Annotated in this window: 107 protein-coding genes (1 of these 107 running past the window's edge); 38 read left to right on the top strand and 69 right to left on the bottom strand. The window is 60.9% G+C overall.

Annotated features, from left to right (window positions below):
- Positions 1-2,394: the 5' portion of a DNA mismatch repair protein MutS gene (gene mutS / locus SFY93_RS07460; protein ID WP_320446605.1), read on the bottom strand. The gene continues 330 nt to the left of window position 1, outside the view; only the first 2,394 of its 2,724 coding nucleotides appear in the window; the start codon lies at positions 2,392-2,394; its stop codon lies off the left edge, out of view.
- Between the two features lie 234 nt (positions 2,395-2,628).
- Here mutS and pcaF point away from each other — a divergent pair, with 234 nt between their 5' ends.
- From pcaF to pcaG, 3 genes are read left to right on the top strand one after another with little or no spacing between them, the layout of a single operon-like run.
- A complete protein-coding gene (gene pcaF, locus SFY93_RS07455; protein ID WP_115031344.1) occupies positions 2,629-3,837 on the top strand; it encodes a 3-oxoadipyl-CoA thiolase in 1,209 nt (402 codons plus the stop codon).
- Positions 3,838-3,897: 60 nt separating this feature from the next.
- A complete protein-coding gene (pcaH, locus tag SFY93_RS07450) occupies positions 3,898-4,599 on the top strand; it encodes a protocatechuate 3,4-dioxygenase subunit beta (protein ID WP_320446604.1) in 702 nt (233 codons plus the stop codon).
- Positions 4,599-5,180 carry a protocatechuate 3,4-dioxygenase subunit alpha gene (gene pcaG / locus SFY93_RS07445; protein ID WP_320446603.1) on the top strand — a complete coding sequence of 194 codons (582 nt, stop codon included), beginning with the start codon at positions 4,599-4,601 and terminating at the stop codon, positions 5,178-5,180. The genes pcaH and pcaG overlap by 1 nt, the downstream gene beginning before the upstream one ends.
- Positions 5,181-5,227: 47 nt before the next feature.
- Here the strand turns inward: pcaG and SFY93_RS07440 are convergent, their stop codons facing one another.
- The 4 genes from SFY93_RS07440 to SFY93_RS07425 all read right to left on the bottom strand — a co-directional run bounded on the left by SFY93_RS07440 (position 5,228) and on the right by SFY93_RS07425 (position 9,435).
- The gene (locus SFY93_RS07440) at positions 5,228-6,799 is read right to left on the bottom strand and encodes a DHA2 family efflux MFS transporter permease subunit (protein WP_320446602.1); all 1,572 of its coding nucleotides are present in this window, start codon (positions 6,797-6,799) and stop codon (positions 5,228-5,230) included.
- 4 nt (positions 6,800-6,803) lie between these two features.
- On the bottom strand, positions 6,804-7,955 hold the full coding sequence (locus SFY93_RS07435) for an HlyD family secretion protein (protein WP_320446601.1): 1,152 nt from the start codon (positions 7,953-7,955) through the stop codon (positions 6,804-6,806).
- Positions 7,948-8,427 (bottom strand): MarR family winged helix-turn-helix transcriptional regulator, encoded by a 480-nt coding sequence (locus SFY93_RS07430; protein ID WP_320446600.1) that lies wholly within the window; start codon positions 8,425-8,427, stop codon positions 7,948-7,950. The genes SFY93_RS07435 and SFY93_RS07430 overlap by 8 nt, the downstream gene beginning before the upstream one ends.
- Before the next feature lie 162 nt (positions 8,428-8,589).
- Positions 8,590-9,435, bottom strand: a complete 846-nt coding sequence (locus tag SFY93_RS07425; RefSeq protein ID WP_320446599.1) for an outer membrane protein — start codon at positions 9,433-9,435, stop codon at positions 8,590-8,592.
- 486 nt (positions 9,436-9,921) lie between these two features.
- Between SFY93_RS07425 and SFY93_RS07420 the strand changes: the two genes are divergently transcribed.
- From SFY93_RS07420 to SFY93_RS07400, 5 genes are all read left to right on the top strand, one after another.
- Positions 9,922-10,677, top strand: a complete 756-nt coding sequence (locus SFY93_RS07420) for a helix-turn-helix transcriptional regulator (RefSeq protein WP_320446598.1) — start codon at positions 9,922-9,924, stop codon at positions 10,675-10,677.
- 155 nt (positions 10,678-10,832) lie between these two features.
- A complete protein-coding gene (locus tag SFY93_RS07415) occupies positions 10,833-11,318 on the top strand; it encodes a Fur family transcriptional regulator (RefSeq protein ID WP_092139844.1) in 486 nt (161 codons plus the stop codon).
- Positions 11,319-11,360: 42 nt separating this feature from the next.
- Positions 11,361-12,275, top strand: a complete 915-nt coding sequence (locus tag SFY93_RS07410) for a DMT family transporter (protein ID WP_093759721.1) — start codon at positions 11,361-11,363, stop codon at positions 12,273-12,275.
- A 49-nt stretch (positions 12,276-12,324) separates the two neighbouring features.
- On the top strand, positions 12,325-13,608 hold the full coding sequence (ispG, locus tag SFY93_RS07405; protein ID WP_089262692.1) for a flavodoxin-dependent (E)-4-hydroxy-3-methylbut-2-enyl-diphosphate synthase: 1,284 nt from the start codon (positions 12,325-12,327) through the stop codon (positions 13,606-13,608).
- Between the two features lie 240 nt (positions 13,609-13,848).
- Positions 13,849-14,238, top strand: a complete 390-nt coding sequence (locus SFY93_RS07400; RefSeq protein ID WP_320446597.1) for a cell envelope integrity protein TolA — start codon at positions 13,849-13,851, stop codon at positions 14,236-14,238.
- 6 nt (positions 14,239-14,244) lie between these two features.
- On the opposite strand, the gene SFY93_RS07395 is transcribed toward SFY93_RS07400, so the two are convergent.
- From SFY93_RS07395 to SFY93_RS07385, 3 genes are all read right to left on the bottom strand, one after another.
- The gene (locus tag SFY93_RS07395; protein WP_089262693.1) at positions 14,245-15,849 is read right to left on the bottom strand and encodes a Na+/H+ antiporter; all 1,605 of its coding nucleotides are present in this window, start codon (positions 15,847-15,849) and stop codon (positions 14,245-14,247) included.
- A gap of 247 nt (positions 15,850-16,096) precedes the next feature.
- Complete coding sequence (locus SFY93_RS07390; RefSeq protein ID WP_175368623.1) at positions 16,097-16,795, bottom strand: DUF1345 domain-containing protein; 699 nt, start codon at positions 16,793-16,795, stop codon at positions 16,097-16,099.
- A gap of 13 nt (positions 16,796-16,808) precedes the next feature.
- Complete coding sequence (locus SFY93_RS07385; protein WP_320446596.1) at positions 16,809-17,735, bottom strand: polyprenyl synthetase family protein; 927 nt, start codon at positions 17,733-17,735, stop codon at positions 16,809-16,811.
- A gap of 168 nt (positions 17,736-17,903) precedes the next feature.
- On the opposite strand from SFY93_RS07385, the gene mtgA reads away from it, so the two are divergent.
- The 3 genes from mtgA (at position 17,904) to SFY93_RS07370 (ending at position 19,995) form a co-directional block, all read left to right on the top strand.
- A complete protein-coding gene (gene mtgA, locus SFY93_RS07380; protein WP_320446595.1) occupies positions 17,904-18,566 on the top strand; it encodes a monofunctional biosynthetic peptidoglycan transglycosylase in 663 nt (220 codons plus the stop codon).
- A gap of 297 nt (positions 18,567-18,863) precedes the next feature.
- Positions 18,864-19,049, top strand: a complete 186-nt coding sequence (gene rpmF / locus SFY93_RS07375) for a 50S ribosomal protein L32 (protein WP_068732923.1) — start codon at positions 18,864-18,866, stop codon at positions 19,047-19,049.
- A gap of 274 nt (positions 19,050-19,323) precedes the next feature.
- Positions 19,324-19,995, top strand: a complete 672-nt coding sequence (locus SFY93_RS07370) for a hypothetical protein (protein WP_320446594.1) — start codon at positions 19,324-19,326, stop codon at positions 19,993-19,995.
- Positions 19,996-20,136: 141 nt separating this feature from the next.
- Here SFY93_RS07370 and SFY93_RS07365 read toward each other — a convergent pair whose 3' ends face one another.
- Complete coding sequence (locus SFY93_RS07365; RefSeq protein WP_320446593.1) at positions 20,137-20,463, bottom strand: hypothetical protein; 327 nt, start codon at positions 20,461-20,463, stop codon at positions 20,137-20,139.
- Positions 20,464-20,670: 207 nt separating this feature from the next.
- On the opposite strand from SFY93_RS07365, the gene SFY93_RS07360 reads away from it, so the two are divergent.
- From SFY93_RS07360 to SFY93_RS07350, 3 genes are all read left to right on the top strand, one after another.
- Positions 20,671-22,407, top strand: coding sequence for an EAL domain-containing protein (locus SFY93_RS07360; RefSeq protein ID WP_320446592.1), 1,737 nt, complete (start codon positions 20,671-20,673; stop codon positions 22,405-22,407).
- A 231-nt stretch (positions 22,408-22,638) separates the two neighbouring features.
- A complete protein-coding gene (locus tag SFY93_RS07355) occupies positions 22,639-23,004 on the top strand; it encodes a DUF1304 domain-containing protein (RefSeq protein WP_320446591.1) in 366 nt (121 codons plus the stop codon).
- Positions 23,005-23,348: 344 nt separating this feature from the next.
- Positions 23,349-24,602 carry an ABC transporter substrate-binding protein gene (locus SFY93_RS07350; protein ID WP_414717081.1) on the top strand — a complete coding sequence of 418 codons (1,254 nt, stop codon included), beginning with the start codon at positions 23,349-23,351 and terminating at the stop codon, positions 24,600-24,602.
- Between the two features lie 252 nt (positions 24,603-24,854).
- Here SFY93_RS07350 and SFY93_RS07345 read toward each other — a convergent pair whose 3' ends face one another.
- A complete protein-coding gene (locus tag SFY93_RS07345) occupies positions 24,855-25,217 on the bottom strand; it encodes a hypothetical protein (protein ID WP_320446590.1) in 363 nt (120 codons plus the stop codon).
- A 281-nt stretch (positions 25,218-25,498) separates the two neighbouring features.
- On the opposite strand from SFY93_RS07345, the gene SFY93_RS07340 reads away from it, so the two are divergent.
- Together SFY93_RS07340 and SFY93_RS07335 are read left to right on the top strand one after the other, a co-directional pair.
- Complete coding sequence (locus SFY93_RS07340) at positions 25,499-26,899, top strand: hypothetical protein (RefSeq protein WP_320446589.1); 1,401 nt, start codon at positions 25,499-25,501, stop codon at positions 26,897-26,899.
- Positions 26,900-27,770: 871 nt separating this feature from the next.
- Entirely contained in the window at positions 27,771-30,044 is a 2,274-nt protein-coding gene (locus SFY93_RS07335) for a transglycosylase domain-containing protein (RefSeq protein ID WP_320446588.1), read from the top strand.
- A gap of 52 nt (positions 30,045-30,096) precedes the next feature.
- On the opposite strand, the gene SFY93_RS07330 is transcribed toward SFY93_RS07335, so the two are convergent.
- The 4 genes from SFY93_RS07330 to SFY93_RS07315 all read right to left on the bottom strand — a co-directional run bounded on the left by SFY93_RS07330 (position 30,097) and on the right by SFY93_RS07315 (position 34,293).
- Positions 30,097-30,933 (bottom strand): M48 family metallopeptidase, encoded by an 837-nt coding sequence (locus SFY93_RS07330; RefSeq protein WP_320446587.1) that lies wholly within the window; start codon positions 30,931-30,933, stop codon positions 30,097-30,099.
- A 291-nt stretch (positions 30,934-31,224) separates the two neighbouring features.
- A complete protein-coding gene (locus SFY93_RS07325) occupies positions 31,225-32,550 on the bottom strand; it encodes a polyhydroxyalkanoate depolymerase (RefSeq protein ID WP_320446586.1) in 1,326 nt (441 codons plus the stop codon).
- 136 nt (positions 32,551-32,686) lie between these two features.
- Complete coding sequence (locus SFY93_RS07320; RefSeq protein WP_320446585.1) at positions 32,687-33,502, bottom strand: ABC transporter permease; 816 nt, start codon at positions 33,500-33,502, stop codon at positions 32,687-32,689.
- On the bottom strand, positions 33,499-34,293 hold the full coding sequence (locus SFY93_RS07315) for an ABC transporter ATP-binding protein (RefSeq protein ID WP_320446584.1): 795 nt from the start codon (positions 34,291-34,293) through the stop codon (positions 33,499-33,501). The genes SFY93_RS07320 and SFY93_RS07315 overlap by 4 nt, the downstream gene beginning before the upstream one ends.
- A gap of 109 nt (positions 34,294-34,402) precedes the next feature.
- Here SFY93_RS07315 and SFY93_RS07310 point away from each other — a divergent pair, with 109 nt between their 5' ends.
- Both SFY93_RS07310 and SFY93_RS07305 read left to right on the top strand, forming a co-directional pair.
- Positions 34,403-35,719: an ActS/PrrB/RegB family redox-sensitive histidine kinase gene (locus SFY93_RS07310; protein ID WP_089262725.1), complete on the top strand. Its 1,317-nt coding sequence runs from the start codon at positions 34,403-34,405 to the stop codon at positions 35,717-35,719.
- Positions 35,720-35,940: 221 nt separating this feature from the next.
- The gene (locus SFY93_RS07305; protein WP_320446583.1) at positions 35,941-37,164 is read left to right on the top strand and encodes an LON peptidase substrate-binding domain-containing protein; all 1,224 of its coding nucleotides are present in this window, start codon (positions 35,941-35,943) and stop codon (positions 37,162-37,164) included.
- An 88-nt stretch (positions 37,165-37,252) separates the two neighbouring features.
- Here the strand turns inward: SFY93_RS07305 and SFY93_RS07300 are convergent, their stop codons facing one another.
- Both SFY93_RS07300 and SFY93_RS07295 read right to left on the bottom strand, forming a co-directional pair.
- The gene (locus tag SFY93_RS07300) at positions 37,253-38,491 is read right to left on the bottom strand and encodes an MFS transporter (RefSeq protein WP_320446582.1); all 1,239 of its coding nucleotides are present in this window, start codon (positions 38,489-38,491) and stop codon (positions 37,253-37,255) included.
- 114 nt (positions 38,492-38,605) lie between these two features.
- Positions 38,606-39,286, bottom strand: a complete 681-nt coding sequence (locus SFY93_RS07295) for a DUF938 domain-containing protein (RefSeq protein ID WP_320446581.1) — start codon at positions 39,284-39,286, stop codon at positions 38,606-38,608.
- Positions 39,287-39,429: 143 nt separating this feature from the next.
- Between SFY93_RS07295 and SFY93_RS07290 the strand changes: the two genes are divergently transcribed.
- On the top strand, positions 39,430-40,470 hold the full coding sequence (locus SFY93_RS07290; protein WP_320446580.1) for an MBL fold metallo-hydrolase: 1,041 nt from the start codon (positions 39,430-39,432) through the stop codon (positions 40,468-40,470).
- Between the two features lie 51 nt (positions 40,471-40,521).
- Positions 40,522-41,352: a class II aldolase/adducin family protein gene (locus SFY93_RS07285; RefSeq protein WP_320446579.1), complete on the top strand. Its 831-nt coding sequence runs from the start codon at positions 40,522-40,524 to the stop codon at positions 41,350-41,352.
- Positions 41,353-41,362: 10 nt separating this feature from the next.
- Here the strand turns inward: SFY93_RS07285 and SFY93_RS07280 are convergent, their stop codons facing one another.
- Positions 41,363-42,418 carry a HoxN/HupN/NixA family nickel/cobalt transporter gene (locus tag SFY93_RS07280; protein ID WP_068732888.1) on the bottom strand — a complete coding sequence of 352 codons (1,056 nt, stop codon included), beginning with the start codon at positions 42,416-42,418 and terminating at the stop codon, positions 41,363-41,365.
- A gap of 219 nt (positions 42,419-42,637) precedes the next feature.
- On the opposite strand from SFY93_RS07280, the gene SFY93_RS07275 reads away from it, so the two are divergent.
- Entirely contained in the window at positions 42,638-42,874 is a 237-nt protein-coding gene (locus SFY93_RS07275; protein ID WP_068732887.1) for a hypothetical protein, read from the top strand.
- The gene (locus tag SFY93_RS07270) at positions 42,874-43,128 is read left to right on the top strand and encodes a hypothetical protein (protein ID WP_068732885.1); all 255 of its coding nucleotides are present in this window, start codon (positions 42,874-42,876) and stop codon (positions 43,126-43,128) included. The genes SFY93_RS07275 and SFY93_RS07270 overlap by 1 nt, the downstream gene beginning before the upstream one ends.
- Before the next feature lie 39 nt (positions 43,129-43,167).
- Here the strand turns inward: SFY93_RS07270 and SFY93_RS07265 are convergent, their stop codons facing one another.
- Positions 43,168-43,416 carry a hypothetical protein gene (locus tag SFY93_RS07265; RefSeq protein ID WP_320446578.1) on the bottom strand — a complete coding sequence of 83 codons (249 nt, stop codon included), beginning with the start codon at positions 43,414-43,416 and terminating at the stop codon, positions 43,168-43,170.
- Here SFY93_RS07265 and SFY93_RS07260 point away from each other — a divergent pair.
- Positions 43,403-43,726 (top strand): hypothetical protein, encoded by a 324-nt coding sequence (locus SFY93_RS07260; protein ID WP_320446577.1) that lies wholly within the window; start codon positions 43,403-43,405, stop codon positions 43,724-43,726. The two genes, SFY93_RS07265 and SFY93_RS07260, sit on opposite strands and share 14 nt — an antisense overlap.
- Before the next feature lie 79 nt (positions 43,727-43,805).
- On the opposite strand, the gene SFY93_RS07255 is transcribed toward SFY93_RS07260, so the two are convergent.
- The 4 genes from SFY93_RS07255 to SFY93_RS07240 form a co-directional block, all read right to left on the bottom strand.
- Complete coding sequence (locus SFY93_RS07255; protein ID WP_320446576.1) at positions 43,806-44,732, bottom strand: dihydrodipicolinate synthase family protein; 927 nt, start codon at positions 44,730-44,732, stop codon at positions 43,806-43,808.
- A gap of 71 nt (positions 44,733-44,803) precedes the next feature.
- Entirely contained in the window at positions 44,804-45,787 is a 984-nt protein-coding gene (locus tag SFY93_RS07250; protein ID WP_320446575.1) for a TRAP transporter substrate-binding protein, read from the bottom strand.
- A gap of 28 nt (positions 45,788-45,815) precedes the next feature.
- Complete coding sequence (locus tag SFY93_RS07245; RefSeq protein ID WP_093759765.1) at positions 45,816-47,081, bottom strand: TRAP transporter large permease; 1,266 nt, start codon at positions 47,079-47,081, stop codon at positions 45,816-45,818.
- Between the two features lies 1 nt (position 47,082).
- On the bottom strand, positions 47,083-47,706 hold the full coding sequence (locus SFY93_RS07240) for a TRAP transporter small permease (protein ID WP_320446574.1): 624 nt from the start codon (positions 47,704-47,706) through the stop codon (positions 47,083-47,085).
- A gap of 179 nt (positions 47,707-47,885) precedes the next feature.
- Here SFY93_RS07240 and SFY93_RS07235 point away from each other — a divergent pair, with 179 nt between their 5' ends.
- The gene (locus SFY93_RS07235) at positions 47,886-48,563 is read left to right on the top strand and encodes a GntR family transcriptional regulator (protein ID WP_320446573.1); all 678 of its coding nucleotides are present in this window, start codon (positions 47,886-47,888) and stop codon (positions 48,561-48,563) included.
- A 30-nt stretch (positions 48,564-48,593) separates the two neighbouring features.
- Here SFY93_RS07235 and SFY93_RS07230 read toward each other — a convergent pair whose 3' ends face one another.
- Entirely contained in the window at positions 48,594-49,772 is a 1,179-nt protein-coding gene (locus SFY93_RS07230; RefSeq protein WP_320446572.1) for a M20 aminoacylase family protein, read from the bottom strand.
- A gap of 530 nt (positions 49,773-50,302) precedes the next feature.
- On the opposite strand from SFY93_RS07230, the gene SFY93_RS07225 reads away from it, so the two are divergent.
- Positions 50,303-50,773, top strand: a complete 471-nt coding sequence (locus tag SFY93_RS07225) for an aminoacyl-tRNA deacylase (RefSeq protein ID WP_089262750.1) — start codon at positions 50,303-50,305, stop codon at positions 50,771-50,773.
- Positions 50,774-50,865: 92 nt separating this feature from the next.
- Here the strand turns inward: SFY93_RS07225 and SFY93_RS07220 are convergent, their stop codons facing one another.
- Positions 50,866-51,666, bottom strand: a complete 801-nt coding sequence (locus SFY93_RS07220) for an AMP nucleosidase (protein ID WP_320446571.1) — start codon at positions 51,664-51,666, stop codon at positions 50,866-50,868.
- 326 nt (positions 51,667-51,992) lie between these two features.
- Between SFY93_RS07220 and SFY93_RS07215 the strand changes: the two genes are divergently transcribed.
- The 3 genes from SFY93_RS07215 (at position 51,993) to SFY93_RS07205 (ending at position 54,906) form a co-directional block, all read left to right on the top strand.
- On the top strand, positions 51,993-52,412 hold the full coding sequence (locus tag SFY93_RS07215; RefSeq protein ID WP_120288271.1) for a CBS domain-containing protein: 420 nt from the start codon (positions 51,993-51,995) through the stop codon (positions 52,410-52,412).
- Between the two features lie 329 nt (positions 52,413-52,741).
- Positions 52,742-54,145, top strand: a complete 1,404-nt coding sequence (locus SFY93_RS07210) for an NfeD family protein (RefSeq protein WP_320446570.1) — start codon at positions 52,742-52,744, stop codon at positions 54,143-54,145.
- Complete coding sequence (locus tag SFY93_RS07205; protein ID WP_320446569.1) at positions 54,142-54,906, top strand: slipin family protein; 765 nt, start codon at positions 54,142-54,144, stop codon at positions 54,904-54,906. The genes SFY93_RS07210 and SFY93_RS07205 overlap by 4 nt, the downstream gene beginning before the upstream one ends.
- Positions 54,907-55,004: 98 nt before the next feature.
- Here the strand turns inward: SFY93_RS07205 and SFY93_RS07200 are convergent, their stop codons facing one another.
- The 7 genes from SFY93_RS07200 to coxB form a co-directional block, all read right to left on the bottom strand.
- Positions 55,005-55,208 (bottom strand): hypothetical protein, encoded by a 204-nt coding sequence (locus tag SFY93_RS07200; RefSeq protein ID WP_089262760.1) that lies wholly within the window; start codon positions 55,206-55,208, stop codon positions 55,005-55,007.
- Between the two features lie 136 nt (positions 55,209-55,344).
- A complete protein-coding gene (locus SFY93_RS07195; RefSeq protein WP_309947878.1) occupies positions 55,345-55,638 on the bottom strand; it encodes a GYD domain-containing protein in 294 nt (97 codons plus the stop codon).
- A 36-nt stretch (positions 55,639-55,674) separates the two neighbouring features.
- On the bottom strand, positions 55,675-56,040 hold the full coding sequence (locus SFY93_RS07190) for a cytochrome C oxidase subunit IV family protein (RefSeq protein ID WP_320446568.1): 366 nt from the start codon (positions 56,038-56,040) through the stop codon (positions 55,675-55,677).
- A 9-nt stretch (positions 56,041-56,049) separates the two neighbouring features.
- Positions 56,050-56,772 (bottom strand): heme-copper oxidase subunit III family protein, encoded by a 723-nt coding sequence (locus SFY93_RS07185; RefSeq protein ID WP_320446567.1) that lies wholly within the window; start codon positions 56,770-56,772, stop codon positions 56,050-56,052.
- 16 nt (positions 56,773-56,788) lie between these two features.
- Positions 56,789-57,493 carry a cytochrome c oxidase subunit 3 gene (locus SFY93_RS07180; protein WP_320446566.1) on the bottom strand — a complete coding sequence of 235 codons (705 nt, stop codon included), beginning with the start codon at positions 57,491-57,493 and terminating at the stop codon, positions 56,789-56,791.
- Positions 57,490-59,265 (bottom strand): cbb3-type cytochrome c oxidase subunit I, encoded by a 1,776-nt coding sequence (locus SFY93_RS07175; RefSeq protein WP_320446565.1) that lies wholly within the window; start codon positions 59,263-59,265, stop codon positions 57,490-57,492. The genes SFY93_RS07180 and SFY93_RS07175 overlap by 4 nt, the downstream gene beginning before the upstream one ends.
- A gap of 80 nt (positions 59,266-59,345) precedes the next feature.
- Entirely contained in the window at positions 59,346-60,179 is an 834-nt protein-coding gene (coxB, locus tag SFY93_RS07170; protein ID WP_089262772.1) for a cytochrome c oxidase subunit II, read from the bottom strand.
- 599 nt (positions 60,180-60,778) lie between these two features.
- Between coxB and SFY93_RS07165 the strand changes: the two genes are divergently transcribed.
- The gene (locus SFY93_RS07165) at positions 60,779-61,690 is read left to right on the top strand and encodes a DUF2189 domain-containing protein (RefSeq protein WP_320446564.1); all 912 of its coding nucleotides are present in this window, start codon (positions 60,779-60,781) and stop codon (positions 61,688-61,690) included.
- 145 nt (positions 61,691-61,835) lie between these two features.
- Here SFY93_RS07165 and SFY93_RS07160 read toward each other — a convergent pair whose 3' ends face one another.
- The 6 genes from SFY93_RS07160 to SFY93_RS07135 form a co-directional block, all read right to left on the bottom strand.
- Positions 61,836-62,708, bottom strand: coding sequence for an amidohydrolase family protein (locus tag SFY93_RS07160; protein WP_320446563.1), 873 nt, complete (start codon positions 62,706-62,708; stop codon positions 61,836-61,838).
- Between the two features lie 12 nt (positions 62,709-62,720).
- Positions 62,721-63,113, bottom strand: coding sequence for a RidA family protein (locus SFY93_RS07155; protein WP_320446562.1), 393 nt, complete (start codon positions 63,111-63,113; stop codon positions 62,721-62,723).
- A 22-nt stretch (positions 63,114-63,135) separates the two neighbouring features.
- A complete protein-coding gene (gene hpaH, locus SFY93_RS07150) occupies positions 63,136-63,945 on the bottom strand; it encodes a 2-oxo-hept-4-ene-1,7-dioate hydratase (RefSeq protein ID WP_414717135.1) in 810 nt (269 codons plus the stop codon).
- Entirely contained in the window at positions 63,942-64,802 is an 861-nt protein-coding gene (locus SFY93_RS07145) for a fumarylacetoacetate hydrolase family protein (RefSeq protein ID WP_120288264.1), read from the bottom strand. Before SFY93_RS07145 ends, hpaH begins: the two co-directional genes overlap by 4 nt.
- Before the next feature lie 89 nt (positions 64,803-64,891).
- Complete coding sequence (locus SFY93_RS07140; protein ID WP_320446560.1) at positions 64,892-65,500, bottom strand: flavin reductase family protein; 609 nt, start codon at positions 65,498-65,500, stop codon at positions 64,892-64,894.
- A gap of 3 nt (positions 65,501-65,503) precedes the next feature.
- Positions 65,504-66,469, bottom strand: a complete 966-nt coding sequence (locus SFY93_RS07135) for a Bug family tripartite tricarboxylate transporter substrate binding protein (protein WP_320446559.1) — start codon at positions 66,467-66,469, stop codon at positions 65,504-65,506.
- A 135-nt stretch (positions 66,470-66,604) separates the two neighbouring features.
- Here SFY93_RS07135 and SFY93_RS07130 point away from each other — a divergent pair, with 135 nt between their 5' ends.
- From SFY93_RS07130 to SFY93_RS07120, 3 genes are all read left to right on the top strand, one after another.
- A complete protein-coding gene (locus SFY93_RS07130; protein WP_414717078.1) occupies positions 66,605-67,393 on the top strand; it encodes an IclR family transcriptional regulator in 789 nt (262 codons plus the stop codon).
- Positions 67,394-67,773: 380 nt separating this feature from the next.
- Positions 67,774-72,600 (top strand): NAD-glutamate dehydrogenase, encoded by a 4,827-nt coding sequence (locus tag SFY93_RS07125; protein ID WP_320446557.1) that lies wholly within the window; start codon positions 67,774-67,776, stop codon positions 72,598-72,600.
- 76 nt (positions 72,601-72,676) lie between these two features.
- Positions 72,677-72,997 (top strand): hypothetical protein, encoded by a 321-nt coding sequence (locus tag SFY93_RS07120; protein WP_320446556.1) that lies wholly within the window; start codon positions 72,677-72,679, stop codon positions 72,995-72,997.
- A 675-nt stretch (positions 72,998-73,672) separates the two neighbouring features.
- On the opposite strand, the gene SFY93_RS07115 is transcribed toward SFY93_RS07120, so the two are convergent.
- From SFY93_RS07115 to SFY93_RS07045, 15 genes are all read right to left on the bottom strand, one after another.
- The gene (locus SFY93_RS07115; RefSeq protein WP_320446555.1) at positions 73,673-74,161 is read right to left on the bottom strand and encodes a hypothetical protein; all 489 of its coding nucleotides are present in this window, start codon (positions 74,159-74,161) and stop codon (positions 73,673-73,675) included.
- A gap of 3 nt (positions 74,162-74,164) precedes the next feature.
- Positions 74,165-77,317 (bottom strand): efflux RND transporter permease subunit, encoded by a 3,153-nt coding sequence (locus tag SFY93_RS07110; protein WP_320446554.1) that lies wholly within the window; start codon positions 77,315-77,317, stop codon positions 74,165-74,167.
- A complete protein-coding gene (locus tag SFY93_RS07105; RefSeq protein ID WP_320446553.1) occupies positions 77,314-78,558 on the bottom strand; it encodes an efflux RND transporter periplasmic adaptor subunit in 1,245 nt (414 codons plus the stop codon). The genes SFY93_RS07110 and SFY93_RS07105 overlap by 4 nt, the downstream gene beginning before the upstream one ends.
- A 72-nt stretch (positions 78,559-78,630) precedes the next feature.
- Positions 78,631-78,915, bottom strand: a complete 285-nt coding sequence (locus SFY93_RS07100) for a hypothetical protein (protein WP_320446552.1) — start codon at positions 78,913-78,915, stop codon at positions 78,631-78,633.
- Between the two features lie 538 nt (positions 78,916-79,453).
- Positions 79,454-80,011 carry an HdeD family acid-resistance protein gene (locus SFY93_RS07095; protein ID WP_320446551.1) on the bottom strand — a complete coding sequence of 186 codons (558 nt, stop codon included), beginning with the start codon at positions 80,009-80,011 and terminating at the stop codon, positions 79,454-79,456.
- A gap of 211 nt (positions 80,012-80,222) precedes the next feature.
- The gene (locus tag SFY93_RS07090) at positions 80,223-82,145 is read right to left on the bottom strand and encodes a heavy metal translocating P-type ATPase (RefSeq protein ID WP_320446550.1); all 1,923 of its coding nucleotides are present in this window, start codon (positions 82,143-82,145) and stop codon (positions 80,223-80,225) included.
- 273 nt (positions 82,146-82,418) lie between these two features.
- Entirely contained in the window at positions 82,419-83,864 is a 1,446-nt protein-coding gene (locus SFY93_RS07085) for a GntP family permease (RefSeq protein WP_320446549.1), read from the bottom strand.
- Positions 83,865-83,977: 113 nt separating this feature from the next.
- On the bottom strand, positions 83,978-84,991 hold the full coding sequence (yut, locus tag SFY93_RS07080; protein ID WP_320446548.1) for an urea transporter: 1,014 nt from the start codon (positions 84,989-84,991) through the stop codon (positions 83,978-83,980).
- Positions 84,992-85,051: 60 nt separating this feature from the next.
- Positions 85,052-86,002, bottom strand: coding sequence for an urease accessory protein UreD (locus tag SFY93_RS07075; RefSeq protein ID WP_320446547.1), 951 nt, complete (start codon positions 86,000-86,002; stop codon positions 85,052-85,054).
- Positions 85,999-86,643 carry an urease accessory protein UreG gene (gene ureG / locus SFY93_RS07070; RefSeq protein WP_320446546.1) on the bottom strand — a complete coding sequence of 215 codons (645 nt, stop codon included), beginning with the start codon at positions 86,641-86,643 and terminating at the stop codon, positions 85,999-86,001. The genes SFY93_RS07075 and ureG overlap by 4 nt, the downstream gene beginning before the upstream one ends.
- Positions 86,644-86,661: 18 nt before the next feature.
- On the bottom strand, positions 86,662-87,381 hold the full coding sequence (locus SFY93_RS07065; RefSeq protein ID WP_320446545.1) for an urease accessory protein UreF: 720 nt from the start codon (positions 87,379-87,381) through the stop codon (positions 86,662-86,664).
- The gene (gene ureE, locus SFY93_RS07060; protein WP_320446544.1) at positions 87,365-88,051 is read right to left on the bottom strand and encodes an urease accessory protein UreE; all 687 of its coding nucleotides are present in this window, start codon (positions 88,049-88,051) and stop codon (positions 87,365-87,367) included. Before ureE ends, SFY93_RS07065 begins: the two co-directional genes overlap by 17 nt.
- A gap of 9 nt (positions 88,052-88,060) precedes the next feature.
- The gene (locus SFY93_RS07055; RefSeq protein ID WP_320447714.1) at positions 88,061-89,782 is read right to left on the bottom strand and encodes an urease subunit alpha; all 1,722 of its coding nucleotides are present in this window, start codon (positions 89,780-89,782) and stop codon (positions 88,061-88,063) included.
- A gap of 41 nt (positions 89,783-89,823) precedes the next feature.
- On the bottom strand, positions 89,824-90,261 hold the full coding sequence (locus SFY93_RS07050) for an urease subunit beta (protein ID WP_320446543.1): 438 nt from the start codon (positions 90,259-90,261) through the stop codon (positions 89,824-89,826).
- 20 nt (positions 90,262-90,281) lie between these two features.
- Positions 90,282-90,584, bottom strand: a complete 303-nt coding sequence (locus SFY93_RS07045) for an urease subunit gamma (RefSeq protein ID WP_320446542.1) — start codon at positions 90,582-90,584, stop codon at positions 90,282-90,284.
- Positions 90,585-90,767: 183 nt separating this feature from the next.
- Here SFY93_RS07045 and SFY93_RS07040 point away from each other — a divergent pair, with 183 nt between their 5' ends.
- Complete coding sequence (locus SFY93_RS07040; protein WP_320446541.1) at positions 90,768-91,691, top strand: hypothetical protein; 924 nt, start codon at positions 90,768-90,770, stop codon at positions 91,689-91,691.
- Positions 91,692-92,592: 901 nt separating this feature from the next.
- Here SFY93_RS07040 and SFY93_RS07035 read toward each other — a convergent pair.
- The 3 genes from SFY93_RS07035 to SFY93_RS07025 form a co-directional block, all read right to left on the bottom strand.
- Entirely contained in the window at positions 92,593-93,111 is a 519-nt protein-coding gene (locus SFY93_RS07035) for a DUF1269 domain-containing protein (RefSeq protein WP_320446540.1), read from the bottom strand.
- Between the two features lie 345 nt (positions 93,112-93,456).
- Complete coding sequence (locus SFY93_RS29665; RefSeq protein WP_414717134.1) at positions 93,457-94,086, bottom strand: alpha/beta-hydrolase family protein; 630 nt, start codon at positions 94,084-94,086, stop codon at positions 93,457-93,459.
- A 35-nt stretch (positions 94,087-94,121) separates the two neighbouring features.
- Positions 94,122-94,433 (bottom strand): hypothetical protein, encoded by a 312-nt coding sequence (locus SFY93_RS07025; protein ID WP_320446539.1) that lies wholly within the window; start codon positions 94,431-94,433, stop codon positions 94,122-94,124.
- 508 nt (positions 94,434-94,941) lie between these two features.
- On the opposite strand from SFY93_RS07025, the gene SFY93_RS07020 reads away from it, so the two are divergent.
- The 3 genes from SFY93_RS07020 (at position 94,942) to SFY93_RS07010 (ending at position 97,669) form a co-directional block, all read left to right on the top strand.
- On the top strand, positions 94,942-95,178 hold the full coding sequence (locus tag SFY93_RS07020) for a hypothetical protein (RefSeq protein ID WP_320446538.1): 237 nt from the start codon (positions 94,942-94,944) through the stop codon (positions 95,176-95,178).
- Positions 95,179-96,607: 1,429 nt separating this feature from the next.
- Entirely contained in the window at positions 96,608-96,988 is a 381-nt protein-coding gene (locus SFY93_RS07015; RefSeq protein ID WP_320446537.1) for a plasmid stabilization protein, read from the top strand.
- Between the two features lie 417 nt (positions 96,989-97,405).
- The gene (locus SFY93_RS07010; RefSeq protein WP_320446536.1) at positions 97,406-97,669 is read left to right on the top strand and encodes a PepSY domain-containing protein; all 264 of its coding nucleotides are present in this window, start codon (positions 97,406-97,408) and stop codon (positions 97,667-97,669) included.
- Positions 97,670-98,557: 888 nt separating this feature from the next.
- Here the strand turns inward: SFY93_RS07010 and SFY93_RS07005 are convergent.
- Complete coding sequence (locus tag SFY93_RS07005) at positions 98,558-99,523, bottom strand: MBL fold metallo-hydrolase (RefSeq protein ID WP_320446535.1); 966 nt, start codon at positions 99,521-99,523, stop codon at positions 98,558-98,560.
- Between the two features lie 160 nt (positions 99,524-99,683).
- Here SFY93_RS07005 and SFY93_RS07000 point away from each other — a divergent pair, with 160 nt between their 5' ends.
- Positions 99,684-100,631 carry a LysR family transcriptional regulator gene (locus SFY93_RS07000; protein ID WP_320446534.1) on the top strand — a complete coding sequence of 316 codons (948 nt, stop codon included), beginning with the start codon at positions 99,684-99,686 and terminating at the stop codon, positions 100,629-100,631.
- Between the two features lie 242 nt (positions 100,632-100,873).
- On the opposite strand, the gene SFY93_RS06995 is transcribed toward SFY93_RS07000, so the two are convergent.
- On the bottom strand, positions 100,874-101,758 hold the full coding sequence (locus SFY93_RS06995) for an SDR family oxidoreductase (protein ID WP_320446533.1): 885 nt from the start codon (positions 101,756-101,758) through the stop codon (positions 100,874-100,876).
- A 79-nt stretch (positions 101,759-101,837) separates the two neighbouring features.
- On the opposite strand from SFY93_RS06995, the gene SFY93_RS06990 reads away from it, so the two are divergent.
- The gene (locus tag SFY93_RS06990) at positions 101,838-102,461 is read left to right on the top strand and encodes a TetR/AcrR family transcriptional regulator (protein WP_320446532.1); all 624 of its coding nucleotides are present in this window, start codon (positions 101,838-101,840) and stop codon (positions 102,459-102,461) included.
- Between the two features lie 197 nt (positions 102,462-102,658).
- On the opposite strand, the gene SFY93_RS06985 is transcribed toward SFY93_RS06990, so the two are convergent.
- The 12 genes from SFY93_RS06985 to SFY93_RS06930 form a co-directional block, all read right to left on the bottom strand.
- Positions 102,659-103,612, bottom strand: a complete 954-nt coding sequence (locus SFY93_RS06985; protein ID WP_320446531.1) for a helix-turn-helix domain-containing protein — start codon at positions 103,610-103,612, stop codon at positions 102,659-102,661.
- Positions 103,613-103,805: 193 nt separating this feature from the next.
- Positions 103,806-104,444: a response regulator transcription factor gene (locus SFY93_RS06980; protein WP_414717133.1), complete on the bottom strand. Its 639-nt coding sequence runs from the start codon at positions 104,442-104,444 to the stop codon at positions 103,806-103,808.
- Positions 104,444-105,586: a sensor histidine kinase gene (locus SFY93_RS06975; protein WP_320446529.1), complete on the bottom strand. Its 1,143-nt coding sequence runs from the start codon at positions 105,584-105,586 to the stop codon at positions 104,444-104,446. The genes SFY93_RS06980 and SFY93_RS06975 overlap by 1 nt, the downstream gene beginning before the upstream one ends.
- Positions 105,580-106,707: a histidine kinase dimerization/phosphoacceptor domain -containing protein gene (locus tag SFY93_RS06970; RefSeq protein WP_320446528.1), complete on the bottom strand. Its 1,128-nt coding sequence runs from the start codon at positions 106,705-106,707 to the stop codon at positions 105,580-105,582. The genes SFY93_RS06975 and SFY93_RS06970 overlap by 7 nt, the downstream gene beginning before the upstream one ends.
- Positions 106,708-106,866: 159 nt before the next feature.
- The gene (locus SFY93_RS06965; RefSeq protein WP_414717077.1) at positions 106,867-108,294 is read right to left on the bottom strand and encodes an alginate export family protein; all 1,428 of its coding nucleotides are present in this window, start codon (positions 108,292-108,294) and stop codon (positions 106,867-106,869) included.
- Positions 108,263-109,168 (bottom strand): glyoxalase, encoded by a 906-nt coding sequence (locus SFY93_RS06960; protein ID WP_320446527.1) that lies wholly within the window; start codon positions 109,166-109,168, stop codon positions 108,263-108,265. Before SFY93_RS06960 ends, SFY93_RS06965 begins: the two co-directional genes overlap by 32 nt.
- A 20-nt stretch (positions 109,169-109,188) precedes the next feature.
- On the bottom strand, positions 109,189-110,823 hold the full coding sequence (locus tag SFY93_RS06955) for an MFS transporter (protein ID WP_320446526.1): 1,635 nt from the start codon (positions 110,821-110,823) through the stop codon (positions 109,189-109,191).
- Positions 110,820-111,242, bottom strand: coding sequence for a DoxX family protein (locus SFY93_RS06950; protein WP_320446525.1), 423 nt, complete (start codon positions 111,240-111,242; stop codon positions 110,820-110,822). Before SFY93_RS06950 ends, SFY93_RS06955 begins: the two co-directional genes overlap by 4 nt.
- Positions 111,239-113,125 (bottom strand): amidohydrolase, encoded by a 1,887-nt coding sequence (locus SFY93_RS06945; protein WP_320446524.1) that lies wholly within the window; start codon positions 113,123-113,125, stop codon positions 111,239-111,241. Before SFY93_RS06945 ends, SFY93_RS06950 begins: the two co-directional genes overlap by 4 nt.
- 62 nt (positions 113,126-113,187) lie before the next feature.
- Entirely contained in the window at positions 113,188-113,478 is a 291-nt protein-coding gene (locus SFY93_RS06940; protein WP_320446523.1) for a XapX domain-containing protein, read from the bottom strand.
- A gap of 31 nt (positions 113,479-113,509) precedes the next feature.
- Positions 113,510-114,157, bottom strand: a complete 648-nt coding sequence (locus SFY93_RS06935; protein WP_089267975.1) for a hydrolase — start codon at positions 114,155-114,157, stop codon at positions 113,510-113,512.
- 619 nt (positions 114,158-114,776) lie between these two features.
- Positions 114,777-115,025: a helix-turn-helix transcriptional regulator gene (locus tag SFY93_RS06930; RefSeq protein ID WP_320446522.1), complete on the bottom strand. Its 249-nt coding sequence runs from the start codon at positions 115,023-115,025 to the stop codon at positions 114,777-114,779.
- Between the last annotated feature and the right edge of the window lie 318 nt (positions 115,026-115,343).

Here is a 115,343-nt window from a genome sequence, read left to right as displayed (position 1 = left end):
GTCGCCGTGCCATTCCTTCACCCGCACCGTCGCATTGAACAGCCGCGGCAATTTTGCAGAGAGCGCGGTGAGCTCGTGATAATGCGTCGCGAACAAAGCGCGGCAACGGTTCGACTCGTGCAGGTGCTCGATCGCGGCCCAGGCGATCGACAATCCATCGAAGGTCGCGGTGCCGCGACCGATCTCGTCGAGGATCACGAGCGCCCGTTCGGTCGCCTGATTAAGGATGACCGCGGTCTCGACCATTTCGACCATGAAGGTCGAACGCCCGCGCGCGAGATCGTCGGCGGCGCCGACGCGCGAGAACAGCCGGTCGACGATGCCGATGCGTGCGCGCGACGCCGGCACGAAACTTCCAATTTGTGCCAGCAACGCGATTAACGCGTTTTGGCGCAGGAAGGTCGACTTACCCGCCATGTTCGGACCGGTGATCAGCCAAATCTGCCCGGACTTCTGCCCCGGCCCCGGCGAGAGATCACTGGCATTCGCGATGAAGGGTTGACCATCGCGGCGCAGCGCCTGCTCGACCACCGGATGCCGGCCGCCTTCGATGGCGAACAGCAGCGAGTTGTCGACGTCTGGTCGCACGTAATTGTCGTCGACCGCGAGCTTGGCCAGCGCGGTCGCCACATCCAGCAGTGCGAAGGCATGCGCCGCAGCGCGCAGGTCTTCCGAGGCCTCGGCGACCATGCCCGACAGACGCTCGAAGATTTCGAGCTCGAGCCCGAGCGCACGGTCGCCGGCATTGGCGATCTTGGCCTCGATCTCGCCGAGTTCGGAGGTGGTAAAGCGCACCTGCCCTGCCAGCGTCTGGCGATGGATGAAGGTCGCGTTCAGCGGGGCCTGCATCAACTTGTCGCCATGCTGCGCGGTGACTTCGACGAAATAGCCGAGCACATTGTTGTGGCGGATCTTGAGACCCTTCACACCGGTGTCGTCGGCATACCGCGCCTGCATCGCAGCGACCACGAGGCGCGAGGCGTCGCGCAGATTGCGGGTCTCGTCGAGCGCGGCCTCGAAGCCTTCGCGGACAAAACCACCGTCGCGCTTCAGCAGCGGAAGATCGTCGGCCAGTGCGCGGGCGAAGGTCGCCGCGAGCTCACGCGATGGCCGGCGCAGGCCGGTCATGGCGGCGGTGATATCCGCTGGCAGATTGTCGATGGTGCCGAGGCGCGTCAGCACCTGATCGGCGGCAAGCACACCATCACGCAGGCAGGCGAGATCGCGCGGACCGCCGCGGCCGACCGAAAGCCGCGCCAGTGCGCGCGACATATCAGGCGCAGACTTCAGGGCCGAGCGCAGATCGTCGCGCAGCCCGCTGTCGGATACGAAACTCGTGACCGCATCGAGTCGGCGGCCGATCGCCACTTCATCGGTCAGCGGCGCGGCCAGCCGCTGCGCCAGCAGGCGCGAGCCGGCGGCGGTCACGGTGCAGTCGATGGCATCGAGCAACGAGCCCTTGCGTTCGCCTGATAGTGTCCGCGTCAGTTCGAGATTGGCGCGGGTGGCGGGATCAATCGCCATGGTGGTGCCGACCGCCTCGCGGGTCGGCGGCGACAGCGGTACGCGTTTGCCAACTTGCGTACGCTCCACATAGGTGACGCAGGCGGCAGCGGCGGTCGCTTCCAGCCGCGACATGGCGCTGAGGCCATCCATGGTGGCGACGGCAAAATAGTCGCATAGCCGGCGCTCGGCGGTGGCGCCGTCGAACACGTCGCGGGTCAGCGGTGTCACCGCCGGCAATTCGCGCAGCAATTGAGCGAGATCGGGATCGCTGTAGAGCGCATCCGTGACGATCACTTCATTCGGATTGATGCGCGCCAGTGTCGCGCCGAGTTCGCCGGTCGCGCATTCGGTGACGATGAATTCTGCAGTCGAGATGTCGATCCACGCCAAACCGATCCGGTCGCCGCCGCTTGAGCCCTTGCTGCGCGCTATCGCCAGCAGATAGTTGTTGGCGCGGGCGTCCAACAAATTCTCTTCCGTCAGCGTGCCCGGCGTGACCACGCGGACGACGTCGCGCCGAACCACGCTCTTGCCGCCGCGCTTCTTCGCCTCCGCCGGATCCTCCATCTGTTCGCAGACGGCAACGCGGATTCCGAGTGCGATCAGCCGGTGCAGATATTCATCGGCGCGGACCACCGGCACGCCGCACATGGGGATATCCATGCCCTGATGCTTGCCGCGCTTGGTCAGCACGATGCCGAGGGAACGCGAGGCAAGCTCGGCGTCCTCGAAGAAGATCTCGTAGAAATCGCCCATCCGGTAGAACAGCAACAGGCCGGGATTGGCGGCCTTGATCTCGAGGTACTGTTCCATCATCGGAGACACCTTTGCGGCGTCTTCAACGCGGGGAGCGGGTTCTGGGGCGGTAATGGGCTGCTGGATCGTCATGGCGGCGGACGCTAGCAAATTTTGCCCGGCCGATCCCATCCGCGGCTGTCGCAATCGGTAGTTTTCCCCACCGCCGCGAGACAGTTGACAAGTCAACTGCGATTTCATATCCGCAATTCTAAGGACAACGCTGCCATCCAGCAGCGGCATTTGACCGGGTCAGCGGGGCTTCCTAAAAACACCGCGAAAATCCGGCAATCGAGCGCGGATGGAGTCCCCCCAGGGAGAGAATTGATGAGCGATGTCTTTATTTGCGACGCCGTCCGCACCCCCATCGGCCGTTTCGGCGGCTCCCTTGCCAAAGTCCGCGCCGACGACCTCGCCGCAGCTCCCATTAAGGCCCTGATCGAGCGCAATCCCGGTGTGGATTGGAGCGCCGTTGAGGAAGTCTATTTCGGCTGCGCCAACCAGGCCGGTGAAGACAACCGCAACGTTGCCCGCATGGCGTCGCTGCTGGCCGGCCTGCCGGACTCGGTTCCCGGCGCCACGCTGAACCGCCTTTGCGCATCCGGCCTCGATGCCGTCGGTGCCGGCGCCCGCGCCATCCGCGCCGGTGAGATCGATTTCGCCATTGCCGGCGGTGTCGAATCCATGACCCGTGCGCCATTCGTGCAGGGCAAGGCCACCGAAGCCTTCTCCCGTTCGGCGGAAATCTTCGACACCACCATCGGCTGGCGCTTCATCAACCCGCTGATGAAGGAAAAATACGGCGTCGATGCGATGCCTGAGACCGGCGAAAACGTCGCGCAGGATTTCCAGATCTCGCGCGCCGACCAGGACGCCTTCGCCATCAACTCGCAGCAGCGCGCCGGCAAGGCGATCGCAGCGGGTTACTTTGCGGAAGAAATCATCCCGGTGATGGTGCCCGGCGGCAAGGCCGGTCCGATCGCCGTGGACAAGGACGAGCATCCGCGCCCCGAAACCACGCTGGAAGGCCTCGCCAAGCTGCGCCCGATCGTCCGCAAGGACGGCACGGTCACCGCTGGCAACGCTTCGGGCGTCAATGATGGCGCCTGCGCCATGATCCTCGCTTCGGGCGCCGCGGTCGAGAAGCACGGCCTCAAGGCCCGCGCGCGTATCCTCGGTCTCGCCTCGGGCGGCGTCGCGCCGCGCATCATGGGCATCGGCCCGGTGCCGGCGACCAAGAAGCTGATGGAGCGTCTCGGCCTCAAGATCAGCGACTTCGACCTGATCGAGCTCAACGAAGCCTTCGCCTCGCAAGGCATCGCGGTGCTGCGCCAGCTCGGCGTCAAGGAAGACGCTGACTTCGTCAATCCGCATGGCGGCGCGATCGCACTCGGCCATCCGCTCGGCATGAGCGGCGCCCGCCTCGCGATGACTGCCGTGCACGGCATGGAGAAGCGCGGCGGCAAGCTCGCGCTCGCCACCATGTGCGTCGGCGTCGGCCAGGGCGTCGCCATGGCGATCGAGAAGCTGAACTAACAACGACGTTTTCAAGACTGCCGCCGCGGGATCCGCGGCGGCCAAAAAGGGAAAACCAGCATGACGCTAATCTATCCCGTCGAGAGCAATGCGGCGCACGCGCCGCGCCTTTCACCTGGCTACAAGAGCACCATCAAGCGCGCGCCGCAGAAGCAGCGCATCCTGATGCCGCACACGCTGTCGGAACTGACCGGTCCGGTCTATGGCCACGAGACCGTGCGCCCCGGCGATCATGACCTCACCACCATGCATGCCGGCGAGCCGCTCGGCGAACGCATCATCGTGCACGGCACGGTGATGGACGAGGATGGCCGCGGTGTGCCGAACACGCTGGTCGAACTCTGGCAGGCCAATGCCTGCGGTCGCTATGTGCATGTCTGGGACCAGCATCCCGCCCCGCTCGATCCGAACTTCACCGGCGCCGGCCGCACCGTCACCGACGCCAAGGGCAATTACAAGTTCGTCACCATCAAGCCCGGCGCCTATCCGTGGGGCAATCACCACAATGCGTGGCGTCCTGCCCACATTCATTTCTCGGTGTTCGGTCACTCGTTCGTCTCGCGCCTCGTGACGCAGATGTATTTCCCGAACGATCCGCTGTTCCCGTTCGATCCGATCTTCAATTCGGTCACCGACGAGAAGGCACGCCTGCGCATGGTGTCGGATTTCGACCTCGACGTCACCGAGCCCGGCTGGGCGCTGGCCTATCGTTTCAACATCGTGCTGCGCGGCCGCAATGCGACCCCGACGGAGAATCACTGATGCCCGGAATTACCCCGTCGCAGACCGTCGGTCCGTTCTATGCCTACGGCCTGACACCGAACGGCAAATACACCTGGAACGACGCCTTCACCAATAATCTGCTGACGCCCGACGTCACCGGCGACAAGATCCGCATCGAAGGCGTGATCTATGACGGCGACGGCAAGGTGGTGCCCGACGCCGTGCTGGAAATCTGGCAGGCCGACGCGCAGGGCCGTTTCGCCGATCCGCAGGACACGCGCGGGTTGCCGAATTCGAGCTTCAAGGGTTTTGGTCGTTCCGGCACCACCGATGCCGGCGAATATTCGTTCGACACCGTCAAGCCAGGCAGCGTGCCCGGCATCGATGGCAAGCCGCAGGCCCCGCATATCGTGATGGCCGTATTCGGCCGCGGCATGACCATGCAGTCGATGACACGGATCTATTTCGAGGATGAAGCCGCGACAGCGAGCGACGCGGTGATGAACCTCGTCCCCGCCGATCGTCGTGCCACGCTGATTGCGAAGAAGACAGCGCCGGGCGTGTACCGGTTCGATATCCACTTGCAGGGTGACAACGAGACGGTGTTCTTCGACGTGTGATGGGTCACGCGATCGAGACGGAAAAAGCGGCCTGCGGGCCGCTTTTTTTATTCCATCACCGCCGGATGCTCGTCCGCGCCCGGCTTCGCCGCTTGCGCGCGCAACGCCGCCTTGGACGAGCCGATGATCAGCGCCATCGGAATCGCGCAGAGCGTCACCAGCATCACCATCTGATAATCAAGCCCGAAGGCGATGATCGTTGCCTGCAGCGTGACGATGGCGTCCATCACGGCGCGGCCGCTGTCGGTGGCGAGGTTGATCGCGCTGGTCACATTGGGCATCTGCAGCGCGTTGTTGAACGGCGTGACGTGCTCGACCAGCACCGCATGAGCCATCCGGCTATTCGAGGTGAGCTGCGCGATTACGATGGAAATACCGATCGAACTCGCGACATTACGCAGCAATGTGAGCATCGAGGTACCGTCGGTGCGCAGATGATTGGGCAGCGTCAGGAACGCCACCGTGGACAGCGGCACGAAAACGAGACCGAGGCCAAATCCCTGCGCGATCGAGATGATCACGATCTCCGGCACGCCGGTCTGGTCGGTCCACATCGACGTAAAGAACAGCGATACCGACATCAGCGCCATTCCCATCATGATCAGGGTGCGCGCCTCGATATACTTCATGAAGCGTCCGACCAGCATCATCGCCACGAAGGTGCCGGAGCCACGCGTCGCCAGTAGCAGACCTGCCGTGAGGATCGGGTAACCGATCACGTTCTGCAGATAGGGCGACGACAGTGCCATGGTCGAATACAGCACCAGCCCCATGACGGCCATGAACACGCAGCCGCCGACAAAATTCTTGTCCTTGAAGATCGCGAACTGGATGAACGGCTTCGAGGTCGTGAAGGAATGCGCGAAGAAATAATAGAAGCCGATGATCGAGACGATCGCCTCGATGACGATTTCATTGGATTCGAGCCAGCCGAGCTGCTCGCCGCGGTCAAGCGCGAGCTGCATCGCACCGATGCCGATGGCCAGCGCGCCGAAACCGAACCAGTCGAATTTCAGTTCTGCATTGGTCTTGGTCTCATCCATGAAGGCCAGCAGGCCAAACACCGTGACGATGCCGAAGGGCAGATTGACGAAGAACACCCAGTGCCAGGAGTAAGTTTCAGTCAGCCACGCGCCCAATGAAGGCCCCATGATCGGGCCGAGCATCACGCCCATGCCCCAGATAGACATCGCTTTGGCGCGCTCATGCAGCGCGTAGCTGTCGAGCATCACCGCCTGCGACAGTGGCACCAGTGCCGCGCCGAACACGCCCTGCAACAGGCGAAAGCCGACCATCTGGTTGATGTCCTGCGCAAGGCCACACAGCACCGAGGCGACCGTGAAACCCGCCGAACAGACGATGAAGATCTTCTTGCGGCCGAACCGGTTGGCGATCCAGCCGACCGGCGCGGTCATGATCGCCGCAGCCACGATGTAGGAGGTCAGCACCCAGTTGACCTGATCCTGCGACGCCGACAGCGTGCCCTGCATATAGGGTAAAGCAACGTTCGCAATGGTGGTGTCGAGCGCCTGCATGATGGTCGCGGTCATGGCGCAGATCGTCACCATGTTCCGGCGAAAGCCGGGGACCGCGCTGGGAGATGGCGCCGACGTGGTCATCGGATCAGTCCTGAGCCTTTGCCGACGACATGCCAAACAGAGCTGCCAGCGAGCGATGATGCTTGGTATCGATGGTCGTATAGGTGCTCATGCCGGCCTTCAGTCGTTTCACGAAAGGATCTGCATAGTCGAGATAGATCCGCACCGGCACGCGCTGCACGACCTTCACGAAATTGCCTGTAGCGTTCTGCGGCGGCAGGATCGCGAATTGCGCGCCGGTACCGGGGCTCAGCGAACCGACCGTGCCCTTGAAGGCATGGTTCGGGAACGCATCGACATCGATCTCCACGGTCTGCCCGACGGCGATATAGGTGAAATCGGATTCCTTCAGATTGGCATCGACCCACGGCCTGCTGTCGTCGATCACCGTGAGGATCGGCGTGCCGGCCACGGCGTAGCGGCCGAGCTGGATGTTATCGACCTGTGTCGCGACACCGGAGATCGGCGCCTTCAGCACGGTGTGGTCGAGATTGCGCTGCGCCTGATCGAGCGCCGACTGCGCCTGCGCGTAAGGCGGGAACTGGGCTAGCGGCAGATCGGGATTGCCGAGCAACTGGTTCATCGAGGTCGCAAGCTGCTGCCTCAGGAGTTCGAGCTGCGCCTTCGCGGTCACCGCCGCAGTCGCCGCATTGTCGAGATCGAGCTGCGAGCCGAAGTTGCTCTTGACCAGAGTCGACTTGCGTTCGACGTCGCGTTGCTTGAAGTCGACGCCCTGCTGCGCCAGATCCTGCATCTGGCCATAGATCTTCACATTGCTGACGAGGTTGTCATAGGTGGTTTTTGCCTGCGCCAGCTTGGCCTTGGCATCGTCGAGCGCCAGCCGGAACGGGACCGGATCGATCTCGAACAGCACGTCGCCTTCTTTGACATGCTGGCCTTCGCGCACGACGACCTTGTCGACCTTGCCGGAGATATCCGGCGTGATCAGCACCTTCTGCGCACCGACATAGGCGTCGTCGGTGCCGACATAGCGACCGCCCGACAGATAGAAGGCGACGCCGCCAACAAGAACGATGGCAGGCAGTACGACCAGCAGCAACGTTCGCCGATAGCGCTTCAGGAAACCTTTCGCGCCCTGACGCTGCGGCGTCGCGGCGCCATCGGATCCGCCCTCGGGCGCATCCTTGTCCGGAAATTTCAGCACGGGCTCAGCCATAGACTTGTTCCTTGGTCTTTGTGGCTGCGGGGGTCAGCGCAGCGCGGATATTGTCTTTGATGGTTTCGAGATGCGCGACCAGCTGGTGCATGTCGGCCTCGCTCACGCCGTCGAACGCGACCTGCATCAGGTTGCCGCGCAGCACCGCCAGCTTTGCCGTCAGCGGGCGCGCAGCCTCGGTGAGATAGAGGCGCTTGATGCGGCGGTCGGTATCGTCATTGCGGCGTTCGATCAGGCCGCTGTCGCAGAGCTTGTCGATCAGCCGCGTCAGGCTGATCGGCGCCATTTCCATGGCGTCGGCGAGATCGGTCTGTTTTTGGCCCTCATTGCGCTCGACCTTGGCGAGCACCGCCCATTGAGCGCGGGTCATGCCAAACTGGCGCGCTTCCTTGTCGGCTAGCTGTCGCAACATGCGCTGGGTCTCGAACAAGGCGGACAGGAAATCGGTGCCGGTGTCAGGCTGGCAGGACATGGAGGCGCTCCGTAAACTTAGCTTATTATAAGCAAGCTTATGAATAACGCATCGCTGGACGATACGACGCAGCCCCGCGACTAGCGCATGGCTGGATCTTCCAGACAGCAAAAAGCCCGGCTCGAAGGCCGGGCTTGAAGTTTTCGGGAGCTATCGAAAGGATCAGTATTTGGCCACGACGGCCGGACTGAAGGCGTAATTGATGCCTGCGCGGAAGATATGGTCGTGGAAAGCGACCGAGGTCTGGTTGCCGGTGCCCCCGAAATAGGTTGCCGAGCCGACGTCGAGATACAGATATTCGAGTTTGGCCGACCAGTTGGTACCGAACTTCTTTTCCAGACCGGCGCCCAGGGTCCAGCCGACTCGGGTCTGGGATTCCGACAACAGCGTGCCGGGAATGGTCACGGCGGCGCCGGCAGGCGTCGTACCTGCAGAGCCCGGCCCGAAGATCTGGCCCGTCACTGTCGTCTGGGTGGAATACTTGACCTCGCCGACAGCGAGACCGCCGGTACCGTAAAGCAGCAGGTCTGGTGTCGCGAGCAGGCCGACCCGACCGCGGAATGTGGCGAACCACGGGAAGCTCCACGAGCTGGTGGCCGACGTCTGCGTCAACAGATTGAAGTCACCGCCGGGCAAGGTGGTCCGGAGCGAATTCACCGGCGACGTGGCGCTGCCACGTTCACCGGTCCCCTGGATGTCGGCTTCCAGACCGACGACCCATGTGCGGTCGAGCTGCCAGTTGTAGCCGATCTGGCCGCCACCGAGGCCACCATTGACGTCCTGCTTGACCGGCGACGCAAAGGCGGTGCCTGGCAGGAAAGTGGCGTCGCCCTTGCCCCAGCTGTAGCCGCCGTTGAGGCCGACATAGAATCCGGTCCAGTTGATGCCGGGGTCCACTAGAACCGGCGCCTTGGCATACATGCGGGGCGACAGATCGGCGGCACCCGCTGTGGACGAGAGCGCCATGATGGCGAGGCCTGCAGCGGCCAATACGGTGCGTTTCACCATCAGTCTCCTCAACAACAGGTCAACAAAGGCAGGCCGAAGGCCCTGCTTCGATGATGTGTAGTTGAATGAGACATCAGCGACTTGGAACGGACGCGACGCGGCAGGACTGAGTGAGACTAGCACCGCAATTCGTTCTGCTTGTTGCGTTCAGGCCACATGGCGCATCACGAACTATCAAAAGAGAAACCGCCCAAAGACGCAGTAACGCGATGAATATGAACGCGATCCGTACTGGCACGACCAAGATGTAGTTCAATGCTTGCAGGACTGATCCTCGTGACTTCAGGGCCCGGTCCCGAAACGCCCGATTCATCAATCGCGGCTGCTTCCGAAAATCTGCCGACACCGCAGCTCCAATTCGGGCGGCTGACGTTCAACGTCGAGTCCCCTCTTCCGACGGATTGCCCATTTTCAACCAATACTGCATTGCACAGGCTGCCCGGCGCGATTGTTTTTATCGGCACGGGATTTCCGGCGAACGATCGCATGCCGGATGCTGCGACTGCGTCATCGCCCGACGATGTCGTGTTTGCAGTCGTTCTGAAAGGTCGGGCTCGCGCATCGCAGCATGGCCGCGAAGAAATCATCGAGCAGAACCATGCGGTCTTGATGACAACCAGGGACGCCGGTTGGCATACGTCATCTTGTGAGACGCAGCATCTGATCGTTCAGATCGACCGTGCTGCGCTGTCAATCAAGGTGCCGAATCTCGGCGCCTGGCTCATGCGACCTGTCCTCCTGGAGGCTCAGACGTTGCGGCTATTGATGGCGCATTGTCAGGAAGCAATCGACCTCGACGGGTCCGCCCCCACCCATCTTCAACACCATGTCGTGGCCGATCTGTGTAGCCTGATCGCACTTCTGACAATCGGTTGCGAGAACCGCTCCGAGACATCTCCACCTTCCAGCACCCGCATGCTGCGCTTGCAGGCGATCAAGGCAGCCATCGAAGCAGGCCTCGGAAATCACGACCTCTCGGCCGAAACGCTGGCGGCGGCTCAGAAAATCTCGCCGGACTATGTCCGCAAGCTGTTTCGCGAACACGGCCTCAGCCTGTCGGAATATTTGCTCGAACGGCGTCTGGCCCTTGCTCATGCATTGCTACTCGACCCATTGCGGGCCGATGAGCGGATCGGGAAGATCGCGGACGAGGCCGGCTTCAACGATTTGTCGTATTTCAACCGGACATTCCGGCGCCGATATGCCACCTCGCCATCGGATCTGCGCAGAAGCGCGACTTGATCCGGTACGGTATACTCCTTCAACCTTTGCAATCGACCGGTTGGCGCCCCATCTGCAGGGAACGCTCGTCGTTTAGCGCTGGATTTGGTGTAAGACTGGGGCCCAACGCCAAAAAGACGGGCACAATCACACCCAACGGGTTAAGCTACCTCCATATGGCAGTTCCGAAACCAACCTTCCCGGCTCCTGGCCACGATCACGACCGCTGTACGGCGGACGCGATGCATCATGCCGAGCATGTCTGTGCGGCCCGATCGCAAAAGCTGACCCCGATCCGCCGGCAGGTGCTTGAAGCGCTGCTCGCAAGCCATCGGCCGCTTGGGGCCTACGAGATCATCGATGAGCTTGCCAAGACCACTTCGCGTCCGGCACCCATCACCGTGTATCGCGCACTTGATTTCCTGATGGAGAACGGCCTCGTTCACCGCATCGAGAGCCGCAACGCCTTCCTGGCCTGCGCGCACGACCACGGCACGGCCTCGATGGTCGCGTTTCTGATCTGTGACCAGTGTGGGTCGGTCGGCGAAGTGCCGGCCACGAAAGTCGCGCAGAGCCTGAATGATGCCGCACGGACGACTGGCTTCGTCCCGAAACTGTCTGTTGTCGAAATCACCGGAACCTGCGCGCACTGTCAGGCGTGACGATCCCATAACAACACGGCGACAAGCCGGGCCCGAGGCTTCATGTCTGCAGAAACCATCATCAGCCCACCCGGCGGACGCGCACTCACCGCCGGCGCCATCGCCCTCGTGCTGATGCTGTGCCTGACCTGGGGCTTCAACCAGATCGCCATCAAGCTGGTGCTGCACGATATCCCGCCTTACACGCAGGCGATGCTGCGCTCGGCCGGCGCGCTACTGGTCATCCTGGCCATTGCGCGCATGCGCGGCGTCAAGCTGTTCGAACGCGACGGCACGCTGAAAGCCGGCCTGTTTGCCGGCGTGCTGTTCGGCATCGAATTCGTGCTGATCTTTCACGGCCTGCAATTCACGACAGCCTCGCGCGCCGCGGTTTTCCTCTACACGATGCCGTTCTTCGTGGCCTTCGGCTCCTATCAATTCCTGGGCGAACGCCTGCGCCCGGTGCAATGGGCCGGACTCGCGGTGAGTTTTGCCGGTGTCGCCGTGGCGATCGGCGTCCCGCAGCCCGACGTCACCGCCGATGTGCTGATCGGGGATCTGATGATCGTCGCCGGTGCGGGGCTATGGGCCGCGACCACGCTGGTGGTCAAAACGACCCCGTTGCTCTACGTCGCGCCTGAAAAGGCATTGGGATACCAGGTCGGGCTGTCTGTCCCGATTCTGGGCCTGGCGGCGCTGCTGGCGGGCGAGACCGTGACCCGGGTTCCCGGTCCACTGGCGCTGTCCCTGCTCTCGTTTCAGGCCTTCTGGGTGGTCGGATTCACATTTTTGCTCTGGTTCGGGCTGATCAAGACCTATTCCGCCAGCAAATTGTCGGCTTTTACCTTCATCACCCCTTTGTTTGGCGTCGCGGCAGGCTATCTCATCATGGGCGACCACCTGACCCCCGCCTTCGGCCTCGCTGCGCTATTGGTCGTCGCCGGGCTGGTTCTCGTTAACCGACCGGTCAGGGCCTAGGCCACTAACGCATTGCTGGATGTCATCTAAATCTGATATTCGAGACCCCATGAACAAGATTGAAATTCCGTCTGATATCGCCGGTCCGGCGCCCCGGCACCTCACCACACAGGTCATGGTTGGCAACGTCGCTGTCGGCGGCGGCGCCCCGATCGTCGTGCAGTCGATGACCAACACCGACACCGCCGACATCCAGGGCACCATCGACCAGGTCGCAGCGCTGTCGCGCGCGGGCTCGGAAATGGTCCGCATCACCGTCGACCGCGACGAAGCAGCCGCCGCCGTTCCGCATATCCGCGAAGCGCTCGACAAACAGGGCATCACCACGCCACTGGTTGGCGACTTCCATTACATCGGCCACAAGCTGCTCGCCGAATATCCGGCCTGCGCCGCGGCACTCGACAAATACCGCATCAATCCCGGCAATGTCGGCTTCAAGAGCAAGCGTGACAGCCAGTTCGCCGACATCATCGAGATCGCCAACAAGAACAACAAGGCCGTCCGCATCGGCGCGAACTGGGGTTCGCTCGATCAGGAACTGCTCACCAAGCTGATGGACGAGAACGCGCTGTCCGCGAATCCAAAGGACGTCCGCGCGGTGACGCGTGAAGCGATGGTGCAGTCGGCATTGCTGTCGGCGGCCCGCGCCGAAGAACTCGGTATGCCGAAGAACAAGATGATCCTCTCCGCCAAGGTCTCGGCGGTGCAGGACCTCATCGCGGTGTATCAGACGCTCGCCTCGCGCTCCGACTATGCGATCCATCTTGGCCTGACCGAAGCCGGCATGGGCTCGAAGGGCATCGTCGCCTCCTCGGCCGCGCTGGGCATTCTGCTGCAGCAGGGCATCGGCGACACCATCCGCATTTCGCTCACCCCCGAGCCCGGCGGCGATCGCACGGTGGAAGTTCAGGTCGCGCAGGAGCTGCTGCAGACCATGGGCTTCCGCACCTTCGTGCCGCTGGTTGCAGCCTGCCCCGGTTGCGGACGCACCACCTCGACCACGTTCCAAGAACTGGCGCGCTCGATCCAGGATTTCATCCGCGACTCGATGCCAGGCTGGAAGACGCAGTATCCCGGCGTCGAGAACCTCAACGTCGCGGTTATGGGCTGCATCGTGAATGGCCCCGGCGAATCCAAGCACGCCAATATCGGCATCTCACTGCCCGGCACAGGCGAAAGCCCGGCCGCTCCGGTGTTCGTCGATGGCGAGAAATTCCGCACCCTGCGCGGCCCAAGCATTGCGGCCGACTTCAAGGCGCTGGTGATCGACTATATCGACCAGCGCTACGGCGCCAACGCCAAGGCGCCGGAAGTCGTCACCGCGGCCGAGTAATTCAAGCAGCTGCTCCAAAATCAGCCGGCGACCGGATCATCCGTCGCCGGCTTTTTTATTGACCGCCTCGATTGCCCTCGGAGTAATATTCAATCTATAGTTTTATTTTATTGAGTCCGCATTCATTGGCAGAATGGCATGATTGTCGATCGCCAACGCTTGTCTTCAAAAAGCCTCGCTAGGCTCGCGGTCCTCGTATCCGTGTTTCTTCTGACGTGGATGCCCGTCTGCAACGCTCAGATGTTTGGCCTGCCCGGCCGCTTCACGCGGCCTGACATCGCGCCATCACAGCAGACGCCGCCGGCGGCGCCCCCTCAGGTGCCGAAGCGGACCGGCAACGCTGCAGCTCACTGGGGACCACTCTTCAAAGCCCAAGTGGAGCGATGCTGGAAAAAGCCCGGTGGTGGCGGCAAGGAGCCGATCGAGGCGATCTTTGTGATCAAGCTGAAGCGCGATGGCATGATCGATGAGGCGCGCCCGATATCGATCACCTCGACTACGCCCTATAGCAAGGCGTATCAGATGAGTTGCATGCGTGCGCTCGAGAACTGCCAGCCCTACAGGCTTCCTGATGCCTATTACGACGAGTGGCGCTTCTTCGAGCCGGTCTTCACCGAGCGCATCCGCTGAGCAACGTTACAGCGGAATCCGCCGGAACTCGCGGTTGCTCAGCCCCGCTTCTTCCAGATCCAGATCGCGCTCGATGCGGCGGCGGCTCTCGTCGGTGATCTTGCCGTCGCGCAGTTGCGCGTGGATGAATTTGCGCTCGGCCTTGATGAGTTCGCGCACCAGATCGATGCCAACCGCCGAGACGTCGACGTCGGGATCGAGTTCGCCCGGCAACTGGTTCGAGCGGCTTTCATGGCGCGCGCGCAGCAGCTTCACGACTTCGTCGGATAGCTCCCGATCGTCGGTCATGGCATCGAGCCGCGCCAGGGCTGTGGCCAGCGCCTCGCGGCGTGTCGCGAGCTCGGCCTCGTGCTCGGCGATATATTCCTCGCGGCCGATTTTGGTCACGCCGAGCCACTTCACCACGATGGGTAGGCACAGGCCGAAGCCAACCAGCGTGATGAGAATGATGTTGAAGGAGACGAACAGGATCAGGTCGCGCGACGGAAAGCCTTCGTTCGAGACCAGCGTGAATGGCAGCGCCAGCGCTGCGGCGAGCGATACGGCACCGCGCACGCCGGTGAAGGCGACGACGAAGGTCCATTGCCAGTTCGGCGCGGGATCGCGCTTGCGCAGGTCTGCGCTGAGCCAGCGCGGCACATAAATCGCCGCATAGACCCAGACGAAACGCGCCACGATGATCACGACGGTGACGAGCACCGTGGCCCACATGATCTCGGCAAACGGAAACGCCTTCGATTTCTCGATCAGCGCCCGCATCTGGAAGCCGGTCAGCAGGAACAGCAGGCCTTCGACCAGATAGATCACCAAGTCCCAGAAGAAGATGCCCTGCAGACGCGTCGCCGCTGAGATCAGCAGCGGGCCGTTCCAGGAAATGTAGAGACCGCAGGCCACGGTGGCGATGATGCCGGAGCCCCCGAAATGTTCGGGAATGAGATAGGCGACATAGGGTGTCAGCAGCGACAGCGTAATCTCGACCTGCGGATCGCGCGCGCGGTGACGCATGCGCAGGCTGATCCAGCCGATGGCGAGGCCGAAGACCAATTCGCAGGCGAGGATGGCGACGAAGGTGCCGGCCGCCTTCGGCAGCGAGAACGCCCCCGTGGTGATCGCCACCACCGCAAAGCGATACAGGATCAGCGTCGTCGCATCATTGGCGAGGCCCTCGCCTTCCAGCACGACCAGAATCCGGCGCGGCAGGCCGATTTTTCGCGCAATCGCCAGCGGCGCCACCACGTCCGGCGGCGCGACGATGGCGCCGAGCAGGAAGCCGACCGACCATGGCAGGCCGATCAGGACATGCGTCGCGGTGGCGACCAGACACGCCGTGAAGATTACGCAGCCCACTGCGAGCAGCGTGATGATGCGCAAATTGGCGCGGAATTCGCGCCAGCTCATGGCGACGGAGGCCGAATAGATCAGCGGCGGCAACACACCGAGCAGCACCACGTCCGGCGGCAATTGGATCGAGGGCATGCCCGGCACGAAGGCCAGTGCAATGCCGGCCAACAGCAGCAGGATCGCGGGGGCGATGCTGATGCGCTTGGCCAGCCACGCGGTGCATGCGAGGGCGGCGATCAAAACCAGGAAAATCTGAAATTTGGCTTCCACGCGGGCGGCATCCTTTGCGGGCCTAATTTGCCCGGATGAGAAGTCAGGTCAATGTGGGGCGCTGTTTCTTCCCCTCTCCCCCAGCGCAGCGGAGCTGCGCGCCGCGGGAGAGGGTGCCTGAGCGGAGCGAAGGCGGGAGAGGGCTCTTTGTGGCGCCCCCTCTCCCGTCTCGAACACGCTTCGCGTGTTCGATCCACCCTCTCCCGCCGAACTTCGCTTCGCTACGTTCGGGGGCGAGGGGAAAGAACTAGATCGCGCTTGCCGCGATATTGACCATCAGCGCCACCAGCGCGGTGTTGAAGATGAAGGAGACGATGCCGTGGGCCGTCGCGGTACGGCGGATGCTCTTCACGGTGATGCCAACGTCGGACACCTGCGCGGTCATGCCGATGACGAAGGAGAAATACACGAAGTCCCAATAATCCGGCTGTTCCTTCGTGTCGTCATCGCCAGACGGAAACGCCAACCCGCCGGGTTTGGCTCCGCGATAGAATTGATGGGCATAGTGCAGCGAGAAAGTCGTGTGCACGGCGGCCCAGGACGAGGCGATGGTGACGATCGCCAGCGTCAACTCCCAGCCCGTGCGATGGCCCTCGCCAAGTTCGAACACGATGGCCGCGATGCTGGCGAAGGCGCCCAAGGCTGCCACCAGCAGGATGATGAAACTGCCATCGTCCTGCAGGGCGGCGTTGCGGCGGATGTGTTTCTGACCGCCGCTTGACAGCATCATGCCGTAGACCAGCATGAGATAGAACGCGATGAACACGTCCCAGCCGATCAGCAGACGCGTCACCAGCCGCAGCGACGACGGCAGGACGAAGAACGCGATGATGCCGATCAGAAGCGCCAGAAACGTGCGCGGTCGCCCATAGACGACGCGGAGCGGCGCCGGCATCTTGCGAAAACGGACAAGGAGCTCATCGAGATCCTTGCCCGTCTCCGACATGATCAGGTCTTCCTTAGTTCTTGCGCTCGGCCACGAAGCGGGCGGCGGCGCGCAGCACGTCGCCCTTGGCGCCGAAGATCGACAGCGATGCGTCGGCGGTGGCGATCAGATCGGCGACACGCTTCTTGGCGCCCTCGACGCCGAGCTGGGTGACGAACGTCGTCTTGTTCAGTGCGGCATCGGCGCCCGCGGGCTTGCCGAGCGCAGCGGCGTCGCCTTCGACGTCGAGCAAATCATCGGCGATCTGGAAGGCTTCGCCGAGTGCGCGGCCGTAATCGTCGAGCGCCTTGTATTCCTTCTGCGTGGCCTGGCCGAGCAGCGCGCCGGCGATGACGCCGTAACGCAGCAGCGCACCGGTCTTCATCTGCTGCACGCGGGCGACGTCCACCGGACCTTTGTCGCCGAAGCGGCCTTCGCCGGCGAGATCGAGCATCTGGCCGCCGACCATGCCGCCCAAACCAGCGCAACGCGCCAGCGCGCGGGTCAGCAGCAGGCGCACGGTGGCGTCTTCGTGGATCTCGTCGCGGGTGACGATGTCGAAGGCCAGCGTCAGCAGCGCATCGCCGGCGAGGATTGCGGTGGCGTCGTCAGTGGCCTTATGCAGGGTCGGACGACCGCGGCGCAGGTCGCTATTGTCCATCGCCGGCAGGTCGTCATGGATCAGCGAATAGCAGTGGATGCATTCGAGAGCGGCGCCAACCAGCAGCGCCTGCTCGCGATGCACGCCGAATACCGCTGCGCTCTCGACCACAAGGAACGGACGCAGCCGCTTGCCGCCGCCGAGCGAGGAGTAGCGCATCGCATCCATCAGCCGCTTCGGCCGGGCGATTTCATCGGGTAGCACGCCATCGGCGAGCACTTTGGTCAGTACGGCTTCGGTATCGTCCGCGGTCTGGTCCAGGCGCGAGGCAAAATCTTTGGTGGAAGCACCGGTCGACATTAAGAATAGCTCCAGAACAATTTGGCCGGACAATCCTCTATGGCAAAGGCCACGTCAATTGCGCCTGCGGCGTCCCGCCGCGATTGGTCGCGGCAAGCTTAACCGGCTTGAAAAGAGCGGGGAAAGCCCGCTTTATCAGCGGCATAGCTCCGACCGGGAACGCCCCTCTTGCGCCTCATCCGCCGCCTCATCCTGATCGGGATCCTGCTCCTCGCGCTGCCCTATCTGCTGACGCCGCTTTATGCCGTCGGCCGGCCGATTTCGGCGCTGATGGCCTGGCGCTGGATCACCGGTTCCCCCGTGGAGCGGACCTGGGTTGACCTCAAGGCCATGTCGCCGGCGCTGCCGCGCAGCGTGGTCGCGTCCGAAGACGCCAAATTCTGCAGCCATCGCGGTATCGACTGGGATTCCCTGCAAAACGCCATCGAGGACGCCCAGGACGGCGAAGTCTCCGGCGGCGGTTCCACCATCACCCAGCAGGTGGCGAAAAACCTGTTCCTGTGGTCGGGCCGCAGCGTGATCCGCAAGGGCCTCGAAATCCCGCTGGCCATGTGGGTCGATCTGATGCTGTCCAAGCAGCGGATCCTGGAAATCTACCTGAATATCGCCGAAATGGGCCCATCCGGGCAGTTTGGCGCCCAGGCCGGCGCCGAATATGCCTTCAATCGGCCGGCCTCAAACCTGTCGGCCCGCGAAGCCGCGCTTCTGGCGGCAATCTTGCCCAATCCGGTCACCCGCAGCGCCCGGACGCCGGGGCCGGGGGTGCGGCGGCTGGCGGGAACCTATATGGCCCGGGCGCAGGCGGCGGAGCTGCAGAGGTGCTGGAACTAAGCTGTCATTCCGGGGCGGGCGCAGCGCCAGCTGCGAACGAGCCCGGAATCCCGATATCTTCAAAACACTTCGAGGTTCCGGGCCCATGCCCGTCGGCTTTGCCGCCGGTCTGTCCCGGAACGACGAGTTCGGGGGCCCATTTGCCGTAAAATTCCCGCGGCCCCGCCCTAGCCATCGCGTCGTCATTCCGTTATAAGCCCGGCCTTATCAGCGATTTTGCCCGCGCGTTCTGTGCTGGCCGCCTGTCACCGGGCGCCGATCGAAACCATCTGCCAAGAACCTGCAAGGACTTTTCCTATGGCCGTTCCGAGAAGAAAAACATCGCCGTCGCGGCGTGGCATGCGTCGTTCGGCTGACGCGCTCAAGACCCCGACCTATGTCGAGGACAAGGACTCCGGCGAACTGCGCCGTCCGCACCACCTCGACCTGAAGACCGGCATGTATAAGGGTCGTCAGGTTCTGAAGGTGAAGAAAGAATCCTGACCAATGGATGGAGGGCAGCGCCGCGTCAGGTGGCGCCGCCTTCGATCATCCACGTAAGGTCCGGGTCAGGCGGGTCGAAGCGCCAGCGGGCAAGTCGAGAAAGCTGTTCAGACTATAATTCTGAACTGGTCTTCCGCCCGAATTCGCTCCAACTCTGGAGCTAATGCGTTGTCCCGGTGATGCGCTCGCGTCACCTCGGTGATGTCGTCACCTTGGTGATGTCCTGCATCGCCCACATACGTTCTGGTTCTCTCGCTCGCAAAGAAGGCCTTCGATGGCGTCGATCGGTTTCCCGCTGCTGCTGATTCCAGTGGCGATCTGCAACATCATCGCCTTCCTGATGCCCGACCTCGCGCTGTCGGGTCCGATCCCCCTCTTCCCGATCACGCTGATGTCGAAAGACATCTGGATGGTGACGCTCAACGACCTGCTCGTTGCGCTCAGCATTCTCTTGCTGTGGCTCGAAGTGATGCGCGCCGCGCGCCCGGCGCCGAAATATTTCACCGACCATTTCCTGTCGCTGCTGGTGTTCGGCGCGGCAGCTACTGAATTCGTGATGCTGCCGAAATTCGGCAACGCGACCTTCTTCCTGATCACCCTGACAGCGATGGTGGATTTCCTCGCCGGCATCTCGCTCCGCGCCCGCCGTCCGCGCCGCGTCGCCGCGCCGGTCTATGCACCGGAGCCGGCACCGCGTTATGAGCCTGCGCCAGCGCCAGTCGCTCCTACGCCTCCGCCCACTCACGTTCCGGCCGCGACGTCCGTCGCCGAAGCCGTGTTGACCGATCGTCCGGAGCCAAAGGTCGAGAAGCTCGAACGGATCGAGCCGAAACTTGAATCGACGCCGGTCCCACCGGAAGTCGTGGCACATACGTCGCCGCAGATTACATCGCCGGATTTGCAGCCGGGTGGCGTCGCGTCGCCGGAAGACAAGCCGAAGACGTAAGCGACGGACCTTTCCACTTGTCATCCCCGCCTAGCACGCCGAAGGCGTGCACGGGGCGATGTGGCTCTGCCGCCGTTTCAGTTTTGAAATTGGAGGCTATGGGTCCCCGCATTCGCGAGGACGACAGCGGAGAGTGCCGAGTCAGGCCGTACGCTGCGTCCGACCGCTCGCCGATCCCGCAACATACATATTTGCCACCGACCGGTAAGCAGCCTCGACATCGGCCACATCCGCGCGGCGCAGCACCCGCGTTTGCGGCGCCTGCTCGGCGGTCGCGATCAGATGCGCAATGAAGGATGCGTCGGGCCGTGCCACGCGCGACGACACCGGGGCGGTATGCTGCACCGGCTCAAGCCGCGTCAGCGCGACGGCCTCCACGATGACCGACTCTTTCTCGACCACGAAATCGCCGGCGCGCCGCATCGGCTGCGGCGTCGTGGCGTAAGCGCGGGTCGCGGAAATCGACATCGTTAACAGTGCTCGCGTCTCAATACGGGACGAGGGTTGCCCCTCCACCCTCTGCGTCGCAAGGGTCGTGCCGCGGCTCTCCACAACTCAGATCGAGGCCTCATCAGGTTTGCGAAGGCCTGCCCGGCTACACTTTCTTAAGTCTTTAGGAACTTTGACTAACGATTGTAGCGATCTGAGCCGTATTGTCGGGGGGCGAATCACCCGATGACGTCCCAAAACGAGGCGACTTTGACATCCGCTGTTTCCCAGAGCGCTGCGGGCACTTCCGAGCCGCAGGCAGCAGAGATTCTGGCCGCACTCGGCCAGGCCGCCTTCATCTGGGACATCGCCAGCGACCGGATCACCTGGACCGACCAGGCCGCCGCCATCTTCACCGACATTTCCCCCGCGACCATCGCCAGCGGCGCCGAGCTTGCGACGCTGATTGAGCCGCAACGCGGCATTCGCACCGAGGCACTGGCCAAGGCACTCGCTTCCGGCGGCGGCACCTACCGGATCGAATACGGACTACGCGCCTCGACCACGGCCGCCGTGTTGTGGATCGAGGAGAGTGGCAATTGCCGTGCCGATGCCGCGGGCAAGGCGGTGCGTGTCGAAGGCGTCGTCCGCATCGACAACGAACGCCATGCCCGCGACGAACAACTGCTGAAACTGGCGCAGCACGATCCCGTCACCGGCGAACTCAATCGTGCGCATCTTCTGGCGTCGCTTGCCGAAGCCATCGAGGAAGCCACCCGCTTCCGCTCGTCCTTTGCCTTCATGCTGATCGGCATCGATCATCTGGCCCGGATCAACGACGCCTTCGGCTTCGATATCGCCGACGAAGTGATCGTCGAGATCGCCAGGCGGATTCGCGCGCGGCTGCGCGGCGGCGACGTGATGGGCCGCTTCTCCGGCAACAAGTTCGGCCTGATCCTGAAGAACTGCACTGTTGACGATGCCACGATCGCCGCCGAGCGCTTTCTGGTCGGCATCCGCGACGACGTCATCCCGACGCAGTCCGGCCCGGTCTCGGTGACCGCCACCATCGGCGCCGTCAGCGTTCCCCGCTATGCGCAGAACGTCAACGAAGCCGTCAACCGCGCGCAGGAAACCCTGAACGGCGCCAAGCGCCGCCGCCACGGCAGCTTTGCCTTGTGGCGGCCGAATGTGGAGCGCGATGCGCAGCGCCGCGTCAATATCCGCGTCACCGACGAGATCGTCACCGCACTGAACGAGCGCCGCATCGTCACGGCCTTCGAACCCGTGATGCATGCCGACAGCCGTACCCCCGCTTTCTACGAGGCGCTGGTGCGCATGAAGCAGGATGACGGTCAATTGCTGCTGGCGCCGGATATCGTGCCGGTGGCCGAGAAGCTCGGGCTGATCCGGCTGGTCGATCACCGCGTGCTCGAACTGGTCGTCGCCGAGCTGGCCGCCGCGCCGGATGTGCAGCTCTCGCTGAACATCTCGCCGGACACGACGATGGATCCGGACTGGTGGACCTCCATCGAGTCGATGATGGCGGCGCATCCCGGCGTCGCGCAGCGGCTGATCGTCGAGATCACCGAGACCGTGGCCATCCAGGACCTCGACGACGTCCGCGGCTTCGTCACGCGGCTGAAGAATTTCGGCAGCCGCATCGCCATCGACGATTTCGGCGCCGGCTACACCTCGTTCCGCAACCTGCGCAAGCTCGGCGTGGATATCGTCAAGATCGACGGCGCCTTCGTGCAGAACATCGCGCATTCCGCCGACGACCGCGCTTTCGTGCAGACCCTGATCGATCTTTGCCACCGGCTCGGCATCAAGACCGTCGCCGAATGGGTGCAGGACGAGGAGTCCGGCCTGATGCTGCGCGACTGGGGCTGCGACTACATTCAGGGTCGCCTCACCGGCCTCGCGTCATCCGCGCGTCCGTGGCTGGACCCGGCGACGGTGCCGAAGCCGGCGGTGGGATAGTTTCGGTCCCACACTGTCATTCCGGGCTATCTACCTTCGTCATTCCGGGGCGCTTTCTGAGCGAAGCTGAGAATGCGAACCTCAGCCACTCCAATGGGAGTGGCAGGAAATCTTGTTATGGTATGAACACATCCAGATTCCGGGTTCGCGACCGCCAAGAGGTGTTCGCGCCCTCGGGCAAACCAATTGGTTTGCCCGGAATGACGCTGGGGATACTAACGGGGGGCTCTCATGAACTTCATCGGCAATCTTCTCACCGCACTGGTCGCGGCGCTGCACATCTATTTTCTCGTGCTGGAAATGTTTCTCTGGCAGAAGCCGCAGGGCCTGAAGACCTTCAAAAACACGCCGGAGAAGGCCGAGATCACCGCAGTGCTCGCGGCCAATCAGGGCCTCTATAACGGCTTCCTCGCCGCCGGTCTGACCTGGGGCCTGCTGCATTCCACGCCAGCCTTCGCATTCCAGATCAAGGCATTCTTTCTGCTGTGCGTGATCGTCGCCGGTGCTTATGGCGCAGCAACGGTGAGCAAGCGCATTCTCTATGTGCAGGCCGCGCCGGCGGCGCTGGCGCTGATCGTATTGTGGCTGGCAAGTTAGCCCGGAGCGCCGCGCGGCTCCTTCTCCCCGCTTGCGGGGAGAAGGGTGGGATGAGGGGCATGGCACGCAGCCGGCGACAAACGCGCGCCCTCGGATCGCACTGATCGCCCGAACCACGCCTACCGAATTTGCATCAACATCGGCGCTCCGCCCCTCACCCGCCGCGAAGACGCAGCGACCTCTCCCCCTAGCGAAGCTTCGCTTCGCCGGGAGCTGGGAGAGCTGAGGGAAAGTGCCTATCTCCTCGCCTTGCCAACGCGAAATCCTTGCCTCACACTCCCCGGTAACGACGGCGCCCACACGGGAACGACTGTCGAATGACATATCATCAGGGAGGCAACGACATGAGAACTTCGCTTCTTCACTGTTTCGCCGCGTCGACCAAATTCGTCGGGATGGCGGCCATTGCGCTGACAGCCACATCCGCCGCGATCAATCCGGCTTCCGCGCAGAAGAAATACGATCCCGGCGCCACCGATACCGAGATCAAGATCGGCCAGACCGTGCCGTTCTCCGGCCCCGCCTCCGCCTATTCGTCGATCGCGAAAACCCAGCTCGCTTATTTCAAGATGGTCAACGAGCAGGGCGGCATCAACGGCCGCAAGATCAACCTGATCCAGTATGACGATGCCTATTCGCCGCCCAAGGCCGTGGAACAGGTGCGCAAGCTGGTCGAATCCGACGAGGTGCTGCTGACCTTCCAGATCATCGGCACGCCGTCGAATGCTGGCGTGCAGAAATATCTCAACCAGAAGCAGGTGCCGCAACTGTTCGCCGCCACCGGCGCGACGCGCTTCACCGATCCGAAGAACTTCCCCTGGACCATGGGCTACAATCCCAACTACCAGAGCGAGGGCCGGATCTACGCCAAATACATCCTGAAGAACCATCCGACCGCCAAGATCGCCATCCTCTGGCAGAACGACGATCTCGGCCGCGACTATCTCACCGGCATGAAAGCCGGGCTCGGCGACAAGGCAGCGTCGATGATCGTCTCGGAAGCGTCCTACGAACTCTCCGACCCGACCATCGACTCGCAGATCGTCAAGCTGAAGTCCTCCGGCGCCGACCTGCTGTTCAACGCCTCGACACCGAAATTCGCCGCGCAGGCCATCAAGAAGGTGGCTGATCTGGGCTGGAAGCCGGTCCACATCGTCGACATCAATGCGACCTCGGTGGGCGCGGTGCTGGTGCCTGCGGGGCTCGACAATTCCAAGGGCCTCATCTCGACCAATTACGGCAAGGACCCGCTGGACCCGCAATGGAAGGACGACGCCGGCATGAAGCGCTACATGGCCTTCATGGACAAATATTATCCGGACGGCGACAAGAACTCGAACTTCAACACCTATGGCTACGGCAATGCCCAGCTGATGGTGGAAGTGCTGAAGCGCTGCGGCGACGACCTCACCCGCGCCAATGTGATGAAGCAGGCCACCAGCCTGTCCGGGCTCGAAACCGACCTTCACCTGCCCGGCATGCGGCTCTCCACCTCGCCCACCGACTACCGCGTCAACAAGCAGCTGCAGATGCAGCGCTTCAACGGCGAGCGCTGGGAACTGTTCGGCCCGATCATCGAGGATGACTCGGCGGGTTAGGCTACACACGACAAAGCCACGCGCGGGTGTCATCTGCGCGTGGCTTTGCATTTGTGCGTGGCTTCAACCTTCGCTGACGCGCTCAACACTCTCACCACGTCATCCCCGGGCAAAGCGCGAAGCGCGGCTTCGCTAGATGACCCGGGCATCCAGCTTCAACAATGCGTACGGCAAAGATGGATGGCCGGATCAAGTCCGGCCATGACACCCGAGAGTGTAGCGACGTGTGGCACAAGCGGCGCCCTCGCGCACCTACGCCGTCTTCGCAAACATCGTCAGCACGCCGTCGGCGATATTGATCGCCACCACCTGCGCCGAGCTCATGCCCTTTTCCTTGAGCGCATTGGCGGCCGCCGGCGAGGCATCGATCGAGGCGCGCAGCGCCTGCATGTCCTCGGCGCTGGATTTCGACACGACCTCCTCGACCTGCGCCTTCACCGCCTCCGGCAATTGCTTGATGTCCACCACCTGGATGCTGGAGATCTTGGCACTGGTCTGCCCGCCGGACTTGGCCGGCGCTTTTTCGGCCTGGGACGCCGCTCCCTGTGCGAGCACGAAACCCGGCGTGCCGAGCGAGAGAATGGCCACGAGGGCCGTCGCTGTCATAATGCGCATGGTCGTTCCTTTCCGGTTGGGAAGGAGCGAAGCAATAGCGGGGAAGTGTGCGGAAGGTCTGGAGTGGGTGTGGTGGTTTGGTGAGATGAATGCGGCGACAAAGCGGGAGATTAGACCGGCAGCGCCGTATGAGAGAGATATCACCGAGTTTCAGAAGGAATGGTCTTTCCGAAAACCGATATGATAATAAACCAGATAGCCGTCTTAACCGCTGGGCACAACGACAGCCAACAACCTGCCCTCGATCGCGCCAGTCAACTACTTACGGCTAAAGGAATCTGATGAAGAATCTCAGAACGCTTGGAATAGCAGCTCCTCAGCTTCAATTTGAAAATGTCCCACTGGTGAGCGACATCAATTTATACGAATTCGACATGATCGTTTACCAGCCATGGGGTGTATTCTCAGGAAAAGAAACTACTTCCTACGCCAAAGCTGCCCCCATTCGCAATAAACTAACGGAAATTACTGAATGGGTAAAACGCGGAAACACGATAATAGTAGTACTATCCCGTGTCCCAGCCGCGAAGTATAACGAACATGACCGCGTCTCTGGTTCATTAGGTTACGTTAATTTACTAACGGCGCCACTATTTGATGGCGCAAAATTCACCCCCATCGCTGGCTCAAGAATCGAGAATGCCGGATCGCAGAGCGCAGCAGTCTTTTTTGACCCAATCAGAGATCAACTTAAGTACGCATACATTATCAGCCATGCGGCAATGCGCCCTCTACTTCGTGTTTCAGGAGCAGCAACGAATTCTGAAGCTCAAATTGTTGCAGGTTGGATTCCCCAAGGCGCTGGCCGGGTTGTCCTCGTTCCACCTATCGATGCCGACCCGTCTTCTGCCAGCCAAGGAAACTACATCAACTCACTGCCCACCCTACTTAACTGCCTAGAATCTCAACGACACGACCTTCCTAGCTGGATTGATAGATGGCGATCAGCCGAAGCATGGGCCAATCTGAATAAGATAGGCAACGCAAGAACTCAGATCGAAAAAATCGAAAATGAGATTGCGCACCATCAATCACTATTGTCGCAGGAGCGCTGGCTATATGACCTATTTGCTGAAACTGGCGAGCTATTTGCAAGCGCCGTCAAGGCGGCGTTCGTGGAGTTAGGCTTCATTGCCGTAGATGGACCTCATCCACGAGCAGATATTCTGGTTCGCTTAGACGACAAAATTGGAGTCATCGAAGCTAAGGGTCTCGAGGGATCGGCGAAAGAAACGAATTTGCGCCAAGCGGAGAGATGGATCGCGGAGGTAAATCATACGCTCGCTGCATCGCCGGAGGAAAGAAGGCGCGATGCAGATCTGAGAAGATATGGCGAACTGTTAGAGACATTGAATATCCCCCTAGACGTTCCTTTCAATGGCGTAACAAAGGGCATTATGGTGATCGGGACTTTTCGTAAGACTCCTCTTGATGAGCGAATCGAAGCGAGCTTTCCTGATCAATTGTTGCGTCCATTAAATCGTTCATCTGTATGCGCGCTCACCGGCTTACAATTATTCACGATGGTAATGGCTTCACGTCGCGACCCGACGCTAAGAATACAATTTGCTCAAAGCGTCCTATCCGCCAATGGCGTTTATGTTCAAGACAACGCAACACTGCAGTGGACGAACCATCTAACCGAAAAAGGCGATGACGATCCGGAGACAGTTAATCTCTAACGATAAGCAGCAAGGTTGACTTCAATACAAATCAGACTATATTCCTTTTCGTCCTACTCACGAGGGGCGCTTCTCGAGGGCGCTTTCGAAGTGGAGTTTGGATGCGGCGCCTGCGGACGTGCCTCGCAAGCACGGACTCGGGAGGTCGGGGGTCACCGTCCGGGCCCACTACGGGGCTCTGCCGGAAACGGCTGGACGGGTGCGGGTGAAGGCGGGCGAAAGCCTGTCCGGAACGAAGGACTTTCATTAGTCCTGCCCAGTACCCGGAAGCACGGTCCCTCGAACAGAAAAGCCGCGATGGCGCGCCGAAAGGCGATGCGCGGATCGCAAGGGCCTTCCCAAGGCCGGAGCGAAACGCGAGAACGACCCAATTGCGCCTTTCGGCGCGTCATCCCCCTCATTGTTCGAGGGGGAAAACCGGTCCACCCGCTTTGCGCCGAGGGCGCGATACGGACGGCGCGTGGGCGGTGAGATTTTTCCAGGGAATGACGTGGCTGTTTGACAGGTGAAGCGGTGCGTGAGCGTGCGAGGGACAATGCGTGTGTTCCGCAGTGCAGCCACACAACACTCTGGTGTCATCCCCGCCTAGTGCGCCGAAGGCGCGCGCGGGGCGGGGATCCATAGACACGTGCAGAGATAATCGAGACGAGGACCTCGCAACGCTTATCCCTCGGGCCAAACATGAACTCGGAGGTTATGGGTCCCCGCCTTCGCGGGGACGATAGCCGAGTTTGTGGAGGTTAAGCGTGCGCATCACGGCATCAATGCCCCCTCAATGGGGAACCGCGTTTCCCTTACGTTAACTTCTGCGTAACCGCCCCTTAAACCGCGGAGGCTAGGCTCGCGGTATCGGGTGGCGTGGTGTTTGCGTATGGCGTGGGGCAAGAAAAAGAGCGGGCGCAAGGAGCCGACCTTTGGGCTCGGTGCGGCGCTGTCCGATCTGCGCCTCACGGCGGATGATCGCGTGCCCGGCGGCGGCGATGACCGGCCGAAGAAAACGCCCAAGCAGGCGCCGAAACGCGAAAGCTCAAATGGCGGCGGCGACAAGCCACGCAAATCCCGAACATCCAGCAAGGCGCGCAGCTCCGGCGGTTTCGGCAAGGGCATCAAGCGGCTGTTCTACTGGGGCGCGGTGCTCGGCCTGTGGGCGGCGATCGCCATTGTCGGCGTCGTGATCTATGTCGGCGCGCATCTGCCGCCGATCCAGTCGCTGGAAATTCCCAAACGCCCGCCGACGATCCAGATCGTCGGCATGGACGGCACGGTACTGGCCACGCGCGGCGAACAGGCCGGCGCCAATGTGTCGCTGAAGGATCTGCCGCCCTATCTGCCGAAGGCCTTCATCGCCATCGAAGACCGGCGGTTCTATTCGCATTACGGCGTCGACCCCATCGGCATCGCGCGCGCGGCAGCCACCAACCTGATGCATCGCGGCGTGTCGCAGGGCGGCTCGACGCTGACGCAGCAGCTCGCCAAGAACCTGTTCCTGACGCAGGAGCGCACCATGGCGCGCAAGCTGCAGGAAGTGGAGCTGGCGTTCTGGCTGGAGCGCAAGCATTCCAAGGCCGAGATCCTGGAACTGTATCTCAACCGCGTCTATTTCGGCTCCGGCGCTTACGGCGTCGAAGCGGCCGCGCAAAAATATTTCGGCAAACCCGCCAAGAACGTCACCGTCGCGGAAGCGGCGATGCTGGCGGGGCTCGTGAAGTCGCCGTCGCGGCTGGCGCCGAACCGCAATCCGGAAGGCGCCGAAGCCCGCGCCAAGGTGGTGCTGGCGGCGATGCAGGACGCCGAATTCATCACGGCCGCGCAGGCCAAGGGCGCGACCGGCGTGCCGCAATACAACGTCAAGCCGGTCGGCGCCGGCACGGTGAACTATGTCGCTGACTGGATCGGCGAAGTGCTGGACGATCTCGTCGGCCAGGTCGACGAGAGCATCATTGTCGAAACCACCATCGATCCCAAGCTGCAGAGCGTGGCGGAAGCCGCCATCATCGACGAACTGGCGGCCAAGAGCGTGAAGTTCAACGTGACGCAGGGCGCGCTGGTGGCGATGACGCCGGACGGCTCGGTGCGCGCCATGGTCGGCGGCCGGAATTACTCGGAGAGCCAGTTCAACCGCGCGGTGACCGCGAAGCGCCAGCCGGGATCGAGTTTCAAGCCGTTCGTCTATCTCACCGCCATCGAGGCGGGGCTGACGCCGGAAACCATCCGCACCGACGCGCCGATCGACATCAAGGGCTGGAAGCCGGAGAACTACACCCACGAATATTTCGGCTCGGTGACCCTGACCCAGGCGCTGTCGATGTCGCTGAACACGGTGGCCGTACGGCTCGGCATCGAGGTCGGCCCGGCCAGCGTGGTGCGCACCGCGCATCGGCTGGGCATCGCCTCCAAGCTGGAAGCCAATGCCTCGATCGCGCTCGGCACCTCGGAAGTGTCGATGACCGAACTGGTCGGCGCCTATGCGCCCTTCGCCAATGGCGGCCTCGCTGTGTCGCCCCATGTGGTGAACCGGATCCGCACGGTGGAAGGCAAGAAGACGCTCTATACGCGGCCGGCGGAGACGGCGAGCCAGGTCATCGATGCTCGCGCCGTGGCGATGATGAACACGATGATGCAGCAGACGATTTTGTCCGGCAGCGCCAAGAAGGCCGAACTGCCGGGCTGGCAGGCCGCGGGCAAGACCGGCACCAGCCAGGATTTCCGCGACGCCTGGTTCATCGGCTACACGTCGCAGCTCGTCACCGGCGTCTGGCTCGGCAATGACGACAACTCGCCGACCAAGAAGGCGACCGGCGGCGGACTGCCGGTGGAGATCTGGTCGCGCTTTATGAAGACCGCGCATCAGGGCCTGCAGCCGCAGCCCGTACCTGGATTGGCGCCGTCGAATTCGTTCAGCACCAATCCGATCGGCCAGGCGCTGTCGAGCCTGCTGCCCGGATCGCCCGCACCGTCGCCATCAGCGCCACCGGAACGCGGCTACGTGCCAAGCGCCCCCGTCTATAACGGCTATCGCCCGCAGCCACCGGCGCCAACGCAAACCAACTACCCCGCCGCGCGCCAGCAGCCACAGCAAAATGTGCGGCCGGAAGCCGCGAGCGGGCTCGATGGCTGGCTGACAGAGAGACTGTTCGGGAGATAGGAGCGAGCGTCCCGGACACGCGATGCGCGGCACCGCGGCCGGGACAGGAAGCTCAGTCCTGCACGCCGAAGCGATGCAGGTCGTTGCCATGGGTATCGAGCCAGACCTTGGCACGTTCGGTCGCCGGGCAGATACGCCCGACCACGCGCCAGAACTTCACCGAGTGGTTCATCTCGACGAGATGCCCGACTTCATGGGCCGCGAGATAATCCAGCACGAAGGGCGGCGCCAGGATCAGACGCCATGAGAACGACAGCGAGCCCTCGGTGGTGCACGACCCCCAGCGGCTCGACTGATCGCGGATCGAGATCCGCTTCACCTTGACGTTCAGCTGCGCCGCATAGCGGTTCGATGCCTTGACGAGATCGGCCTTGGCTTCGCGCTTGAGGAAATCGTGGATACGTCGGTCGATATGTTCGACATCGCCGGCGACGCAGATGATCTTCTCGCCATTGTCGCGGGTCTCGGTCCACACCGTCCCCCGCCCCGCGCGGTGCACGATTCGATGCGGAGTTCCCCGCAACGGAACCGTTGTGCCGTGTTCGAAGGGTGCTGCCTTCGGCAAACGGCCGAGACGCGCGGCGATCCAGGCGCCATGACGTTGTGCAAAGTCCTTTGCATCGGCCAATGACCCACGCGGCGGCATGGTCAGGATGGCTTCGCGCTCGCTCGGATGAATGCGCAGCGTATAGCGCGTCGCACGGCGGTGCCTGCGCAGGCGTATGGCGAAGATCTGGGAGCCGTGTTTGACGGCAAGCGTGTCTGGTTCGGTGGGGCGGCGGTAGAGAAGTGCGCGGAAGGCCATGTCAGTAGTCCCGGTCGTCAGTAGATCGACCGGATTCTGCCATAACCGCCGCCACGGGAATTGCTCGGCGCAAAAACAAATCATTTGCCCAATATACGGGGTCAAAAGGCGATTTGTCCCCTACCGGATGGGGTCCGGAACAGGAATCTGGATTCAAAAGAACGTTGAATTTCGGAATCTAAGAGTGAATCGCGCACCGCTGCTAGAAATAGGCGGAAAATCCGGTTTCCATGCCTATTTTCAAGGGCTTAGAAAGCGCGCCATCGCAACTCACACGCGATGATCGCGCATTTCAACGATGTTGTTTTCGATTCATCGATGGTGATCGCGCACATGCGATGACGATGCATCGTCACCGCATGTGCGCGTGTTGAATCACTCCGCAGCAGCGGCGCGATGGCGCGCGCTTGCTGCGCTCAGCATGAAGTCGGATACGCGCGGCACGATTTCAGATTTGAATCGCGATCCATTGAACACGCCGTAGTGTCCAACGCCCTTCTGAACGTAATGCACACGACGCTCATCGGGGATCGAACTGCACAACATATGCGTCGCTTCGGTCTGACCGAGGCCGGAAATATCGTCGTTCTCGCCTTCGACGGTCATCAGCGCAACGTTGACGACCTTCGACGGATCAACAGGCTTGCCGCGATGGGTCATCTCGCCCTTCGGCAGCGCATGTTTGACGAACACGGTATCGACGGTCTGCAGGTAATACTCTGCAGTCAGATCCATCACCGCCAGATATTCGTCGTAGAATTCGCGATGCTTGTCCACGAGATCGCCATCGCCCTTCACCAGGTTCTCGAACAGCTTCTTGTGTGCTTCCACGTGGCGGTCGCGATTCATGCTGATGAAGCCGCTGAGCTGCAAAAAGCCTGGATAGACGTCGCGCATGATACCTGGATGCGGAAACGGCACCTTGGTGATCACGTTGTTGCGGAACCAATCCATGCCCTTTTCGGCCGCGAGATTGTTCACAGCGGTCGGATTGCGGCGTGTATCGATCGGGCCGCCCATCAGCGTCATCGACAGGGGCACATAGGGATCGTTCTCGGCTTCCATCACCGACACCGCAGCAAGCACCGGCACGGCGGGCTGACAGACGGCGAGAACATGGACGTTGCCGCCGAGCACGTGGAACATCTCGATCACATAGTCGATGTAGTCTTCGAGATCGAAGCGGCCCGCGGCCAGAGGTACCTGACGCGCATCCGACCAGTCGGTGATGTAGACCTCATGGGTCGGCAGGAAGGCCTCGACGGTACCACGCAGCAATGTCGCATAATGGCCGGACATCGGCGCCACGATCAACACGCGCGGCTGCGGTCCGCGCAGCGGACGCGGGTGCTTGCGATCGAAATACAACAGACGGCAGAACGGCTTTTCCCACACCGAGCGAATCTCGATCGGCGTGCGCACGCCGTTCACGTCGGTATCGTGCAGGCCCCATTCCGGCTTGCCGTAGCGGCGCGTGGTGCGTTCGAACAATTCGCAGCCCGCCGTCACCGACTTGCCGAACTCAGTCTGCGAGAACGGATTCAGCGGATTCTGAAACAGCATCCTGGTAGCGTCTGTCATCGCGCGCGCCGGATTGAGCGACGCGTAGGCCATCTCATACATCCAGTACATCGGGGTGGTCAGAGCCGGGCTCGTCTCGGACGGCAGGGCTGGCGGCCTGCCAAATTCACCTATCGGCATCTGTCCTCACTCGTTGAGCGTCTGCTTTTGCGCTGCAGTATATACTGGTGTCTGCGTAAGAAAGCGTCAATGCGCCGCACGCATGGCTTTCAGGCCATTGGCGGTAAAAACGGCGGTTATCCCTTGATAAATGGTCTTATTCGCCGCCGGAGATCAGCATTCCGGCGCGCCTGGCGCTGTTCAAAAGCCCAAGAAATATCGCGAATGAAACAATAAACAGCACGACGTTGATGGCCAGCGCAGTCAACATCAGGTCGGCGCGGAAGGTGTGATCGAACAGCAGCGCCCGCATGCCCTCGAACACATAGGTCGGCGGCAAGGCCCAGGCGACATATTGCAGCCACGTCGGCAGCACCGAGACTGGATAGTAGACGCAGGCCAGCGGCATCAGCCCGAACATCAGCGTCCAGACAATGCTCTCGGCGCCGAGGCCGTTGCGCAGTACCAGACCCGACACAAAGATACCGAGCGACCAGCTCGTGAAGATCAGGTTGCAGAAGAACGCGATCAGCGGCAGGCCGAGCGCGAACAGGTTGAATTTGAAGAACATTGCGAGAATCACCATCGGGATGATGCCGATGGCGAGGCGGATCAGGCTCATGATCATCAGCGAGATCAGAAACTCGATCGGCTTCAGCGGGCTCATCATCAGATTACCGAGATTGCGCGCCCACATTTCCTCGAGGAAGGAGATGGAGAAGCCAAGCTGGCCGCGAAACAGGATGTCCCACAGGATCACTGCGCCGATCAGCGTGCCGCCGGCCTGGGCGAAGAACCCGGCATTCTGCGAGATGTAATTCTGCAGGAAGCCCCAGGTGATGATCTGCAGCGCCGGCCAATAGACCAGTTCCAGCATCCGCGGCCACGACGACACCAACAGATACCAGTAGCGCAGCACCATCGCATTGATGCGATGCATGGCGATGCCGTGTGACCGCTCTACGAGGCTCATGGCGCCTGCTCCCGGTCGCGACCGCGCGCGACGTCGAGAAATACCTCTTCCAGAGTCGTGCGGTTATAGCGCAGCAATATCTGCTCCGGGGTGTCGTCGTCCTCGATGCGGCCCTTCTTCATGATGATGATGCGGTCGCATAACCGCTCGACTTCCAGCATGTTGTGCGAGGCCAAGAGGATCGTGGCGTTGTTGCTCCTGCGATAGGTCTCGATATGCCGCCTGATCCAGTCGGCCGTATCCGGGTCGAGCGAGGCCGTCGGCTCATCGAGCAGCAACAGCTCCGGCGCATTGATCAACGCCTTGGCCAGCGCGACGCGCGTCTTCTGGCCTGCAGAGAGCTTGCCGCTGGCGCGGTCGAGAAAATCGGTGAGATCGAGGTCTTCGGCCAGTTGCGCGATGCGGCCCTTGAGGTCAGACACGGCATAGAGCTTTCCGAACACGGTGAGGTTCTGCCGGACCGTGAGTCGCATCGGCATGTCGACGTAGGGGCTTTCAAAATTCATCCGGCCGAGCACTTCGGCTGATTGCGCCGGCATCGCACAGCCGAGCACCGAGACCTTGCCCGAGGTCGGCAGCGTCAGCCCCATGATCATGGCAATGGTGGTGGTCTTGCCGGCGCCGTTGCCGCCCAGGAGACCGGTGATACTGCCGCGCGCGATCTTGAACGAGATGTCATCCACGGCGCAGTTGGTCTTGTAGAATTTGACGAGATGCGCGACGTCGATCGCCGCCGCAGCATTGCGATCAACCGTCGCCGCATGACCTGACTTGGTGTCTTCAATCGTCATTGCTGCCGTTCCATGCGGCATTGTGGCGGCGAAGGCAAGCTTGGGCGCTTCAAGTGGCCGCAGCCCGCATGGGTTTGTGGTCATCGCCTGAGACGTCTAATGTCCTGATATGACCGATATTTCCGCCTCCGACTTTCGCCAGCCGCGCCGTTATGTTCGCCTCGACACGATTCTGCGTTTGCGCTGGCTCGCGGCGCTCGGCCAGTTGGCCGCGATCTTCGTCGTGGTGCAGGGGCTCGAATATGACGTCGCCATCATTCCCTGCGTGACGATCATTGGCCTTTCAGCGACCCTCAATCTCGTGCTGCAGACGCTGTTCAATCCGGTCCACCGGCTGGAACCGCTCTTCGCAGCTGCCCTGCTCGCGCTCAATATCATCGAGCTGGCGGGCCTGCTCTACTGCACCGGCGGATTGCAGAACCCGTTCTCATTCCTGTTTCTGGCACCGGTGCTGATCTCGGCGACGGCATTGCCGACCCGGTTCACCATCGCGCTCGGCGTTCTCGCGGCAGCCTCTGCCACCGTGCTGGCGTTCTTTCATCTGCCGCTACCGTGGGACTCCGCAGAACCGCTGGTGTTGCCGCAAATCTATCTGCTCGGCGTCTGGTTCTCGATCCTGACTGCCATCGGCGTGACCAGCCTCTATGCATTTCAGGTCACCGAGGAAGCCCGCAAGCTTTCCGACGCGCTCGCCGCCACCGAACTGGTGCTGACGCGCGAGCAGCATTTGACCCAGATCGACGGTCTCGCCGCCGCTGCCGCGCACGAATTGGGAACGCCGCTCTCGACCATCTTCTTGATCTCCCGGGAGCTCGAGAAGAACATCCACAACAACCCGGAACTTGCCGACGACCTGAAGACCGTGCGCGAACAAGCGCAGCGCTGCCGCGAGATTCTCTCCAAGATCACGCAGCTGAATTCAAGCGGCGCGCCATTCGACCGCATGCCGCTCTCGCAACTGATCGAGGAAGCCGTGGCGCCGCATCGCGACTTTGGCATTGCCATCAAGATACGCATCGCCGTCGCCAACGCCCCGGAACCGGCCGGCATGCGTAATCCGGCAATCCTCTACGGCGTCGGCAACATTCTGGAGAATGCGGTCGATTTCGCGCGGGAGCAGGTCGAAGTGAACGCCTGGTGGAATGCGGAAAGTATCGTGATCTCGATCTCGGACGATGGCCCGGGCATTCCACCGGACCTGCTGAAGCGGATCGGAGAGCCCTATCTGTCACGCCGGCGCCCTGCCGAAGAGGGCGAACATCGCGGCCTCGGCCTCGGCGTATTCATCGCGCGCACGCTGCTGGAGCGCACCGGCGCCAGGGTAACGTTCAGCAATCGTGTATTTCCCGATCACGGCGCGGTGGTGCAAATCTCGTGGCCGCGCGACGCGTTCGAGACTGCGGACCAATTGGCCGATGTCGACTGATACAGGTCTCACTGTCGCGTGAACGCAGCCGACAGTTGCACCTCATTGACAGCTAGACGCCTTTGAGCCAATTTTATCTCGGTTGATACGACCTGCCGGTTGCGCCCTGAACGGGACGGTGAACGTATCACTTCCTTTGCCGACACCCTTTGTCCGAGCGACCGGGTCAGCAACGCAACCACCTGATGCCCCCTGGTTCGCTCATGCAAAGGACGAAACAGATGCGCGATTTTCGCGATGCAAAGGCTATGGCGCAGACCCTGCGCGAAAACCTCACCACCAAAGCCGTCACGATCAGTCACAGCGAAAGCCTGGAGCTGATATCGAGAATATTGGGTGTCGCTGACTGGAATACCTTGTCTGCGATGCTGCAGGTCGGTCGAACTTCGCCAAGAGTGCCGACTATCAAACTTCAAACCGGAATATCAAGCTACCCGGCCATTCCTCTGAGAGATCTCGTTCCATTCCCGACAACGACCTACCCACTTTTTGTCGGACGGGAGAAAACAATACTCGCTCTGAAAGATGCCTTTGCGCGACAGCGGGAGGTCGTGCTTGCTATTCAAAAGAACGAAACTGTGGACCAACCTGCCTTCGAGGACATCTACGACATCGGCGTTCTCGCCCAGTTGCTTGAAATTCAAAGGCTTGATGACGGCACGCTCAGGGTTCTGGCACAGGGACGCCAACGCGTCGTGATTCAGCGTTTCGTAGGCGAGACCGGCTCGTATAGAGTCGATGTTGCAGGCGTGAGTGAGGGTCCTATTCCTGATGAACCCGAACTGATCCAGCGGGCAGTCAGGCGGTTCGAGAGCTACATTTCGGCTCACGACATACGCGTGCCACCGATTTGGCCGCCACTGGAGAGAACCCTCGACCCCGGACGGGTTGCCGACGTCATCGCCTCGCATATTGTCCTGCCGATCAGCGAAAAGCAGAATCTGCTGGCGACCCTCGATCCAGTGAAGAGGCTGAAAAGCGCCGATGCCCTTATCGACCTGTCGACGCTGCCGCTTTCGCCCGCGCTTCACGCGACACGGCGACGCGCTATCGAATATGCCGACCAGAGAGGCCATCAATATGCAACGTTGGAGCACCTGTTACTTGCACTGGTCGATGACACCGATGCCGCGGCAGTGCTGCGGGATTGCAATGCCGATTTCGGCACGCTGAAAGCTGACCTGATCCGCTACCTCGATAAGGAACTGAACAATCTAATGATCGAGACCGGCAAGAATGGCCAGCCGACGGCAGCATTTGTGCGTGTGTCTCAGCGTGCTGCGGTTCACGCGCAGGAGCTTGGCTGGTCCGAAGTGAGAGGGTCAAACACCTTGATGGCCATCTTGCCCGAAACAAGAAGCCCGGCTGTCCGCTTGCTTAGCGGACAAGGCATCACCCAGAAACTGGTTGCTACCTCGATCACTGGAAACACAGGATCGGCCTGACGACGTCCGGACGTCTCAGAGTGTCGTTCACAAATGCCGGCTTGGGCGATGGTGATCGCCAGGCCGGCAAGTGTGTGATGCGCCTTGGTTAGATAGCCGGATCGGGAAACGCCGCGGCCTGCTGCGACGCCCGGCGCTTGACGAAGCCGGCCATGATCAGCGCGACCAGGCCGAGAATGACCGGCGGGAAGACCACGGCATTCACGGTGGGCCAGCCATAATTCGCCAGCAGCTGGCCGGACGAGAACGAACCGATCGCCATCAGGCCGAATACCAGGAAGTCGTTGAAGGCCTGCACCTTGTTGCGCTCCTGCGCCCGATGGGTTTCGAGCACCAGCGCGGATGCGCCGATGAAGCCGAAATTCCAACCGAGGCCGAGCACGACGAGACAAACCCAGAAATGCATCGCGCTGATTCCGGCGATGCCGATCACCGCGGCGATCGCCTCCAGCGCCAGACCTGCGGCCACGACCTTCGACGCGCCGAAGCGTGCGATCAACGATCCCGTGAAGAAGCTCGGCCCATACATCGCCACGATGTGCCACTGCAGGCCGAAATTGGAATCGCTCAGCGTCAGCCCGCAAAGCTTCATCGCCAGCGGTGCCGAGGTCATCACCAGGTTCATCATGGAATAGGACACCACGCCGCAAATCGCGGCTGCGATGAAGCGCGGCTGCCGCACGATCTCGAGCAACGGCCGGCCACCATGCATGTCCGCAGGCGCAGGCTTCGGCGCATCCACGGTCGAGAGCAGCGCCATCGCGATCAGGGCAACCACCGCCTGCGCCGCGAAGCTCGCAGCAAACAGATAGGGCGACCAGATATCCATGGTCCACTGCACGAGCTGCGGGCCGAGCACGCCGGCGAATACGCCACCAGCCATCACCCAGGAGACGGCTTTCGGACGATAGGACGGGCTGGCGCCATCGGCGGCGGCGAAGCGATAGGATTGCGCGACAGCACCGTAGAAGCCGCCGAAGAATGTCGCGCAGCAGAACAGTGCGAATGATGCTTTCAGAATCGCGATGGCGCCGAGCAGGCCGCAGATCGCACCGGCGCCACTGCCGATGATGAAGGCGACGCGGCGGCCATAGGCGCGGGAGATCATGCCGACCGGCAGCGTCCCGCAGGCAAGTCCGACGACATAGACCGAGATCGGCACCGTCGCGAGCGAGACGCTGGGCGCCAGCGTCGCCCCGACAATGGCGCCGGTGGCGAAGATGACCGCCGAATTGGCGCCGCCAAGCGCCTGCGCCGCAGCCAGCCGCATCACGTTGGAACGTGCGCGCGCGTCATCGTGAATCTCTGGGGTAGCCGCGTCGATCATGGGGAAGTCCGCCCGGATGTGGCCCGGTTCGTCCCGGGGCCTTTGTTCAGCGCGACTATGACGACCGCCCTGCGGCAGATCAACACACGCCAGCGCGCACGCACCATGCGCCGATCATCCCGGCGACCTGGCAAATACAAGGATCAGATTGTTGGCGGGCATCTCGATGACCTCAGCCAGCCGAAGGCCGCCGCCCTGCGCGACGTGCTCCAGATCCTCGACATCGCGCACGCCCCAGTCAGGATTACCGTCGCGCAGGCTGGTGTCGAACACGGCATTGCTCACGGCCGTATGTTTGCCGCCGCGCTTGAACGGGCCGTAGATAAAGAGACGTCCATCCGGCCGCAGATATTTTGCAGCGCCCGCGATCAAACCTTCGGCGACGGGCCAAGGCGCGATGTGGACGACATTGGCGCAGAACACCGCGAGCAGCGCACCCGGGCCGCTGCCGTTCTCCATCTCCGGGCACCATGCCGGATCGGTCAGATCGATCCGTAGCGGCGGCCTGACATTCGTCAATTTCGCATGGGTGCGCCAGGCGGCAATGCTTTTGAGATGGGCATCATTGAGATCGCTCGGCCACCAGGTGATGTCGGGCGTTTGTCCAGCGAAGTGAATGACATGCTGGCCGGTGCCGCTGCCGACTTCCACAACATCGCCGCAAGCCTGCTGCAGGAAAGTCGCAAGAACCCGCCAGATCGCCTCGTGGTTGCGATGGAAAGCTGCGGCATCGAGCCGGCCATCATCTTCCACGCGCCGGCCATCCCGACCGAACTCAACCACATATTCCGCCATCAGGTCCTCACTGCTGCGGGCAGTATCCCGAAGTTGCGTTCACGAACAAGAGAAGAAAGAGATCGTCCAAACACCGATAATTGGGTTATTATTCTGATGAATACCCGATCTGAAGAAGGATCGACCGCAGAATTGGTACACCCATGATCTTCCGTCAGCTGTTCGATAGTGTGTCCGGCACGTATAGCTACCTGCTTGCCAGCCGCCACGGCGGTGAGGCACTGATCCTTGATCCGGTCCTGGAAAAGGTCGATCGCTATTGCCAGTTGTTGCGCGAGCTCGACCTGAAGCTTGTGAAGGCGGTCGATACGCATCTCCATGCGGACCACGTCACCGGCCTTGCCGAACTGCGTGATCGCACCCATTGCGTCACCATCATGGGCGACCAGAGCAAGGCCGACGTCGTAGCCATGCGCGTCAGCGACGGCGACAAGGTGACGATCGAAGGCGTCGAGCTCGATGTGATGTATACGCCCGGCCACACCGATGACTCCTACAGCTATCTGATGGGCGACCGCGTCTTCACCGGCGACACGCTGCTGATCCGCGGCACCGGCCGCACCGATTTCCAGAACGGCAGCGCACGGGCGCAATATGATTCACTGTTCAACCGCCTGCTCAAGTTGCCCGACGAGACGATGGTGTTCCCGGCGCACGACTACAAGGGCGACACCGTCAGCACCATCGGTGAAGAGAAGCGCTACAATCCGCGCCTGCAGGTGAAGTCCGTGGAGGACTACATCGAGCTGATGGGCAAGCTCAACCTGCCGAACCCGAAGCTGATGGATGTGGTAATCCCGGCTAATATGAAGGTCGGGCTAAAGCCGGACGCGCTGAAAAAGCAAGGCCTGGCGCTGTCTCCGCGGGAGGCCATTGCCCATCTCGGCGATCCCGCCATCCTGCTTGTTGACCTGCGCGAGAGCGGCGAGCGCGCCAAGCACGGCGTGCTGTCCGGTGCGCTGCATGCGCCCTACCCGACGATATCGGACAGCCTGAAGCCCGGCGGCATGCTGCGCGAGGTGGCCAATGCCACCAAGCGCCGCATCGTGTTCTTCTGCGCGTTCGGCGAACGCTCGGCCATGGCGGTCACTGCCGCGAAGGATGCAGGGATCGACAATGCCGCGCATCTGGACGGTGGCATCGATGCGTGGAAGAAAGCCGGCGGTCCGGTGTTAGCTGCATGATATAGCAAGCAAGGCGGACCAACCGCCGGCTCGACAATGGGGAGGATGACAATGGCGTCGACACGATCGGCTGCGCCAATGCTGCTGGCAATGGTGTTTGTACTCTCCCTGCAATCGGCCTCCGCACAAACTGCAGCACAGACCCCCGCGCCAACATCTGCCGGCCCCGTCGATCCGGCGTTGATGCAGGACCTCGTGGTGGCGAACCGCGTCCTCACCGACCTCAATGTCATCGACGGATTCGGCCATGTCAGCATGCGCCACCCGACCGACCCCAATCGCTACCTGATGGGGCGCTCCGTGGCTCCGGCGCTGGTCACGGCCGACGACATCATGGAATACGACCTCGACTCCAATCCGGTCGATGCGAAGGGACGCGCCAGTTTCCTCGAACGCTTCATCCACGGCGAAATCTACAAGGCGCGGCCCGACGTCAAAGCCATCGTCCACACGCATTCGCCTGGGATCATCCCCTTCAGCGTCAGCAGCACGCAGTTACGGCCAGTGTTCCACCTCGGCGCCTTCCTTTTCCCTGACGTGCCGGTATTCGAGATTCGCGACAGCGCTGGCATGAGCAACATGCTGGTCAGCAACACGCAGCTAGGCAAGGCGCTGGCCAGTACGCTCGGCGACCGCAGCGTGGCGCTGATGCGGGGCCATGGCAGCGTCGTCGTGGCGAGCACGATTCCGATGGCGGTGTTTCGCGCCCATTACAGCAACGTCAATGCGCAGCTGCAGTCACAGGCGCTCGCCCTCGGCGGATCGGTGAGCTATTTGCTGGGCGAGGAAAGCCAGAAAACGCTGGCTGTGATCGACCAGATCCATGGCCGGGCCTGGGATCTGTGGAAGCGCGCCGCGCTGGAAAAGATGGCACCCAAATAGCGACGCCGCATCAGGCCTCGTGAACCCGAACCTCGATGTCGTCATAGCCTTTGACGCGATAGACGATCACCGAGATCATCCAGCTCAGGATGAAGATCGCGATGATGAGATAGCCGAGCGCGCCGAAATTCTCGTTCAGCGCCTCGATGCCGTCCCAGAAGCTGCCTGACAGGTCGAGTTTGCGGCCGATCAGGCCGAGCGCCTCGACGCCGCCGATCACCAGCGCGACGATCACCGACACCAGCGTGATGATCATGTTGTAGTACAGCTTGCGGATCGGCTTCACGAAAGCCCAGCCATAGGCGCGCACCATCAGCACCGAGTCCGTCGCATCGACCAGTGACATTCCCGCCGTGAACAGCGCGGGAAACACGAGAATCGACCACATCGACATGCCATCGGCGCTTTGCGAGGCGGAGATACCCAGCAGCGCAATTTCGGTCGCGGTGTCGAAGCCGAGGCCGAACAGGATGCCGAGCGGATACATGTGCCAGCTCTTCGAGATCACGGCGAAGACCGAACGCAGCATGCGGCCAATGACGCCGCGCTGCGAAAGCAAAACATTGAGATCTTCATCGATGAACCGCTCACCGCGCTTCACCGCCTTGAACAGCCGATACACCGATACGAGAATGAAGATATTGGCCACTGCCACGATCAGCAGGAAGAAGGCCGAAACGCTGGTGCCGATCAGGCCGCCAATTTCCTTGAAGTTCGCAAATTTGTCCTGCAGCGCCGACACTGCCAGCGCCACGAAGACGGATGCCACGACCACGACGGTGGAATGGCCGAGCGAGAAGAACAGGCCCACCGATAGCGGCCGCTTGCCGGACTGCATGAGCTTGCGCGTCACATTGTCGATGGCCGCAATGTGGTCGGCGTCAACGGCGTGGCGCAGGCCGAAGGTGTAGGCGAGCAGCGCGGTGCCCAGCAGAACCGGCTGGTCACGGAAGGCGATCAGGGCCCAGATCCAGGCCAGCACGTTGGCCGGGATGAGAATGGCGTAGATGGCGATGATGCGGCCGCGCAGGTTGTCGGCGCCATCGTTGAACAGTGTGCGGATCATGGAGATTCTTGCAGTCCGGATTACCACCGGATTGTCTCAGGAAGGCCTGACGGACGCAACCTGGCCTCATTCGCGTCGAATTCGCCGCATTTCCGGCACAAAGCGATTAACTGCAGCGGCCAGTTAGGTGGCAGCAGGGGTGCCGTTTCCTATATCTACGTGATAAGAATGACACAGAGTCCGCTGCGCGCCGATCGCGCGGCCTAACCCGAGGCGTTGATGGACACCGAACAGGAACAGAAGACACCCGCAGAACTGAAGGAAATCCGGCTCGCCCGCAAGGCGGCGCAGGAAGCCGAAGGCGTGAAGGCGATGGCCGACATTGCAGCCGCCGATGTCGCCATCCGCAAGCGGACCGAGGAACTGCGCGCGCTTCGTCTTGCCAGGGAAGCCGAAGAACTGGCCAACCCGCCCGAACCCAAACCGAAAGCTACCAGAAAAAAGAAAACGAGCTGATGCCAACTGACGACAAAGCGACGAAATCCGAACGCGACGCCGCGGCCAAAGCGGTCCTCGACAACATGGCCCGACTGAAGGCCATGCGCCTTGCCCGCGAAGCGGTATCGCCCCCCGCGCCGGCCAAGAAGAAGGCGGCAACGAAATCGGGCAAGACGTCTTCGGGCAAGACATCGTCAAGCAAATCGACGGAAAAGGCCCAGGCCCTGGCGGCATGGCTCGCCGATCAACGCAGCGGCGGCCGCAGGACCTGACTATCGCAGGGCCTGCTTTCTCGCACGGTCTGATCTATCTCAGGCCGCGCTCGGCGCAGGCCATTCGATCATGGTTCGGGTCTTGGTCGCTGAATCGTAGACCTGGATCTGAAGCATCTGAAACTGGTTCTTCAGTTTCATGCCGGCTTCTTCCGCGGCTTCGACCGTATCGTGATGCGATTTGAAATGGCCATCCACCACCAGTGAATAACCTTCGGTCGGCGCCCTGTCGGCACGTATGGATTTGCGCGCCTGCGGTTCGTCGAGCTCTAACTTGGGCTTTTTCATCGTCACTCCAAAACAGGATTGCCAGATTTCAAATCGGGCAGGATTCGCCCCCGTTTACACGGTCATGCGGAAAAGCACAGGGCAATTGCGGGATTACGGCAATATCTGCTTCAATCGCGTTCAGAATGAGGTCAACGCAGGTGATCCGGCGGGGGAGACGATGAGCGGACGAGTGAGCGACCCCGGTGACGACAAGCCGGCCAAGGACGATCAGAAGAAACCCGCGCCCGCACCGCCGCGGCCTGAGGATGACGAGGAAGACGGCGACATCGCCACGCCAAAACGCGACCGCGACGACGAAGATATCTAGCTGCGCCAAGACATCGCCACATACGACATCGGCGCGCCACGACCTGACGCGCCGATGAATTTCGGATAGCGACGCGTCGTTAAGCCGCCTTGAGGCCGACATCCGGCAGCGTCGGACGGTGACGCAGCGCCTTCGCCATGATCCCTTCCACTTCCGCTTTTTCATGCGGCAGCAGCGCGAGGCGCGGTGGGCGCGTCAAAGCAGTGCCGCGGCCCATGATATTTTCGCAGAGCTTGATGCACTGGACGAGATCCGGTCGCGCATCGAGATGCAGCAGCGGCATGAACCACTCATAGATCGCCATCGCCTCGGCAAAGCGGCCGGCCTTGGCCAGGCGGAACAGCGTCTCGCCTTCGCGCGGAAACGCGTTGGACATGCCGGACACCCAGCCGACGGCGCCCATCGCCACACTCTCGACAATGACGTCGTCGAGGCCGGCGAATAACACGAAGCGGTCACCGACCATGTTGCGCGTATCGATGAAGCGACGCGTATCGCCCGAGGAGTCCTTGAAGCACACCACCGTCTCAACATCGGCCAACGTGGCGAGAATATCGGGGGTGACATCGTTCTTGTAGATCGGCGGATTGTTGTAGAGCATGACCGGCAGATCGGTCGCTGTCGCCACCGAGCGGAAATGTGCCGCTGTCTCGTGCGGCTTGGACGAATAGACCAGCGCAGGCATCACCATGATGCCGTCGATGCCGACGCGCGCGGCTTCCTTGGCGGTGTCCACAGCAAAGGCCGTGGTGAATTCGGCGATACCGCAGAGCACGGGCACGCGGCCTTTCGCGACCGACTTGGCCGCTTCCATGATCGCGATCTTTTCCTTGCGCTCGAGCGAGGTATTCTCACCGACCGAGCCGCAGATGATCAGACCGGATACGCCGTCGCGGATCAGGCCGTCCATGACCTTGGCGGTGGCGTCGATGTCAAGCGAAAGGTCGTCATGGAATTGCGTGGTGACAGCCGGGAAGACGCCTTCCCAGGAAATGCGGGGACTCATGGCAAAACTCCGTGTGATGCCGGCGCGCGTAGCGCGCCGGCTGATGAGGATGATGGGCGAGGATTAGAGGATCAGATCGTCGCGCCGACCTTGCGCAGTTCGGCGAGCACCGGTGCTTTCGGCAGCCAAATCTTGTCGAATTCGGCGATAACGGCTTCGGTATCCTTGACGGCCACCTGACGCACGGGCACCGACGTGCCCTTGAAGTTCTCGATCAGTGCCGGCTCGCCAGCAGCCAGTTCGTCGATCTGCACATCGAGGGTCGATTTGACAGCCTTGGTGATCAGTTCCTTGTCGGCGGCGGGCAGCGACTGCCAGACGCGGCCGGAGACGACGGCGGCCATCGGCATGAAGACGGCATTCATCTGCAGGATCGACTTCGACACCTTGTCGAAGCGCTGGTTCCAGGAGAATTCCAGATCGGCTTCCAGACCATCGACCTGACCATTCGACATGGCGTCGAACACTTGAGGCGTTGGAATCGGCGTCGGCGCAGCGCCAAGCGACGAATAGAAGTCGCGATAGACCGGCGTCGGATTAATGCGCAGCTTCATGCCCTTGATATCGGCAAGCGTATTGAGATCCCGGACCGCGAAGACTGCGCGCATGCCGGTGATACCCCAGCCGAGGCCGATGGTGCCGGTTTCCGCAGGAAGCACGTCGAACAGTTTGACGGCCGCCGGATGACGCACGAATTTCGCCACGGCCGGCGTGGAGCGCACGATATAGGGCGCATTGATCGCCGCGATATGCGGTACGCGTGAACCGAGTTCGGCAGCCTGGATGAAGCCCATGTCAAGCGCGCCGGTCTGCAACTGCTGCATCATCGCCGCCTCGTTGCCGAGCTGGCCGGAGTGAAACACCGTCATGGTCAGACGGCCCTTGGTCTCTTCCTTGAGCTGATCGGCGAGCTTCAGCGCAGCCTTGTTCCAGGAATGGCCGTTCGGCGTGATCAGGCCGAGACGCAGCTCCTTGGCCTGAGCCAATGCGAGCGACGGCGCGAACACCGAAGCGGCGGCTGATGAGGCGAGGAAGCGACGACGTGAGATGGTCATGACGGGGGCTCCTTGATGAATACGGGGCTTACTTGATGAGGGCGAGAGACAGATACGGATAGAGCGAGAGCAGCACCAAGAGGATGCAGGAGATAAAGAAGAATGGCAGCGTGACCATGAACATCTTGCCAGGCTTTGCGCCCGTCACCGCGGCGGCGACGAAGAAACAGAGTCCGACCGGCGGCGACAGCAATCCGAGCACGAGATTGATCACGACGACCACGCCGAAGTGACGCGGGTCGATGTGATAGATCTCGGTCGCCACCGGCAGCAGGATCGGCACGGTCATGATCAGGCCGGGCACGCCGTCGATCACCGTGCCGATGACCAGCAGGATGACATTGCAGATCAGCATGAAGCTGATCGGATCCTTGGCAACGGTCTGGATCCAGGCCGCGGTCTCCTGCGGCACCTTGCCGAAGATCAGAACCCAGGAAAACACGGCGGCAGCGGCAACGAGAAACAGCACGATCGCCGAATAGATGCCCGAGCGCAGCATCATTTGCGGCAGTTGCGACCACTCGAATTCCTTGGTCCAGTATTTGCCGACAACAGCAGCGGCGACAGCGCCGACGGCAGCCGATTCCGTTGCGTTCGCCAGACCGCCGAGGATGGAGCCGACGATGACGATGGGAATCAAAAGGGTCGGCGAGGTGCGCAGGATGGTCATCACACGCTGTTTCGGCGTCTGATAGTCCGCACGCGGATAGTTGTAGACGTAGCCCATCAGCGCGATGACGACACAGAACATCACTGTGAGGATGACACCGGGAATGATGCCCGCGATCAACATGTCGCTGACCGACACCTGCGCCAACACGCTGTAGACGACGAACATCACCGAGGGCGGAATGATAGGGCCGAGCATGCCGCCATAGGCGGTGAGGCCGGCAGCAAAGGTCTTGTCGTAGCCCTTCTTTTCCATTTCCGGGACCATGATCTGCGCCATGATCGCGACCTGTGCGGTCGCCGAGCCGAGAATGGAGGAGATGAACATATTGGCGAGAATGTTGACGTAAGCCAGTCCGCCCTTCAGTGAGCCGACAAAGGCCATCGCCATGTCGACGATGCGCTTGGTGATGCCGCCGCCATTCATAATCTCGCCGATCAGGATAAACAGCGGGATCGCGATCAGACCGTAGCTGTCGACGCCGCCGAACAGTTGCAGCGGATAGGACTGGAACAGCACCGGATTGCCGGACGCCATGATGTAGACGAAGCCGGCGAGGCAAAGGCAAAGACCAATCGGCACGCCGACCAGCATGATCACCGTGAATGCAGCGAAGGTGATCATATCAGTTCACCCCGTCGAGTTCGGAGAGCTGGAAGCCTTTCGGCGGCACCTTGGCGACGAGGCCGAGGTCCTCAAGCAGGTTGGCGATGCCATGGATGGTGATCGACACCGCAAAGATCGGCAGCGTCAGATAGAGCACCCAGGTCGGCCAGTTCAGCGTCTGGGTTCGCTCGGTGTAGAGGAAATTGAAGGTCTGGCCCGCGAACTTCTTCGCGTCGAAGCCTGCTTGCGCAAGGCCGATCGGATCCATCCAGAGCATACAGGTGACGATCAGACCGACACCGAACACGATCACCGTGCTCGTGGCGATAATCTTGAATATCTGCTGGCTTTTGGCCGACAGACGCTCGGTCATCATGGTGACCGCAAAATCGAGCCGCAAACGGGTCATGGCGGAGGCGCCGATGAAGGTCAGCCAGACCACCGAATACACCGCCGATTCATCGATCCAGTAGATCGGGAAGTGCGAATAGCGGGTGACGACATTCACCAGGATCAGCGCAGTCAGCAGATACATCAGGCCCATCAGAGCCAGCCGCTCGAAGGCCAGCAGCCCGGCGGACGCCACCAGGATGACCCGGCGGGCCCCGATGGCCGGGGCCGTCGACATCGTCTGGTCACTCATAAACTGCCCCCGCTGTCACGATTGTGATATGATTTTTGGATCGTATAATTTATACAATTTCTCTGTCAAACGCTGATTTGCACAAATTCGCGCCTTGAGGAGTTTTTGTGCGGCAGCGAAGACGGGACGAGATCTGAGATCAATCCGGCTGGAATCCGGAGAAAAGGCTCGATAAATCAATGACCGCGCCGCTGAAGCACCGTACCCTCTCGGCCATGATCACCGATCAGCTTCGCCAGGCGATCCTCGACGGCACGTATCCGGCTGGCGCGCAATTACGCCAGGATGCCTTGGGCGAAGCCTATGGCGTCAGCCGGATCCCGGTGCGGGAAGCCCTGTTTCAACTCGAAGCCGAAGGGCTGGTGAAGATCGTCCCGCAGAAGGGCGCCATCGTCTCGGAACTGTCGCTCGACGAAATCAACGACGTGTTCGATCTCCGGGTCATCCTCGAGCCACGGATGCTGGCGCAGTCCGCGCCGCATTTTGTCGACGACGACTTCGCTGCACTCGACGACATCCAGCACCGCTTCGAGAGGGCGATTGCCGCTGGCAATATCAGCGAATGGGGACAGCTCAACGCCGATTTCCACATGGCGATGTATGTCCGGGCGCGGCAACCGCGCACGCAGTCGATCGTGATGGCGCTGCTGCAAACCAGCGACCGCTACACGCGCATGCAACTCTCGACCACCACCGCGATGGGCATCGCTGAGAAAGAACACGCCGAACTCATCGCGCTGTGCCGCAGCCAGAAGATCGACGACGCCTGCCATTTCCTCGAGCGTCACATCGAATCGGTCCGCGCCGATCTTCTGCGCGTCATCGGCCGCACCATTCCGAAGAGCGGCGCGGTGTAGACGCGCCGCTCGAATCGCGATGATTGCGGTCTATGCGAGCTCCTGCTCCACCAGCCCGGCGAGATAGCTCGCGCCGATCGGCAGGAGATCGTCGTTGAAATCGTAGCCGGGATTGTGAACGGGCACACCGCCCTTGTCGGCGGTGCGCTGCCCGAACATCAGATAGGCACCACGGTTACGTTCGAGCATGAACGCGAAATCTTCACCGGCAAGAATTGGATTGCCTTCGCGCAGCACCTCGGTAACGCCCGGCACCGCCGCCGCGGCCTCTGCCGCGCGCACCGCCTCGTCGGCCGTGTTGATCGTGGCGGGATAAGCGTGGCGATACTCGATCTCCGCCGTGCCGCCGCAGGCCCGCGCGGTCAGCGTCACCGCGCGCATGAACAATTCCTCGACACGCTCGCGCACCTCAGGCTTCAGCGTGCGCACCGAGCCACGCAATTCCACCGTCTCGGGAAGCACGATATCCGAGGTACCGCCATGGATCTGGCCGATGCTGATGATGGCGGATTCCAACGCATCGACCTGACGGGATGGAATCGCGTTCAGCGCATTCACGACCTGCGCAGCCATCGCCACCGTATCGATGCCCTGATGCGGATGCGCGCCATGCGAGGAACGGCCACGCAGCGTCACCTTGAAATAATCGATCGCCGCTAGCGCCGTGCCGGTCAGCGCCTTGACGGTGCCAAGCGGCATGTCCGGGCTGTTGTGGATCGCATAGATGGAATCGCAGGGGAAACGCTCGAACAACCCGTCGTCCATCATCGCCTTGGCGCCAGCGAGCCCTTCCTCGGCCGGCTGAAAGATCAGATGCACCGTGCCGGCGAAATTGCGCGTCTCGGCAAGATATTTCGCAGCACCAAGCAACATCGTGGTGTGACCGTCATGGCCGCAGGCATGCATGCGGCCGGCATTCTGCGAGCGGTGGGCAAAACCGTTGCCCTCCTCCATCGGCAGCGCGTCCATATCGGCCCGCAAGCCAATGGCCCGGTTGCTACCCGCCGCCTGATGACGGCCACGGATTACGCCCACCACACCGGTGCCGCCGAGGCCACGATGCACCTCGATACCCCACTCCGACAGCCGCTCCGCCACCAGCGCACTGGTGCGCTCCTCCTCAAAGCCAATCTCCGGATGCGCATGGAAATCCCTGCGCCATACGGTCATTTCCGGGTGCAATTGGTCGAGACGTGCGCGCGGGGTCATATGCTCTCACCTTTGGACTTGTCCTGCGCATAGGCTAGCCCGACGACCATGCCCTCGCAACCAACCGGCCGCACGCACTGCGCGCGCCACACACTTCGGCGCTGAACCCGGGGTGACATTAAGCGGAGATGCGCGCCACCACATGATCGACATCGTGGTCGATCGGCCTGTCTGTGAATGCTGTGCGTTCTGGAAAATGGCACGCCATTTAGAATAAAACTTCGCCCCCCCTATGTTTTTGAAATGGATATGTAATTTCGATTGACACCTCATGCGATCCCCGCATGCGCACAAATGGACAGCAGCCCCCGGTTTGGGGAAGAACCATTGCGGCGCTCGCGCAGTCACCACCGACAGCGCGGGCATTCTGATTTATCTCGCGAGAGAGTTGGTCACCGATAACGAATTGCAGCTGTCGGATGGGAGGCCTATGCTGAGCCTATAATCACGCAGCCGCCCATCGCACGGCGAGAGTCTGCAGACAAAGACCTTACGATGGATGGCTTGCATTTTGCCCCGGAGGTCACGCCATGACCATTGCTCCCACCCTGCAAAAATACCTGGCCGCTGAAAACATCCAATACGAGGTGATCCCGCACGAACTCCGCATGACGTCGTCCGGCACGGCTGAGGCATGCCACATCTCGGGCGATCGCCTCGCCAAGGGCATCGTGTTGCGGCGCGACGGCGAATATATACTGGCCGTCTTACCCGCATCGCATCACCTCCGCCTGTCGGACCTGAGGACATCACTCGGCGACAATGTCCACATGGCCGATGAAACCGAGATCCATCAGCTGTTCCGCGACTGCGCACACGGTGCAGTTCCTGCCGTCGGTAAATGCTACGGGCTGGATATCATCGTCGACGACAGCATCCAGGCGCAGCCGGAGGTCTATCTGGAAGCTGGCGATCACGAGACGCTGCTTCATATGGGTCACGCGCAGTTTGCGCGCCTGATGGCCAACGCCCAGCACGGGCGCTTTAGCGCGCATGACTGAGGATTAGTCCGACGATCCGCGGCGGCCGTCGCGGACCCAAATGGAAAGATCGTGCCGCTGCTTAATTGTCGATGCAGCGGTGCGACGCTTCTTTACGTCTCATGCCCTGCATCGAAATCGTCTTCGAAACGCAAATGCTTGACGCTGCGGCCGCGGCGCCGCACAAGCTTCAGGGCCTCCACTCCGATCCTGATATGCCTTTCGACATAGTTCGCGGTCACCTCCTGATCCGACGCTTCGGTCTTCACACCCTCGGGAATCATTGGCTGATCGGACACGAGAAGCAGTGCGCCAGTCGAAATGTGATTGGCAAATCCCGCAGCAAAGATTGTTGCGGTCTCCATGTCGATCGCCATGCTCCGTGTACGACGCAATATATCCCTGAAGCGATCATCATGTTCCCAGACACGACGATTGGTCGTGTACACGGTGCCGGTCCAATAGTCGTGACCGAGATCGCGGATCATGGTCGACACCGCGCGTTGCAACTGGAACGCGGGCAGCGCAGGAACCTCCGGGGGCAAGTAATCATTTGAGGTGCCTTCGCCCCGAATGGCCGCAATCGGTAGAACCAAATCGCCAATTTTATTTTTGCGTTTCAACCCACCGCATTTGCCGAGAAACAATACGGCTTTCGGCGCGATGGCACTTAACAGATCCATCACGGTCGCCGCATTCGGACTTCCCATGCCGAAGTTAATTAGAGTGATACCATCGGCAGTCGCATTGGGCATCGGTCGATCTGCGCCCTTTACCAAACTGCCATACGCCGTGGCGAACCATTCGACGTAGTTATCGAAGTTGGTCAAGAGAACATAATCTCCGAACTCAGCAAGCGGCGTGCCGGTGTAACGCGGCAGCCAGTTTTCTACGATATCCTTTTTCTCTTTCATTCCCAATGATCTCGTCCGGAGGTGTGCAACACCGCCGCCTGCCAAACTAGTGGATAGGACCGTTCCCTGTCCAATGAGACACGTTTGGATTATTTGGGTTCCATTAATCCACTTGCAACCGGGATGGTCCGGGCCTTGCGTCGAATGCGCGCTGTTCAGGAGGGTGGATTGCAACAGCGGCCGCGTTTGTCCGGTCTGATCGCGCAGGAATGATGTTTTCTTCTGCGACCTCGCACGTAATTGATTGTATAGTTGGAGGACATGGAGGGAGGCGAGACATACTGCATTGCATCAATTCACCTGAACTCTAGGAACGGAGGTTCGCCATGAAAGTCAAAGAGGTGATGCACAAAGGTGTCGACTGGGTCAGCCCTGATACCCCTGTCACCGAGCTCGCGAAATTGATGCGGGGGCATGACATTGGCTGCGTTCCGGTTGGCGAGGACGACCGCCTGATCGGGATGGTGACCGACCGCGACATTGTCTGCAAAGGGCTCGCGAGGAACAGCTTCGATGCCGGCCGCGCGACGGCGCGCGATGTGATGACCGAAGGTATCCATTGTTGCCGGGAGGACGACGATCTCGCAAAGGCAATACATCACATGGAGAAACTGCGGGTCCGCAGGCTGCCGGTGATCAACAAGAGTAAACGGATGGTCGGTATCGTCAGTCTGGGCGACGTCAGCCATTCTGCGTCAGGTGATTTGTTGTCCGAATGCGTCAAGAGCGTTTCGGCCCATCACTGAAACACGGCCAGCGCTCCTCTTGCGATCCGGCGGAGGAGCGCGGCCGTCGGCATGATCGTCGAACAGTTCGATGAAAGAACTTTGCTCATCGAGCCGCGATGAAGAAGGTCGTGCCTACGCGGTCACGCCATTGTTCTGAGACGAAGCAAGGGCGTGGATCAAAACTGCGAACTTCTTATGCCGTTGAGACTTCCTGATAATATCGACGATTCTTCTCGTCTTACGCAACCCTCACATTCGTTTCGACAACGAGCGGTGGCTCGCCAATCCCCGTCGTATTGAGATTCTGCCAGGACCCCCCACATCATCTTGATAAGGGAGTCCAGGCTGTGCAGACCGTACGGGCTACTCTTGCCGCGACAATTGCGATTGTCGCTCTGGCTGTCTCCCCCACCACGTTTGTCTCGGCGGAGGGGAGTGGAAAACTCGTGCTGACGATCGCAATCGACGGAGCGATCGGACCGGCAACCGCCAGTTATGTGAAAGACGCTCTCGCCAAGGCGAACGAACGGCGCGCCGAAGCTGTCATTCTGCGTCTGAATACGCCGGGCGGTCTCGTCACCAGCATGCGTGAGACCATCGCCGACGTGCTGGCATCGCCCGTTCCTGTCATAGGTTATGTCGCCCCGTCGGGAGCCCATGCTGCCAGCGCCGGCACCTATATTCTCTATGCAACGCATATCGCCGCAATGGCGCCGGGCACCAATCTCGGCGCAGCGACGCCAGTGCAAATCGGCAGTCCGGTGCCGGGCCTGCCGGGCATCACTCCTGATAAGGACGGCAAGGACAAGAAAGACAGTGCCCAGCAAACGGAGCCGAAGGACGCGACGATGGCGAAGGCGACGAACGACGCCGTCGCCTTTATCCGCAGCCTGGCCGAGTTGCGAGGACGTAACGCCGACTGGGCCGAGAAGGCTGTCCGGGAGGCAGCCAGTCTTTCCGCCAGTGCTGCGTTGCAAGCGAATGTCATCGATCTCATTGCGCGCGACCCGGTCGAACTGCTCAGGCAGGTCGATGGTCGCGTCGTGGAGCTTCCCGGTGGCGACAGACGGCATCTGGCGACAAAGGATGCGACGATCGAGACGATCGACTCCGGATGGATCGCGCAATTTCTGTCTGTGATCACCAACCCCAACGTCGCCTTCATTCTTCTGCTGGTTGGCATCTACGGTCTGATTTTTGAATTCATGTCTCCTGGCGCCGTCGCGCCCGGCGTGGTCGGTACGATCTGTCTGCTGCTGGGCCTCTATGCCTTCAACCTGCTGCCGATCAACTATGCCGGCCTTGGGCTGATGATGTTGGGGATCGCGCTTCTGATTATCGAGGCCTTCAACCCGACCGTGGTTCTTGGCCTCGGCGGAGCCATTGCCCTGGTCCTTGGTGGGTTGATGTTGTTCAGGATCGAAGCGCCCGGATACCGGCTGTCATGGACGCTCGTCAGCATCGTGACGGCAATGTTCATCGGACTGCTTCTCATTGTGCTCGGCTCGCTCCGGCGCGCCCGCAAAGCTCCGGCACGAATCGGCGCGCAGGCCATGCGCGGCTTGGCTGCCGAAGTTCTCGACTGGAACGACATCGAAGGTCACGTCTTCACGCAGGGTGAGCGCTGGCGAGCCCGCGGCATGGAAACATTCAAGCCCGGAGAGACGGTCGAGATCGCCAGCATCACGGATCTGACGCTGATGGTGCGTCGCCGGCCGGCACTCAGCGCCGGCGAGGGAGGTGTGCGATGATGCTCGATTACATAGCCTATTCGCTGCTCGCGATCATCGTGATCGCCTTTCTCTCCTCCGCCATTCGCATCCTGCGGGAATACGAGCGCGGCATCGTCTTCACGCTCGGACGCTTCACCGGCGTGAAAGGTCCGGGCCTTATTATCCTGATTCCGTTCGTTCAGCAGATGGTGAAAGCCGATCTCAGGGTGATGGTGCAAGATGTGCCGCCGCAGGACGTCATTTCCCGCGATAACGTTTCCGTCAAGGTGAATGCCGTTCTCTATTTCCGCATCGTCGACCCGGAACGTGCGATCATCAAGGTCGGGAATTTCATGGCCGCGACCAGCCAGTTGGCACAGACCACGCTGCGCTCGGTGCTCGGCAAGCATGAGCTGGATGAAATGCTCGCAGAGCGCGACAAACTCAACGCCGACATTCAGGAGATCCTCGATCAGCAAACTGACGCGTGGGGCATCAAGGTCACCAACATTGAGATCAAGGATATCGACCTCAATGAGAGCATGGTGCGTGCCATCGCCAAGCAGGCCGAAGCGGAGCGGCTGCGGCGGGCGAAAGTGATCAATGCGATAGGCGAGCAGCAAGCCGCCGAGAAGCTCGTCGAGGCTGGCCGGATCCTCGCTCAGGAGCCGCAGGCGATGCAGCTGCGCTATTTTGCGGCGTTGCACGACATTGCAGGCGAGCGGTCATCGACTGTGGTCTTTCCGTTGCCGATGGATCTGCTCAGCCATATGACGCTGCGGCCGGGCAGAGTACCGTGAGTTTATTTCTTGTGCTTCTGCGCCAGCTTCAGCTTGAGTCTGTCATGGCCCGAACGAACCATGGCTTGCGCTGGCTTGCTCATCACCCCAATTTACCATCAATGAGTATCCTCGGCGCGCTCGTCGACAGGCACATGTGACGGGTGTCGTGCGTCGCCGCGCCGGTTTTGCGGGCGCACATACATCGTCATCGCTTCCGGGAGCTCCGCCTTGACTTTCAGAGCGGCGACAAGCGCGTCCTCGGCGTCTACGACGACATGGCCCGCCTTGCCCTTCAGCTTGAATCCAACGGTAAATTGCATCTGCGCACTACCTCGTCTTCACTGAATTGTCTCGCCCGCCTATTATCCGCCAGCGGGCGCCATCTCGACCTTCTTTCCTGTCGACATGACATTTGGCCGGCGCGTGGCACCTCGCGGACGTGCCTCCGGTCCGCAATCAGCCCAGCGACTTGATGATCTCCCGGTAAGCCGTTTCGGGAAACGCTTTCAATGTGCGCGTTCGAATGTTTCCAAGCATACCCAGCTGCAAGTTGAATCGTGCGGCGACGGCGTCGTCCGGCGCTTCGTAAACCGCGACGATGTCATAGTCGCCCATGGTCAGAAAAAACGATTTGAACTCGCCGTCCATATCCTTGAGAGCTTTCTTCGCCAAGTCGAGACGACGCGGCGAGTCCTTGACGTGCTGGACACCTTGATCAGTCCAGTTTGCAAGCATGATATATGTGGTCATGGAAGTCCTCCTTGCGCACGAGCCCCCCGCTCATCTTCACGCCCCAGTCTTGAAGAAAATGATCCGGCTCAACAGCGTGTAGTCCGACTCAAACACCATGATTCCGACAAAGACCAACAACAACAACGGCGGGAGCAGGATGGCATAGGCCAAAGCCAGACGCTCCCACGCCATGTGCATGAAGACCGCAACAATCAAGCCTGCCTTCAACATCATGAACAGCACGATGAGAGACCACCTCAGATATCCCTGTAGGTTGAAGTAATCGACCAGGTAAGAGCATGTACTCAAGACAAACAGCCATCCCCAGACCACGAGATAAAGCTTGATCGGATGGAGATGTCCCTCGGCATGAACCGCGGGGGATGTATGGGGCGTTGCATGTAGCGTGACTTCAGCCATGTTTTTCCCTCACCAAAGATAGAAAAAGGCAAAGATAAACACCCATACCAAATCGACGAAATGCCAATACAGGCCAGTGATTTCGACGATCTCGTAGTTCCCCTTCCTGCTTGTGAAAAATCCCCGACGTCCAGTCTCGAAATCTCCGCGCCAGACCTTTCGCGCAATGATGATCAGGAAAATCACGCCAATCGTTACGTGCGTGCCGTGGAATCCTGTAATCATGAAAAAGCATGAGCCGAATTGCTCCGCCCCCCACGGATTTTCCCAGGGCCTCACCCCCTCCATGATCAGCTTGGTCCATTCGAAAGCCTGCATTCCGACAAATGTCGCACCGAACGCGGCGGTCACCAGCATCAGCATCGCCGTTTTGCGGCGATCGTTGCGGTAGCCGAAATTGACGGCCATAGCCATGGTCCCGCTGCTGCTGATCAGCACGAAGGTCATGATGGCAATCAGAATGAGCGGGATGTGTTGCCCTGCAATCGTCAGAGCGAAGACTTCACTCGGGTTTGGCCAGGGCACCGTCGTGGACATGCGCGCCGTCATGTACGACAGCAGGAAGCAACCGAAGATAAAGGTATCGCTGAGGAGAAAGATCCACATCATGGCCTTTCCCCAGGATACATTCTTGAATGCCCGTTGATCCGAGGACCAGTCAGCGACAATACCTTGCCAGCCTGCGGTCGTCGTTCGGCGCTTTTCGATGTTTGTCAGCACAGTCTCTGTCATCGCATCGATGCCTTCCCTATGTCAGCAACTGGCGACAGATGGTGACGAAGTCATCCGCCCAGCCTGTCAGCAGAGCGAGCAGGATCAACCAGACCAAAAGCAGGAAATGCCAATACATCGTGCACAGTTCCACACTCAAACGCAGGCGCGGGATTTCAACACCACGCCATGCCTTGACGATGGTTCTGCCCAGAGCGACGAGACCGCCGAGCAGGTGCAGTCCATGGACTGCGGTGATCAGATAGAAGAAGGCGTTGGCAGGATTGGCCGCCAGAAAGTAGCCCCCGGTGTTGAGCTGCTGCCACACCAGCAACTGACCTATCAGGAAAACAGCGGCGGAAAGGCCGCTTGCAAGCAGGCCGATCAGCACATTTTCGCTGTCGTCGCGATGTGCGGAAACCTGCGCCCATTGCAGTGCGCCACTGCTCACGATCAGAACACCGGTGTTGAACCACAGCAACCCGGGCACGGGCAGCGACCGCCAGTCGATCAGTTGCATGCGCATGGAGTAAGCGCTGACGAAGAGCGCAAATAACGACCCGACGACCGCGAGAAACACACCCAAACCCATTTTCGCCGCCGGCAACGACATCGAACTTCCGCCGGGAAAATCGCCGACCGCCCCCTCCTCCAGCCAGGGCTTGGCCGCAAGCCGTTGCTGCGAGAGCCACCATCCCGCAATGGCCGCTATTCCAGCCATGAACAGGACGATGGCCGTCATGGATGCGCTCCCTTCGGCGTCGAGCTGGCCGGCGGTTCATTCTGGGGGATGAAATCCCGTGCTGCGCCGGGCACGCTATAATCATAAGCCCAGCGATAGACGACCGGGAGTTCCTTGCCCCAGTTGCCATGTGCCGGCGGCGTCTGCGGCGTTTGCCACTCGAGCGTGGTCGCGTTCCATGGATTGCTGCCGGCGTCCTCGCCCTTGGACAGGCTCCGGATCATGTTGAACACAAATACGAGCTGGGCAAAGCCGACGATGAGCGCAGCGATACTCATGAATGCGTTCAGGTCGTGGGCCGACGCGGGGACGAATGCCGTCCCGCCGATGTCGTGATAGCGGCGCGGCACACCCAGCAGCCCGAGATAGTGCATGGGGAAGAAGATCGCGTATGCTCCAAGGAATGTGACCCAGAAATGGAAGCGTCCCATCATCTCGTTCAGCATCCGTCCCGTCACTTTCGGATACCAGTGATAGATCGCACCAAACACGACCATGATCGGCGCAACCCCCATGACCATGTGAAAATGGGCGACCACGAACATGGTATCGGACAACGGAACGTCCACGACGACGTTGCCGAGGAACAGGCCAGTCAGGCCGCCATTGACGAACGTGATAATGAATGCGAGCGCGAACAGCATCGGAACGGTGAGGTGAATGTCGCCACGCCACAGGGTCAGGATCCAGTTGTATACCTTGATCGCCGTGGGGATCGCGATGATGAGGGTCGTTGTTGCGAAGAAAAATCCGAACTTCGGATTCATGCCACTGACATACATGTGGTGCGCCCACACCACGAAGCTCATCGCTCCGATTCCGACAATCGCCCACACCATCATGCGATAACCGAAAATATTCTTTCGCGCATGAGTGCTGATGAGGTCAGAGACAATGCCAAAAGCAGGTAACGCAACGATATAGACTTCGGGGTGGCCGAAAAACCAGAACAGGTGCTGGAACAGCAGCGGACTGCCACCGCCGTACTTCCCCAGCTGCCCCATCTCCACGAGCGTTGGCATGAAGAAGCTGGTGCCAAGAAGCCGATCGAACAGCATCATCACCGAGGCGACGAACAAGGCTGGAAATGCGAGCAAGGCCATCACGGTCGCTGTAAAAATGCCCCACACCGTCAAAGGCAGCCGCATCAGCGTCATTCCGCGCGTGCGACCCTGCAGCACCGTCACGACGTAATTCAAGCCGCCCATGGTGAAGCCGATAATGAACAGGATCAGCGACACCAGCATCATGATGATGCCTGCTTCCTGTCCGGGGCTTCCGGAAAGAATGGCCTGCGGCGGATACAGCGTCCAGCCAGCGCCGGTCGGCCCACCCGGTACAAAGAAGGTCGCAACCAGCACCAGCACGGCAAGCAGATAGATCCAGTAGCTCAGCATGTTCGCATAGGGGAACACCATGTCGCGAGCACCGACCATCAGCGGGATGAGATAATTCCCGAAGCCTCCGAGAAACAGCGCCGTGAGAAGGTAGATCACCATGATCATGCCATGCATGGTGATGAACTGAAGATACTGGCTCGGATCGATAAACGAAAACGTTCCGGGGAATCCGAGCTGCAGCCGCATCAGCCACGACAGCACCAGCGCGACCATACCGATGGCCATTGCTGTCATCGCATACTGGACCGCAATGATCTTGGCATCTTGCGAGAAGACATATCGCGTCCACCAACTTCTTGGGTGATAGAGATCGACCTCACCCACTTCGGCCGGCGGAATTCCTGCGAGTACGTCAGACGGGACATCAACCATTAAAATGTCCTCCCGGATTAATCCTCTGATCGTCGCTCATCGTAAGTGTTACAACGTGCAACGCCGCCGCGCCGGTCCTGCTATTTGCCGCGGGTCTTGTAAGTCGCCTTCGTGATGGGTCGGTGGCCGGATAACGCTGCGAATGTCTGCTGCTTCTCCAGCCATGCATGATATTCGCTCTCTTCCTGGACGATGACGTTGCTCCGCATTTGCGCATGCGCGATGCCGCACAATTCCGCGCAAAGAACCTCGAATGTTCCTGTGCGCGTGGGAGTGAACCAGAAGTATGTGACCGAGCCCGGCACCATATCCATCTTCGCCCGGAACTCAGGCACATAAAAATCGTGCAGAACGTCGATTGAGCGGAGCAATACCTTGACCGGCTTCCCGATCGGGAGATGCAAATCGTCGTTCTCAACCACGACGTCGTCCTGACCATTGGGATCGTTCGGATTCAAGCCCAGTGGATTCTCGGCACTGACGTTGCGGGCATCGACCGTCCCGAGCCGGCCGTCCTTTCCTGGCAGCCGGTAGCTCCAGCGCCATTGCTGGCCCATGACCTCGATCTCTGTTGCATCGGACGGCACCGTCACAAACTGATGCCAGACAACCAAACCGGGCGCCAACATCGCTCCGACACCGATCGCGGTCCCTATGGTGAGCCACCATTCGAGCCTTTTGTTTTCGGGCTCATAGGCCGCTTGTCTTCCTTCCTTGTGATGAAAACGGAAGATGCAATAGGCGATGAATGCGACGATCGCGAAGAAGACCGCCCCGGTGATCCAGAACGTCATGGTGATCGTGTCGTCGATGTAACTCCAGTTCGAGGCGATCGGCGTCCACCACCATGGGCTTAGGAGGTGAAACAGCACCGAAGCGACTGCGACCAACAGCAGTATGAATGCTACAGCCATCCCTTGTTCATCCTTGCCTCTAGAGGCTGCGGACAAGACTTAGAAAAGGGCGCAGTTCACGTCTGCATCGATGGCTGATTTCGAGATCGCCATCACAATGCTGGCCGCCTTGCCCTCTAACCGGTCGCAACATCGAATTCGAAAAGTTGCGATCGCTGGTGTCGTCGAACTACGGGCACTTGCCACTACAGGATGTTCCCCAGCAGGCTTGATTGTCAATAGACCGGCTTATTCCTCACGACGACGATAGCACCACGATCGAACCGTTGAGCAATGGCACGCGCACGGATTCCCATATCGCATTGCAATACACGACGCTGTGCGTCCGCATGACAGACAAAGTGATGCGTCAATTGCCATCAGCCACGCGGTGAAACGTAAACCTTACAAAGGAAGAATTCACCGAACAGTGCGTGCTATTCTTTCCGGATTGCGCTAAACTTGCCGCACAGGTTGCGACAGGTTTTGCTCGGCAAAGCTCTCTTCGTTGAACTTGGCCGTCTTCCAGAACCAGTCGCGATTTCTGCGCACGAAGGCGAATGCTCGTCATTTGAAAATGACCCGATCTCGCCGGTGCGAACGCATGGGAGATCGTGACCATGGCTACTCCGTATTCTGACAAGATCTCGCAGACGGCACCTGGCGCTTCCGATAGCGTTGCCGCGCCCGTCATTCGCAAGATCGGGTTGTCCGATCTGCATGATGCGTTGCGGCTGGGCTGGGAGGACTTCAAGGCGGTTCCGAGTCACGCCATTATTCTGTGCGTCATCTATCCTGTTCTCGGGCTTGTGCTGGCCAGAATGACCCTGGGCTATTCGGTGTTACCACTGCTTTTCCCGCTAGCCGCCGGTTTTGCGTTGATTGGTCCTTTTGCAGCCCTCGGTCTCTATGAACTCAGCCGCCGCCGCGAACGCGGCGAAGAGGCGTCGGCATGGCATGCACTCGGCGTGCTGCGCTCGCCCTCCTTTGGAGCCATGCTTGGCCTCGGCACGCTCCTGCTCATTCTATTCGTGGTTTGGGTGACTACTGCGAATGCGATTTACGTCTCCAAGTTCGGCAATGCCCCTGCGGCCAGCATTCCTGATTTCGCATCGCGCATCTTCACAACCACAGAGGGGCACCAACTGATCGTCCAGGGCTGCGGCGTCGGACTATTGTTCGCTATCATGGCCCTGTGCGTTAGCGTCGTGGCGTTTCCGCTGATGCTCGACCGACATGCGAGCGTGACAGACGCAGTTCAGACCTCGCTGCGGGTCGTGATGAAAAATCCTGTGACGATGGCCGCATGGGGCCTGATTGTTGCCGCGCTGCTGGTGGTGGGTTCGCTGCCGTTATTCGTCGGTCTCGCCGTTGTTCTGCCGCTACTCGGTCATGCCACCTGGCATCTTTATCGCAAGGTGCTGGAACCAGACCCGAATCCTCGGCAGGACCCTCCCCGTCCACCGAAAGGGCGGCGCTATGCGGCCGATTTTCCGGTCTCTCTCTTCCCGTGGGGGCGTGATAAGCCGTAGATCGAAACAAACGACCGGGACGCACGTGTCGGCTTCAGAATACGTCGAGCCACCCGCGCGGATGAAATCCGCCCGAATGAGGGGCGATCGGCATACCCTGCCGGAAGCGGACTCCGCTCCCGGCAGGGTGTCCGCCCACGATCTATTAGGAGAACCCAAACAGCTTTGCTGGATTTGTGACCAGTATCTTTTCCAGCAAGGCATCGTCCGGCGCGTAGCGATAGAGCAATTCAAGCAGGTCGGCGTCGTTCGGCGGCTGGACGACCGATACAGGGTGCGGCCAGTCGCTTGCCCAGACGCAGCGATCGGGCGCGGCTTCGAGATAGGCTTGCGCGATGGGAACGACGTCGTCCCACGGCGGACCTTTCCTGGATGTCTTTTCGCCGAGCGAGAGCATCACCCAGAAATTGCCCTTCGACAGCAGATCGAGAACCGCACGCAAATTCGGATCGTTCTTGCCGAGCGTTGGATCCGGGCGGCCCATGTGATCGATGAGGACCGGCACTTTGAGAGACGCGATCTTGTCGAGGTTGGCAACGATGCCGTCCTTCTCCGGCTGGAATTTAGCGTACCAGCCGAGTTCGGAAATACGTGCGATGGCGCGCTCGTAGTCGCTGTCCGAAAGCACGGCGCCGAGCTCCTTGCGGAAGCTGAACCGCGCCCCGCCGACGCCGGCGTCGTTCAGCTTGGCGAGATACGCATCGTCGCGCTCGGCGAAAACCAGCGCATTCGCACAGGCCTTGTAGTTCGGCCCCATCGCCGCCAGCCCGTCCAGAACCACCGAGTGATCGGCACCATATGTCGTCGTCTGCACGATGATGCCGCGCTCGATACCAAGCGCCTTGTGTACCCGAAGTGCGGCCTCCCAGGTCGCCGTCGGCATCTGATAGGCCGCGCCCGGCCGGATGGGATAGCGTTCCACCGGACCGAGCACATGGAACTGACTGTCGATGCTCTTCGGCGGCGGCTTGCGGGATGGCGTGCGCGGGTTTGGATCAAATGGAAGATAGTCGGGCATCTGTCTGCTCCTTTAATCGATCACCGCAGTGAAATCGCATTGCACCAGGGTGCCGCCCTCCATCTCCATGGAGAGCGCATGACGGGCTGGGCGCGAATGCTCGTCGGGAAACATCTTGAGCCACTCGACATTGACAGGCCCGCGATTGCTGCGATCCTTGAGCCAGACCGTCATCTTGATGATGTCGTCAGTACTGCCGCCGCCGGCTTCCACGATCGCCTTCATATGCGCGAACATGTTGGCGCACTGGCTTTCGAGATCGGGCGGCATCTCGCTTGTTTTGGGATCGCGGCCGAGGATGACGCCGGACATCAGCAGATTGTTGATGCGGCAGGCGTTGGGGATCGGATTTGCGTGCTTGAATTCGCCGATATGAACGCTGCGGCGCCGCTTGGAAGATGTCATTGCTGCAGTCTCCGGATAACGGTCAAACGAATTGGCACGACACCGAGCCATACGGCCCGTAATCGGCATGTATCGTATCGCCGCGGCTGACCTCGATCGGACGCGTGAAGGATCCGGCGAGCACCACCTCGCCTGCAGCGAGATATTCGTCGTGCGGCGCGAGGCGATTGGCGAGCCACGCGATGCCGTTTGCCGGATGGTTCAGCACGCCGGCGGCGACGCCGGTCTCCTCGATCTGGCCATTCCGGAACAGCAGCGCGCTGACCCAGCGCAGATCGACATCCAGCGGACGGAATGGACGACCGCCGACCACAAGCGCGGCATTCGCTGCGTTGTCGGAGATCGTGTCCACCACCGTGCGGGGTTTCTTGGTTTGCGGATGCACGCGGTGCATGCGCGTTTCCAGGATTTCGAGCGCCGGAGTGACGTAGGCTGTCGCGTTCAGCACGTCGAAGATCGTACAATCCGGCCCGCGCAGATCGGTCTTGAGCACGAAGGCCAGTTCGACCTCGACGCGCGGCGCGAAGAATCGTTCATAGGGGATGGTACCGGCATCCTGATAGAACATGTCGGCGAACAGCACGCCGTAATCCGGCTCGGAGATGCTGACCGCATTCTGCATCGCCTTCGAGGTCAGGCCGATCTTGTGGCCTTTGATCACCCGCCCGCGTTCGAGCTGCAGCGCCGTCCAGGTCCGCTGGATCGCATAGGCATCCTCGATGGTGAGATCGGGATAGTCAGCGGTGAACATGGTGATGAGCGTCTTGGTCTGCTCCGCCTCGTCGAGGCGACGCGCCAGCGCATCGATGACCGTCTGATCAAGCACCGTTATTTCTCCTCTGCGACGACGTTGCGAAGAATGCCGATCTGCCTGGACTCGACCTCGACGACGTCGCCTGGCTTGAGCCAACGCGGCGGTGTGAAGCGGGCGCCGGCGCCGGTCGGCGTTCCGGTCGCGATCATGTCGCCGGGCTTCAAGGTGGCAAAAGTCGACAGATAAGAAATCAGATAGTCGAAGGTGAACATCAGCCGCTCGGTCGAGTCGTTCTGACGCTCCTCCCCGTTCACTCGCGTGACGATATCGTGCGTCCCCTGCGGATCGCATTCGTCGGCCGTGACGATCCACGGCCCGACGCTACCGGACCGATCGAAATTCTTGCCCTGGGTGACGTTGAACTTGCCGTGGTGCAGCCAGTCCCGCACCGAGCCTTCGTTGCAGAGAGTCATGCCGAAGATGTGCGACCACGCATTCTCTCGCGTAATGTGACGACCTTCCTTGCCGATGACAATCACGAGCTCGCCTTCGTAGTCGAGCTGCTCGGAGATCTTCGGCTTTTCGATCGGCTGATCGGAGCCGACCACCGACGACGGGTTGCGGACGAACAGGCTCGGATATTTCGGCAAATCCGAGCTGTCTTTGTATTCAGCATTGCGGTCCTTGTAGTTGACCCCGATGCACCAGAGCTTCTCCGGCGCCGGGATCGGCGGCAGCAAGACCAGATCCGACAGTCGATGATCGGGCTTGCGGCCGGCGCTCACCTGTTTCGCCTTCGCCAGTCCGTTGCCGGCGATCACGCTGCGCAGATCGGGAAACTCCGATCCAAGCAATGCACTGAGATCGATAACGCCGTCATCGGCCACCACGCCGTAGCGGCTGTTTCCGCCGGTCGAATAGCTGCATAGTTTCATGAAGGCTCCTGAATAATTCACTAGATCGATTGCCGCCGGATCGCGGTGCCGGACCGGCTGCCCGAATAGCGCCCGCGGCGTTGTTCCGATTACTTCGATGTCTGGAATACGGACTTCAACGTGAAGATCTCGCCTAGCCGCGCGTAACGCGGACCGGCAATGCGGGCGATCGGATCGAGGCTCTCGGTTTCAATCTTGCCGTTGGCGAGCAGATCATCCTTGATGTGAAATGCGATCACTTCGCCGACGATCAACCGGCTGCGGGTATCGCCGAATTCGAGGCATTGCCGAAATCGGCATTCCATCGCAATAGGCGCCGCCGTCAGCCGCGGCACCCCGATATGGTCGCTGGGGGTCGTCTCGAGACCGAGGACTTCGACCTCACTCACCTCCGGCGGATGTTCCGCGGAGCTTTCGTGAACCGCCGACATCAACGACGAATCCGCGATGTGAATGACGTATTCTTCGCGATCCAGGATGTTGCGCGCCGTGTCTTTGTAGACGCCTGATTTGCGGCCGACGCTGATTGCCAGCATCGGCGGCTTGGGCGAGACGAAGGTGAAAGCACTGAACGGCGCAAGGTTGACGGTACCTGCCTGCGACAGGCTGGTCACCCATGCGATCGGTCGCGGGACGACGATGCCGGTGAGCAGACGATAAGCCTTTTCGGCGCCAAGTTCAGCGGGATCGATCTTCATTCGTCAATCCGCCTTTACGTTGGCCTTGCGCACGACCGGAATCCACTTGGCGTCCTCACGATCGAGATAGGCTCTGAACTCACCCGGCGTCATCGGGAGCGCTTCGGCGCCAAGCTTTTCGAACTTGTCGACCACGCCTGGCTCCTTGAGAATCTCAGCCAGCGCCTTGTTCAATTTATCGGCGACTGGAGCGGGGGTGTTCGCCGGAGCAAACAGCCCTGTGAAGGTCTGGCCGTCAAAATCCGGATAGCCGAGCTCGGCGAAAGTGGGCACGTCCGGAAGCGTCTTCAGTCGATGTGGGCTTGTGACCGCCAAGGCGCGCAACATTCCACTCTTGATATATTGAAGGCTGACCGACAGTTGATCGAATGCGAACTGAACCTGGCCGCCGAGCAGGTCATTGGTCGCGGGCGCGTTGCCGCGATAATGCGCCGTCACCCAACGAATCTCGAGCTTGGACTGCATGAGTTCGCTGAGCAGGTGATTGGTGGTGCCCGGCCCCGGAGATGCCATCGTCAGCTTGCCCGGATCGCGCTTCGCGAGTTCGAGCAATTCGGCGAACGACGTAGCCTTCACGGAAGGATGAACCTCGAGCACCAGCGGCGTCATCGAGATGCTCGAGATCGGCAGGAAGTCGCGCTTCCAGTTATAGGCGTCGCGCTTGTTGATTTCGGGAGCGAAGAGAACCGGACCATTGGCGCCGACCATGAGCGTGTAGCCATCATTCGGCGCTTTCGCCAGCGCTTCCCCGGCGATCATGCCGCCAGCGCCCGACTTGTTTTCGATCACGAAGGGCTGGCCCAATTTCTCTTGCAGCCGATCCGCGACGATGCGCGCCGCGCTATCGACATTGCCGCCGGCCGGATAGGGCACGATCAGTTTGACAATGCGCGCGGGCCATTCCTGGGCCGTCGCCGCGCCATTAACCAGCGTCGCGGCAATGGCTGCAGCGATCCATAGCGACTTCATCATTTCCTCCCGCCAGATGCGGCTTTCACGCCGCAGACCGTATGTTCGACGCCGATTGGGACCAGCGCTCTTGCGGCGAACCATTGGTTCAACCGCTTTACTTGTCGATGCCAATATGCGGTTATTGTCCACATTATGGACAACGGATTGCCGACAACGCTCGACCCGGAGCCGCGACAAGGCGCGCAGGCGATCCGGCGCGCGCTCTTCCTCCTTCGCGTGCTTGCAGCGGGCGGTGAGAGCGGATTGCCGTTGAAAGACGTCGTCCAAGCGACGCGTCTATCGCGCCCGACCGTACACCGGATCATTCATGTCCTGATGGAGGAGGGGCTCGTCGAGCGCCACGAGCGCTCGGGTCGCTATGCAATCGGCACGCAGGTCCCTGAATTGGCACTCGCTCGCCCATCGCGCTCGCCATTGCTCGCAGCGGCGGACGACATTTTGCGCGAAACGTCGCAACGGGTCGGTGATACACTGTTTCTAACGGTGCGCACCGGCAACGACACTTTATGCGTGGATAGAAGAATTGGCTCATATCCGATTCAGGTACTCTCGATCGCCGTGGGTGCGCGGCGGCCGCTGGGCGTCAGCAGCGCAGGCGTTGCCATCCTGGCCGCGTTACCGGCTCAAGAATCACGCCGGATCGCTATGACGAATGAGCCTCGATTTGCGGGATATCGGACCGATCGGCAGACTGTGTTGTCAGAGATCGCCGACGCCCGGCGCAGGGGCTATGGCGTGCGCGAAGTCGGGTTGGTCCAGGGCACGAAATCGATTTCGACCTGGATCAAGACAGCCGACGGCGACCCGGCGGCGGCCCTCACCATATCAGCCGTCCGAACACGGCTCGGCCCGCGACGCGAGCAGGAAGTTGTCGAAACGCTTCTGAAGGCAGCTTACGAGGTCGAGCAGAAAATCCGATAAGCAAGCACGCGTCGCCCAATCCAAGGCAAAGGTCCGCTTGCGACATATGCAGCGATTGAGCAGCCAATCGACGGCTGGCTGTTCTAATTTGAACGGAAAAGTCTGGCGCGCCATTCGGAATACAGCCGCGAACTTATACATGATTGAAATTGCTTGTGATTTTATAAGATACCTCATGGCGCGAGGCTCGTCGCATCGATTCCGGCCTCAAGACACACCTCACAACTCCGCGCGCCACGGCCGCTCCGGGGTGCTAACATAGTCAAGACCGACCGAAAATTTCATCTGTGCGATTGAATCGCGGTCGGGAAACAATGGCGCACGAAGAGATGCACTCCAAAAATAACGGCCGACCGTAATTACGGTGCGTTGGCTGGGACGTGGAGGACGCTATGGCGTGGCGTGACGACAAGGCCCGGGCAACTCTGATCCGCGACGCGGCGGGAAGCGTGCAGCCGGGCAAGGCACCCCGAACCTTTGCCGAGCTTATGTTCGGCTACACCAATGCCGAGGACCTCGCCAGTTACGATGCCTCCTCGCTTGCCTTCCTGGCGGAGCAAGCCTGGGAGCATGTACAGCGACGCACGGCGGGTCGTGCCGATATCCGCGTCGTCAATCCGATGATGCCGGACGGGCGCGAGATGTCCGTGCTCGAAATTCTCAACGACGATATGCCTTTCCTGTTCGATTCCATCATGGCGGAGCTCGCCGAGCAGGGCATCGAAGTCACCCTCGTCGCTCACCCCATCATCGCGGTGGAGCGCGATGACCAAGGCAAGCTCCTGCACTTCCACGGTGAAGCACTGCCTGAAGGGGCAAAGGGCGCGCGCGAGAGCCTGATTCACCTCCACATCACCCGCCTCGACGCCGACGCTGACCGCGAGAGGCTGATTGACGGCCTCACCAGGACGTTAAGCGACGTGCGCGCCAGCGTCGCGGACTGGCGCGTCATGCGCGACCGCGTCGAGAACGCGATCAAGACTTTCTCTTCCAATCCACCGCCGCTGCCGATCGACGAGGTCGCCGAGGCCAACCAGTTCCTGCAATGGCTGTGCGCGGACAATTTCACCTTTCTCGGCGTGCGCGAGTATCGCTTCTCGCCCGACAGCGATGCGTCGGACGACATCACGACCGCTGAGGGCCTCGGTATCCTCCGCGACCCCGATGTAAAGGTCCTGCGCCGCGGCAACGAAATGGTGGTGATGACGTCGGAAATTCGCGAGTTCATGCGCGAGCCGACCCTACTCATCGTCATCAAGGCCAATGTGAGTAGCCGCGTTCATCGCCGCATCCGGATGGATTATATCGGCATCAAGCTCTATGCGCCCGACGGCCGGCTCGAGGGTGAATTGCGAGTCGTCGGCCTGTTCACCTCAGGCGCCTATACGCGCTCGGCACGACAGATCCCCTATGTTCGCCACAAGGTATCGCGGGTGCTTCAGCGCGCCGGCTTCGATCCGAACAGCCATTCGGGCAAGGCGCTGATGCATATCCTCGAGGAATATCCGCGAGACGAACTATTCCAGGTCGACGTCAACACTCTCTTCAATTTTGTCATGGAGATCCTGATCCTCTATGAGCGCCCCCGCGTCCGGGCGCTCGCTCGGGTCGACAAGTTCGATCGCTTCGTCTCCATCCTCGTCTTCATTCCGCGCGACAAATACGACACTGATGTGCGCATGCGCGTCGGCGCCTTCCTGTCGCAGATCTACAAAGGGATGCAGGCCGCCTCCTACGTGTCTTTCCCCGAAGGAGCATTGACGCGCGTTCACTACATCATCGGACGCTATGAAGGTAAGACTCCTGCCGTCGAGCGCGCCACGCTGGAAGCCGGGATCAGCGCCATTGCCGCGACCTGGGCCGACAAGCTGAAGGCCGCGCTGACTGCGTCTACCGATGGCATGCGGGCCCGCATGCTCGCCAATCGCTATGCCCAGGCCTTTACCGGCGGCTATACCGAGGTTTCCACGGCGGAACAGGCGATAGCCGATATCGCCACCATCGAAAGGCTCACGCCAACCCGCCCGGTGACGATTTCGGTTCATCGCTTCGAGGGCGAGGACGATCCCAAACGCTTCGGCCTGAAGGTGTTCTCCGATGCCGCGCCGCTGTCGCTGTCCTATCGCGTGCCGGTGATCGAAAATCACGGCCTGCGCGTGGTCGATGAACGTACCTATCAGATCGTGCCCGGTGCCAGGCCTGAGCCGGTGTGGCTGCACGACATGACGATAGAGACCAGCGACGGCCAGCCGATCGAGATCAACCGGGAATTCAGCCATCGGCTCGAAGCCTCGATCATGGCGGTGGTCGGTGATCGAGCCGAATCCGACGGATATAACGGGCTGATCCTGCGCACGGCCCTGGGCTGGCGCGAAGTCTCGACCATCCGGGCGCTGTCCCGCTATTTGCACCAGATCCGCGCGCCGTTCAGCCAGGATTATATGTGGGAGACTCTGCGCAAGAACGCAGCGATCACCGCCAACCTCGTCGCGCTATTCCAGGCCCGCCTCGATCCACGCCTCACCCTTACTGATGCCGAGCGCTCGGCCCGGGAGACCGCCCTCCTTGCTGATATCGAGGAGCAGCTCAAATCCGTCGCATCGCTCGACGAAGACCGCATCCTCCGCCGTTTCACCAATCTGGTGCAGTCCACCATCCGCAGCAATTTGTGGCAGGTCGGCGAGGACGGACATCCGCGTCCGGTGATCTCATTCAAGTTCGACGCGCGCGGAATCGAGGACCTGCCGGCTCCACGACCGCTCTACGAGATTTTCGTCTATTCTCCCCGCGTCGAAGGCATTCACCTGCGCTTCGGCAAGGTTGCGCGCGGCGGACTGCGGTGGTCCGATCGGCCGCAGGATTTCCGCACCGAGATTCTCGGCCTGGTCAAAGCCCAGCAGGTCAAGAACGCCGTGATCGTGCCGGTCGGCGCCAAAGGCGGCTTCGTGCCCAAGCGCCTGCCGCCGCTCTCCAGCCGCGATGCGTGGCTCGCGGAAGGCACCGAAGCCTATCGCATCTTCGTTCGCTCGCTGCTCGAACTCACCGACAATCTCGACGGCGACGACCTCCTCCCGCCCGACTCGACATTGCGGCATGATGGCGACGATCCTTATCTGGTCGTCGCCGCCGACAAGGGCACCGCCACCTTCTCCGACATCGCCAACGCGATTTCGGCCGAGAAGAACCATTGGCTCGGCGATGCCTTCGCCTCCGGCGGCAGCCAGGGCTACGACCACAAGAAGATGGGGATTACGGCGCGAGGCGCCTGGGAGGCGGTCAAACGCCACTTCCGCGAGCTCGGCACCGACATTCAGACCATGCCTTTCACTGTAGTTGGCGTCGGCGACATGTCCGGCGACGTCTTCGGCAATGGCATGCTGCTCTCGCCCGCGACGAAATTGGTTGCGGCGTTCGATCACCGCGACATCTTCATCGATCCCTCTCCCGATCCGGCGATCAGCTACGCCGAACGCAAGCGCATGTTCGACATGCCGCGATCGAGCTGGCAGGACTACAACAAATCGCTGATCTCGCAAGGCGGAGGCGTGTTCTCGCGCTCCCTCAAGGCGATTCCGCTCGCACCGGAAGTGCGCACCTTGCTCGATCTCGACAAGCCGCAGGCGACGCCCTTCGAGGTGATGACGGCGATCCTGAAGACGCGCGCAGACCTACTGTGGTTTGGCGGCATCGGCACCTATATCCGGGCGTCGGTGGAGAGCGACGATCAGGCCGGCGACCGCGCCAATGATCCGATCCGCATCACCGGGACCGACGTTCGCGCCAGGGTGATCGGCGAAGGCGCCAATCTCGGCGTCACTCAGCGCGGCCGCATCGAAGCGGCGCAGACGGGCGTCAAGCTCAACACCGACGCGATCGACAATTCGGCCGGTGTGAATACGTCCGACGTCGAGGTCAATATCAAGATCGCATTGGCCCGCCCCGAGCGCGAGGGGCGCCTCAGCCCAGCTGACCGTAACACCCTGCTCGCCGCGATGACCGACGAAGTCGGTGCACTGGTCTTGCGCAACAACTATCTGCAGACGCTCGCGCTCTCGCTCGCTGAACGCAAGGGCGTGGCCGAGACCGGCTTCCTCACTCGCCTGATGCAGTCGCTCGAGCAGCGCGGCCTGCTCAGCCGCGCAGTCGAATTCCTGCCCGACGACGCCGCGATCACCGAGCGCACACGGCGCGGGCAGTCCCTGACGCGGCCTGAACTTGCCGTGTTGCTCGCCTACGCCAAACTGACGCTCTACGACGACCTGCTCGGCACCAGCGTGCCGGACGATCCTTATCTCGCCCGCGAGCTCTCCGGGTATTTTCCGGGCCAGGTTCAGGACAGGTTCCCGACAGCGGTAGAGTGCCATCGCCTCCGACGCGAAATCATCGCGACCAGCCTCGTCAATACGGTCATCAACCGCGGCGGCCCGGCGTGTATCGTGCGCCTGATCGACGAAACCGATGCCGATATCCCCACCATCGTCATGGCCTATGTGGCGGTGGATGAATCCTACGGGCTCAAGTGGCTAAATGATGCGATCGATACGCTCGACGCCTGCATCGAAGGGCAGTTGCAATTGTCCCTCTATGAGGCGGTCCAGGACCTTCTGCTTTCCCGCATGGTCTGGTACGTGCGCAATATTGATTTCAAGGACGGCCTCGAGGCGGTGATCGCACGTTTCGGCCCGGGTGTCCGCGAGATCAGGGCCTCTCTCGACAACACCCTGCCACCGGACTTGCAGGCCGCGCGTGGCAAGCGCCGGCAGGAGCTGACCGATGCCGGCGTCCCGTATGGCCTCGCCGGCGAACTGGCCGATCTCGACACCTTGGTCTCGGCGCCGGACATCGTGACGGTCGCCGAGCGCACCAGCCGCAGCATCGGCGATGCCGCCGCGACGTTCTTTGCCGCCGAGGCCAATTTCCGTCTCGATCGCATCATCGTCGCCGCGCGCAGCGTGCCGGCCAACGATCGTTTCGAACGCCTCGCCATCGACCGTGCCGTCGACCTGATCGCGGCTGCCGAAAGAGGCCTCGCTGCGGATATGCTGGCAACCGGCCAATCCGGCCAGCAGGCCGCGGAGACCTGGCTTGCAGCTCATCCCGAGGCGACGCGCATCCGCCGCGCAGTCGAGGAGATTGCGGCAGGCGACCTGACGCTCGCCAAGCTGATGGTGGCGGCAAACCTGCTGGGAGACTTGGTCAAAGGCTGAGGCGTGCGGGACAGCGATGTGAAACTCTAAAGAGCAATGCTAGCGCAGGTTGTTAGCCAGCGAACGGAGGACCCCAATGATCCGCGCCACGTGCCATACCGCTGATAATGTCCGCTGCATCGAGTTCGATGCCACACCCTGGTTCAGCGAGGCTAACGCTCCGAGCATTATCGATTTGGCCCTACGCGGATGGGCCAGCACAGCGATTGCAGATTCCCTTGAGCGCCGACGAGGATACGAACGGTTGCACGACCTCGTTGAGTATGCGGCGAAACGACTGCAACCGGAATCCCTGGAGGACCCCACCTGGGAAACCTTCGAGTGCGTCGTCGATGGACTCGAGGCCGTAGCCTGGCTCGAGAAAAACCGGCCGGACGTTGTGGCAAGGATCTCGTAAGCTACAGGAAGCTCAGCAATGGCGGCGATGATTGGCGAATCACAATGATATCGGGCCAAGTTAGGAGCGAGTCGAAATAGGCCAGTAAAACAGGTCATTCGAATTCGTAGGAGAGTCGCATTCCAGAATAGCAGTGAGACGAATTCGCGGGTTTCCAGAATAGCGGCGAGTCGTATAGCGGCTGCGGCCCGTAAACAATTCAATTATCTATGTTTATTGGAGTAGCCACGTTGGCTCTTGTGCGGCCCATTCCTAAGTTTGAACTTCTGCCTGCTGGACTGGGCACCACGTACTCTGGGCTAAAGCGAGGCAACTGCGCCCGGTAATCATTGATCGGCCAGAGCCGCTGGAGCAGGTGGCTCATGTAGCCGTCGAAACTGTTCTGCGGGATCGCACACAGCTCACTTCTCTCGCCGGCCTTGCAGACCGTCGTACCTTGCCTTCCCCATGCGCGCGGCTAACGGTTAAAACTGACCGCTCGCGACAGCCGCAGGCTTTGGTGTCCATAAAGACTAGCCTTGCGTGTCCATTGTCGTTGTTGCTGATACCCAGCGCACAATTCGTCCCTTAGTCTGAAAAGATGAAACCCTGCCGTCGCCGGCGAGGTTTCACGTTGCAGTGACGGTTGTAAACTTGGTTGCCGGCTGCTTGAGTTTGTCGAGGCGCACACTTTCTTTATGGCTGCATGGTCGCCGGTGGTTCATCCTGTTTGTCATTTTTGACATCCGCAGCCATTGCGTGCCGGATCTCCTGCACTAGGGTCAGGCGTTTCCATCTTTCAATCAGCTCAGCGCCGAAGTGCGAAGAGGCAGGCAAATTGGGCAGCATGCCTGGCCAGACATCGAGTATGGCCTCAACCGTCTCGTTCACTTCATTGACGACGATGTCGGCGTCCATATGCACCAATCCAGCCATCCGCTTGAATCGATGAAGGCTGACACTCACCGGGTCGCGAGACCCGCCGAATTCAAGTGCGAGGATGTCCCGGATGCGCCCGGGCGTCTTGGTTGCGATATCGATTTCGACGGCCTCGATACGGCCGTTGCCACTGGCGAACCCGGGCGGAAGATTGTCACCGCCGAGCTTTTGCCAGGCAAAGTAGCCACCGACGCCGAGGATCACGGCGAGGAGGGCGATCAGCCGGCGTTTTCGATTGCTTGTCATGGTCTAGACCGTTTCATCGACAGGCCGCGTCGGCGGATTGGTTGATTTGGAAGCTCCCTTCACGCGTTCGCGCAGGCGCTGGAACGTCACGTATAGCATCGGCACCATGAAGATCCCGATCGAGCTTGCGGCGAGCATGCCGGCGAACACGGCGGTACCGACAGCTCGACGGCTCAGCTCGGCGGCACCGGTTGCGATCACGAGTGGCAAGAGACCAAGGATGAAGGCGACCGAGGTCATCATGACCGCACGGAAGCGCATATATGCGCCCTGGATCGCAGCGTCGTTGAGCCCCACGCCCGCTTCGCGTTGCTCCTTTGCAAATTCGACGATCAGGATGCCGTTCTTGGCGGCGAGCGCGATCAAGACCACGAGCCCGATCTGGCCGTAGAGATCGAGATTGAGGCCCGCAAGCTTGATGCCGACATAGGAGCCGAGTACGCCGACGACGACCGACAGCAGCACCGGGATAGGGATAATCGTGCTCTCATAGAGCGCGACCAGAAACAAATAGGCGAACAGCACGGCAAGTGCGAGCACGATGCCGGTCTGGCCGGCAGCCTGTTGCTCCTGATAGGCGGTGCCGGTCCAAGCGAAACTGTAGCCCGCAGGCAGCACCGCATTGGAGATGTCAGCCATCGCCGCAATCGCAGTGCCGGACGAGACACCAGGCGCCGGACTGCCATTCACCGTCACTGAGCGATAGTTGTTGTAGCGGGTGATCACCTGCGGTCCGGTGACGATCTTGATGCCAGCCAGAGACCGTATCGGCACCATCTGGCCCGTGTCGTTGCGCAGATAGATGCGCCAGATGTCCGAGATGTCGGCGCGGTCGAACGCTTCACCCTGAACGTTGACCTGCCAGGTGCGGCCAAACCGGTTGAAGTTGTTGACATAGATGCCGCCGAGCGTCGCCTGCAGGGTGGTGAAGATGTCGCTGATTGTCACTCCGAGCGCCTGTGCCTTGCGGCGGTCGATGTCGAGATAGATGGACGGATTGGTCGCAGTGAAGGTCGAAAAGACGCGTGCAAGCCGTGGATCGGCGTTGGCAGCACCGATCAGCGCGCCCGCGACGCTGGAGATCGCAGCCGGACTCTGTCCTTCGAGCGCCTGGAGCTGGTATTCGAACCCGCCGCTGGTGGAGAGCCCGATGATCGGCGGCAGGTTGAATGGCAGCACATTGGCCTGTCGGATCTGCGCGCCGGCCGCAAAGGTTTGCCGGATCAGCGCTTGCGCAGAATCTGTTGCTGCCTTGCGATCGGAAAACGGCTTCAGACGCGTGACCACCAGCGCGCTGTTCGGCTCGGATGCGCCGTCGAGCAGGGAAAAGCCGATAACGGCAAGGACGTGATCGACGGCGGGCATCTGCTTCAGGATATTTTCGACCTGTTGGGTGACTTCGCTGGTTCGTGCCACCGACGCGCCGTCCGGCAGTTGCACCGAGGTGAAGAAGGCGCCCTGGTCTTCCTCGGGGAGGAACCCCGTTGGCGTGATCAGCGACATGCCGAAGATGCTGGCGGCGAAGACGGCGACGAGCAGTAGGGAGAGGCCCGCCACGCGCACCAGCCGGCGTACGCCGCCACTGTAGCGATCGCGTAGCCAGTCGATGCCGCCGAGGACGCGGCCCATGATGCCGCGCCGAGGGCCGGTGTGACGCAGGAACAGCGCGCACAATGCAGGCGACAGCGTCAGTGCATTCAGCGCCGAAATCATCATGGCGGCGCTGATCGTCACCGCAAATTGACGAAATAGTGTACCGGAGATGCCGGGGATGAATGCGATCGGCACGAATACGGAGAGCAGCACCAGCGTGATCGCGATGATCGGCGCGGTGATCTGCGTCATGGCCTTTTTACTAGCCTCGGCCGGAGACAGATCAGGCTCTTCCTCCATAACGCGCTCGACGTTCTCCACGACGACAATGGCGTCGTCCACCACGATGCCGATGGCGAGCACCATTGCGAGCAGTGACACCGTATTCGCCGAATAGCCGAGGACGAGCAGGACGGCGAAGGTACCGATCAGGCTGACGGGAACGGCAACAGCCGGGATCACGGTGGCGCGGAGATTGCCGAGGAAGAGGTAGACGACAATCACGACGAGGACGAAGGCCTCGCCCAGCGTCCGCAACACCTCCGTGATCGTATCCCGCACAAAGCTCGTGGAGTCGTACTGCACCAGGTAGCTGAGCCCCGTTGGAAATCGCTTGGACAGCCGCTGCATCGTAGCCGCGACCGCCTGCGCGGTGGTCACGGCATTGGCACCTGGTGCCAGATAGATCGCGATCGGCACTGCCGCGTGCCCATCGATCCGCGCTTCGCTGTCGAGGTTTTGTGCGCCCATCTCGATACGGGCGACGTCCTTCACCAGCAGTGACGAACCGTCCGGATTGGCGCGCAGTACGATATTGGCAAATTGATCGACGGTGGCGAGCCTGCCCAGGGTCTGCACGTTGAACTGGAACTGCTGGTCGTCGCTGATCGGCCGCGCTCCGATGCGGCCGACCGGGGCCTGGACGCTTTGTGCGCGGATCGCGGCAATGACATCCGACGGCGTGAGATTGAGGCTGGTGAGCCGCTGCGCATCGAACCAGATCCGCATCGAATAATTCATCTTGGCGAACAGATTCGCCTGGCCAACCCCCGGCGTACTCGCGATCGCATCGAGCACGTTGATGATGGCGTAGTTGGTGATGAACAGCGGATCCTGCTGGCCGTCGGCGCTGTAGAGTACGAGGAATTGCAGGATCGATGAGGATCTCTTCTGTACCGTCAGCCCCTGCTGCTGCACTTCGGTCGGCAATTGCGACAGAGCGCTCTGCACCCGATTGTTAACATTGACGGTATTGATGTCGGGATTGGTGCCAAGCGCGAACGAAACCGTCAGTGTGTAGCTGCCGTCATTAGCGCTGGTCGATTTCATGTAGAGCGCGCGGTCGACGCCGATAACCTGCGCCTCCAGGGGCTGGGCGACGCTGCTCTCAACGACCTCGGCGGAAGCGCCGGGGAAGGTACCGGCGACCGTGACCTGCGGCGGCACGATGTCCGGAAATTGCGCCACCGGGATCTGCATCAGCGCCAACGCGCCGGCGATGGTGATGATGAAGGCGATCACCATCGCAAGCCGCGGACGATCGATGAAGACGGCAGATATCATGGCTTGTTGTCCACCGGGTGCGTCTTGCTGGAGGCGCCGCGATCCGCTTGCGGAGTTGCGTCGCCGGCGGCGGCCTTCATACTCGACAGAATCTGCGGACTTGCCGGTCCCGGCGATACGGCCTGACCGGGACGAGCCCGCTGCAGGCCCTCGACGATCACCTTGTCGCCGACGGCAACGCCGCTGATGACGGAGGCGACGGTTGGAGTCGATTGCCCGAGTTGAATACGGCGCTGCTCGGCCTTGTTGTCGGGACCGACCGCGAGAACGTAATCGCCCTGTTGATCGGAAAGGACCGCCGAGCGCGGGATCGCCAGAACCTCGATCGGCTGGACGCCTTCGAGCACGACGGTGACGAATTCGCCGTCGGTCAGCTCATGAACGGTCACGCCCGCCACGGATGGAGCACGCAGGATCGGATTGACGATCTCGCCCCGCACGGTGATCGTGTCGGTGTTTTGCGCAATGGTGTTGTCGACGAAATTCAGCTTGCCGGATTGGCCGTACATGCGGCCATCGGGCAGCCGGAGCCTGATCACCACGGCTTCCAGGCCGCCTTGCGGCCCGTATCGTTCGCGCAGCTCCAGCCCCTGGCGCAGCGGCACCGGAAAGGTGACATGCATCGGGTCCTGGCTGACGATCGTGGTCAATATGCCCGAGCTTGGACCGACGACGTTACCTTCCGTCACCGCTGTGCGTCCGATCTTGCCGTCGATCGGCGCGCTGATCATGGTATAGTCGAGATTGATCCGGGACGCCTGGACCTGCGCTTGCGCTGCCTGCACCTGCGCCTCCAGGCTGCGCTGGGTTGCGATGGCCGCGTCATAGGTGGATTGCTGCCCGGCCGGTCCCCCAAGCAGGGTGCGCGCGCGCTCGGTCGTCAGCTTGGCGTTCTCGAGTGTTGCCTGGAGCTGCGCCACCTGCGCCTGCTTCGATGCGAAATCAGCTTCGAAGGGACCACGCTCGAGCTGATACAGCTGATCGCCTTTCTTGATCTCGGCGCCCTCCTCGAACAGGCGCCGTTCCAGAAACGCGGTGACTCGAGCGACGACGTTGACCCGATTGATCGCCTCAATCCGCCCAAGGAATTCGCTGGTCTCGGTGATCGGTCGCCTGGTCGCTTCGATCACGCCGACCGCGGGCGGACCGGGCGGAGCTGGCTGGGTCAAGCCCGCTCCGCCGGTCGCAATCGTGACAAGGCTCGCCGCGAGCAGTCTGAACGAGACCTTGGCAAGGTACATCTTGCACTCCTTGCCCCGAGTTCGGAAAACAACTGCTGGGTCGGTACTCTTCGAAGACCTGGTAGACCTCGCTCACTCTCGCGGAGGCCGATTGCTGCGCGCAGACTCGTCGTAACCCTTGCGAGGGGTGTAGAATATGAGCGTGATCAGGCCGCACCCGGCCATGAGAACCAGTATGGCGGCAACTCCCATGATGATGTTGCCGTAGAGTGGCATTGACGGCGCCGCTCGCCATATCGATACGCAGTACCAGATTGCCCCAACGAGAAGAGCTGCCAGCACGGCGGCAACAAGCCATTGGTTCTTGCTGTGCACGGCTCCCTCCATCACTTGGGTAAAGGCTCGCGCAGTCTTCATGACAAATCTGCCGCGGATGAATTGGATTGTGAGAGGCGTTCCTAGTCCCACCGCCATCCGCAATGACGACGACCGCGATGCCACCAGCAAACCCAGCGACGCCTGCGCGGCCGTGGGCGACCCCAGCCGGCGGCAGGGCCCCACCCGGGAGTGGGCCCCCAACCTGGAGTGAATCCCCAGCCGGGAGCGGCGCCCCAACCGGGGGCGCTCGGTGGTCCCCATTGCCATCCGCATCGGCGACGACCGCGATCCCACCAGCAAACCCAGCGGCGCGCGCGCGGTGCCGGCCGACCCCGGCCCGGGCCAACTCCCCAGCCGGGCTCCCAACCGGGAGCAGGCTGCGGTCCCCACCACTGGGCTTGAGCCGCGAGGTCAGACGGTTTGCCGGCTAGACCCAGATCAGGTGGGACCGGCATCGCGTCCGCCGCCTCAATGAAACGAGTCCCGATGGTGCCGATCGCTGCGGCGGCAATGGCATTCTGAGCAAGTGCCAGGAAAGCTCGGCGGGTGGGAGTCTCCATCGTCATCTCCTCTTTAGTTACGCAGTCCTCCGCACGGATTGAACCGCATAGAGCAACCATGCCAGGCCATGCGAAATCAGGTCGATGCCAAGCAGGAATCCCAGCGCCCAGACGCTGACGGTGGGAAAACTGAACAGGATCAGAGCGCCGGCGAGCAATCCGAAGATGCCGGAGATCAGCATCATCCAGCCGTTCTGTCGCCAATGTGCGAAACTCAGCAAGCACCGAATGGCGCCTGACGCGAGCAGCACGGCGCCGAGGAAATAGGTCAGGATCAGGGCGCCGGACGCCGGCTGCGTGAGCAGCACGAGTCCGAAAGCGAGATAGAGCGCGCCGAGGATCATCTGCCAATGAAAGCCGCCCCATCCCTTGGTCCAGAACGCATGTATGATCTCAAACGCGCCGGCTGCGATTGCCGTCAGCCCGATCAGTTTGACGCTGATGATGGTCGCGAACGCGACGTCGCCGAGTGCGAAGATTCCGGCGGCGATCATCACGATGCCGAGTAGCGCGCAAACCCAGAGTGGAGGCGGACCCAGAGCGTCGATGTCGGACTGGCGATCATAGACTGTCATGCCAAGCTCCTGATCCGCGTGATGATCGGCAGGCTTTGGATGGTATCTTCCGATCGGCAATGTCGACATCCGACAAAACCCTGAGCGACGGGGCGGGAATGTCCCCATACTCCAACCGGAGTTGCGTCGATCCCGTGTGAGATCGCCGCCGCGAGTGAACGCCTGCCTCGCGAACCCAGCCGCCGCGACCTGGCCGAGGCCGACCACGTCTTCAGCGGCGGGACGTATACGGTCTACTCGCTTGTTCTTTCATCTCCCAGGTCCGATCGACCGGACGTGACGGCGCCGTGGAATGAAGTCCAGGTCCTTTTAGAGTGCGCAGGGCGTTGAGGATCACGGCAATGTCGATCCCTTCCTGGAGAAGGGCGCCGGCCACCGGCGTGATGTAACCGAACGCCGCCGCCACCATCGCGATACCCGAAAGACCGAGCCCCACGACGATACTTTGCAACGCGATGGAGCGAGTTCGCAGGGAGATGGAGAAGGCCTCGGCCACGCGGTCAAGCCGGTCCACGAGAATGACGACATCGGCAGCTTCCGATGAGGCGGTGGCGCCGCGAGCGCCCATCGCGATCCCCACGCTGGCTGCGGCAAGTGCCGGGGCATCATTGATACCGTCCCCGACCATCATGGTGGGCTGGCGAACCCGTTCGGCCTCGACCGCTGCGACTTTCTCGGCTGGGCTCTTGTCGGCGAGCGCATCATCCAGCTTGAGGGAAGCGGCAATCACATTGGCGGCTTCCGAATCGTCGCCGGTCACCATGATGATGCGCGATATGCCGGAAGCCCGAAGCCGTGCCAGCGCCGCCGGCGTATCCTCGCGGATAGCGTCGGCCATGAGGACGAATGCGGACAACCGCTCGTCGACGGAGAGATAGATGGCGAGGGCCGAACGATCATCTGCCGAAGCGGCTGCCGCCTTGGCCCAGCCGGGCAAGGCCGCGTCGCCAAGGACCAGCGTTCGCGATCCAGCGCGGATGCGCATGCCGTCGACGCTGCCTTCGATGCCGGAGCCGCGGAATTCGCGAATCTCGGTTGGATGGGACAAGGCCAGTCCCTTCCGGCGCGCAAGGTCGACCAGTGTCTCGGCCAGGACATGATGGGAAGCCTGTTCGAGAGAAGCCAGCAGCCGCAGGGCTTCGTCGGCGGCGAGGTCCGGCACGGTTTCCATGGTCGTGAGGCGTGCGCCGCCTTCTGTCAGTGTTCCGGTCTTGTCGAAGATGGCGGTGCGGACCTGAGCGAGCGCCTCAAGGGCCGCGCTCCCCTTCATGAGGATACCTGTCCGAGCTGCCCGCGATACACCGCCGATGAACGCAACCGGCGCGGCCAGGATCAATGGGCAGGGGGTGGCTACGACAAGGACTGCCAATGCCCGAATTTTGTCGCCCGACAGCCACCAAGCCGCGCCGGAAACGATGAGCGTGGCCGGAAGCAGGAAAAGTGCGAAGCGATCTGCAATGCGGATGAACGGCGTCTTCGCGGTTTGCGCTGCTTCGACCATTTTGATGATGCCGGCATAGGTACTTTGATCGGCGGCAGCCGAGGCACGAAAGCGAACTGCCTCGCCAGCATTGACCGTACCGCTTCTGAGCAGATCGTCACGGCTACGCGCGACCGGCAGGGGTTCGCCGGTGACCGCGGATTCGTCGATCGAAGCTCGAGCGTCCAGAAGGTGGCCATCCACCGGCAGAAGTTCCCCGGCCCGAACAAGCAATTCGTCTCCGACGGCGACGTTCTCAACGGCAATATCGGTCAGCTCGTCACCGATCCATTTGTGTGCCGTTCGGGGTGTCCGGTCCCTTAGCGATCTCAGGTCTCGTTCGGCCTTTCCGCGGGCGTAGGCTTCCAGCACGTTGCCGCCCGTATACATGATCGCGACAACGGCGCCGGCCAAGGGCTGGCCCATTGCAACAGCCGCTGACATCGAGACGAGGGCGATAGCATCGACCCCGAACCGGCCGATCAAGAAGTCGCGGATTATCGAGATCGTGAGTGCGATGATGACCGGAATGGTCGCTGCGCTCCAGATCAGGTCGGCTTCCACCTGAAAGTGGAGCAGCGGCAAGGTCAGCCCCGCGATCAGGCCAATGAGCGCAAGCGCTAAAAGGGTGAGGTGTATGGTTTTTTCGTTCATCTGCCTGAGCCCGTGGATGGAACAACAACTAAGCTGTGAATATTGAGCCCCGTCTGGCGGGCGAACAATACCTGCCCATCCCAATTTGCATCCTTCATGCCGTTGGTCCGCGAAACGAGATGCCAGCCATCAAGCGCCGCGGCCAGCGCGCTCCGCAGTGGAGCGAGCCTCACGCGCGAAAGGCGATCGATCTGTTGGTGAGACGGAACGATGAGCGGGACGCCTGGCAACCAACGCTCGGACAATCTTCCACAGCAGTGATAGCCAGAGCCGTCAAAATGACCCGAACACCGTACCCAGTATCAAGACCGCAACGAGTGCGATAATGCAACTGACGATTACGGTCATCACCATGTCGAGATAGCTTTCACGGTGAGTGAGGCCGCTGATCTGCAATAACAGCAACACCGTGCCATTGTGCGGGAGCGCGTCCAGGGTACCCGCGCTCATCGTTGTTATACGATGCATCAATTCGGGATCGATGTGATGCTCAGAGGCAAGGCGCATGAAGTCGCTGCCGAATGCATTGAGCACAATTGCCATGCCGCCAGAAGCAGTGCCGGTGAGCCCCGCCAGCACATTCATGGAGAGAGCCAATGAGACCAGTGGTCCTCCCTGAACGGAGAATACCGCATCGCGAACCAGCGCAAATGCCGGCACTGCGGCAACGACTGCGCCGAAGCCGACAAGACTGGCGATCATCAGCATCGGCAAGGCGGCAGAATTCGCACCGGCGTCGAGACTTTCGCGAGGAGATGGCAGGCGTCGAAAGTTGATGAGAATGACGGTCAAGTTTGCCAACGCGAGAGCCACCAAGACCGACCAGACACCGGACACGGCCCCGATGGAAGTACCGCCCCACTGAGGCTCGGACAGGAACGAAAAATCAAGCCGCGGGAATACGACAAGCGACATCAAGAAATTCGTGACGATAACGACGACGAGGGGCAGCACGGCCAGGGCGAAGGGAGGTCCGCTCTCGGCCGCCTTGCCATGCGGCAACTCGGCCGGATCGAAGTCGCCTGCCGGCGCCGCCTGCTCGCGAACCATCTCGCTGACGACAGGAGCGGTTGCCGCTTCGCCATGGTAACCCTCACCAGTCTTGCGCGCGACCGCTTCGGTACGGCCAAGCCACCACATGCCGAAAACGAGGATGACAGCCGACGCAATGATACTCAGTCCGGGGGCCGCGAAGGTGGTGGTGCCGAAGTACGGCATTGGAATGGCGTTGTTGACCGAAGGGGTACCCGGCATCACCGACATGGTGAACGTGAATGCACCGAGACCGACGGCTGCCGGTATCAACCGGCGCGGGATGTTCGCGGCCCGGAACATCTCGTGGGCCAGGGGTGCCAGCACAAAGAATGCGACGAACACACTCACGCCGCCGTAGGTCACAATAGCCGATGCGGCCACCACCGCGAGCATCGTGCGGCCGGCTCCCAACTTCTTGGTCAAATACTGCGCGATGGCGCTGACCGAACCGGTATCGCCCATGAGCTTTCCGAACAACCCGCCGAGCAGAAACAAGGGGAACCACTGCGCTACGAACCGCGCCGCCCCGCTCATGAACGTCTGCGTCCAGTGGGCCAGCGGTGGCTCGCCCGAGAACACGGCCACGATGAGCGCCGCCAGTGGAGAGACCAGCAGAATGCTCCAGCCCCGGTACGCGAGCCACATCAGCAGGGCGAGACCGAGCAATATCCCAATGAGTCCCATGGTTCAGGCCTCCGCTAGTAACGGCTTGAGATCTGCGAACCGGTGACGTCCGCGCACGTCCCCGCGCATTGCGAAACTTTGGTCGTCCATGCAGGCCTCCCAAGAATGCCGATCTAGGTCGTGCCCGCTGTTGCGGCATCGCCTGCACCAATCGAGGTCGGCTCGAAACATCGGCGTGGAAGAAGGAAGATCCATGTAACAAGCACGAAAGGCGCGGTCAGCGCAGGGATGGCGAACGGCGTCAACGCAACGTTCAGCGCTGACTGGACGATCACCGTGAACACGGTGGCGACGATCGTGTAGGCGACGACGCGCCACTTCGGCTGATAGAAGACGGTACCGAGTGCGATGGCCGTCAGTACCGGGCTGAATCCGAGGAGACCGCCGGTGATCAGGTCGCTCTCGGCGCCGAAAAGATGGGCCGTCAGCACAGCCAATATCGCACCTCCGAGAGCGAAGGCGGCGGCTGACAACGAACTCACAGCGAGCCCCACAAGCAGGAGCAGCGCCGCGATGCTGCTGGCTTTCAGGAAGACCTGCGAGATGCTCAGGAACACTCCCTGCACAAGGTCAATCAGCTGGAGCGGGTTTCCCTGGTAGGGCTGGAATGCGGTAACAATGTTGCCGGTCGGCAGTGCTGCTCCCGCGAGGCCGGAAAATCCATATGTGGCCAACAGGAGAAGCCACGTTGTGAGCACGAACGGAAATGTGAGAGCGCCACCCCATGGCTTGACGACGTTGGTTGTCCCCAGCATCACGACGACGGATACTGCTCCTCCCAATATCACATACACCCAGAGCAGCGGCCCGGGAGCCAGGAACGTCGCCAGCGCAAGGCCGACGAGGATGCCATTAAAGCCATAGAGCCCGGCATGGAGCGCCTCGGTATCGACGTGAAGCCATTGGGCCGTCAAGTTTGCCACGACGACAGCGACGACGCCGGCGATTGCCACCTGAGGGACGCAAGCTGCGTATGAACCCCAGGCGATCGCGGCGAGAAAGAGAAGCCCGGTGAGTGGGTTGTTCTGAAACATGACTTGCCCGATGCTGCGTAAATTGATGTCAAGGAACCGCAATACACTCGACCAGGCGGAGAGGCTTTCCCACTTTGACAAGATCTTTTCCATTCCGGCCTCCTCGAACGTGTCGACACCCGCTGCAGATCACCTGTTGCTATCGTCGATCCGCTAACGCCATAGATAGGGCGGAGGTAGCTCGGCGCCGACGACCTCCTTTCGCACCACTCCCCAGAACTCGCGTACTTTAGCCTTCACTTGCGCGGTTTCGCGGCCCAACACCTTGAAGATCAGCCCGGCATCATTGGGCAAACGACAAGCCCCGAACGCCATGCCTTCCGCACGATTCACATCGGCCAAGACACGATCGTGGATACGTTCAACTTTGTTTTTGGGGGCGCACAGGATCACGTTGGCGAACACGTCAAAGGAGTCCATCACGCCAGTCTGCCGCATCACATATCGCCGCGGCTCGATGACCAGCTTCTCCGCAAATAGGGGACGACCATCGGGGCGCGCGGCTGCCGTCGATATCGAGAACACGGTTGCTCCGAAACACTCATCCGGATGATGGTGCTTTCGGCCGGGTTGAATGATTTCCGAAAGAAGCAATGTGGCCGATGGAGCGATGGAGATTTGTGTGTCGCTGATAAACCGTGAGTGCCGGTGCGGAATCACGGGATCGGGAAGAAACTCCAAATATGCGTCATCCGCGAGCGTAATAGTCTGGCTTTGCGCGGCATAATTGGCGTCCATCGCATGGATCTTGGTCGCTGACTGGGAGGTGATGTGCGCTTGTGCGCGCGGACGAAGGGTGACGTCCAGAGCGAGCCTGTCCCCCTGTAGCAAGCAGCCAGTGGTGGTGATCAGGAACACGTAGGCCAAACCTGGCATTTGTTCGTCGCAATGCAACGCGCGCTGCACCATGTAGGGAGCGCGGCGTTCCAGATTTGCCAGGATCGTTGTACCGGAGCGGCGCTCGAAGCCCAGACGGAGGAAGCCCGTCTTTCCCACAGTGCCGCTGCTCATCTGCGGTGGCTCATCCTGGAACGCGGCGAATTCAGGCACCGATGCGCCGAGCGTTTCGGCGCGTGTCCAGGGAGGAAATGCCGCCGGTATCATGCGGAACGCCGCGCGCGCGGGGTGATATCGAACAGAAATTCCCGCTCGATCAGCGCGACCAGTTCCGGAATGCCTTCCCCCGTTTTGCAGTTCGTGAACAGGAACGGCTTGCTACCGCGCATCATCCGCGAATCCTGCTTCATCACGTCAAGGCTAGCCCCGACATAGGGGGCAAGGTCTGTTTTATTGATCACCAAGACGTCGGAATACGTGATCCCGGGTCCGTTCTTGCGAGGGATCTTATCACCCGCGGCGACGTCGATTACATAAATGAAGTAGTCCACCAGCGCTGGCGAAAAGGTTAGCGTCAGATTATCGCCCCCGCTTTCGATCAGCACGACGTCGCTATCCGGAAAGCGCCGTTCCATGTCCTCGACCGCAGCGAGGTTCATGCTTGGGTCTTCGCGCACCGCCGTATGGGGGCAGGCACCCGTCTCCACTCCGAGAATGCGTTCCTGGAGCAGAATACCCTTGAGGGTACGCTGAACATGCTTGGCGTCTTCGGTCGTTACCACGTCATTGGTGATGATGAGCACCTTGATGCCGAGGTCGAGGAAGCGTGGTGTAATGGCTTCGACAATCGCGGTCTTGCCTGACCCGACAGGGCCGCCGATGCCGATGCGCGTGATATTCTTCGACATCCGAAGCTCCCTTCAACATCAGCTCATGAACAACCGCACATGCGCCCGGGTATGAACGGCGGCCAGAATGTCCGTCAGCGGTGCAAAACCTGCCATGTCTGAAAGTCGCGCCGCCGCGGCGGTCTCGTACATCCCTGCCGCTTGTCCGGTGAACTCGTAGAGAATCGCCTGCGTATCGATGTGACTGACTTTCATCAACCGCAGGGCCGCACCGAGGATCGTTGTCGCCACGCCATACTGGTGCACGACAAATGCCTGGCGGGCAGGCAGATTCTGCGTGGCAAAATTGATCGCCAGAGCTATCGGGTAGCAACCGGGGGTAACGGACTTTTCGATGCGTTCACGCCAGATGCGAAGCAGCGGCGCGCCCACCACCGCCACACCCATCTCGGTGAACTTCTTGCCCATGCGAACCGACATTGTCCGCGCTTCGTCTGAAAGCTTGCGCGCGTATACCTGCGCATCGATTCGGGCGAGGGTATCGACGTCGCCGGCAGTTGCCGCGCGGTGCGCGGCTATTAGCGCGATGCAGTCGCCGCGCGCCGCCTGCTCTAACGCCGTGCGCGCGAACGCTCGAAGCGTTGCCGCGTTGATAACGACGCCTTCCTGAATGGCGGATTCCAAGCCGGAAGAAAACGCAAACCCGCCGATGGGAAACATCGAGTCGCCAAATTGCAGCATCCGCGAGAGAAATGCGGCGCTGCTCGATGCCTCAACGCCATCATTCGCGATGGTCATGTGCGGACCCCGCCGTTGCCGGTGATGTTTGTCCCTGAGTTCCCGAATGGGCATGGACACGCATCGGCGGATGTTCGTAGGCTCGTCCGTCCTCGGACTCGATACCAAAATAACTCTCGTGCATGTGGGAGTGCACCGGTCCTTCCGCGCCACCGAAGAGCCGCCGCGATTCATGTGGAGCGAGGTAGGGAATAACATCTCGGCCGGGTACGAACTCGTAGCGGATTCCCTCAAAACGATGCGTATTCATGACGGACGCCATCACCTTGCGATCGACGGTGAGCGGGACATAGACGACTGTGTCCTTGACCAGCGCTGGCCAATGCTGGTTTCCCATCGCGTGTCCCAGTTCAACGCATGTCCGCATTGCCACGTCGCGGGTGAGGCTCATGAGCTCGTCCAGATGTACGATCATCACGTCACGCAACTCGATGCGCGCGACAAGTGCCGAGAGCGCCTGGGCATCCCAGAGCAGCACGTCTCCATCGCGGATATGGGTGCCACGGTCGATCGAGACTGCGATCTCCACACCCTTTGCAGTCGTCTTGCGGAAGCGGCTCTTCTGCGCTTCCCACTGGTCGATCTCCAGTAAGTCCGTGTTCGCAGCGGACAAGCGCTCGGCCCATTCGCTATCGCCGATGTTGCCCAGAACGGCCTCGATGAGAATCATGGCGACGCCTTAACTGAAGAAATACTTCTGGTTTAGCGAGACCGTCGTCAAAGGTTGCACGGTCGCGTGCTTGCCGTCGACGGTAACGGCGAAAGTTTCCGGACTGACTTCAATTTTCGGGGTTCCGGCATTCCTGACCATATCGCGCTTGCCGATTTTGCGCACGTTTCGGACCGGCATCACCTGCCGGCGCAGCCCCAGCCGCTCCTTGATTCCGGCAGCATGAGCGACGCCGGAGACGAATGTGATGCAGTTGGCCGCCAACGCATCACCGTAGGCCCCGAACATGGGCCGATAGTAGGTCGGCTGCGGCGTCGGCAGCGACGCGTTTGGATCACCCATCACCGCCCAGCTTATGAAGCCGTTCTTGATGATGAGCTTGGGCTTGGCGCCGAAGAACGCCGGCTCCCAGAGGACGAGGTCGGCGATCTTTCCGACCTCGACCGAGCCCAGCACGTCGGCGATACCGTGCGTGATCGCCGGGTTGATGGTGATCTTCGCCACGTAGCGCAGCACCCGGAAATTGTCGTTGCCGGGAGCGTCCTCCGGCAGCTTGCCGCGCCCGGTCTTCATCGCATCGGCGGTCTGGATGCAACGCAGCCAGCATTCCCCGATGCGTCCCATGGCCTGGGAATCGCTCGAGAACATCGAGATTACGCCGAGATCCTGAAGGACGTTTTCCGCGGCGATGGTTTCAGCGCGGATGCGGCTTTCAGTGAACGCAACATCCGACGGGATGTCCGGGCTAAGGTGGTGACACACCATGATCATGTCATAGAGCTCCGCCTGCGAATTGATGCCGTAGGGGAGCGTGGGGTTGGTCGAAGATGGCAAGACGTTGGGCAGGCCGGCGATCTTGATGATGTCAGGCGCGTGGCCGCCGCCGGACCCTTCGGTATGGAACGAATGGACTGTCCGACCCTCAAACGCCTCGATCGAGTCGTCGACGAAGCCGGATTCGTTCAGCGTGTCGGTATGGATGCACACTTGAGTGTCGGTCTCGTCTGCGACTGTCAGCGCGGAGCGAAGCACCGCCGGGGTGGTGCCCCAGTCTTCGTGACATTTCACGCCGACCGCGCCGGCCTCGATCTGTTCAACCAGGGCCGCCTTGCCGTGTCCGTGGCCCTTGCCGAGAATGCCGACATTGAGCGGCCAGTTTTCGAATGCGCGTAACATCATGCTGATGTTTCCGGGACCAGACGTGACTGTCGTCGCGTATGAGCCGTCAGAAGGACCGGTACCGCCACCGATTAATGTCGTTGTGCCGTTTGAGAGCGCGGCCTCCGCCTGCTGCGGAGAAATGAAATGAATGTGTGTGTCGATCCCGGCAGCCGTCAGGATCAGATGCGAGCCTGAGATAGCATCGGTGGCGAGGCCGATCTCCAGGCCAGGTGTGACCCGATCCATCGTCTGCGGATTGCCGGCCTTGCCGATTGCGCTGATACGACCGTCCTTGATTCCCACATCTGCTTTCACGACGCCCAGCACCGCGTCGATCACGGTCACGTTGGTGATCACCAGATCGGGAGCACCGCCTGCCCGCGTTACCTGGTTGTCCATGCCCATGCCCTCACGCATGCTCTTGCCGCCGCCGAAGACGAGCTCGTCGCCGTAGCCGCCGCGTAAATCGCGCTCGATTTCGACAAACAAGCCCGTATCGCCCAAGCGGATGCGGTCGCCCGTCGTTGGGCCGAACAGGCCGACATATTCTTGTCGAGACATCGTAGGCATGGTGGCCTCATTCAAGATTTCTTTCGACGCGACCTCACGACTTAAATCGAGCGGAAGCCTCGCTTCGCTGCCTCTGCCACCGCCCTGGATTTGACTGTGGCGGCGTCCTTGCCTGCGGTAGGACCATCAACGAGATTGTTGAAGCCATAGACGGCGCGCTTGCCGCCATAGGGAACGAGCTGAATCTCGCGTTCGTCACCGGGCTCAAATCGCGTTGCCGTCGATGACGGAATGTTCAGGCGCAACCCGAAGGCCGCTGCGCGATCGAATTCCAGCGCACGATTGACTTCGAAAAAATGGAAGTGCGATCCGACCTGTATCGGACGGTCACCCGCATTGCGCACCTTGAGCGTCGTCACCGGACGATCGGTATCGAATGTGATCGCTGCTGAACTGCATACGTAGCCGCCGACCGGCACAGCCTCTGTCGCGGGGTCGACATTCTTGGCAACAGCGGGACCCACTTTTGGTCCGGCCATGTTCGCCTCCTGTCATGCACTTACTGGACGGGCGTGTGCACCGTCACCAGGCGGCTGCCGTCGGTGAACACCGCCTCGACCTGCACCATTGGAATAAGATCAGCGACGCCATCCATCACATCAGCCTTGGTGAGGGCGGTGCGCGCCTCCTTGGTGACGTCTTCGATTGTTTTCCCGGCACGTGCGCCATCGAGGGCGACCGCTGAGATGACAGCGACGGCTTCAGGATAATTGAGCTTGAGACCCTTGGCTCTTCGCCTTAACGCGACATCTGCCATCATGTAGATGAGCAGCTTGTCGAACTCTCTCGGAGTGAGCTGCATGCAATCCTCCGGCCCTGCTGGCTTGCTTTACTTAGGAAAAGCAGGAGCAGGACTGAGCTAAATGGTCGTCGGTGCCACGGAGCGTTGGAATCTCCGTGCAACGACATTTGCTACGACAGTAGGTCCCACAACTGGATCGCGTCAATCAGGATTTCCCCCCGATCTTCCATCGGAATCGCCCTGATGGAGCAGTTGTCGCGGGCGGACGTATGGTCGAGAGTGATCGGCGCGAAAGATTCTTGGCTCCGATGCTATCTTGAAACGTGTGAAATGACCGGAGCCGCCCTGAACGTCGTGTCCTTCCTCATTCTCGGCTTCTTCCTCGGGATGCGGCATGCGACCGACGCTGACCACGTGGTCGCCATTGCGACGGTTGTCAGCCGCGAACGCAGCGTGGCGGGCTCGGTGCTGATCGGCGCCGCCTGGGGCGTCGGGCATACCGTCACGGTCATGGCGGTCGGCGCGGCAATCATCGTGTTTGGGGTCGTCATTCCGCCGCGGCTCGGCATGTCGATGGAATTTGCCGTCGGCATCATGCTCGTCCTGCTCGGCGTGCTCACCTTGACAGGCATGGGCCGCGCGGCAGGCGCCGCACATGCGCATGCGAGTATTCCCGGCGTGCACGAGCTCGATGTCCACGACCACCTCCATACGCATGGCGACTACTTGCACCGGCACACGCACGGGCACGGCCCCGGCGCGCACGGGCACGCCGACGAGCACACGCCGCTGATGCGGCTCGATCGCAGTGGGCTCGGCCGGATCGCGGTCTATGACTGGCTGCGACCCTTCGTGGTCGGCCTCGTGCACGGTCTTGCCGGATCAGCTGCCGTCGCCCTGATGATCCTGTCGATCATCCGCGAACCTGTCGCCGCGCTCGGCTATCTGCTGCTGTTCGGGCTCGGTACGATCATCGGAATGATGCTCATCACACTGATCCTGTCGGCGCCGTTTGCGTTCACGGCTATCAATCTGCCCAAATTCAACTGGCGGCTCCGTGTGGCATCGGGCTTGGTCAGTTTCTCCTTCGGGGTGGTTCTGATCTACGGCATCGGCTTTGCGGAGGGCGGCCTGTTCACCGACGCGCCGATCTGGGAACCCCATTGACCCGGCGTACGGCTTGCCTCCCGTCTGCCGCGAGACGCTGCCGCTTAGCGCCATCGCCATCCGCAATGCCGACCACCGCGGTGCCACCAGCAAACCCATCGACGCTGGCGCGTTGGCAAAGTAGCCTGCCAATCCTGAACGTATCGGCGTAGGCGGGTGAGGCGACATTGCAAACCAGGGCAAATGTGCTTATGGCTCCAAGATCCCGCATTATCCGCATTCAGACTTCCGCTTAAGTCTTCGGGCTATCTCGCGGCCGCGCGGGCCGGGAGCCTAAAGCCGGAACGCTATGCCGAGACCGACTATGCCGACTATGCTTCCCTATCACTCGCGCGTGGTGGCGATGCCGGTCGTTCTACGCGCCGACCGGAAGAGCTTGTATGAACTTCCTGCCTGGTGGGTTTGCCTAAACACGAAGACGCCGACTCCCATAGTGCGGATGTCTTCCGCCGCGATGACGCCAGTACCGGTGTTTGTTCGGAGTCATATTTGTATTTGGGGTCGCGCTTTTTGGCACAGATGTGCCGGTGTCCTTTGCGGACACGCCTGTGTCCTTCGTCTGAGCCAAGGACAGAGTTGAAGATGCGGCAGTCGCGACCAATGCACCAATGATCAAAGCGCCACATACAGCCCGAATATTCATGCTCGCCTCCATGTGCCCAAAGATCAAAATTCAATCGATGCCAACGCGTGCCGGAGGCGCAAGCGCCGGCGATCATGGCCTCCGCAGCGCACTCAAAGAGAGTTTCTGATCGACCTCGCTCGATGGAGGAGATTCTATGGGCTTCCACTCGAATAGAGGGAGCCAGAACAAACTGTAACAGTCGCGGGATGCCAGCCTGGCAAAGACATCAGCTGCACCTGGGCTTCTCGCATCCCGCGAGAAGCCCAGGTGCATGTGTTACGCTGGGCTCTCCGGTTCCGAAGCTGTTGCCGTCGCTTTGGCCAAGGCCTCACGGAGCACCTTCTCTTTGGAATCGTCTAGAGATGTTCTTAGTACGGTGCCACCGGCGTCTTGAATTTCCTTGAGTACCTTGTCTGCAGTCATTTGCTGCACCAGCACGAATAGCGCGGCTTTACCGGGCTGAAGAGTTTCGGAAATCTCCTTCATAAATGCGTCATTGATGCCATAGTCCGTCAGCGCTCCACCAACAGCGCCAGAGGCGGCGCCCAAGGCGACACCAATTAATGGATTGAGAAAAAGGAGCCCCACTAACAATCCCCAAAAGCTGCCTGACGCAGCACCAGCTGCCGTCGTATTAACGAGTTGGTTCAACTTGACAGGACCTGCTTCGGTTTTGACGGCAATGACAGCATCACTGAACTTTATCAGATATTCTCGTTGAAGCTTGAAAAGTCGCGCACGGACCTCCTCGGCTTTTGCTTCGGACGGATAAACGATCGCAATAAGATCGGACATCTGAGTACTCCTCGTTAGTTCAGTGGAGTTGCCGTGATCAGTCGATCAACTTTGTCTGCCTTTCCGCGTGATGTCTGCGCTTTGCATTATCCGTGCGTCGAGTAGTACGATATCGCCAACGGCGCCTCCCACGCCTATTACTGCGGCCACCGAGCGCCTGTGGACCGGAAGCCGCAATGAGGCCCGAACTCTGTGCAAGTGCAGGCGACCTGCGTTATTTTTGCGGTCACAACCAATAAAAACCGCGGAGATGGAGTCTGCCCGTCCGTCGCTCGTCAACCTTCACCGCATTTCGACGACCGCGGCCATCAGGAAAAACCCCTGAAGCTCGGTGGAAATTACGGACTACGGCTTGGAGAGATGTTGCTTGAGCCGCGCGATCTCGTCCGGGGACCAGCCGCGAACATCCGTCACCTCGATCCACGCGTCAATGTAGTGCGCCGGGGCGTAGACGTGGCCGTGGCCGATCGGTGCTGCGGTCGCCATGAACTTGTCCGCCACCAGTTGAAGAAAAGTTACGACCGGGTACCACCGCAATTGCGGCGATACGTCCGGGCCGCGCGGCAGCGTCATCCAATCTGGTTTGCAATAGAGGCTGCGGTACTCGAAAAAGGTCACGGGGTCACTTGCATATTGGAGGTAGACAACCCGCATCTGCCCCCAAGAGGCATTCGGAGCCGAGAGTGGGGCGGCGTATCCGTCCTGGTTCATGAGCCGGACCAACGATCCGTAGCGGAACCCGGGAAGCCGTGTAATTCGATTACATCGAGCCAGGGCCGCGGGACCCGCAGTCGGTTCTTCAGCGCATGCTTGAAATACTCGGCCGCGATGAGGTAATCGCCGCTCAACAGCGTTTGCAGAAGGGCTATGGCGAATTGAGGATCGTGAAATGAAGCGCCGGTCATTGAGCGAGCGTCTCGTATCGCGACGTGAAACGCTTCGACTTAACGATGGGTTTGTCCGTGAGACATTCAACCGAGGGCGCTTCTCGCCATTATGTCGCGCGGACTCTAATTCTTCTTTTCCGGCTGTGGCTTTGATTTTCCATCCAGCCAATCCTCATTGTCTGCCAGGGCATTTAGAGCCTTTTCGCGCCTATGTTCCCGTGCTCCTTCCCTGAGAGATTTGGTCTTATCGCCACGTTTGCCTGCATCCGTAGCCTCTTCCCGTAAATCTTCTGCTTTTGACACAAATAGCCTCCTACCTTTGCCGAGCATAACACGAGCGATCGCCCGCCTAGGTTGCGTTTGTTTTCTGGCTAACAGAACGTTAATTTCGGCCCGGTCACCATCGCGCTGGCGACGAGCAAGGCTATCCGCCATGCTGCGCACCCGATCCCACCCCTGTCCAAATTGCGGAGCCGCCGCTTATTGGCTCAGATTCTCCCTTCCGGAAAGCGGCTACGTTGTGCATTCCTACGAGTGCCCAAAGTGTAGCTTCATCCACGCCGATATTGAGCCAGATCCAGTGATCAAAGCCGAGGGCTGGTTGAAGGGCGAGTTGCCACCGCCGGAGAATTAGCCATCGTCAGGCGCATCATCGTGAAACCTTGAGACACGGAAGACATCGCCAGGTTGAAGGGTTGGTCGGCAGCGGAGCGACAGCCCTGCGTGCGGCCGCAGCACTCGGACGACCCGTTCCGTCGGTAAAAAGAAGGCGCGCGAACCTGGCACTCCACTGCCAGGCCTCCGCGACGTCAGGGCTACTACGTGAGACAAGGGAGCTATGGAGGCCGGCCGACACCTATAGTATGGGCGATCGGGAACTTTCGGCAATTCTTCTCATTTGATTCAAGCGGGCGCTAGCACCGCATGCGAATGGAGGAATACTATGAAAAAATTTCTTATAGTCTCCGCCGTTTCAACTTTCGTCGCTACTGCGGCATTTGGCCAAGCGGCCGTTACGACTGAGTATTACGTGGTCCGCGACACCACCACCAAGAAGTGCACCGTCGTCGATAAGAAGCCGACGACAACGACCACCACGATCGTCGGTAATGGCACCTTCAAGACGAGGACTGAAGCCGAAACCGGTATGAAGACCATTAAGGTGTGCACCGAGAACTAACCGTCTCTCGGCTACTGCCACTGTTTGGGCGGCGGTGGATCGCCGCCGCCCCGCAAGCCAAGCTCCACGCTTGTCTGCCATCGGATCGAAATGACGATCAAATTCCGGCTTTGCTAGTCCAATGCCAGCCAATCCCTAGATTCAACGTTCGCGAAAAAAGACGCGCCATACGAAGGTAGGCGCGGAGTTGAATCCCTGCACAGTTTGCGTTTGATGCAAGGATCTTAAGACAAAGACAATCAGTCGGGCGTTGTTCCTAGCGAGGAGTGAAGATCGATCCGTCCCTCGAGGAAAAATGCGCACAGCAAAACGCAAGCCGCCAACGGGCGAATCATTGAGCTTCCTTTCATTGTGATGGTAGACATCGTTTAGCCGGCGTGCCCCAGAAGCCACGCCGGAGCTTGGCCCGCTCATGGATTCGGTTGACCAACGGCCCGTTTTCACCTGTTTGGACAGGAACGATTCCGGCTTGTTTGTGTTTTTCTCGCGGCTGGTAGTTGTTGGCCCATAACGCTGCTGGCCGGGCTCGGCGGCTCCCCGTTCCCCCAAACCCGACACCGCCGAGCCGCCTCTTTTTACCAATGCTGTCCACTCGCAGAATCAGATTCTTCTGCGTGTGGAGCGATGCATTTGGAGGCGAGAATGTTCCTGATGGGGCTTGGCGCGCTGCTCGCTATCGGCGGAGTCTTGTACATGGCATGCACTGCTATTTGGCGGGGACCGCTTAGCGGCCCTGATTCTTCCCGGCCGGTTCGCGACACTTTGGAGCCGCCACGACGCGGCATGAGATTCTTGGGACTCGGAACGAACTGGCCGGGCATTCTCCTTTTGGCAATCGGTGCAGTTCTGTTGGTGTCGGGGGCCAATCTCTAGACTGCACATTTCCACTCGGCTTGGCAAAATGCAGGGGTCGGTGATGCGCGACATCGATATCATCACGAAAGCGATGGAAGATGCTCAGGTTGTACTTCACGTTTCGTCGCGCTCGGGCCGCGTGACGCTCCGGGCGTGGTGTAGCGAATGCTTGAGATATTGGACCCAGAGCATGTTGTCGCGGCTCAGGATAGGCTGCGTAAGGTATATGGCCAGCTGCGGTTGGTAAAATGAAGCGGGGCGGCAGGAGCCATATAGCTTGTGCCCCGGAAAAAGACGCACAACTTCTTGAAGAACTAAAGACCGAGCGCCGCTATCGGGTCATTGCTCTCGCGCATATGCGGACTCCCAACGCTATAAAGGAGCGAGCCGCAAAGCTGCGGCAGCTGTCGAGGGAGAAGGTGGCGAAATCGCCTGGCGACCACCTGCACCGCAAGGTCACGAGGGTTTCGGTTTCTCGTGAAAACGAAATACCTGCATCGTTAAACGGCATTACGCCGGAACGAACTAAACGCTTTTCAATTCTGTGGAAGCGAGCGAAACGATGGAGGGTCTCATGCCTCGCGGAGACAAATCGAGCTACACCGACAAGCAGAAGCGGATGGCTGAACATATCGAGGAAGGCTACGAAAAACGTGGCGTGTCCGAAGATGAAGCCGAGCGGAGAGCTTGGGCAACCGTCAATAAGGAAACCCACGGCGGGAAGAAAAGCGGGTCCGGTCGCGGGACCAAGGAAGACCACTCACCATCCCGCAAAGGTGGTTATCTCGGCGGCGAGGCGTCGGCGCGCAGGCCAGCTTCCGAGCGTTCTGCATCAGCGAAAAAGGGTGCGCGCGCACGCGTAAGCGAAATGCTGCCTGATAGACCGAGGCACCAGCTCGCTTCGAGGTCTAGTATGCGAGACAAGGGCGCGATCGAGGATCGCCACCCGCTCTAAAAGCTAGGGTTTTAACCGATGCCGGTCGACAGAAAACTCTTCTAATCTGACGCGATAGCCGATGGCCTACACACTGAGGAGGTATGGATGACTGACATCCCTGACCGCCGGTCATTCCTTCGTTTAGCTGGCAACGTGATAGCGCTCGCCGCGGTCGGTGCCGCAGGCGTTCGCTTCGTTGATATTGCAGAGGCCATGCCTGTCGCACCCGTCATGGGAGCCACTGAAAAGCGAGTTAGTCTCATTACGCCGGTGCAATGGGGACCGCCGCACGGACCCGGCTGGCGAAGACGTTCCCGGCGCGGGCGCCGCTGGGTCTGTTGGTGGCACCGCGGGCGTCGTCGTTGCGGATGGCGATGGTAGCTTGCGTTCGCCCGTCTTTTCGATTGGACTCCGAGAAAACATGGGAGGTTTAGAATGAACAGATTAGCCGCATTCGCTCTCTGTGGCTCGGTGTTGATGGGCGCCGTCACCATGGCGCGCGCTGACCAGCCTGGGCCAGACTGGATGCCAATGGAGCAAGTGATAGTGAAGGTCCTGCAGTCCGGCTACTCCCTGGTCTCCAAGCTCGAGGCCGACGATGGCCGATGGGAAGGTGAAGGCATCAAGAACGGCAAGAAGATGGACTTTCACGCCGACCCGAAGACTGGCGTAATCATTGCTGAGAAGCCGGCCGACTAGATCGCATACCCGCCGCCTATCCCGACTTCAGACCTACTGGATCATCACCTTCGCGATACTACCACCCATGACGATTGCATTGCATTGACCGTCGCTCGAGACGAGACCGATGCGTCGCCCCCTTGAGCCCGGCCTCAGGCCCTCCTCCACGGAGATGAAAAGCGTCACTGAACGTCGTCAGGGCACCACCCGTGCCCCGGATGCTTGGAACTACTCTCGGGCGGTTTGTTGCTGTAGTAGCCGTTAGTTTGCAGGAGCCTCACAAATTCACTCATGAGCTGCTCATTGTGTTCGTCGGCTTCCGGTCGGGCGCGGCCGAATGCCTCGCGCAGGATTGGATGGCGGCTTACACCCGCGATGAACCTGCTTGAGAAGAGCAGGCAGATCGCGATTGGCCCCGCCGAGACGGAGGACGAGGCTCGCGCCATAGCGACAACAGCTGATCCCATGGGACGAGACTGGCGAGATCCGCACGCATTTGCCACTGATAGCATTGACACGCCGGAATGGCACGTCATTGGCGACGTCATCTTTCGCTCGACGCCCGCGCCAACTACTCCGAAGTCAAAGCGATCTAGGAAGGTCAGACCATGTCTAAGAGCAAAACTGAGAGCCCACTAGAAATGTGGGCCGCCGATTTGCTGATGGAAGCCCACGCAATCGAACCATGCCACGAGCACGGCTATAAGCGCTTGCGGCACACCCATCGCTCAGTGGACTACGCCCTCGCCCTTGCGGAGCAGCGCAAGTTCTCAGGAAAGAACAAGAACGTTCCGCCGAAGATCGGCGACCGGGATGTCCTTGACCGTCTGGAACAGCCGCATGCGGATGATCCTGTAAAGCTGTTGTTGCGTGCCGGTGCGTTTCGCTCAGCGCTCAGCCGGGCGTTCAAGTCTGCAAGGCCCAGTCCGCCGCCTGCCAGCGCAGTTGCCCGCGATCCGAGACGATGCGACCGAGACCCGGAAAGGGCATATGGGTCGCCGCGATCAGCGCCCCTTCAGCAGCAGCCTGCGCAAAGAACTTGTCGCGCATTGCCTGTGCCGCCGGACGGTCCTGTTCAAACAGGAAGCCCACATCGGTCGCGCTCGGATGGATCACGGGGAAGACCATGTCGGACACCATGATGAGGCTCTGGCCCGCATCCGCGATCCGCACGCCGATATGGCCCGGCGTATGACCGGTCAGATCGACGATGGAGATGCCGCGCGCGATGTCGCGCTCGCCATCGATCTTCTGTAGCTTGGGGTATAAGCGCACGACCTCGTTCGACATTTGGAAGCTGGGCTGCAGATAGTCTGGCGCGTCGGCACGCTTTGCCGGATCGGTCCAATGGACGACGTCTCGCCGGTCGATATAGAGCTCGGCCTTGGGGTAATTCTTCTTCCCGCCAACGATCAGGCCGCCCATGTGGTCCTGATGCATATGCGTCACGATCACCGCATCGATTTGATCGCGGCTGATGCCGAATGCGGCAAGCGCCTGCGGCAGCGCACCTGTCTGCCCGATGGAGCCCGCCGGCCCGGTATCGATCAGGATTCGGCTCTGGCCGTCCTCGATCAGATACTGGTTGAAAACGAAACGCACGCCACTTGGCCGCGCCGTGAACTGGGCCGCCGCAGCCTGCTCGACCTGTTCAGCCGTGCGACCGGGAAAATAGGTGTAAGGCATGTCCGCGTAGCCATCGGTCAGCGCGGTCACGGTGAAGCGCCCGATCCGGATCTGCGCCAGAGGCGTCACTGCACCCTTTGCGGGCGCCGCTGTGCTCTTGGCCGAGGCAACCTCGGGAAGAAGGCCGCCACCAACTATTCCGACACCCAGTCCGCCTATCAGCGCGCGACGAGAGAGATTGGTCATGGCTGGCCTTCCTGATCGTTGACGCGAGCCTTGGTGCACGCGTCCTCTGCCTGAGGGCACGCGTCTCGCGACGCCCCGTTCCGCGGAAAACTAGAGTCGCCATCTGAAAAACGGTATCCTAAGTCTGCAAGAGGGTTCCTCCCAAACTAGGGAAGGTATGATGGACCGGTTCGAGGCTATGTCGGTGCTGTTGGCTGTTGTCGAGGCTGGGAGCCTGTCAGCTGGTGCGCGGCAGTTGCGTGCGCCGCTCGCCACGGTCAGCCGTAAGGTGGCCGAACTCGAGCAACATCTCGGCACCCGATTGGTCATCCGCACCAGCCGCAAGCTCACGCTCACAGATGCTGGCCGCGCCTATGTCGCTGCCTCCCGGCGGATCCTCGAACAGGTGGAGGAGGCGGAGCGAGAGGCTGGCGGCGAATACAATGCGCCGCGCGGGGTGCTCCATGTCACCGCTCCCATCGCATTCGGGGAGCGCCACCTGTTGCCCATCGCACTTGGCTTCCTGGCGGAGCAGCCCGATATCTCGTTGCGGCTCATGCTTGCCGACAAGCAGATCGATCTCGTGAGTGAGCATGTTGATCTAGCCCTGCGCATCGGCCATCTGGAGGACAATGCACTGATCGCGACGCGCGTGGGCGTGGTGCACCGTGTGATCTGCGCCAGTCCTGCTTATCTGGCCCGGCTTGGCGTGCCGCGCGTGCCGGAAGACCTGGCGCGGCATGAGGGAATTGCTTTCCATGGTTTTGCGACATCGCCCGAATGGCGCTATCGGCGCGACACCGCAGCCTTTGCGGTGGAGCCGCGCGCGAGGCTGGCCGTGAATACGACGGACGCAGCCATACAGGCGGCTCTTGCCGGCATCGGGATCATCCGGGTGCTCTGCTATCAGGTGGCGGATGAGTTGAAATCCGGCCGGCTGCAGATTCTGTTACCGGATTTCGCGCCGGAACCATTACCGGTCAGCTTGGTCTATCCGGATGCCGGATTGCAGCCGTTGAAGGTCCGGTGTTTTCTGGACTGGGCCGTGCCGCGTTTGCGGGCTGATATGGCGCAGTTGCAAGTGGATTGGCTTCTCAGGGAAAAGGCGTCAAGCTCGGGAGTTGCCTGATTGTTCGATGCTCAGATCGATGATGACCGAAGATCTTATCGCCGCTTTCTCGGTTCGCACTGCCGGTCCGGTCTCGGCAAGCGTCCAACGGCTCGATTGTCGGCTTTGCGCCAGGAGCGGGCATTTTTGACTTTGTTTTTCGTCAACGGCCGCCATCGCTACATGAGAGGTGACAGCACCATCCACGGAGGTCGCGAGATCAAAGTCCGGGGCTTTGCTGCCCCGAACTGGTAGAGCTCGGACTACCTCCGAAACTTTGAGATGTTTTCGCCCAACCACCCGGCGACAGACCGAGGTTCGCGGCCCGTCAATGCCTTAAACGTTGTTGTCGTTTCAGCCATCACCGACTGGTAAAATAGGCGGTCTAATCCGAGCAGCACATCAGCGACAAACTCGCTCAGTCCCGAGGCCAGGAGCTTCTCGCGCTGCTCTGCAGGGCTTCGCTGCTGATATGTGACGGTCCGACCAAGCAGTTTCGAGATTTCTTCGGCGACCTCCGGCATGCTTACGGCCCGCGGGCCGGTCAGGTGGTAGACGCGCTGAGAAGTGGGGTGCGCGTCGTCCAAAAGCGCAACGCGCGCGGCATCGGCGACATCGCGTGTATCGATCAGGTTGACCACTCCCGAGCCGGCCGCGCCGCCCCATGCATCATCTGCGACTGGAGTGCCTGCGCGCGCCAGGATGTCGACGAACGTCGACGGCCGCAAAACCGTGTAGCCGATGTCGACGGTCGCAAGATGCGCCTCGATCTGCATGTGCCAATCCATCGGGTGCAGTCGCGAGGGCGGACCCATCGTGGATAATTTCACGATTTGACCCACGCCTGCGGCGACCGCCGCATCGATCAGGGCCATCTCGTTGGCAACCTGCCGGGGGGACGTGCCATGAGCCAAAAACAGCCTGTCGGCGCCACGCAGAGCTTCGTCGAGGGTCGATGGCGCATCGAAATCCACTGCCGCGATGGTAGCGCCAGCGGGTAAGCCTTCCGCATTCGGATTTCTCGTTAGCGCCACTAAATCGAGAGGTTCTGACGCCAGGCTTGCGATCAGCGCGGATCCGACGCGACCCGTGGCGCCGGCGACGGCAATGCGGGGGCGGCTGCTGTTGGGCTGAGAGTGCTTGAACATGGGAGCATCCTTACGTATCCTGGAACGATCGGTCCACCATTCTTGGAACGATCGTTCCAGTATGTCAAGCGAGTACCCGATGAGCGGAAAGCCCCAGTTCGATGACAGTGCAGTGATCAACTCTGCGATGGAGGTGTTCTGGCGGCACGGCTACGCAGCGTCGTCGATCGACCAACTGACGACGGCGATGGGTCTGTCGCGATCCAGCATGTACAAGCGCTTTCAGGACAAGGACGGACTGTTCCAGGAAGTGCTTTCGAACTACGCGCAGCGCGTCCTAAAGCGGATGAACGCGGTTCAAGCTGGCACGAAGCGCCAACAGCTGGAGGCGCTACTTCACGAATTCCTGCCCACAGCCGATAAGGCGGCCCGCCCAGCCGGCTGCATGCTCGCGCGTTCCTGCTCGGAGATGGCCGATCTGCCGCCGGTGAGCCAAGCGGTGGCGCGGGAGGGACTCACGGGCCAGCGCACCATCCTCAGCGGAATTTTGCGTGAAGCGGTCGCAATCGGAGAATTGGCCCCGGGATCCGACATCGACGGGCTGTCGTGGCACTTCCTCGGTGTCCTGCACGCTTCGATGAACCTGCCGCAGGCTGGCGCCACGTCTGGAGAGCTACGCCGTGTCGTCGACCTCGCCATGTTGGCATGGCCGTTGATAGAAGACGCCAAGATGAACCCACGTCGACGACGTACTAACAACTAGTCTCCTGGCTATAAAAGAGTTTTTATAAGAAATCGGGAACGAGGCCATCAGACCAAAGCTGTGGTCAAGTCTTGGCGAGCGACGCAGTTTTAATAGCTGAGCAACGGCGCCAACCTTTGCAGATGCCCGCTTTGCGCCAGGAGCTGACATTGTCGGTAGCGCGTAACATGGACGCGCGGCACGCCACCTCACTCAAACTATTTCTCACATTCAGAAAATCGCGCTGGAGAACCTGCATTGCCAGTTGCGCGGCGCCAGGCCCCCGGCGGTAGCCCAGTCGAAGCGGAAAAGACGCGGGTGAAGTGGCTTTGATCGGCAAAGCCACAGGCCAGTGCGACATCAGCCAACGGCGTATCGGTCTTCATCAGAAGACCTCGGGCCTGCTCGACGCGCTGGGACAGGATCCACTGGTGAGGCGCCTTGCCCGTCGCTTTCTTGAAGCCGCGAATGAAATAGCCGCGCGACAACCCGCAGGCCTGGGCAACATCAGCAACGCGCACATTCCCGGCAGCGTTGCTGCTCAGCATTTCGATGGCGAGCGCCAGTTGCGGCCGCGATAATGCCGCGCCTTGCGACGTGGCTTCGAGACTGGTCGCATTGTTGTATCGCTCGATCAGATGAATTCCGATCGTCGTTCCGAGCTGGTCGAGGAACAACGGACTCGCCTCGCTACTTTTCTGCAGCAAGGGCTCGACCACGCTGACGAGCCGCAACAAGACGGGATCGGTGTCACCAGCGTGGCACGCAAGGTCGACCGCGCCCCGCCACCCGTGCTCCTGTGCCAGTTCGATCAGGAACGGCCGCGAGACTTCCATCAAGAAAAAGTCGAACGCACCGCGCAAATCGGCACGATAGTCATCCGCGAGATTGCGAATATAGATCGAGCCTTCCTCGAATTCATGGCCCGTGGCGTGATGCTCGTGGAAAATTCGTCGCCGATGACCACGCCCCTGCGAGACGCCGATCAAAAATCCGCGATCGTCCGCTGCAGTCGAGATCTGCCCGAGATGCGGATCGTCACTGCCCTTGCGGAAAAATTTGATCCCGGCGCTGCGTAGCTCCTGATCCTTGTGGAGCTTGCCGGAGGGGCAACCGAACACGTCGATCTTGGGCGACTTCGGCTTCGGCGGGATTTGCGACCGCTCAAGCATGTGGACCGGTCCCGTATATGATTCACTGTCGGGAATTCGGGTACCCGTCATCATATACCTCATCGCTACATGCCGCAGATTTCAATTCGGACAAAGGCAACGTTGCGCGTAGCCGCTGCCCCATGATTTCCAGAATGCGGAATTGGATGCGGGTAGACAATTGGAGCATGGTGGAGACCGACTAGACCTTAGTCTAGGCAGGCGAAGGCGGTTCATGTCCAAGCCGGTCGGCCATCCGGACGATGTCCGCGATGGAGTTTGCCCGCATCTTGCGCATCACCGTGCCACGGTGGAGCTTGATCGTGGCCTCGCTCAGGCCCAGCGCCGCCGCGATCTGCTTGTTCATCAGGCCGGCAGCGACATGTGCGAACACCTCGCGCTCCCTGACAGTCAAGGTTTCAAAATCCGCCTTGAGGCCGGCAATTTTCTCTACCGCATGTTTCGTCGCACGATCGCGCTTCACGGCCGTCTCAACTGCCGCGAGAAGGTCCATCGCGCGGACCGGCTTGGTCAGGAATTCGACGGCGCCGGCTTTCATCGCCCGCACCGACATGGGCACGTCGGCAAAGCCGCTGATGACGATCGCCGGCGTCGTAACATGCAGGTTTGCCAGATCATCGAGAAAATCAAGTCCGTTGCGACCGGGCAGATGCACATCGAGAACGATACAGCCGAATTTATCCCGGTCGTCCTTCGCGAGAAAATCCTGTACCGAGGCGAAGCACTCCACCTGAAGGCCGACCGAGCGCAACATCCCATCCAGTGCCTCGCGAATCCCCTTGTCGTCATCGATGACGGCGATGATCGCAGCGGCCGACTCCGGATTCGCGATCACGACGCCACCTGCAGCGAACGTCGTGGCAGCGTGAAGCGAAATCGCGTACCGGTGGGCACGCGCGGTTCCGCCCAAAGCCGACCACCATGGGCGTCAATGATGGACCGGCAGATCGACAGCCCCATGCCAATACCATCCTGTTTGGTAGTGAAGAACGGATTGAAGATCATATCGAGATGGTCGGGATCGATGCCGGCCCCGGCGTCTTCGACAGTCACGCAGACCTCTCCCGACGGATCCATCGCCGACGCAACCGTCACTCGCCGCTGCTGCGTTTCCGATGCATTGATGGCATCGGCCGCGTTAGACACCAGGTTCAACATCACCTGTTGTAATTGCACCCGGTCGCCAACGATCAATGGCTGCCCGGGCTGCAGATAGACGTCCAGCGCCAGTTCCTGCCGCGACAGCTCCGGCTGCACGATCGAGAGAACCCCCTCGATCATCTCGTTCAGATCGAGCACTTCGAACACCACCGGCGCGTTGCGAGCAATCGCGCGTACGCGTTCGATGATCGCCCCGGCGCGATGTCCCTCCGCGATGGCCCGTTCCGCGGCGGCGCGGGCTTCGCCGACATTGGCCTTCTCGCCTTTGAGCCATTGCACGCAGGCCTCGGCATTCATCACGACAGCCATCAATGGCTGGTTGACCTCATGCGCGATCGATGCAGTCAACTGCCCCATCGTGGTGATCCGCGACATGCGCGCCAGCTCCGCCTGTGCGACCTGAAGCGCCGCCGCACTTTCACGCAGCTTGCGATCGGCGCGGTCCTTGTACAGGGCCATTTCGATCACGGTGCGCAGTTGCAGATCCTCAAACGGCTTGAGCAGATAGCCGAACGGCTCGGCCTGGCTGGCGCGCCTGACAGTCTCGTCATCGGCATAGGCCGTGAGAAACACCACCGGAGTCTGGCATCTGGCACGTATCTGCCGGGCGGCATCGATGCCGTCAATCTCACCTTCCAGACGAATGTCCATCAGCACCAGATCGGGACGGTTGTTGATTGCGAGTTCAATCGCAGCCTCGCCGCGGGCGGTCACGCCGATCACGGAATGGCCAATCCGTCCCAGCTGTTCGCTGATATCGCGGGCAACGATGCGATCGTCCTCGACCACCATCACGCGAGCACGCGTCACCATGACGCGAGCCTCTCGCTGCGGCCGGCCTTGAATGTGAGGATGCAGGTCGTGCCACCGGTACGGTCGACAGAGAATGTGCCATGCAACTGCTCGACGAGATCGCGTACCAGCTGCAGACCGAGCGATCTGGTCTCGATGAAGTCGAACTGCTCGGGCATGCCGACGCCATCATCCCCGACGGTTAGAATGAACGTGCCGTCTTCACTGCGGCCGAACGTGACCTTGATATGCCCGCTGCGTTTGCCGGGAAATGCGTGCTTGAACGCGTTGGAGACGAGCTCGTTAATGATAAGACCACAGGAGACGGCGCGATCCATGTCAAGCGTGACATCATCGCTTTCGGCGGTGATCTCGACGCGAGCCCGCCCGTAGGCGCGGCGCAGGTGCGTGCATAGACTGAGGATATGTGTCTTCATCTCGATCTCGGCGAAATTGCCGGCGCGATAGAGATTTTCATGCACCAGCGCCATCGACCTGACGCGATTGCGGCTGTCGGCAAACAATGCCGACGTCATGGGGTCGGCGATACGCGACGCCTGCAGGTTCAGCAGGCTGCTGATCAGCTGCAGGTTATTCTTGACGCGGTGATGCACTTCCTTGAGCAACGCTTCCTTTTCGTTCAGCGATGCTTCCAGCCTTTCCCGCGCTGCGTTTCCTGTGGTGATATCCATCATCGCGCGTCGCAGTTCGAGCTGATTCATGATCTGCCGTGCGAGCGCCTGCAAGGTGAAGCGCTGGCGGGTGGAGAGACCGTCCGGACGCGGCGTATGGTCCAGCACACAGACGGTGCCGATCGGCAGACCATTCTGCGTTTCCAGCAGCGCACCGGCATAGAAGCGCAGCCTGGGGCCGCCGCTCACCAATGGGTTGTCCTGGAAGCGCGTATCCGAGGACAGATCGGGAACCACGAACAGTTCGGTCTGGCGGATCGCCTGCGCGCAGATCGAATGATCCAGCGGCAGTTCCCGATCGCCATGCGCGATGCCGGTGAGCGTCCAGTGCCGATCACCGTCGATCAGATTGATGGCCGCGATCGGCGCATCGCAGATATCCGATGCAATCTGCACAAAATCCTCGAAATCCGCATCGGCCGCAGAGTCGAGGATATCGTATCGATGCAAGGCCGCGATCCGATCGCATTCATTCCACATGTCGGCCACTTACGTCGGTGTCGTTCCGAGCCATCACGCCAAAACGGAGTCCGATGGCGGGCGAGCGATTAACCTATTCTGCGACGTCGCAAAATGAAACCACTGCCCCCGCAGCGCCAGATCGCCCGGTTACCAGCCATATTTGAGCTCCAAACCGAGATAGTTGCTGTCGTGGCCGCCTGCATTTCGCACGGTATCGCCGATGACATAGTGAACGGCCTCGATGGCACCGGTCAGATTGGCGTTAAAGACATAATCTGCGCGAAGCTGTGAATAGACCCCGGTCCAGCGGCTGCCCTGCCCGGCCGTGCCCGCGACGGCAACGTTGGGCTGCACATAGACGGCATCGGCAACCGACTGACGCCACTGCATGCCGACACCGGCAGTCACCGTCAGATTGGCGATGGGCTTCACTGTCAATGTCGGCTTGAGATGGATCAGGTTGGCATAGCCGGTATAGCCGGCCAGCGAGAAATAATAGCCGTTCGGAAACAGCGGATTGAACGTCCCGATCGTGTTGTCGCCCGCACGTCCGTCGCCTGACGCAGCATCCGCCTGCAGGCCGATCCTTGGCGTCCATGCGACGTCCGAAAACGTATAGCCGGTGCGTCCACCCAGCGCCCAGGCTTCGATCTCCTTGGCACCGACATGCCCGGTCTGCCCCATGGCCTCGAGGTCCCAATCGAAGCCGCCGGCATTGCCGGCAAAGCGGATGTCGAAGATATGCCGTGTCTCTTCACCCACGGCGTCGAGATAGCGTGCGGAAGACCGCTCGAATAGCGAATAGTAGCCGGACAGCTCGTTGTCGCCGAACACCTTGCGTTCGATACGTGCGGTGCTGAAGCGGAAATTCTGGCCGGAGAAATCGTCGAACACGTCGCCGAAACGATATTGCACCGGCTGGCTGACGAAGCCGATGAACCGCCACAGCCCGGTCTCGTAATCCGCCCACACCGCATCGAACGACTGCCGCACATTCGGTCCGTCGCGCGACGATACGAAGCGCTGCAGATCGAAGGCAAAATCCTGCCGGCCGACGCGCGCCTTGAAAATGCCGTTACCCAGCGCACCGCTATAGGCGACGAAGGCCAGCCGCAAATCGAGCTGGTTCTGATCGACCGGCGAGATGCTGGCCTTGTCGATGGTCCTGACGTCTTCGAGCTGGGTGAAGATCTGCCAGTTCTCGTTCAGCCGGATATCGACATGCATCTGCAGCCGCTGCAGCAGATAGGAATCGCCGCGCGTGTTGCCGACGCCGAAATTCGGCGCGTCGTTGAACTCGAACCGCTCACGCAGATTGGCGCCGAGCGAGATATAGCTTTTCGGATCGGTGACAAACAGCGGGATGTATTTCAGCCCGTCGAATGGCTGGGTGCGCAACGCCGGATTGGCGAGCGCAGACCAGTCTTCCTGCCAGCGATTGGTCAGAAGCTTCGGGCGCGACGGCGTCGCCGCGGCATCGTCGGCATGCGCAGACAGCGGCAGCGCCGCGCTGAAGGCCAGCGCGGCAGCGGCTGCCCAGGCCCTACTTGCCGACAGCAGAATGGATCTCGGCAACATAGCCTCCGGGGAATTTCACCAGCGCCGCGCGTCGCGCGTCGGCCACATAAGGCTCGACCAGCACGGCGGCGCCGGCGGTCTTCGCTTTGGCCAGCGTCTCGTCGAGCGACGGCACTTCATAGCCGGTCAGCTCATGGCCATAGGGATAGGGAAGCACGCCGTCCGTCACCAGCACAGTCATCTTGCCGAATTTCGACGTGACGCGAATGCGTCGATAGGTGTCGTTGGGGCGGCCGATCTCGATGCCCGGCGCCTTCGCCGTGTCAGAGACAACGCTGCCCTTCGAGAAAGCGACAAAGCTCTTCACGAACTGGTCAGCCCGGCTAGCCGGTACGTAGACGCGATTCTCCGGAATCGTCTGCAGCTCTGGATAGGACGGCGCCGTCGTGTGCCAATAGAGCTGCATGTTGATGCCGCCTGGCCATTGCACCACGACGTCTCGCCCAATCGGATCGGGGAACGTCTTGACCAGCACATCGGCACCGGCGCCCTGCGCAGCTTTGACGGCGGCATCGATATCCGTGACGAGATAGCCTGTACGTTCATGGCCGAACGGATACGGAATCGGCGTCTTGAAGCCAAACACCGAAACTGACCCCGCCGGCGTCAGCAGAAGCTGCGATGTCGTGCTGCTCGGCGTCGGCGTCACCGTCGCAATTACCTGTTTTGTGCTCTTGCCACCGAACGTCGCGATGAAGCTCTCGACGAAGCCATTGACCTCGTCCGGCGCGACATAGACATGCGTCGTGTCATATTGCGCACCGACCGCAAAATCGGGTTTCGCCGGTGCCTCGCGCGACCACGCGGCTTGCGTCACCGTGGATAGCAGCGCGATGGAAACAGCGACGGCAGTAAATCTGAGAAAGCGCATCCTGGCAGTCCTTGTGGCGACTAGTGCGGGTTGACCGGTACGGGCTTCAACATCGGATTCTTCAGATCCAGCGTCAGGAAATGCCGGACCACGGGAGCATTGGGGCCGATATGATATTGCGTGGTCTCGCGCTGTACGTCGGCATCGGCCTTTGAGACGCGGTGATGCTGGCGCAGATGTTCCGCCCATGATTCCACCATGAACCATTCGACGATTTTCTCCGGATCGGCGGCATCCTCGGTGATACCCCAGCCATAGGCGCCATCGCGGCGACGCGCTTCGGAGAGGCGCTTGAGCCCTGTGAAGAACGGCGCGCGATTTTCACGCGCAATCCGGTATTCGATCAGGATCAGCACCGGTCCGCGGTCATGCTCGACCTGATCTGATGTCAGTGGCTCCGGCCAGTAATTGGATGGCGCAAGATCAGCCTCGCCTGTGGGCAGCTTAACCCGATGCATGATGGAGGCGGCGGCGGCGAGACCACAGGCGCTGACCAGCAGCGTCGCCGGCAGACTCAGCGCTTCGGCGACCGCACCCCAGCCGAGGCTTCCTGCGGCCATCGCGCCGTTGAACATCATCAGATAGACGGCGAGACCACGACCGCGCACCCAATTCGGCAACACTGCCTGCGCGACACCGCTGAATGTCGTCAGCGCCGTGATCCACGCCGAGCCGAGCAACAGGAGGACCGGCAACGCAACCCATCTGGGCGGCGCGAAGGACAGGACAGCCATTACGGATGCCGACAACAGTGCGGCGATAAGCAGCAGCGTGTCGGAGTCCAGCTTCGCGCGCAATCGCGGCAGCACCAGCGCGCCGCCGATCGCGCCCACGCCCACCGCGCCGAGTAACACGCCATAGAAACCTGCATCGCCACCCAGCAGATTGCGCGCCACTAGCGGCAACAGCGCCCAGATCGAGCTGGAGAACGCAAAGAAGATCGCCGCCCGCAGCAACACGATGTGCAGTTCACGGCTGGAACGCGTGTAGCGCAACCCGGCCCGGAACGCGCCGAAGAACTTCTCCGACAGCACGTCATTTTCGACCTTCGCCCGTGGCCACCACAGCAGCGCGGCGATGACGAACATGTAGCTGATGACATCGGCGCCATAGGTGACGGCGGCCCCGAATGTCGCCAGCAGAACGCCGCCGGCGGCAGGGCCGATCGAGCGCGAGACATTGATGCCCAGCGAATTCAGCGCCACCGCACTCTTGATGTCCTGCCGGGGCACGAGTTCGGGCACGATGGCCTGCCAGGTCGGCCCAACGAGTGCCGCGCCGATGCCGCCCATGAAAGTAAGACCGATCAGCAGATTGACGGTCAATAGCCCGTAATAGGATAGCATCATCAGCGTCGCGCTCACCAAGGCGAGCAACACCTGTACCGCGATGAGGAATTTGCGACGATCGAGAATATCGGACAACACACCGGCCGGAATCGCGAACAGGAAGATCGGGAGCGTACCCGCCGCCTGGATCATGGTGACCGCCGCTGGCCCCGCCGACAAGTCAGTGACGAGCCAGGAGCTCGCCACGTCGCGCATGAAGCTGCCGGTATTGCCCATCACCGTCGCGGCCCAGATCACCGCGAACACGGATTGACGGAATGGGGCAAAGGCGCTGGTCGCCTTTGCCGGTTCAGCGGGTCCGCTCATGGCTTTGTCTTCCCGGCCCGGTTGTTGAGGTCATGCCAGGCGACAAGCAGGAAACCACCACACAGGCCAATATGTTCGAAAAACGAATTGGCGCTCATGAAGCGCTCCGGCGGAGCCAGCTCCCAGAATCGATTCGCAAGAAACGTCGCCATCAGCGTGAAACCCGCCAGCGAGAGTGCACCGAGCCAGCGCAAAACGCCACCAAGGATCAATATCGACGCAGCCAGTTCGAGCCCGATCGTCGCCAGCGCGAAGGGCGCTGCCGGCTGCAGTCCGAAATGGTTCATCTCGGCAATCGCCCCCGGAAGGTCGAACACCTTGACGAGCCCGCCCTGCAGATAGGCCGCGCACAGGCAGAGCAAGGCCAGCCAATGCACAAAGGGCGCACCGATCACGCGACGTGCGAGATTGGTGATCATACCGCCCAGCACGCGCAGCCGAGTGCGCCCCAGAAACTCTTGAGATCGGCGATCGGCAACTTGCTGGACCACGCCGTGGCATGATCATGACCATGCACGCCGCATGAATTCGCGCAGCCGCAGCTCATAGCCATCTTCTGCGCGACGACTTGTCCATTCGCATCGGGAGCGGCCCACGCGCCATAACCGCCAAACGTGCGCACCGGCGACCAGTCCGGCATGGCTGGCGGCGGCGCATTCTCGTCGAGCTTGGCGAAATCGCCGACGCCATAGACGACCTTGCCGCCAACGATTGTCAGCACTGCGCTCGTGTCAGCGACCTCATTCTCCGCGCAGGAGAAGAAGTCGCGATCGGGTACGACGATATCGGCGAGCTGGCCGACCTGAATGCGGCCCTTCTTGCCTTCCTCATTGGAGAACCAGGTGACGTTTTCAGTCCACATGCGCAGCGCCGTCTCGCGGTCGAGACAGTTGCGCTGTGGATACAGCTGCATGCCACCAACGGTGCGGCCGGTGACCAGCCAGGACAGTGACACCCAGGGATTATAGGACGCGACACGCGTCGCATCGGTGCCGGCGGAAACCTTGACGCCCTTGGCGAGCATCTTCGACACCGGCGGCGTCGCTTCCGCCGCGCCATGGCCGTAACGCTCGACGAAATATTCGCCCTGATAGGCCATGCGATGCTGCACGGCGATGCCGCCGCCAAGAGCGGCGATACGATCGATGGACTGATCCGAAATCGTCTCGGCGTGATCGAAGAACCAGTTCAGTCCGTCCAGCGGCATTTCCTGATTGACGCGCTCGAACACATCCAGTGCGCGGCTGATGGTCTCGTCATAGGTCGCATGCAAGCGCCACGGCCATTTGTTCTGGACGAGAACGCGCACAACCTCCTCGAGCTCGCCTTCCATCTCCGGCTCCATATCCGGGCGCGGCTGGCGAAAATCCTCGAAATCAGCCGCCGAGAACACCAGCATTTCGCCGGCGCCATTATGGCGGAAATAGTCGTCGCCCTGCTTGTATTTGGACGTCTTGGTCCAGTTCAGGAAGTCGTCCTTCTCGCCCTTCGGCTTCTGGGTGAAGAGATTGTAGGCGAGACGGATGGTGAGCTGGTTCTCGTCATGCAGCTTCTGGATGACCGCATAGTCTTCCGGATAGTTCTGGAAACCGCCGCCGGCATCGATGGCGCCGGTGACACCGAGGCGATTGAGTTCGCGCATGAAGTGGCGGGTCGAATTGACCTGATAGTCGAAGGGCAACTTCGGCCCCTTGGCCAGCGTCGCATAGAGAATGCCAGCATTGGGCTTGGCCAGCAGCAGCCCGTTCGGATTGCCGTTGGCGTCGCGAATGATCTCACCGCCTGGCGGGTTCGGCGTGTCCTTCGTATAGCCGACGGCGCGCAGCGCGGCGCCGTTCAGCAGCGCGCGGTCATAGAGATGCAGCAGGAACACCGGCGTATCCGGCGCGACGGCATTAAGCTCGTCGATGGTCGGCAACCGCTTCTCGGCAAACTGATGCTCGGTGAAGCCACCGACCACGCGCACCCATTGCGGCGGCGGCGTGATGGCGACCTGACGCTTCAGCATGTTCATGGCGTCGGACAGCGAGCGCACGCCGTCCCAGCGCAGCTCCACGTTGAAGTTCAGACCACCACGAATGATGTGCAGGTGATTGTCGATCAGGCCGGGCAGTACGCGCTTGCCCTTGAGGTCGACGACCTTCGTCTTCGGCCCCGCCAGCGGCAGGATTTCCGCGTCATGACCGACATGCGTAAAGCGACCGTCTTTGATGGCCACCGCGCTGGCCACGGGATTGGAGCGATCGAGCGTGGTGAACAGGCCACGATGGAGAATGAGATCGGGGGTCTGCGGCTCGGTCATGAGAGCTCCTTCAGCGGTCGCAAATGGAATAGTCGATGTGATCGTGAGGCGTGTGCCGGCGACTAGCCGCCGGCGGGCGGTTGCGGCGTTCTGTCGGCAGCGACGCGCGCATCAGAGTGCTGGCCCTTTGGCAGATGGCCGAACATGTGCGGCTTCACCTGGTCGAGCCAGGACTGCGCCACCGGCTCCTTCTGCCAGATGGTGCGCACCAGCGGCGGCAATTGCTCGCCAACGAGAATGCCGAGCAGGCCAACCAGCGCCACCACCGGTGGCGCCGGAGAGCGCACATTGATCAGACTGTAGATAACGCCCACCAGCAGGCCTGCGCCCAGCGAGATCATATGCGCTTTCATGTCGTTGTCCTCGGTTGCGTGACGCGACGGCTTACTTGGCCGGGCCGCCCTCGGAAGCGTGCTCACCAAGCGCCCACTTCGAGAAGCGGATCTGGATGCCGTAAGGCGAGTGCGCGCGCTGGATGTCCATCATGCCTTCATAGGTCTCGCTGCGCGCCCAGTCCTGCTGCAGCTCATAGGCATATTGCGAGGACGTGATCGGCACGGCACCGGCCTGGATGGCGCGCTGCATGGCGCGCTCATGCGCTTCCGGCGAGAGATCGCCGCAGGCGTCGGCAGCGATGTAGATTTCAAAGCCTTCGCGCAGCATGTCCAGGGTCGGGAAGATCACGCAGGCTTCGGTCCACAAACCGGCGATCACGAATTTCTTGCGGCCGGTGGCGGCGACGGCCTTGCGGAAGTTCGGATCGAGCCACGAATTCATCGAGGTGCGATCGATGATCTCCTGCCCCGGAAACAGCGACACCACCTCGGGGATGAACGGGCCGGAAAACGACTCTGCCGCGACGGTGGTCAGAACGGTCGGAATCTTGAAGAGCTTCGCAGCTTTTGCAAGAATCTGGACGTTGTTCAATGTGACAAGACGATCATGCGACTGGACGCCCTGGAACATCGCGGGCTGAAAATCGATCAGCGCGATGGCGCTGTTCTGCGGGGTCAGCATTTCCTGAAATGACATTCTGGTTCTCCGTGAAAGGATTGTGACGATTTCAAACTCGCGCACGCCGCAGGCGAATTTTCTTCAGCTGATGACGGGCGCTACTTCTGGTTTTACGAGCGACCGGTCTGGACCGCGAAGTCTCCACGCTATGTGCGCGAGAATGGCGGACAGCGTCTTGTCTGGAAGTCATCGACTTTGAACGATCGGTCACGGCACTATGCCGTCGGCGATTTACCGCAGTCTATCGTGTCTCGCCGAACCGCGCGAACCATTACCGATCAAAATTGCGCCAACTTCCAGGATAGCTCGACCTCGCGCCGAGGCCTACGCTTCCTTTAGATGAACGGATTGAGCTGCATGCCCGTCTTGATTCACAAGCGACTATTTCGTAATGGCCGCTTCGCGCCAGAAGCGGACGAATTCTTATTGAAACCAACCTACGCGTGCATCGCCATCTCTAGAATTGCGGAGCGATCGCAGTTGGAGATTTCCGTCGATCTGCGCTCGGGACAAGGCGACGTGAACTAGTTTCCAACTCACGCAGAGGCGAACGGTGCCGACGATCATCTCGGCGACCCGGGAATATCGACTGCTCGAATGGCTCTAAAGGACTTGTGCGTCGGTGGACCAATTGAGTTCACTCCACAACGTTAAGGCCCGTCCCTCTCATCCCATCAAATGAAAATCGAAGTCCAGCCGCCTCAAGCGCAGCTCGTAGGCTCGTAGACGTCTCGGCGTGCGAAACGGACGTACCACTCTCATAGCGTACGACAGCGCGCTTCGAGATTCCCGCCTTAACCGCCAGCTCTTCCTGGCTCCAATCCAGCCACGCGCGTGCTGCACGCAGTTGCGCAGAGGTGATGACAGGCTCCCGCAAATTAACCATAAAACGAACCCAAGAGTGACGAACGTCACACTGTGTGCTAGTGTTGACAAATCATTAAACACCACCTCGGGGCAAGAAAGCACCGAGCGAGCGACGAGAACGGATTGTACCCTTCAATCCTTGCCAAGAATTTTGCATCGGCTCGTCGAGAGGAACGAATCCTTGGTCAAAGGGAATCCTTTTCGAGCGCACCTCCGCAAGCTCCCAAGGATTGAAAGCCGAATTCGACCGCATAGTGATTTGTAACTGCACGCTTTGCGGTCTGATTGAGCGGTCAAGTTTAAGTTCGTGCACATGTGCCAATTATGCGCAGAACGC

Origin of the sequence: Tardiphaga sp. 42S5, from assembly GCF_034044155.1 — a bacterium.
In the GTDB taxonomy this organism is placed as follows: domain Bacteria; phylum Pseudomonadota; class Alphaproteobacteria; order Rhizobiales; family Xanthobacteraceae; genus Tardiphaga; species Tardiphaga robiniae.
This window is presented reverse-complemented; position numbering and strand designations above follow the sequence as displayed.

Bases quoted from the DNA above. Each gene is read 5' to 3' on its own strand.
- SFY93_RS07035 (WP_320446540.1), bottom strand. From the start codon at position 93,111: ATGTCCGATCTTATTGCGATCGTTTATCCGTCCGAAGCAAAAGCCGAG.
- SFY93_RS06935 (WP_089267975.1), bottom strand. From the start codon at position 114,157: ATGTCATTTCAGGAAATGCTGACCCCGCAGAACAGCGCCATCGCGCTG.
- SFY93_RS07320 (WP_320446585.1), bottom strand. From the start codon at position 33,502: ATGAGCCTCGTAGAGCGGTCACACGGCATCGCCATGCATCGCATCAAT.
- SFY93_RS07295 (WP_320446581.1), bottom strand. From the start codon at position 39,286: ATGGCGGAATATGTGGTTGAGTTCGGTCGGGATGGCCGGCGCGTGGAA.
- SFY93_RS07090 (WP_320446550.1), bottom strand. From the start codon at position 82,145: ATGAACGAAAAAACCATACACCTCACCCTTTTAGCGCTTGCGCTCATT.
- SFY93_RS07025 (WP_320446539.1), bottom strand. From the start codon at position 94,433: ATGGCGGATAGCCTTGCTCGTCGCCAGCGCGATGGTGACCGGGCCGAA.
- SFY93_RS07340 (WP_320446589.1), top strand. From the start codon at position 25,499: ATGAAGAATCTCAGAACGCTTGGAATAGCAGCTCCTCAGCTTCAATTT.
- SFY93_RS07430 (WP_320446600.1), bottom strand. From the start codon at position 8,427: ATGTCCTGCCAGCCTGACACCGGCACCGATTTCCTGTCCGCCTTGTTC.
- ureE (WP_320446544.1), bottom strand. From the start codon at position 88,051: ATGATTCTCATCGAGGCCGTTCTGGGCAACATCGGCGATAGCGAATGG.
- SFY93_RS07305 (WP_320446583.1), top strand. From the start codon at position 35,941: ATGCGCGATTTTCGCGATGCAAAGGCTATGGCGCAGACCCTGCGCGAA.
- SFY93_RS06930 (WP_320446522.1), bottom strand. From the start codon at position 115,025: ATGGTTAATTTGCGGGAGCCTGTCATCACCTCTGCGCAACTGCGTGCA.
- SFY93_RS07355 (WP_320446591.1), top strand. From the start codon at position 22,639: ATGAACTTCATCGGCAATCTTCTCACCGCACTGGTCGCGGCGCTGCAC.
- SFY93_RS07335 (WP_320446588.1), top strand. From the start codon at position 27,771: ATGGCGTGGGGCAAGAAAAAGAGCGGGCGCAAGGAGCCGACCTTTGGG.
- SFY93_RS07255 (WP_320446576.1), bottom strand. From the start codon at position 44,732: ATGAGTCCCCGCATTTCCTGGGAAGGCGTCTTCCCGGCTGTCACCACG.
- SFY93_RS07165 (WP_320446564.1), top strand. From the start codon at position 60,779: ATGGCTACTCCGTATTCTGACAAGATCTCGCAGACGGCACCTGGCGCT.
- SFY93_RS07370 (WP_320446594.1), top strand. From the start codon at position 19,324: ATGGCGTCGATCGGTTTCCCGCTGCTGCTGATTCCAGTGGCGATCTGC.
- SFY93_RS07005 (WP_320446535.1), bottom strand. From the start codon at position 99,523: ATGACCAATCTCTCTCGTCGCGCGCTGATAGGCGGACTGGGTGTCGGA.
- SFY93_RS07420 (WP_320446598.1), top strand. From the start codon at position 9,922: ATGCCGGATGCTGCGACTGCGTCATCGCCCGACGATGTCGTGTTTGCA.
- SFY93_RS07410 (WP_093759721.1), top strand. From the start codon at position 11,361: ATGTCTGCAGAAACCATCATCAGCCCACCCGGCGGACGCGCACTCACC.
- SFY93_RS07390 (WP_175368623.1), bottom strand. From the start codon at position 16,795: ATGTCGGAGACGGGCAAGGATCTCGATGAGCTCCTTGTCCGTTTTCGC.
- SFY93_RS07240 (WP_320446574.1), bottom strand. From the start codon at position 47,706: ATGAGTGACCAGACGATGTCGACGGCCCCGGCCATCGGGGCCCGCCGG.
- coxB (WP_089262772.1), bottom strand. From the start codon at position 60,179: ATGGCTGTAGCATTCATACTGCTGTTGGTCGCAGTCGCTTCGGTGCTG.
- SFY93_RS07280 (WP_068732888.1), bottom strand. From the start codon at position 42,418: ATGATCCGCACACTGTTCAACGATGGCGCCGACAACCTGCGCGGCCGC.
- SFY93_RS07235 (WP_320446573.1), top strand. From the start codon at position 47,886: ATGACCGCGCCGCTGAAGCACCGTACCCTCTCGGCCATGATCACCGAT.
- SFY93_RS07160 (WP_320446563.1), bottom strand. From the start codon at position 62,708: ATGCCCGACTATCTTCCATTTGATCCAAACCCGCGCACGCCATCCCGC.
- SFY93_RS07345 (WP_320446590.1), bottom strand. From the start codon at position 25,217: ATGCGCATTATGACAGCGACGGCCCTCGTGGCCATTCTCTCGCTCGGC.
- SFY93_RS07225 (WP_089262750.1), top strand. From the start codon at position 50,303: ATGACCATTGCTCCCACCCTGCAAAAATACCTGGCCGCTGAAAACATC.
- SFY93_RS07220 (WP_320446571.1), bottom strand. From the start codon at position 51,666: ATGAAAGAGAAAAAGGATATCGTAGAAAACTGGCTGCCGCGTTACACC.
- SFY93_RS07055 (WP_320447714.1), bottom strand. From the start codon at position 89,782: ATGCCTACGATGTCTCGACAAGAATATGTCGGCCTGTTCGGCCCAACG.
- SFY93_RS07215 (WP_120288271.1), top strand. From the start codon at position 51,993: ATGAAAGTCAAAGAGGTGATGCACAAAGGTGTCGACTGGGTCAGCCCT.
- SFY93_RS06955 (WP_320446526.1), bottom strand. From the start codon at position 110,823: ATGAGCGGACCCGCTGAACCGGCAAAGGCGACCAGCGCCTTTGCCCCA.
- SFY93_RS07285 (WP_320446579.1), top strand. From the start codon at position 40,522: ATGGCGTCGACACGATCGGCTGCGCCAATGCTGCTGGCAATGGTGTTT.
- SFY93_RS07010 (WP_320446536.1), top strand. From the start codon at position 97,406: ATGAACAGATTAGCCGCATTCGCTCTCTGTGGCTCGGTGTTGATGGGC.
- SFY93_RS07230 (WP_320446572.1), bottom strand. From the start codon at position 49,772: ATGACCCCGCGCGCACGTCTCGACCAATTGCACCCGGAAATGACCGTA.
- SFY93_RS06950 (WP_320446525.1), bottom strand. From the start codon at position 111,242: ATGATCACCAATCTCGCACGTCGCGTGATCGGTGCGCCCTTTGTGCAT.
- SFY93_RS07065 (WP_320446545.1), bottom strand. From the start codon at position 87,381: ATGACCATCGCGAATGATGGCGTTGAGGCATCGAGCAGCGCCGCATTT.
- pcaG (WP_320446603.1), top strand. From the start codon at position 4,599: ATGCCCGGAATTACCCCGTCGCAGACCGTCGGTCCGTTCTATGCCTAC.
- SFY93_RS07290 (WP_320446580.1), top strand. From the start codon at position 39,430: ATGATCTTCCGTCAGCTGTTCGATAGTGTGTCCGGCACGTATAGCTAC.
- SFY93_RS07205 (WP_320446569.1), top strand. From the start codon at position 54,142: ATGATGCTCGATTACATAGCCTATTCGCTGCTCGCGATCATCGTGATC.
- SFY93_RS07185 (WP_320446567.1), bottom strand. From the start codon at position 56,772: ATGACAGAGACTGTGCTGACAAACATCGAAAAGCGCCGAACGACGACC.
- SFY93_RS07425 (WP_320446599.1), bottom strand. From the start codon at position 9,435: ATGGTGAAACGCACCGTATTGGCCGCTGCAGGCCTCGCCATCATGGCG.
- SFY93_RS07310 (WP_089262725.1), top strand. From the start codon at position 34,403: ATGACCGATATTTCCGCCTCCGACTTTCGCCAGCCGCGCCGTTATGTT.
- SFY93_RS07440 (WP_320446602.1), bottom strand. From the start codon at position 6,799: ATGACCACGTCGGCGCCATCTCCCAGCGCGGTCCCCGGCTTTCGCCGG.
- SFY93_RS07245 (WP_093759765.1), bottom strand. From the start codon at position 47,081: ATGATCACCTTCGCTGCATTCACGGTGATCATGCTGGTCGGCGTGCCG.
- SFY93_RS07415 (WP_092139844.1), top strand. From the start codon at position 10,833: ATGGCAGTTCCGAAACCAACCTTCCCGGCTCCTGGCCACGATCACGAC.
- SFY93_RS07120 (WP_320446556.1), top strand. From the start codon at position 72,677: ATGATCCGCGCCACGTGCCATACCGCTGATAATGTCCGCTGCATCGAG.
- SFY93_RS07435 (WP_320446601.1), bottom strand. From the start codon at position 7,955: ATGGCTGAGCCCGTGCTGAAATTTCCGGACAAGGATGCGCCCGAGGGC.
- SFY93_RS07250 (WP_320446575.1), bottom strand. From the start codon at position 45,787: ATGACCATCTCACGTCGTCGCTTCCTCGCCTCATCAGCCGCCGCTTCG.
- SFY93_RS07085 (WP_320446549.1), bottom strand. From the start codon at position 83,864: ATGGGACTCATTGGGATATTGCTCGGTCTCGCCCTGCTGATGTGGCTC.
- SFY93_RS07190 (WP_320446568.1), bottom strand. From the start codon at position 56,040: ATGGCTGAAGTCACGCTACATGCAACGCCCCATACATCCCCCGCGGTT.
- SFY93_RS07000 (WP_320446534.1), top strand. From the start codon at position 99,684: ATGGACCGGTTCGAGGCTATGTCGGTGCTGTTGGCTGTTGTCGAGGCT.
- yut (WP_320446548.1), bottom strand. From the start codon at position 84,991: ATGGAAAAGATCTTGTCAAAGTGGGAAAGCCTCTCCGCCTGGTCGAGT.
- SFY93_RS07155 (WP_320446562.1), bottom strand. From the start codon at position 63,113: ATGACATCTTCCAAGCGGCGCCGCAGCGTTCATATCGGCGAATTCAAG.
- SFY93_RS07015 (WP_320446537.1), top strand. From the start codon at position 96,608: ATGCCTCGCGGAGACAAATCGAGCTACACCGACAAGCAGAAGCGGATG.
- SFY93_RS06960 (WP_320446527.1), bottom strand. From the start codon at position 109,168: ATGCGCTTTCTCAGATTTACTGCCGTCGCTGTTTCCATCGCGCTGCTA.
- SFY93_RS07175 (WP_320446565.1), bottom strand. From the start codon at position 59,265: ATGGTTGATGTCCCGTCTGACGTACTCGCAGGAATTCCGCCGGCCGAA.
- SFY93_RS06940 (WP_320446523.1), bottom strand. From the start codon at position 113,478: ATGAAAGCGCATATGATCTCGCTGGGCGCAGGCCTGCTGGTGGGCGTT.
- SFY93_RS07265 (WP_320446578.1), bottom strand. From the start codon at position 43,416: ATGAAAAAGCCCAAGTTAGAGCTCGACGAACCGCAGGCGCGCAAATCC.
- SFY93_RS07130 (WP_414717078.1), top strand. From the start codon at position 66,605: ATGGACAACGGATTGCCGACAACGCTCGACCCGGAGCCGCGACAAGGC.
- SFY93_RS06995 (WP_320446533.1), bottom strand. From the start codon at position 101,758: ATGTTCAAGCACTCTCAGCCCAACAGCAGCCGCCCCCGCATTGCCGTC.
- SFY93_RS07385 (WP_320446596.1), bottom strand. From the start codon at position 17,735: ATGTCGACCGGTGCTTCCACCAAAGATTTTGCCTCGCGCCTGGACCAG.
- SFY93_RS07110 (WP_320446554.1), bottom strand. From the start codon at position 77,317: ATGATATCTGCCGTCTTCATCGATCGTCCGCGGCTTGCGATGGTGATC.
- SFY93_RS07325 (WP_320446586.1), bottom strand. From the start codon at position 32,550: ATGCCGATAGGTGAATTTGGCAGGCCGCCAGCCCTGCCGTCCGAGACG.
- SFY93_RS07040 (WP_320446541.1), top strand. From the start codon at position 90,768: ATGGAGCAGTTGTCGCGGGCGGACGTATGGTCGAGAGTGATCGGCGCG.
- SFY93_RS07315 (WP_320446584.1), bottom strand. From the start codon at position 34,293: ATGACGATTGAAGACACCAAGTCAGGTCATGCGGCGACGGTTGATCGC.
- SFY93_RS07330 (WP_320446587.1), bottom strand. From the start codon at position 30,933: ATGATTTGTTTTTGCGCCGAGCAATTCCCGTGGCGGCGGTTATGGCAG.
- SFY93_RS07300 (WP_320446582.1), bottom strand. From the start codon at position 38,491: ATGATCGACGCGGCTACCCCAGAGATTCACGATGACGCGCGCGCACGT.
- SFY93_RS07095 (WP_320446551.1), bottom strand. From the start codon at position 80,011: ATGACAGTCTATGATCGCCAGTCCGACATCGACGCTCTGGGTCCGCCT.
- SFY93_RS07020 (WP_320446538.1), top strand. From the start codon at position 94,942: ATGAAAAAATTTCTTATAGTCTCCGCCGTTTCAACTTTCGTCGCTACT.
- SFY93_RS07050 (WP_320446543.1), bottom strand. From the start codon at position 90,261: ATGGCCGGACCAAAAGTGGGTCCCGCTGTTGCCAAGAATGTCGACCCC.
- SFY93_RS07075 (WP_320446547.1), bottom strand. From the start codon at position 86,002: ATGATACCGGCGGCATTTCCTCCCTGGACACGCGCCGAAACGCTCGGC.
- SFY93_RS07180 (WP_320446566.1), bottom strand. From the start codon at position 57,493: ATGACGGCCATCGTCCTGTTCATGGCTGGAATAGCGGCCATTGCGGGA.
- SFY93_RS06975 (WP_320446529.1), bottom strand. From the start codon at position 105,586: ATGGTGACGCGTGCTCGCGTGATGGTGGTCGAGGACGATCGCATCGTT.
- SFY93_RS07100 (WP_320446552.1), bottom strand. From the start codon at position 78,915: ATGAAGACTGCGCGAGCCTTTACCCAAGTGATGGAGGGAGCCGTGCAC.
- SFY93_RS07400 (WP_320446597.1), top strand. From the start codon at position 13,849: ATGTTTGGCCTGCCCGGCCGCTTCACGCGGCCTGACATCGCGCCATCA.
- SFY93_RS06990 (WP_320446532.1), top strand. From the start codon at position 101,838: ATGAGCGGAAAGCCCCAGTTCGATGACAGTGCAGTGATCAACTCTGCG.
- rpmF (WP_068732923.1), top strand. From the start codon at position 18,864: ATGGCCGTTCCGAGAAGAAAAACATCGCCGTCGCGGCGTGGCATGCGT.
- SFY93_RS07145 (WP_120288264.1), bottom strand. From the start codon at position 64,802: ATGAAACTATGCAGCTATTCGACCGGCGGAAACAGCCGCTACGGCGTG.
- SFY93_RS07270 (WP_068732885.1), top strand. From the start codon at position 42,874: ATGCCAACTGACGACAAAGCGACGAAATCCGAACGCGACGCCGCGGCC.
- SFY93_RS06945 (WP_320446524.1), bottom strand. From the start codon at position 113,125: ATGACCGAGCCGCAGACCCCCGATCTCATTCTCCATCGTGGCCTGTTC.
- pcaF (WP_115031344.1), top strand. From the start codon at position 2,629: ATGAGCGATGTCTTTATTTGCGACGCCGTCCGCACCCCCATCGGCCGT.
- SFY93_RS07115 (WP_320446555.1), bottom strand. From the start codon at position 74,161: ATGACAAGCAATCGAAAACGCCGGCTGATCGCCCTCCTCGCCGTGATC.
- SFY93_RS07200 (WP_089262760.1), bottom strand. From the start codon at position 55,208: ATGCAATTTACCGTTGGATTCAAGCTGAAGGGCAAGGCGGGCCATGTC.
- ureG (WP_320446546.1), bottom strand. From the start codon at position 86,643: ATGTCGAAGAATATCACGCGCATCGGCATCGGCGGCCCTGTCGGGTCA.
- SFY93_RS07365 (WP_320446593.1), bottom strand. From the start codon at position 20,463: ATGTCGATTTCCGCGACCCGCGCTTACGCCACGACGCCGCAGCCGATG.
- SFY93_RS06985 (WP_320446531.1), bottom strand. From the start codon at position 103,612: ATGCTTGAGCGGTCGCAAATCCCGCCGAAGCCGAAGTCGCCCAAGATC.
- SFY93_RS07135 (WP_320446559.1), bottom strand. From the start codon at position 66,469: ATGAAGTCGCTATGGATCGCTGCAGCCATTGCCGCGACGCTGGTTAAT.
- ispG (WP_089262692.1), top strand. From the start codon at position 12,325: ATGAACAAGATTGAAATTCCGTCTGATATCGCCGGTCCGGCGCCCCGG.
- SFY93_RS07140 (WP_320446560.1), bottom strand. From the start codon at position 65,500: ATGAAGATCGATCCCGCTGAACTTGGCGCCGAAAAGGCTTATCGTCTG.
- SFY93_RS07045 (WP_320446542.1), bottom strand. From the start codon at position 90,584: ATGCAGCTCACTCCGAGAGAGTTCGACAAGCTGCTCATCTACATGATG.
- SFY93_RS07105 (WP_320446553.1), bottom strand. From the start codon at position 78,558: ATGTACCTTGCCAAGGTCTCGTTCAGACTGCTCGCGGCGAGCCTTGTC.
- SFY93_RS07275 (WP_068732887.1), top strand. From the start codon at position 42,638: ATGGACACCGAACAGGAACAGAAGACACCCGCAGAACTGAAGGAAATC.
- pcaH (WP_320446604.1), top strand. From the start codon at position 3,898: ATGACGCTAATCTATCCCGTCGAGAGCAATGCGGCGCACGCGCCGCGC.
- SFY93_RS07360 (WP_320446592.1), top strand. From the start codon at position 20,671: ATGACGTCCCAAAACGAGGCGACTTTGACATCCGCTGTTTCCCAGAGC.
- SFY93_RS07350 (WP_414717081.1), top strand. From the start codon at position 23,349: ATGAGAACTTCGCTTCTTCACTGTTTCGCCGCGTCGACCAAATTCGTC.
- SFY93_RS07195 (WP_309947878.1), bottom strand. From the start codon at position 55,638: ATGACCACATATATCATGCTTGCAAACTGGACTGATCAAGGTGTCCAG.